Consider the following 94270-nt stretch of genomic DNA (forward strand, 5'->3'; position numbering starts at 1 on the left):
CGGGATTGAGCGCGTCGTACAGATCGACGAGGCGTGGGTCGCTGTAGAGGGTCATCGCAAGATCATAACGGCAGCGTGTCGTGCGCCGCGCAGGGCCATTCTCGCCGCGAGGCGCGTTTGCTATACTCTGGCCCCTGCGGCGCGATTCCTGCCCGCGTGAGAGCGGACCGTCCAGCGCGACGATATCGCCTCCACGCTGCACGAATCAACGCGGTTCCAGCTACGATGGGTCACTTAGGAACGTAGCGGTTGCGGAACATGCGGGTCATTCGCCTCGCCGCGTAGGGTTCCATCTCCCTGTAGTTCAATGGATAGAACAAGTGCCTCCTAAGCGCTAGATACAGGTTCGATTCCTGTCAGGGGGACCAATTAGCTTCTTGCGAAGCCCCGTAACCCCCGGTCACAATTCCTTTCGAACTTCGATCGCCTGCGTCTCTCCCTATATAAGAGGAGGGGCACATCATGATCAGGCTCACATTAATGATCGGATTATTCGCCGCGCTGTCGGGCTGCGTCGCATACCCCGCGGGCTACGGCTACGGATACGCCGCCCCCGGATACGCTTATGGCCCCGACTATGTGCCTGCCTATGGCTACGGCAGCATCAACATATGGGGGGGCGGTGGCGGTGGCTACCATCATGGGGACTACCACCATGGCGACTGGGACCACGGCTATGGGCACGGGCACTGGGAAGGCGGCCACGGCGGTGGACATGGCGGCGGCCATGGCGGTCATGGGCATTAAGCAGTCCCGCGGCCTGTCTGGGGAACCACCGCGTACCATCTTCGCGGTGTCCACGCCTTGTACCTGCCGAACTGGCGAACTAACCGCCCTCTGATCGCCGGATCGCGCGCGCTCACGTCCCGTTACGCTTCATCCATCGCGATATCTGATCGCCGCGCTACGAACACGACGGGGCCTTCCAATGGTTACTTTGATCGACCACGACATTGCACACATCGCACGTGTCATGCGGCCGTCGCTGCATCGCGACGCCGGCGGCCCGATCCTGCCGACGTCGTACTGGCGCAACCGTCTGCATCATCTGCTCGATGCGTGGCACGTGACGAAAGCGCAGTTGTGCGCCATCGACAGCCTGCTGCTGGAACTGGATCACTACGACCGCGATCAGGCACGCAAGGCCGCGGGCGAAACGGCGGTCTGCCCCGCAGACGTGACGCCGGCGTCCCGCATGAGCGCGCGCAGGCGCCGCAACGCCTGCGCGACATAACGCACGAATACGACCTGCGACGCCTTCGTGCCTGAAACGCACACGGCTTCGGTGTCAAAATACGGGGCTACTGGCCGGAGGGCCATCTATTTTCCCCATCAGCAAGGAGTCCCGTGGACACCAGCAAACAAATCGCCGCACTGACCGTTTCCGGCATGCAGACCGCCGGTGCAAGCCAGGCTACCGCCATCGCCCTTCACGTTCTGATCCGTCATCTGAAGTCGCCCGAGCTGCTCAGCGAACTCACGACGGCGTTCGAACAACATCAGGCGTTGATGCTGCAAAAACCGTGGCCGGAGCAGATGCTGGCATCGTTCGAAGCAACACGCCGTTTCCTCGAAAGCGCCGCGCGTAGCGACAGCGGACCCGAAGCGGCCAGCAATGCGGGCTAAAACCAGATCGTCCACGCGGTGTCCGCGCCACGTTCCCTGTTTTTCAATCACATGACCTACCCTTACAACATCGTGGCGGCCGCCGCTCTGATGATCATTGTCGTTCTCAGCGCGATCGCGCTGATGCTGAACTGAGTCGACGTTCAACCGGCCACATTGAAAAAAGGCGCCGGAGCGCCTTTTCCAGCCGGCCTGCCTGGGTTAAAGCAATCCGGTCAGCCGTACGCTACGGGGTATTGCGCTTCGCATTGTCCTTGACGTTTTCCTTCGCGTCGCCATAGGCCTTGCGCACCTCGCCCGCGGCCTGCTGGACATCGCCCTTTACTTCCTGAGCGGTATCGCCGGTTGCGTGGCCGACAGTCTCGTTGACCTTGCCCTTCACCTTTTCCGCCACACCCTTCACTTGATCCTTGTTCATGTCCGGCTCCCGTCGTACAGAATGCCAGCGCGGATGTGCGCCAGTGCCCGGATAACAGCAACTGCTGTGCCCAGCCTTGCCGAGGAAAAAGCCATGTCGCCACCCGCGAACCCTAAAGCATTGATTGCCGGTGCCGTTAACCGGTTATGGACCGCACATCCTTCGCCCGCAGCGGCTCTTTTCAGGCCACGCTGATCGATCAGGACATCGCGCATATCGCGCGTGTCATGCGACCGGCACTTCAGGGCGATCTCGGCGGTCCGATCCTGCCCGCCTCGTACTGGCGACAGCGTCTTCATACGCTGCTCGACGCCGATTTCCTGACCAAGGGTCAGCTTCGCGCCATCGACAGCCTGCTGCTTCAACTCGAATACTTCCCGCTTCGCGACCGCCCGCCTGTCGTGCATCTCGTCGACGCCGCCAACGCGAACACCGTGACACCTGGCGCTACCTGCTTCGTTCAGGGATAAATCGCAGGCGTCACGCCCCGCCCGCTGCGTCCACAGCGGGACCATGCGCCAGCTACCCCGCCGCCTGAACGCCGTCGCAACCGTATATCCACCCCTGACTCGCGCACGTCAAACCGCGAAGCTGCAATCGCCAGTTTTTTCGCCATCATCGGTTCGCATATCAAAAAAGGGACGCGTCCAGGTCATAATGTCCGCAAAAATCCCCAGCAAGGACCGATAGTGACTCAGGCCACGCTGCCAGCCCTGCTCGCGCAGGCTCGCGCCCGCTACACGCAACGAGAGATCGCCGATCACGTCGGCAAGGACATCAAGACCGTCCGGCGCTGGGAAAAAGGCGAAACGCCCTGTCCGGCCATGCTCGGCCCGGCGCTGCGCCTGCTGCTCGCCACCGGCGGCGCTGGTAGCGCCCGGCGCGCCGGCACGCCTGCGCGCTTCTCCTTCATCGATCTGTTCGCCGGCATCGGCGGCATCCGCATGGGCTTCGAGGCACAGGGCGGCGAATGCGTGTTCACGAGCGAGTGGAACGATTTTTCGAAGAAGACGTACCTCGAAAACCATGGCGCGGATCACACGTTCGTCGGCGACATCGTGTCGTTTCCCGCGGAAGACGTGCCCGCCCACGACATCCTGCTCGGCGGCTTTCCCTGCCAGCCGTTTTCAATCGCGGGCGTCAGCAAGAAAAACGCGCTCGGCCGGCCGCATGGTTTCGAGTGCACGACACAGGGCACGCTCTTTTTCGACGTCGCGCGGATCATCGCCGCGAAGCGTCCCGCTGCATTCCTGCTCGAAAATGTGAAGAACCTGCTGTCGCACGACAAGGGACGCACGTTCGACGTGATCCTGCAGACGTTGCGCGACGAGCTCGGCTACGAAGTGCATTACCGCGTGGTCGACGGCCAGCATTTCACGCCGCAACATCGTGAGCGGATCATCATCGTGGGCTTTCGCGGCAGGACGTCGTTTTCCTGGGACGACCTGCGTCTGCCAGAACAGGGTCCGCGGCTCGCGTCGATCCTGCATCGCACCGACGGCGGCGAGCCGCACCTGCCGTGGGACGAAGGGCGCTTCTTCGATCACGCGGCGCGCTGCGTGCAACCGAAATACACGCTCACGCCGAAGCTGTGGGCCTATCTGCAGCAGTACGCCCAGAAGCATCGCGCGGCCGGCAACGGCTTCGGTTTCGGCATGGCGTATCCGGACAGCGTCACGCGCACGCTGTCGGCGCGTTATCACAAGGACGGCTCCGAGATTCTCGTCCATCAGGGCGAAGGCCAGCGGCCGCGGCGCCTCACGCCGCGAGAATGCGCGCGCCTGATGGGCTTTCCCGACACGTATCGCATTCCCGTCAGCGATACGCAGGCTTACCGGCAGTTCGGCAACAGCGTCGTGATGCCGGTCATGCAGGAAGTGGCGCGCATCATGACGCCGCATGTGGAAGCGTTACTGTCCGGCAACGGCGAACCCGACGCCACGCCGCCGCAGGACATCGCGCTGGTCGCCTGATGGTCGACGTCGTCGACGCCGCGACGCGAAGCCGGATGATGTCCGGCATTCGCGGGCGCAACACGAAACCTGAGCGCCTGGTTCGCAGCCTGCTGCATCGACGCGGTTTTCGCTTCCGGATCGACGTGCGCGATCTGCCGGGTCGTCCGGACATTGTCCTGCCGCGCTATCGGGCGGCGGTGTTCGTGCATGGCTGCTTCTGGCACGGCCACGGCTGTCATCTCTTCAAATGGCCACAGACGCGCCCCGAATTCTGGCGCGAGAAGATCGGCCGCAACCGCAGCAACGACGAGCGCGCCGTGGAGGCGTTGCACGCGGCCGGCTGGCGCGTGGCGATCGTATGGGAATGCGCATTGCGTGGCGCGAACCGGGACGTCGACGGCGTGGTCCAGCGTCTCGCCGACTGGTTGCAGGAAGAGCGTGGCGCGGGAAAGCCCACGTCGGGCAGCAACGCTCACGACACACTCGAACTGAGCCTCTGAAGCGGCGCCCAGGCGCGCCCTCATGAGCGTCGCACAACGCTTTGCGGCACAGCAGCAAAGACTCGCGGTGCTACACTCGATCAGCGCATCGCGAGTCATCACGCGCCGTATGTGCGAGCGCGAGGCAGCGTCCGTTCCATCTCAAGAACTTTCCTTGAAGGAGGCATCCGATGGCTGATTTCCGACTCTGGTCCGATGAGTTTCCGGCTAACGGCTTCATGCACAAAGCGCAGGAATTCAACGACAAATCGTTCGGCGTCGACGGCGAGAACATTTCCCCCGCCCTGCAATGGGACGCGCCGCCCGCCGACACGCAAAGCTTCGCCCTCACCGTCTACGATCCGGATGCGCCGACGGGAAGCGGCTTCTGGCACTGGGTGATCGTCAACCTTCCGCCCGAAGCGCGGTCGTTGCCGCGCAACGCCGGCAAGGCCGACGGCAGTCTGCTGCCGCAGGGCGCGCTCCAGGTGCGCAACGACTACGGCACGCCGGGTTTCGGCGGCGCGGCGCCGCCGCGTGGCGACAAGCCGCACCGCTACATTTTCCGTCTGCATGCACTGAAGGTGGCGCATCTGCCGATCAACGCCGAGGTGACGAACGCGGTCGCGCGATTCATGACGCATCTGAACGAAATCGATTCGACGACTTACACGGGCCTGTACGAACTGAAGTAGCTTGCCGGACAGGCGTCGACGTCAGACGTCACGGCAGGGTAAAACGGACGGCGGCCCCGTTGACACGCCTCATGGCGCCTGCCGTCCGTTTGCCGGTTGTGCTGCATTACCCCGGCGTCGGGCCAGATTATGCGCACGCCGCACAGCCTGGCGCCAGCGACAAAAACGATGCGCGCACAACCTTCCTGTAAGGCGGGTTTCGTACAATCCGGCGTTTGCTTACTAACGGTAACGGCCCGTGCCGATGAATCCAGAACAAGGCCTGCCTCTTCCGCAACGTTACAGCGCAATCCTCGTCGTGGCGCTCGGCCTCACCCTTTCCGTGCTCGACAGCGCCATCGCCAACGTCGCGCTTCCGACGATCGCGCGACATCTGCATGCAAGCGCCGCTGGCTCGATCTGGGTCATCAACGCGTATCAGCTGGTCATCACCATCTCGCTGCTGCCGCTTGCCTCGCTTGGCGATCGCATCGGTTACCGGCGCGTGTATATGGCGGGCCTCGCGCTCTTCACGGTCTCGTCGCTCGGCTGCGCGCTCGCCACCTCGCTGCCGGCGCTCGCCTTCGCCCGCGTGATCCAGGGCTTCGGCGCGGCCGGCATCATGAGCGTCAACACCGCGCTCATACGCATGATCTATCCGCCCGAACATCTCGGGCGCGGCATCTCGATCAACGCGATGGTGGTCGCGGTGTCGTCGGCGGTCGGGCCGACGGTCGCTTCCGCGGTGCTCTCCGTCGCGACGTGGCCGTGGCTGTTCGCGATCAACGTGCCGATCGGCATCGCGGCGTTCGCCGGCGGGCTGAAGGCGCTGCCGCGCAATACGCCGCACAACGCACCCTACGATTTCCTGAGCGCGGTGATGAACGCGTTCGTGTTCGGCCTGCTGATCTTCGCCATCGACGGCCTGGGTCACGGCGAGCATCGCGGCTATGTGCTGGCGGAACTCGTCGCGGCCGGGGTGATCGGCTACTTCTTCGTGCGGCGGCAGCTCGATCGGCCCGCGCCGCTCCTGCCCGTCGATCTGCTGAAAATCCCGATCTTCGCGCTGTCGATCGGCACGTCGATCTGTTCGTTCGCCGCGCAGATGCTGGCGTTCGTCTCGCTGCCGTTTCTGATGCAGGACACGTTCGGGCTCACGCAGGTGCAGACCGGTCTGCTGATGACGCCGTGGCCGCTCATCATCGTCTTCGCGGCGCCGCTTGCAGGCGTGCTCTCGGATCGCTATTCAGCGGGCATTCTGGGCGGCATCGGGCTCATCACGATGACCTGCGGACTATTGCTGCTCGCCACGCTCGACGCGCATCCGGAACCGCTCGCCATCGCGTGGCGCATGACCGTGTGCGGCGCGGGCTTTGGGCTCTTCCAGTCGCCGAACAACCGCGCGATGCTGTCGTCCGCGCCGCGCTCGCGCAGCGGCGGCGCAAGCGGCATGCTCGGCACGGCGCGCCTGACCGGGCAAACGCTCGGCGCGGCGCTCGTGGCGCTGATCTTCGGCGTGGCGCCGCAACGCGGACCGACGATCGCGCTCTACGTCGCGGCGACCTTTGCGATCGTCGCGGCGGCGGTCAGCATGTTGCGGGTCGTGCAGCGCGGGGCGACCGCTTCGACCTGATTGCTGCCGCCGAGCAGATCCATCCTCGCTTTTCTTTCGGGCCGCACGCCGGGCTTCGGGCTTCTAGTTCGCCGGCGCGTGCGCGAGCTTTACCGCCTTCGCGGTCATCGACGAAGCCGTCGCCACGCTGCGCAAATCGGCGAGAAAGTTATCCCGCCACACGGAAAGATTGTTCTCGCGCAGCGGCGCCATCATGTCCGCGTGACGCGCCTGACGTTCCGCGAGCGGCATCGACAGTGCGCGCTCCAGCGCTTCGGCCATCTGCGACAGATCGAACGGATTGACGACCAGCGCGCCCGGCAACTGCCCGGCGGCACCGGCGAATTGCGACAGCACGAGCACGCCCGGGTCGGCCGGATCCTGCGAAGCGACGTATTCCTTCGCGACGAGGTTCATCCCGTCGCGCAGCGGCGTCACGTAACCGACCTGCGACTGACGGAATAGCGCCATCAGCAGATTGCGTTCGTACTTGCGGTTCAGGTACTGGATCGGCGTCCAGTCGAGCTGCGCAAAACGGCCGTTGATGCGCCCCGCTTCGCCTTCCAGCGTCTGACGGATGCGCTGATAGGTCGATACGTCGGAGCGCGTCGGCGGCGCGATCTGCACGAGCGACACGCGGCCATGCCAGCCCGGCGCGTTCAGCAGCAGACGCTCGAACGCCTGAAAACGCTCGACAAGCCCCTTCGAATAATCAAGCCGGTCGACGCTCATGATCAGCTTGCGTCCGCGCATACCATCACGCAGGCTGCGAACCGGCTTGCGATCGGTGAACTGTTCGGCGGCTTTCGCAATCGCATCCGGATAGATGCCGATCGGATAGGCGCCGACTTTCAGGAAGCGGTCGTACGCGTGCACCATGCCGTCTTCGCTCGACGTGCCATGCTGCCCGCGCTCGATGTAATCGACGAACGACTGGCGATCCGCATCGGTCTGGAAGCCGACGACGTCGTAACTGCACATGCACTTCACGAGTTCTTCGTGCGGCGGCACGGTGCGCAGCACCTCGGGCACCGGAAACGGAATGTGCAGGAAGAAGCCCACCGGATTCTTCACGCCGAGATCGCGCAGGCAGCGCGCGAACGGCAGCAGATGGTAGTCATGCACCCAGATGATGTCGTCGGGCCTGAGCAGCGCCTTCAACTGCTTCGCGAGCGTCACGTTGACGCGCAGATAACCCGAGTATTCCTGCCGGTCGTAGCGCGACAGGTCGTTGCGATAGTGGAAGGTCGGCCACAACGTGGCGTTCGAGAAACCACGGTAATACTGGTCGTAGTCGCGCTTCGTGAGACCGACGGTGGCGTACGTCACGTTGCCCTGCTTTTCGATGACGGGCGCCGACGGTTCACTGACGGTCTCGCCACTCCAGCCGAACCACACACCACCGGTTTCCTTCAGCGCGTCGAGCACGCCGATCGCAAGCCCGCCAGCGGCCGGACGGCCCTCCTGGGTCGGCGCGACACGATTCGATACCACGATCAATCTGCTCATTCAGCTCCACCTCATTCAGTTATGCGTTGCATGCGGGGGATTCAGCTTTCACGGTGCATGCAAGTCATATGCCCGGTTTCGCAAAACTGGAAGAAAAATTTATGAAAATGCAATGAACGAGTAAAAGCATGCGGTGCAATTCACATCGCACAGAAATTTTTTCGTCTTCCGGGCTTCTTGACGTTGCCGCCTGCGTTGCGCGGGCAAATTCGCCACGCAGTGCATGTCGTGGTTTCAGTCGAGCCGCGCTCAGGCGTCCTGTTCGGAACCGAGGTCGCGCTGATAGTCGAGCCCTTCCGGACGCACGCCGCCCTGATTGTGGTCGCCGTCCAGCGGCGTGGGGGGCGCGGGGCGATTCTGCGTGGCCGGATCGGGGCCTGTTGTGGGCGACTCACCCGTGCCGCTACCGGCGGCGTTGGCAGGACGTGCGTCGCGCTTCGAATGGCGCGCGGAGCGCCGCAAGGCGGGATGTCTCATCTCGATGCCTCCACTGGAAGGCCGCCACACGAACGGTGGCATCACCCTAGTCTAGAGCCCGGCGTGGCAAATTGCCGGTAAAAACTCAGGCCGACTTGTAACAAGTACCTAAATGCGCCTGCCCTGCGAGTCGAGCCGGCGGGGCACGCGATACCACAGGTGTTAATGCACGTTGACGTGCGGCGCTTCGTTCGGCGCTGGCGGCGGGTCGCCGATCGGCGGCGTGTCGGGAATCGTCGGTTCGCGCGTCGGATCGGGGACGGTGTCCGGCTCCTCGGGTGTCGACGGCGGCTCGACGGGCTCGGGTCGATGCGCGATCATCGCGGGATCCGGTGTGGCATTCAGCATGGATAGAGCGGCGCAGCGTTCAGGCATGAAAGTCTCCTCGTTCGAGTCGTACACTTTCATCAGCAAGCGATGTGCCGTCCGCGGTCCACGTCCCCTCATCGCTCAATGCAAAACGGAGCGCCATTGTGCAAGACGGCCCGTTTCAGTTCTCCGCGCACGCACCAGCGCTACACCAGCGCTGTGCGTTCAGGCATTCGCATCGCCCAGTGCGCGGGACTCGTCGTCCGCTTCGCCTTCGGCGAGACGGCTCGCGTCGTTACCGTATTCGACGAGGCGGTTGTACAGCGTCTTCAGGCTGATGCCGAGAATCTCCGCCGCGCGCGTTTTCACGCCGCCGCATTGTTCAAGCGTCGCGAGAATCAGCTGACGGTCGGCTTCGGCAAGCGAGGTGCCGAACGGTATCGTCACCGTCGTGCCCGCTGCCGGCTTCGACAGCGAGATCTGCAGCGGCACTGTCGCCGTGCTGTCGGATTCCGCGCCGGACATGATGTGCGCGCGCTGCACATAGTTCTTCAGTTCGCGTACGTTGCCGGGCCACGGATACGACATGAACATGTCCTTCACCGCCTGCGGGAAGTGCTTTTTCGTGCTGTGACGTTCGTTCAGTTCATCGAGGAAGGCCTGCGCGAGCAGGTCGACATCCTTGCCACGCTCGCGCAATGGCGGCAGGCCGATCGGAAACACGTTCAACCGGTGATACAGGTCGAGGCGCAGCTTGCCTTCGAGCACGGCCTGCTCCGGATCGCGATTCGTCGCGGCGATCAGGCGCACGTCGGTTTCGATCTCTCTCGTTGTGCCGACACGCATGAACATGCCGGTTTCCAGCACGCGCAGCAGTTTCACCTGCAACTCGACCGGCATTTCGGTGATCTCGTCGAGGAACAGCGTGCCGCCGTTCGCGCGCTCGAAATAGCCCTTGTGCTGACGGTCGGCGCCCGTGAACGAGCCGCGCTCATGACCGAACATTTCGGATTCGATCAGGTTCGGCGAGATGGCGCCGCAGTTCACCGCGAGAAACGCGTGCTTGCGACGCAGACTCAACTGGTGCACGGTCTGTGCGGCGACTTCCTTGCCCGTGCCCGATTCGCCGACCAGCATCACCGACGCAGCCGTCGGCGCGACCCGGCTGATCTGGTCGTAAACCTCCTGCATCGCAGGCGAATTGCCGAGCATCAGACCGAAGCGGCCCATGCGTCGCAGTTCGCCGCGCAGGTTGCCGATTTCGGCTTTCAGATCGCCGGCGCGCGGCAGGCGGCTCAGAATCGCCTTCACGCGCTGCATGTTGATGGGTTTGACCAGATAGTCGGTCGCGCCCATTTTCAGCGCGTTCACGGCCGACTCGACTGTCGCGTGCCCCGTAATGACGATGACCTCGACGCCCGACTGCGGATCGAGATCCTCGAAGAGCTCGACGCCACTGCCGTCAGGCAGTTTGAGGTCGGTGAAAATCACGTCCGGCGTTTGCCGGACGAGCTGGATGCGCGCTTCACGCAGATCGCCGGCCGTGACCGTAGTCAAACCGTCTTCCGCGATGATGGTAGCGAGCGCCTCGCGGGTACCTGGATCGTCGTCGACAATCAATACGTGTGGCATTGCGTCTCGCAAGCGTGGGAAGCGCTGGATGTTCGCATCGTCAGACGCGTGAAATCCGCCGGTGGCAGCATGCCCGACGCGTCGCGCGTTGCACGAACCGCACGACGGGTGTGCGCTGGTTTCCGGCCAGGATTCGAGATCTGGCGTCGCGACCCGGGTTCGATCAGAGCGAGCAGCAATCCGGATCGATGATCGAATCGGGACGAAGACCAGGTGCGTCTGCGCAACAATCGGCGGATGCGAGCCAGCCTGAACGCCTCATTGTTGTGGATTTGTCTATTGTACGGCTTTACTTCGGCCACACGCCTCTATCTTATGGCGAGAAAGCGCGGAGAAGCCAGCCCGGCTATCTGGCCAACCCCGCACGACGCGGCCTCATGCCAGAGCGCCGCAAGACCCGCTAATCGTCTCGCGGCGTTCAACCGGAAATCACCGCTCAGCCATGCGGAAAAGGCCAGGGCTCGCCTGCACCCGCCGGATGCCCTGTACCGTTCGTCGCGCCGTTCGCGGCACCGCTCTGCATGCCGTTTGCAGCGCCGCCGTTGCCGGCGGTATTCGCTGTGGCGGCTGCGGGTTGCGCGGGTGTGGCGATGCTACCGCCTTCCCCTTCCCAGCGGCTCAGATCGCGGCTCAAGGGAACCTGCGCGGCGCGGCGTCGCTGCTGCGACCAGCGCCACGCGAGAATCCCGCCGGCTGCCACCAACGTGCCGAAAATACCTATTCTGGGTCGTGCCATGTCGAACTCCTCTTCATCGCAAATCCGGAAAATCAGATCGAAGCGAACGCCTGCGCCAACACCGGCGTGATCCGCCCGCCAGACCGCATGGCGCGAAGCAGGCGGATCATGTGCAGCGCGCCACCCAATCGCCGTCGTTCAAATCAACGCACCGCCAGAACGCCCAGCAAAAAACCAATCCCCGCGCCGATGCCGACCGCCTCCCACGGATTGTCGCGAACGTAGCGATCGGCGTTGTCGGCGGCCACGCGATAGCGCTGCTTTGCAACCGACTGCGCGTCGCCCAGCGCAAGCTGCAGCGAATCGACATGCGTGCGCAACCGTTCACGCAGCGCGTCGACACCCTCGCCCGACACGGCCGTCGCCAGTCGCAGCATTTCTTCGGAATCTGTCACCAGCACCCGCAGGTCCTCGACAATTTTTTGCCTGCCAAGCGCAAGCTGCATCGTGGTGTCGCTCATGATCAAAACGCTCCTCGTTGTCCGGATAACCGCGCGGGAAAACCGCGGGAATTCGCCGCGTCCGCAAATCGTGTTGTCGTGCCCTCGACCTCAAGGCGGCGCCGACGCCATGCAGTTGAGGCTCTCGCAATCCGCGCGCCCGCCCTGCCTTTTGCCGGCTCTCTTAAGTCGATCGATTTCCCGCGGACGAGTTCCAGCCCATCCACCCCGCGTTTTCGCAATCCCATGTTCCGGTCGATATTGCCGATCGCTCATGACAAATATGTCGTTAGTACCGTTTATCGATCGCGTCGCCATTTGACGGGCGCAAACAGCCGTTTGATCGTCCTCATGCGGTCGCGCACATTGCGGTGCAAGGCGCGCGAGTGGTTAAATCGCATTTACGAGATATTGAACTGGCGCGGTTCGCGGATCGTGCGGGCAGGCGTCGCTACAACGAAGAACATTTTTGCGGGACATCCTGTTTATGGCGTCAATCGATCTGGACTCGCCCGCTGTCGCCCCGGGCGGCGGTCCGGCGCAGACGAAGCAACGCATCCCCGGCGAGGTGGCCGGTCTCAGGTCCTATGGCCTGCTGTACGGCTCGTCGCCCGTGATGCTCGAACTGTATGAGCAGATTGAACGCGTCGCGGCAACCGACGCAACCGCGTTGATCATCGGTGAATCCGGCACCGGCAAGGAACTGGTCGCCCGCACGATTCACGACCAGAGCGCACGCCGCGATGCGCCGTTCATCGCCGTGAACTGCGGCGCGATTCCCGACGAGCTGATCGAAGCCGAACTCTTCGGCCACGAGAAAGGCAGCTTCACGGGCGCGGTGCAGGGACGCATCGGTTACTTCGAGCATGCGAACGGCGGCACGCTGTTCCTCGACGAAATCACCGAGATGGCGCCGGTGCGTCAGGTGAAACTGTTGCGCGCGCTCGAGACCGGCACGTTCTTTCGAGTGGGCGGAAGCGAGCTGATTCGTGCCGACGTGCGTGTGATCGCCGCGACCAACCGCGATCCGGTGGTCGCGATGAAGGAGAACGGGCTGCGCGAGGACCTGATGTATCGCCTCGCCGTGTTTCCGCTGCGCGCACCGCCGCTGCGCGAGCGCGAGAACGATCGCGAACTGCTCGCGCATTACTTTCTCGCGTCGATGAACCAGCAGGAAGGCACGGGCAAGACGTTCAGCAAGCGCGCCATCGAAACGCTGCGGACATGGTCGTGGCCGGGCAACGTGCGCGAACTGAAAAACGCGGTGTACCGGGCGTTCATCCTCGCGGAAAAAACGGTCGAGCTGCCGCATCCGCATCTTGCGTCGCGCGTGAGGAAACCCGTGACGCAAGGCGATGCGATGAGCGTGTGGATCGGCACGCCGCTCGCGGACGCGCAAAAGCAGATCATTCTCGGCACGCTCAAGTACTGTGGCGGCGACAAGCGTCGTGCCGCGAAGGCGCTCGGCGTGAGCCTGAAGACGCTGTACAACCGGCTCGGTACGTACGGCAGCGAAAACGGCGTCGAAGAGGAAAACGAGTAAGCCGTAGTCCGGTCATCGCGCACCGGATGTTCGCGTCTTTTCAGAAACTTCGTTGACGTGCATCAGGATTTGCAATTGCTTGCACTTTTCTCCTGCCATTTACAAAACGCATCCTGCAAAATGCTGCGGCAAGAAAAGACGTAAATAACGCGTCGTCTGGCTGTTGCTGCGCGAAGCGCGTGGCATACCGGCAGACGTCGCAAGCAGGAGCAAGACAGGGAATGACGATCAGGATGCATCGGGCTCATGACGCCCAGCGGAAGCGTTTTTCGACGCTCTCCGCGCTAGCGACGCTCGCCATCGTCGCGACAGTGAGCTTGAGCGGATGCAACTCGCTCTATTCAGAAGGCGCGACCGCCGGTGCCGGTGTCGCCGGCGCCGCCATCGCTTCCAGTATCACCAGCAATGCAGCCGTCGCGACCGGCATCGGCCTTGGCGCCGTCGCCGCGGCGCGTGCCGGCGTGCAGTACTCGCAGCGCGTCGTTCATCGCGATACGCAGGACCACATCGCGCAGGCGGCCGGCCCGCTCGACGTCGGCGCCGTCGCGCCGTGGAGTGTCACGCATTCGGTGCCGATCGAAGAGGACGAGCACGGCCGCGTCACCGTCAGCCGCACGATCAGCACCGGCGCGCTCGACTGCAAGGAAATCGTCTTCTCCGTCGACAAGGCCGCCACGCAGAACGTGCCGGCCAGCACGGGGTTTTACGTCGCATCGATCTGCCGTGACGGCGCCGCGTGGAAATGGGCGTCGGCGGAACCGGCCACCGAACGCTGGGGCGCGCTGCAATGAGCGCGGCCGCAAGCGTACGGCTCGCGCTGGCGGCCGCCGTCTGTGCGGGCGCCAGCGTGTTGACGGGCGGCTGTTCGTCGGCATCGGTCGGCGCCGCGAGCGGTGCGGCGGCGGGCGTCGCCACCGGTATCGTCACGGTAAACCCGGCAGTCGGGATCGGCGTCGGCATCGCGGTGCAGGCCGCGACCGACGAGGTCGTCAAGAACTACATGCGCGACATGCATACGGACCAGCAGAACCTGATCGCGGCACTCGCGGGCACATTGGCCATCGGCGAGACGCGCTCGTGGAGCGTCAAGCACGCGATGCCCGTCGAAAACGGCCACGGCCACGTTCGCGTGACGCGTGCGTTCACGTCGGCGCTCGCGAGCTGCAAGGACTTCGTGTTCTCCGTGCAGGACGGCGACGATCCCGGCGCACACGAAGCCTGGTACACCGGCAGCGCGTGCCAGCAAGGTCAGGACAAGGGCTGGAAGTGGGCGCTGGCCGAACCGGCCGTCGATCGCTGGGGCAATCTGCAATAACGTTCGCCGCGTCGCTTTGCGGCGTTTGCATCGCGGATAAAAAAAGGCCGTGCAGGGTTCGATGACGAACCGCACGGCCTTTCTGCTTCCGGGCACAGCGGGCTTTTCCCGGAGATTTCCAGGTCACGCCCGCCGCAAATCAGGACTCGACGTCTTCCAGACTGAAGATTTCGGTCTGGTCGTTATACGAGAAGATCTCGCCATAACGGCCCCAGTTGATGACGGCGTCGAGCGTCTCCTCGGCGGCCTTGTCGGAGAGAAAATCCTCCAGCTCCTGCTCGAAGCGCACGCGCGGCGCGCGATGCCCCGGGCGCTCGTTCAGCACCTTCTTGATCCGCGCGGCGAGCGGCACGTGACGCAGCAGATGCTCGGCGAACATCATCTTGCGTTCCTGCGTGCCGAACTCCGAGAACACGCGCGCCGGCGGCGTCAGGAAAATGTCGCCTTCGCGCACATCGGCGAAGCCGAGATGTTGCAGCACTTCGGCGACCGGAAACAGATCGTCGACCTCCAGATGCAGCGAGCGCGCGATTTCCGGCATGTCGGCGCGGCCGTGATACGGCGCGGCAGCCAGCGTCTCGATCAGGCCGGCCATCAGGTTGGTCGACACATGCGGCAGCCAGCTGCTCCACTCCAGCCCCTTGCGGGTTGCTTCGCCTGTCTGGCGGGCGGTCATCTTCGCGTAGATTTCGTCGACGAGGCGCCGGAACGCCGGGTCGAGACGGTTACGCGGATGCTTGAATGGCACCTTGATCTCGGCGATCACGCGGCCCGGATTCGACGACAGCACGAGAATCCGGTCGCACATGAACACCGCTTCCTCGATGTTGTGCGTGACGATCAGCACCGACTTGATCGGCATGCGCCCCTGTGTCCACAGATCCAGCAAATCGGTACGCAGGGTTTCGGCGGTCAGCACGTCGAGCGCGGAGAACGGCTCGTCCATCAGCAGCAGCGTCGGGTCGACGACGAGCGCGCGCGCAAAGCCCACGCGCTGGCGCATCCCGCCCGACAGCTCGCGCGGATACGCGTTCTCGAAACCGTCGAGACCGATCAGATCGATCGCGGCCAGCGCGCGCTCGCGGCGCTCGCGCGCGGCGACACCCTGCGCTTCGAGCCCGGCTTCGACGTTCTGCAAGACGGTCAGCCACGGGAACAGCGCGAAGGTCTGGAACACCATCGCGACGCCCTTGGCGGGGCCGTCGAGCGGCTTGCCCATATACGTGACTTCGCCGTCGGTCGGCTCGATCAGGCCCGCGATGATCCGCAGCAGCGTCGATTTGCCCGAGCCCGAGCGGCCCAGCAGACCCACGATCTCGCCTTCGCGCAGCGACAGGTTCGCGTCGTCGAGAACGAGCAGTTCGCCCTGCGTCTTGTTAAAGCCACGGCACACGTCCTTGACGCGCAGGATCTCCTCGCCGGGACGGGGCGGCATGGGCGGCGTCGGCTGCATCTGCATCTGCGCGGCGGCTACGGCTTTCGGGTTTTGCATCGTGTTTCGCTCTCAATCGAGCCGAAGCTTCGCTTCGGCATAGGCGTACATCGGACGCCACAACAGACGGTTGAACAGGGTCACGAAAAGCGACATGACGGCGATCCCGAGGATGATCTTCGGATAATCGCCCGCTTCGGTATTCTGCGCGATATAGGCGCCGAGGCCGTGCGCGACGACCTTGGTATTGCCCCACTGCACCGCCTCCGCGACGATGCTCGCATTCCACGCGCCGCCCGACGCGGTGATCGCGCCCGTCACGTAGTAAGGAAAGATGCCCGGCAGCATGGCCTGACGCCACCACTGCCAGCCACGGATGTGGAAATTGGCGGCCGCCTCGCGGTAGTCGTTCGGATACGACGTCGCGCCGGCAATCACGTTGAACAGGATATACCACTGCGTACCGAGCACGATCAGCGGCGAGAGCCAGATATCCGGGTTCAGGCCGAAGCGCACGATCGCGATCACGAACACCGGGAACAGCAGGTTCGCCGGGAACGCCGCGAGGAACTGCGCGAGCGGCTGCATCTTCTCGGCGAGACGCGGGCGCAGCCCGATCAGCACGCCGATCGGCACCCACACCACCGAAGCGATCGCGATCAGCACGACCACGCGCAACAGCGTGATGAGCCCGAGCACGAACGCGTGACCGACCTCATCCATCGTGACGCCGGTGCGCACGTACAGCGCAACGCGACAGACCACGTACACGGTCGCGATCAGCACGCCCACGGCCCACACGATGTCGCCGAGCTTCGACGATTTTTCGCGCTGCGGAATCTGGAAACGCACGCGGTCGAACGACGGCACACGCAGCGGCACGCGGGCGGCCTTCGCGAACAGCCAGCCAAGCGGCACGAGCAGGCGGTGAATCAGCCGCGTGCGGCGAATCAGGTCGAGCAGCCACGACTCCGGCGCATTGCCCGAACTCGTGGTTTCCATGCGGAACTTGTCGGCCCACGCGACGAGCGGACGGAACAGAAACTGGTCGTACGCGAGAATCACGACGGTCATCGTCAGGATCACCCAGCCGATCGCGTGCAGGTCCTTGCCGGCGATCGCCGCGGCCAGATACGCGCCGATGCCCGGCAGCGTGATCGAGTGATTGCCGACCGTAATCGCCTCCGACGCCACGACGAAGAACCAGCCGCCCGACATCGACATCATCATGTTCCAGATGAGGCCCGGCATCGAGAACGGCACTTCGAGCTTCCAGAAGCGCTGCCACGAGGTCAGATGAAAGCCGCGCGACACTTCGTCCAGATCGCGCGGCACCGTGCGCAGCGACTGGTAGAAGCTGAACGTCATGTTCCAGGCCTGGCTCGTGAAGATCGCGAAGATCGCCGCGAGCTCGGCGCCGAGCACGCGCGCCGGGAACAGCGCGAGAAAGAACGTGACCGTAAACGAGATGTAACCGAGCACCGGCACCGACTGCAGGATGTCGAGGATCGGCACCAGCACCTGCCCGGCGCGACGGCTTTTCGCGGCCAGCGTGCCGTACACGAGCGTGAAGACCAGCGAGGCGACCATCGCCGCGAGCATGCGCAGCGTGGTGCGCATCGCGTATTCGGGCAGATTCGCCGGATCGAGCGAGATGGCCTGCGTCTGTAACGTGGAGATCGGCGCCATCGTCTCGTGAAAGCCGATCGCCGCCATCGCGATGATGCAGATGATCAGCGGAAACGCGACGAAGTCCCAGCGATTGGGCAACACCCGCCATGCGGACGCGTTGGCGGTGCGATTCAGGTTGAAACCGAAGTCCATCAGGCACGCTCCCCGGCCGGGCAGGCGGTGGCAGCAGCCGCGGCAACGGCGGCCGCGTCGATGCGGGGAAGGCGTGCAACAGCGGCCGCGCGCGCGCTGCTACGGTCGAAGGATCGGTCCGGAAAGCGGAATTCAGGCATGGCTAGACGCTTCTGCGCGGTAAATCGTTGGCATTGGAGACGCGTTGGCCGGTTACAGTGCGAGCCGTGCGGCGAATCACGCCGACTTCCCGCGCCGCCCGGCGCACCCGCCACCGCTGGCGCCGCCCGAGGGCTGGCGAGCTTTCCTCGTTTTGGACGGCACGACACTACTACAACCTGTGTTTCAGGCACAACCTCGGGCACCACTTTTGCATCGCTCGGGAGCCGTTCGGGACGTCCGGCGGCCTCTCCCGCACACAGGCGTCGCGTCCAGGCCACATCTGGCAAACCCGTGTTTCCATTCAGAAAATGCCGCGGCGAGCCGTTAAAGACGCTGATGAGTGGTCAGGCGATGCAATATGCGCCTCCCGGGTCGCCGCGCGGCGGTTAAAATCGCAGCACGGCAAGCGGCGCCTGGATTTCCCGGCGATCTGCGCGACCCTGCTGCTGAGGTCCACGGTTACACAACATCGGCACGGCGGGCAGATACCCTCGAGGACACGCCCCGGCGCCGGCAGGCTGCAACGCATGACCCTGTCGCATTAAACAGTCAGACGGATCGAACGGATCAAGCAGATCAACACGCCGATGAACAGGACAACCTTGCGCCAGCTAACCGGGCCGGTCAGTTTCATGCTGATCGTGCTTGCATGCTGGCTCGCCGCCGGCGTGATCGCGGACCGGATGGTACAGCAAGAACTGAACGCGTCCATGCGGGCGCAGCAGCAAATGTCCCTCTCGATCGTCGACAATATGGCCGAAGTGATCGCGAGCGATCTCGCCATGTCACGCGCCATTCCAGCCACGATGGCCGAACTGGGTGTGATCCAGCACGCGCTGACGCAAACGCAGAATTATGCCGCGAACAGCGCCAGCGCGGAACCCGCTCACCGCGACGAACTGCTGCGAATGCCCGAGCTGGCGGCCGTCAGCAGCTTCCTGCATGACGCGCAAGGCTTCTCCGGTCTCGACTCCATCTGGCTCGTCAACGCGAACGGCCTGTGCGTCGCGTCGAGCAACGCGCAGAACGGACAGAGTTTTGTCGGCATCGACATGCGCTCGCGCGGTTATCTGGCCAGCACGCTGCTCGGCGCGTTCGCCGAAGCGTACGGCGTCGGGCGGGCGAGCGGCGAGCCGGGCATCTTCATCTCGGCACCGGTCTACGACGACGGCGTGCTGGTCGGCGCGGTCGCCGCCAAGGTCGGCATCGCCCGGCTGCGTCACTGGGTCGCGCACGCCGGCACCTTCGTCGCCGACGACAACGGCGTCATCATCATGGCGCACAACAGCGCGCTCGAAGGCCGCGCGCTGCCCCACTCGCGCGTCACGCAGATGCCGGTCGCCGAGCGCATGAGCATCTATCGCCGCGACGCTTTCCCCGCAATCGAAATTCGCGAGGCCAGTCACGACGTGTATCAGCAGGCGCCGTGGTTCCCCGAATCGCAGGCGGCGAAGCTCATCGAGATGCCGGAATATCGCAATCCATCGCTCTACCAGTCGCGCATCGGCCTGAATTCCGGGCTGTCCGCGCATCTGGTCGACCCGCTCACCGGGTATCCGGAACTCGTGCGCAATCACAAGCGCGACCGCCTGCTGGTGTTTCTGACGCTGGCCGGCACGGCGGCACTCGCATGGGTGATCGCGGTTTCGTACATGCGCGAGCGGCGCCATCATCGCGCGACGCGCGATCTGGCCGAGCAGCTGCAATCGGCGAACACGTTGCTGTCCGCCGAAGCGCGCCATGACGCGCTGACGGGCGCCCTCTCGCGACGCTATTTCCTCGATCTGCTGCGCCGCGAGATCGAAGGCGCACGCGCCGCGCGCGCGCCGCTGTGCGTGGCGATCGCCGATCTCGACCACTTCAAGCAGATCAACGACCGCTTCGGCCACGCAGCGGGCGACCGTGCACTCGAACATTTCGTCGATACCTGCCGCATGGAACTGCGCGGCGGCGATTCGACCGGCCGGCTGGGCGGCGAGGAATTCGGCATCCTGCTGCCGGCTACGTCGCTCGCGGCGGGGCTCGAAGTGGTGGAACGGCTGCGCAAGCGGCTGAAGGCGGCGCCTTCCACGAAGCTGCCTTCGTCGGCGGCGCTGAGCGTGAGCATCGGCATTACCGAGCTGTCGCCGGAAGACCTGCCGGAGCGCATCATGAGCCGCGCCGACCTCGCGCTGTACGCAGCCAAGTCAGGCGGGCGCGACCGTAGCGAAGCCGTTCCTCCCGACGACACCGCGCCGCCCGCGCGCGCGGCGGCGTCGGTGTGGTGAGCGCCTTTGCGCGCGCGGGCGCATGAACTGAAGCGCCCGCGGAATTCCCCCGAAGGAAGCAGGTATCATCAACCTTCACAGGAAGGTTGTTGCCACTGTTTACCGGGAGAGTCGCATGAAGGGAAATCTGGTCATCGTCTGTCGCGATCAGGATGCTGTCGCGTTCGACCAGCTGCTGGCCGAATATGGCTCGTTCCAGACCAGGCTGTCATCGACCACCTGGTATCTGAAGCTCGAGGTCGCGCCGGAAGTGATTCAGGAGGAAATTCTCGCGCGGCTCGGCAAGTACACCACGCATTACATCTTCGAGGCGGAAACGGTCACCTGGAATACGGTCGACAGCGACGCCGCTACCGCCCTCAACACGCTTTTCGCCGAGTAGGCAGCGCCAGAACAGGAACGCGCCAGCGGCCCGAAGACCACTGGCGCGTTGCCTCGCACTGCCTTGATCCGCTCCGGGCCAGGGGCGTTGGCGGGGCCTATCGTCCCCAGGCCGATTCCGTTATTTTCGACGTGGCGCGCGGCAGCACATCGAAAGCGAAGCTCATCTGCACACGCAGACCACGCCCTTCGTGGTTGCCGATGTCCCACTCTCCGCCCGCCCTGCGCACCAGCCGCTCGACAATCGCGAGGCCAAGCCCGCTGTGACCGTTGCCGCCACGCGCCGGATCGAGCCGCACGAACGGCCGGCTTGCGTTGATCAGATCGTGCGCGGCAATACCGCCGCCGCTGTCATGCACCGACAACGTGAAGCCAGCCGACGTGCGCGCCGTTTCGACGACGATCGGCGGTGCGCCATACGCGTGCGCGTTGTCGAGCAGATTGGACAGGATCCGGTCGAGCGTCGCGGCCGGCAGGCGGAAGCCCGGGCCCGCGTTCAGCACCGTCTGCACGGCCGATGCGCCGGCTGCGACCGCGCGGTAGGTACGCACCACGCGCTCGCATTGCGTATCGACTTCGACCGCTTCGCTGCGATCGGCGCCGTCATGCGCGAAAACCAGAAACTGGTCGACGATATGCGCCATCGAATCGACGTCGCGCACCACGCCATCGCGCACCTTGGCTTCGTCCATCAGTTCGGCGCGCAGGCGCAGCCGCGCGAGCGGCGTCTTCAGATCGTGCGCGACGCCCGCCAGCATCACGGCGCGGTCGTTCTCCGTGCTCGCGACTTCCTGAACCATCTGGTTGAAGCCGCGTGTGAGCTGCCGCAGTTCGCGCGGTCCGCGCTCCCGCACGGGCGGCACCGGCAGCCCGCGTCCGAACCGCGCGACGGCCTGCGCGAGCGAGCGCAACGGCTGCTGCAACTGCCACGCGGCAAAGAGCGCGGCCATCACGCCCGCCGAAAAGATGGTGATGAGCCACCAGACGGTCCGGTCGAGCGAACGCGGCGGCCTGAGCGGCTGCACGGGCACGACGATCCAGCTATGGTCGCTGGCCGAGCGCACCCACAGCGTGGGCGGCTTGCCGGGCATGCCCACGCGCACCTGGGTGCCGGCGGGCATGCGGTCCTGCACGTCGTCGAGAAAGCGCTGCAACCCGGGCGGCACGCCCGCGTTTGCGGCGGGCACGTCCGGGCTCGCGGGATCGACGAGCCGCACGCGCGAAGGCAGCGGCTGATCCGGCGAGCGCGCGACGTGCTGGCGCACCGCCTCGACGAGGAAGGTGGCTTCTTCGACCGCGTAACGCGCCTGCAACTGGTTGCGATCGAGGCGCATCAACGCGTACCACGCGAAATGCGAGATCAGCAGCACACTGACGACCAGCAACGCCAGCCGTCCAAACAGCGAATCAGCTGGCCGGTGCATGTTGCTCGCCGTCGGGCACGAACACGTAGCCGCGGCCACGTACGGTCTGGATGAAGCGCGGCGTGGCCGGGTCGGTTTCCAGAATGCGGCGCAGACGCCATACCTGCACGTCGATACCGCGGTCGGTGCCGTCGTATTCCGGGCCGTGCAGCAGTTCGAGCAGGCGCTCGCGCGTGAGCGTGCGCATCGGATGGTTCACGAAGATCTTGAGCAACGCGAATTCGCTGCCCGACAGTGTGAGCGGCCGGCTGTCCTGGTTCAGCGTGCGCGACTGGAAGTCGAGCGTGAAGCGGCCGAACGTGAACGGCTCGCGCTGCTCCGGAGCGGCCGCCGAAGGCAGCGTGCGGCGGCGGCGCAGCACCGCCTGCACGCGGGCCAGCAGCTCGCGCGGGTTAAACGGCTTGCCGAGGTAGTCGTCCGCGCCCAGTTCGAGACCGACGATGCGATCCACGTCGTCCGCACGGGCGGTCAGCATGATGACGGGGATGTCGTCGCCCGAAGCGCGCAGCTTGCGCAGCGCCGTCAGCCCGTCGACGCCCGGCATCATCAGGTCGAGCACGATCAGGTCCGGCCGCTCGCGTTCGAGCCGGCGTTCGAGAGAGCCGGCATCGTGCAGCACCGAGACTTCGATGCCCTGCCGGGCCAGATAGTCGCGCAGAAGATCGCGCAGTTCGACGTCGTCATCGACGACCAGAATTTGAGTAGCCATGGGACGAAGTTTAACGCGCGCACCCTCCCGTTTTCGACACAAACATCCCGCAAAGGGTTACTGGGTGTTACCGCGAAAGGCGCACGTAATGTCGTGTAATGGCAACGATGGCGCGTGTAACACGCCGCGGGCCGGGCGCCTCTACGCTGTGTCTAACCGAATGCGGGCCGTTTCACTCTCTCGTGATCACGCGCTCGCACCGTCGGCCTGGATCAACATAAAGGAGTCGCTCCATGTCTACAAAAACTTCACGCTTTCTCGCCGTTGCCGCTTCGTCTCTCGCACTGAGCCTTGGCGTCGCCTATGCTGCCCAGCCGGGCGGCGCCATGGGTGGCCCCGGCGGCTGGCACGGCCACTTCATGAAGGAACTGAGCCAGCTGCACAGCCAGTTGAACCTGAACGCGGATCAGGAGAAACAATGGCAGGCCGCGCTCGACACGATGAAGCAGACGCGCGAAGCCGAACGTGCGAATCATGAGCAGATGAAGCAGCAGTTCAAGTCGATGCAGCAGCAACCGATTCTCGACCTGAACGCGATGCACGCTGCCCATCAGAAGATCGAGCAGCAGGACGCGCAACTGCGCGAGCAGAGCGCAACCGCATGGCTCACGTTCTACAACGGCCTGAACGACCAGCAAAAGACGACCGTCAGTACGGCGCTCAAGCAGCGTTTCGCGAAGATGGAACAACGCCACGAGAAGATGCATGAGCGTTGGGAACACCATCGTGGCGCGGCGCCGGGCGCGGCTTCGGCGGTCAAGCCTTAAGCGGCAGGCACCACGCCACCGTTGCTCCCGCAGGCGGCAGACGCTGCCTGCGGGAAATACAAAAACGCCACGGATGAAAATTTCCGTGGCGTTTCTTTTCGCGACGTTACCGCGCGAAGGTTTTCACCCGCACGCGCGGCCTGTGACGCCGGCTTCAGCCCAGATCGAACAGCAGCACTTCGGCCTGATTGCCCTTTTCGAGCGTTACCGTGTCGACGTCGGCGAGCATCGCCGCATCGCCGGCCGCGAGCGCTTCGCCATTGACCGTCACGCCGCCGCGCGCAACCTGCACATAGACACGCCGTCCTGCCGGCACCTTGTAGTCAGCGCGCTCGGCGCCGTCGAACAGCCCGGCGTGAATCGATGCATCCGAATGGATCGTCACCGAACCGTCGCGCCCATCGGGCGAAGCGACGACGCGCAGACGGCCACGTTTGTCCGCATCGTCGAAGTGTTTCTCTTCGTAGCCGGGCGCGTCGCCGCGTCGGGCCGGCAGCACCCAGATCTGCAGCAGATGCAGCGCATCTTCCTTCGATGCGTTGAACTCGCTGTGCATGACGCCCGTGCCGGCGCTCATCCGCTGGACGTCGCCGGGGCGGATCGTCGAACCGTTGCCCATGCTGTCCTTGTGCGCGAGCGCGCCCTGCAGCACGTACGTGACGATCTCCATGTCGCGGTGGCCGTGCGCGCCGAATCCTTCACCAGGGCCGATCACGTCTTCGTTGATGACGCGCAGCGGGCCGAACTGCATATGGTCCGGATCGTGGTAGTCGGCAAACGAAAAGCTGTGATACGAGTCGAGCCAGCCGTGGTTGGCGTGACCGCGTTCGTCCGAGCGGCGAATCTGCAGCATGTCGATCTCCCGTCAATATTGAGCGATGCACAGAATGTAGGGGCGCGCAGCCGAAAGGACAATCCGCACCCGCGCACTGCATCGTTTCGCCAGTGACGCCAATCTGATCCCGATCGCGCGTCGCCCATCGCGCGTCGCACGGCGCGGGCATGCCCGACCAGGGGCGAAGCCCGGGTGGCGCGCGCCGGCTGTTCGGGTAAAATACCGCGCTTTTCGGTCGGACGGACTTGTGCCGCACGCCCTCGCGCCTTCCGCCATGTCTCCCATCACTCGAACGGGCGACCCGTAGGGACCTGCGACGGGCCTGCGCGGCAATTTTGTCCGCCTAGAATAGCGACGGCGAACCAGACACGGTGACCGCTGGCCGCTGGCCCGATAACGGTCAACGGCGGCGGTCGGGAAACCAGCGGAAAGCGGCCACGGGAGACCGGGCCGCTACCAATGGGCCGGACGGGGTTCTGGTTATACAGTCGGAAAAAGCGCTGCTTCGCCGGCGAAGACATGGCAGGTAACCCGCACAAGGGGGAACGCCTGACGTGTCTCGCGGCCCCGGATCCGGGGCACGGCGAGGCAGTCACGAATCGCACAGCGGCCCGCTGTGCGTCGGGCGTCTCGCCGGATCGACGGATCCACCGGCAACGGGATGCACGGCGCGCGCGGAACCGCGTCTTTCGCGGCGTCGAGACGCGTCGTCAAGGACTTATATGTTTCTTTCAGGCTACGGCCCCATCATCCTTGCCGGCACCTGGCAGACCGTCAAACTGGCGGTGTTGTCGCTGGTATTCGCCTTTCTCCTCGGCCTGATCGGCGCGGGGGCGAAACTGTCGAAGAACCGTGTGTCGCACGGCATCGGCACGCTGTATACGACGCTGATACGCGGCGTGCCCGATCTCGTGCTGATGCTGCTGCTCTTCTACAGCATCCAGATCTGGCTGAACAACCTCACCGACCTGATCGGCTGGGACCAGATCGACATCGATCCGTTCGTGGCCGGCGTGATCGTGCTGGGCTTCATCTACGGCGCGTACTTCACCGAGACCTTCCGCGGCGCGTTCCTCTCCGTGCCGCGCGGCCAGCTCGAAGCGGGCTCGGCCTACGGCATGAGCGCCTGGCAGGTGTTCTCGCGGATCATGTTCCCGCAGATGATGCGCTTCGCGCTGCCCGGCATCGGCAATAACTGGCAGGTGATGGTCAAGGCCACGGCGCTGGTGTCGATCATCGGTCTCGCCGACGTCGTCAAGGCTTCGCAGGATGCCGGCAAAGGCACGCTGCGATTCTTTTTCTTCACCCTGCTGGCGGGCGCGATCTACCTCGTCATCACCACCGTCTCGAACTTTGTGCTGATGTACCTCGAAAAACGTTACTCGACCGGTGTGCGAAAGGCGGACCTATGATCGGGCTGATCCAGGAATACTGGCGCAACTACCTCTTCACCGACGGCTATCGTTTCACCGGTCTCGCGATCACGATGTGGCTGCTGGTCGTGTCGATCGGCCTCGGCTTCTGCCTGTCGATCCCGCTCGCGGTCGCGCGCGTGTCGAAGAAGAAGTGGCTGTCGCGCCTGGTGTGGCTGTATACATACGTGTTTCGCGGCACGCCGCTGTACGTGCAGCTGCTGCTCTGCTACACGGGCCTCTACAGCCTCGAATTCATCCATTCGCACGAACTCACCGACGCGTTCTTCCGCAACGGCATGAACTGCACGCTGCTCGCGTTCACGCTGAACACCTGCGCGTACACCACCGAAATCTTCGCGGGCGCGATCAAGGCCACGCCGTACGGCGAGATCGAGGCAGCCCGGGCGTACGGCATGTCGCCGTTCACGCTGTATCGCCGCGTGATCCTGCCTTCGGCGCTGCGTCGCGCGCTGCCGTACTACAGCAACGAAGTGATCCTGATGCTGCACGCCACGACCGTCGCGTTCACCGCGACCGTGCCGGACATCCTCAAGATCGCGCGTGACGTGAACTCGGCCACGTACCAGTCGTTTGGAGCGTTCGGCATTGCCGCCCTGCTCTACCTCGCCATTTCCTTCACGCTCGTGTGGCTGTTCCGCCGCGCCGAGCACCGCTGGCTCGCCTATCTGCGGCCGCAGGGCAAGTAAGCCCGACGACGGAAGACACAGATGAAAACCAGCAAACAAAAGCTCTTCGTCGATGAGCTCCACAAGCAGTACGGCGACAACGAAGTCCTGAAGGGCGTCTCGCTGCAGGCGAACGCAGGCGATGTGATCAGCGTGATCGGCTCGTCCGGTTCGGGCAAGAGCACGATGCTTCGCTGCATCAACTTCCTCGAACAGCCGAACGCGGGCCGCATCTTCGTCGACGGCGAGGAAGTGCGTACCGTGAAGGACATCCGCCGCGGGGCATTGCGCGTCGCCGATCCAAAGCAGTTGCAGCGCGTGCGTACCCGGCTTTCGATGGTGTTCCAGCACTTCAACCTGTGGTCGCACATGTCGGTGCTCGAGAACGTCACCGAGGCGCCCGTGAATGTGCTCGGCCTGCCGCGCCGGGAAGCCGAGGAGCGGGCGCGTCAGTACCTCGAGAAGGTCGGGCTCGCGCCGCGTGTCGAGAAACAGTATCCGTCGCATCTGTCGGGCGGCCAGCAGCAGCGTGTGGCGATCGCCCGTGCGCTGGCGATGCATCCCGATGTCATGCTGTTCGACGAACCGACCTCGGCGCTCGACCCGGAACTCGTCGGCGAAGTGCTGAAGGTGATGCAGACGCTCGCGGAAGAAGGCCGCACGATGATCGTCGTCACCCACGAGATGGCGTTCGCGCGCAACGTGTCGAACCACGTGATGTTCCTGCATCAGGGGCGTGTGGAGGAAGAAGGCCACCCGGACGAAGTCTTCAAGAATACGAAGAGCGAACGCCTCAAGCAGTTCCTCTCGGGCAGTCTCAAGTAAGCACGACGAATCTGTAGTTTATGTAGTTTTACAAGGCGCTTTCAGCGCCTTGTTTTATTTCGGTTACCTGCACGTTGAATGCGCGGCTTTTCCCAGAATGTGTGCAAAAACAGCCCGCTTTTGCCCTACTCCTGACGATTTCAGACGTCAATAGTGGCAATCCTTGACTTCATGCGTTATGAACCGTGATTCCCTTGTCACACAAGGGTTTGAGCGTGTTTTAGAGCATTGTTGCCGAAGTGGTGGGCACAGACGTATTGCAATTTGGCGACACCTCTTTGGGAGACGTCGATTTTCTTCGCCACGTAGGGGTATTTTTGCTAAATTAGTAACCAAAGTAGCAAAACAAAGTTCGATAAAAGTAGTTTCACTTCATAAGACGCACAGGAGATACCGGTCGACGAGGGATCGGGCATGACGCAAAGATGGCCATACCAAGGCCGCAGCGTCATCAACATACGACCTCGGCCGCACAACTCTCTGGTACGGATTTCTGTTCGGCGCCTCTGGCGTCCGGACACCATTCGCAGTACTGGGTTTACTTTTTGACAGGGTATGGAGGAGAAGATGAAGAAAGTTTTGCTCGCGGCATCGCTGCTGACGTTCGGCATGGCAGCACAGGCACAGAGCAGCGTCACGCTGTATGGGCGTCTGGATGCCGGTCTTGAGTACATGAGCGGCGTGCCGCAAGGCACCGGTGCAAATGGTCAGGCAACTGGCAGCACCAACCGTTTCCGCGCGGAAAGCGGCGACTGGGGTACCAGCCTGTGGGGCATGAAGGGTGTTGAGGACATCGGTGGCGGCAACAAGGTTCTCTTCCAGCTGGAAGGCTCCTTCAACACGATGAACGGCACAGGCCCTGGCGGCGGCGGTCTCTTCAATCGCTGGGCAACGGTCGGTATGTCGAACAACCAGTTCGGTACGCTGCTGCTGGGTCGCGAACTCTTCATCTCGAACGGCGTGTGGGACTTTGACCCGTTCGGTCAGTCGAACTGGTCGTCGGCGTCGCTGGTGCGTGGCCGCAACTGGCCGCAATCGAGCAACAACATTTCGTACCAGTCGCCGAAGGTCGCGGGCTTTGACTTCTACGGTCAATACGCGCTGTCGAACGCAACGAACTGGAACGGTAACGGCTCGACTGTGCAGGGTCGCGAAGGTGGCGCGCAGATCACCTACACGAACGCACTGTTCCAGATTCGCGGTATGTACGATGAAATCCGCAACCCTAGCAACGGTCAGCTCGGCGGCGCTTACAACGCGCTGAACGGTGGCACGGTTGGCACCGACAACGCAAACGGCAACGGCATTTACGGCTATTCGCGTGAGTACACGGCGGCAGTGAACGTGTTCCTGGGTCAGTTCAAGATCCAGGGCGCGTACCAGGCGATCCGCAGCTCGGGTATGAGCGACCTCGCACCGGGCCAGCCGACGACGCTTGATCACGAATGGGGCGGTGTGACGTGGCAAGCAACGCCGGCAGCGGCGCTGATTGCAGCGGTCTACCACGTGAACGGCAACAACGGCGCAGGCAACGCGACGATCTACACGATCGGCGGCTCGTACAACCTGTCGAAGCGCACGCTGCTGGACATCCAGATCGCAACGACGCAAAACAGCAAGACGGCTAACTACGGCCTGAATGCGAATAACTACGGCGATGCCGCGGCGACTGACAACCCGCTGCCGGGTCACAGCCAGTCGGGTGTGTACGCAGGTATTCAACACTCGTTCTAATCGAACGGTGTAATCAGAACAGTTAAAGAGAAGTTTTCACGCTGCTGCGAGAGGCGCGTATCGGTGCGGTACCTGAAAGGGTATCGCACCGTTTTTTATTTCTGGCGCGCGTATAAAAAAAGCACCGGCGTGGTGCAACGCCAGTGCTCTCTTCCAGCCGTCAGTCTTCTGGATCCACCTCAAACCGCTGCTTCGTTTTCCTCGCCGGTGCGAATCCGGATCACGCGCTCGACTTCCGCCACGAAGATCTTGCCGTCGCCGATCTTGCCCGTGCGTGCCGCGCCGATGATCGCGTCGATCACCTGATCGCACTGATCATTCGCCACCACCACTTCGATCTTCACCTTCGGCAGGAAATCGACCACGTATTCCGCGCCGCGATACAGCTCGGTGTGGCCCTTCTGACGGCCGAAGCCTTTGACTTCCGTGACGGTCAGCCCGGTCAGCCCGACTTCGGCCAGCGCTTCGCGCACTTCGTCGAGCTTGAACGGTTTGATGACTGCGGTGATGCGTTTCATGGCGTGCCTCATCCAGATCGAAAGATTGAAAAAACTGAAAACGGAATGAATGCTTTTGATTCTACGCCGCGCCAGAGCGGTTGCGAGTAGTCCGGCGCCGCGCGCGCGATCTCATTCCACCGGTTCGGTATAGCGCGACGTGACCGGATAGCGCCAGTCGCGACCGAACGCGCGATGCGTGACGCGAATGCCGATCGGCGCCTGACGCCGCTTGTATTCGTTGATCTTGATGAGGCGCGTGACGCGCCTGACATCGTCGACCGCGTAGCCCGCCGCGACGATTTCCGCGAGCGAGCGGTCCTCTTCCATGTACATGCGCATGATCGCGTCGAGCACGTCGTATTCCGGCAGGCTGTCCTGGTCGGTCTGGTTCTCGCGCAGTTCCGCCGAAGGCGCGCGCGTGAGAATCCGCTCCGGGATGATGTCCTGCTGCGCGAACGTCGTCGCGGCATTGCGGTAGTGGCACAGGCGATAGACGAGCGTCTTGGCGATGTCCTTGATGACCGCGAAGCCACCGGCCATGTCGCCGTAGAGCGTGCAGTAGCCCACCGCCATCTCGCTCTTGTTGCCCGTCGTCAGCACGATCGAGCCGAACTTGTTCGACAGCGCCATCAGCAACGTGCCGCGAATGCGGGCCTGGATGTTTTCCTCGGTGGCGTCTTCGGCGCGGCCGGCGAATTCAGCGGCGAGCGACGTGCGAAAAGCGTCGAACATCGGCGCGATCGCGATCTCGTCGTAGCGTACGCCGACGCGCCGGGCCATCTCGGCGGCGTCGGTCGTGGAGATGTCGGCCGTGTAGCGCGACGGCATCATCACCGCGCGCACGCGCTCGGCGCCGAGCGCGTCGCAAGCGACCGCGAGCACCAGCGCCGAGTCGACGCCGCCCGACAGCCCGATAAGCGCGCCAGGAAAGCCGTTCTTGTCGATGTAGTCGCGCACGCCCATCACGAGCGCCGCGTACACCTGCGCTTCGACGGAAAGCTCCGGCGCGATTGTCGACGGCAGCGGCACCGCGCCGTCGAATTCGACGATCGGGCACGTCTCCTCGAACTGCGCGAACTTCGCGACCAGCTCGCCCTTGCCATCGAGAACAAACGAGCCGCCGTCGAACACCAGTTCGTCCTGCGCGCCGACCATATTCACGTAGACCATCGGCAGGCCGGTCTCGCGGATGCGCGCACGCAGGATGTCGACGCGCACCGCTTCCTTGTTGAGGTGATACGGCGAGCCGTTTGGAATCAGCAGCACCTGCGCGCCCGCGGCCTTCGCGATCTGCGCGGCCGACGCATGCCAGACATCCTCGCAGATCACGACGCCGTATTTCACGCCGTCGAGCTCGAACACGAACGGCTGCGGATCGGTGGCGAAATAGCGCTTCTCGTCGAAGACTTCCGTGTTCGGCAGATCCTGCTTGCGATACGTGCCGACGATCTCGCCATCGACAATGAGCGATGCCGCGTTGAACGTATCGACCGGCGGCACGCCGCGCTCAATCGGCGCGTTTGCATTACCATGGCCGTTCGCCGTGTCGCGATACGGATGGCCGACCACCACGTGAAGGCCCGTGAAAGGCTTCAGCTGCGCGGCCAGATCCGCGAGCGCAGCGGCGCTCGCGGTATAGAACGCCGGACGCAGCAACAGGTCTTCAGGCGGGTAACCGGAGAGTGCGAGTTCCGGCGCGACCAGCAGCTTCGCACCATCGTTGTGCGCTGTGCGCGCCGCGTCGACGATTTTGGCGACGTTGCCGGCGAAGTCGCCGACGGTGACATTGAGTTGGGCTAGAGCGATTCGGGTCTTCATGACAGAGCGTGAAAGGCGGGCCTTGAGCCTCGCGACGACGGCAGCAACAGGGGTTCGAAGCAACGGACAAAACGAAGGCCGGCATCAAACCCGGCGCAATCACGGACGACGCGGCGCACCTCGTGCATCCCGACGTCGAACAGAGTGGAACGGTTACACAGATTGAATCAGGAACGCTTCGATTATCGCACGGGCATTCTGGCGTCGCCGCTCGAGGTGGACGCCGTCGAATGGAACGCGCTCCTCGCACGGCAGTCGCAACCGACGCCGTTTCTGCGCCACGAATTCCTGAGCGCGCTGCACACGACGCGCTGCGCGGTGCCCGACACCGGCTGGGCAACCCAGTTCGTCACGCTGACGGACGAACGCACCGGGCGCCTGGAAGCGGCCGCGCCGGTGTACCTGAAAGGTCACTCCTACGGCGAATACGTATTCGACTGGGCATGGGCCGACGCCTACAAGCGCAACGGCGTGCCCTACTACCCGAAGCTCCTGTGCGCGGTGCCGTTCACGCCCGTGCAGGGCAACCGGCTGCTCGCCAGCGGCGAGCCCGCGCTGCGTCAGCTGGCGGCGACCGTCGTGGCGTTTGCCGAACAGGCCGACGTATCGTCGCTGCATGTGCTCTTCCCGACCGAAACCGAAGCCCGTGCGCTGACCGATCTCGGCATGATGCAACGTGAAGGGGTGCAGTTTCACTGGCTGAACGACGGCTATCGGACGTTCGACGATTTCCTGTCGACGCTCGAACAGAAGAAGCGCAAGAACATCCGCGCCGAGCGGCGCAAGGTACACGACGCGGGCATCACGTTGCGCCGCGTGCGCGGCGAGGACGCCACCGACGCCGACTGGCGTTTCTTCAACAAATGCTACCGGCAGACGTATCGCGAGCATTTTTCGACGCCGTATCTGAATCTCGACTTCTTCCGGACGATCGGCGAGACGATGCCGGAGAACCTGCTGCTCGTGATCGCGGAATTCGAGGGCAAGCCGATCGCGGGTTCGCTCGTCGTCTACCAGCGCGACGACAAAACCGGCGGCACGCTGTACGGACGCTACTGGGGCGCACTCGAACACGTGCCGTGCCTGCATTTCGAAACGGCGTACTACCAGCCGCTCGAATTCTGCATCGAGGAAAAGCTCGGCGCGTTCGAAGGCGGCGCACAGGGCGAACACAAGATGGCGCGCGGTTTTCTGCCGACCGTCACGCGTTCCGCACACTGGCTCGCGCATCCGGCGTTCTCGGATGCCGTCGAACGCTTCCTTGAAGGCGAAACGAACAACATCCACGCGTATGTCGACGAACTGCGCGAGCACAATCCGTTCAGGACGTGATGCCCTGGTTTCTCTACCTCATCGAATGCGAAGACGGCAGCGTCTACACCGGCATCGCGGTCGACGTGCAGGCGCGCTTCGACAAACACGTCAACGGCACGGGCGCACGCTACACGCGTTCGCGCAAGCCACGCCAGCTGCTCGCTTCGTTCGAGCTGGCCGACCGCTCGAGCGCGTCGCGTGCCGAGTACTGGGTCAAACGGCTGACCGCCATCGAAAAGCGCGCGCTGGCCGCCGGCGTGCGCACGCTCGAATCGGTGTTGCCCGCGGTCGAAGTCGAGTCTGAACCCGAGGCCGAGGCATCGGAAGAAGGCCCGGCATAAAAAAACCGCGCGGCCCCGAAAGGCCCGCGCGGTTTTCATATCCGGCGGCGAGAGCTTACTTCTTGAAGTTCGCGATGCCTTCGGTGATTTCCTTGTGCGCGGCGTCGATGCCGGCCCAGCCTTCCACCTTCACCCACTTGCCCTTCTCCAGTGCCTTGTATTGCTCGAAGAAGTGCTTGATCTGGTCTTTCAGGTACGCCGGGACATCGTCGACCGACTTCAGGTCCGCCGTCATCGGGCAGATCTTGTCGTGCGGCACGGCGATCAGCTTCGCGTCGATGCCCGATTCGTCCGTCATCTGCAGCATGCCGAGCGCGCGTGCACGCACCACGGAACCCGCGAGCAGCGGGAACGGCGTGATCACGAGCACGTCGACCGGGTCGCCATCGCCCGACAGCGTCTGCGGAATAAAGCCGTAGTTGGCCGGATAGCGCATGCCCGTGCCGATGAAACGGTCGACGACGAGCAGGCCCAGATCCTTGTCGGCTTCGTACTTCACCGGATCGCTTTGCGCCGGGATTTCGATGATGACGTTGAAATCTTGCGGGAGATCTTTGCCTGCGGGGACGTGATTGAAGCTCATGGGCGTTCTCTGGTCAGGATGAAATCGGAGCACGGCCTGGGCGCGGCGCCCTTTGGAAGCGCTCGCGGCCGCGTGGCCGGACAGTGCGGAATGCGCCATTATAGCCAATCGGCCGATGGCGGCCGGCGCGGGATCGGCGCGATAATCGTTCCGTGCCCCGCGGATTGCGCGGCTGCCGCGGATTATCTTCACCATGCGGCGCGCAACCTCGGGCACGATCCGTTCAGGTCCGCGAGCGCGGGCGTTTCCGGTTTTCAGCCAGGAGCATGCATGGAAGAAGCGAAACACTTCATCGGCGGCGAATGGAGCAGTTCCACGGGTGGCGGCACGATCGACGTCATCGACCCATCGGACGGCCAGCCGTTCACGCGCGTCGCGCGCGGCACGGCGGCCGATATCGACCGCGCGGCAGGGGCCGCCCGGCGCGCGTATGAAGGCGCATGGGGTGCGGCAAGCGCGGCCGAGCGTGGCCGCGTGCTGTACCGGCTGTCGATGCTCGTCACCGCGTGTCACGAGGAACTGGCGAGGCTCGAGGCGCGCGATACCGGCAAGCCGCTCCGGCAGGCCCGTGCCGATGCGTCCGCGCTCGCGCGCTACTTCGAGTTCTACGCCGGTGCCGCCGACAAACTGCACGGCGAAACGCTGCCCTATCAGTCCGGCTACACCGTCTTCACGATCCGCGAACCGCACGGCGTCACCGGCCATATCGTGCCGTGGAACTATCCGATGCAGATTTTCGGCCGCAGCGCGGGTGCGGCGCTGGCCGCGGGCAACGCATGCGTCGTCAAACCCGCCGAGGACGCGTGCCTGACAGTGCTGCGCGTCGCCGAACTTGCTGCCGAGGCGGGCCTGCCGGCGGGCGCGCTGAACGTCGTCACGGGTTACGGACACGAAGCCGGCGCGGCGCTCGCGCGTCATCCTGGCATCGATCACATCTCGTTCACGGGTTCACCGGACACAGGCAGGCTCGTCGCGCAGATGGCCGCCGACAACCACGTGCCCGTCACGCTGGAACTCGGCGGCAAGTCGCCGCAGATCGTGTTCGCCGATGCCGATCTCGAAGCCGCGCTGCCGGTACTGGTGTCGGCGATCGTCCAGAACGCGGGCCAGACGTGTTCGGCCGGCAGCCGCGTGCTGATCGCGCGCGAGATCTACGAGCCGCTGCTCGACCGGCTCGGCGCGGCGTTTCATGCGCTGCGCGTCGGGCCTTCCGCCGCGGACCTCGATTGCGGCCCGCTCATCAGCGCGAAGCAGCAGCAACGCGTATGGGACTTCCTCTCCGATGCGCAACACGACGGCATCGCCATGGCGGCGCACGGCGAAGTCGTCGCCGAGGCGCCCGAAACCGGCTTCTACCAGGCGCCCACGCTGCTGCGCGACGTGCCGCCCACGCACCGGCTCGCGCGCGAAGAGGTGTTCGGTCCGGTGCTCGCAGCCATGCCGTTCAGCGACGAAGACGAAGCGGTGGCGCTCGCTAACGGCACGCCTTACGGGCTTGTCGCGGGCATCTGGACGCGCGACGGCGCGCGCCAGCTGCGTCTCGCCCGGCGCGTGCGCGCGGGGCAGGTGTTCGTCAACAACTACGGCGCGGGCGGCGGCGTCGAACTGCCGTTCGGCGGTGTGGGGCATTCCGGTCACGGCCGCGAGAAAGGCTTCGAAGCACTCTACGGATTCACCGTGCTGAAGACCGTGGCTATCCGGCACGGCTAGTTTCGGGTTCAGGGATATTGCGTTCCGGCGTCCACGAAAAAACAAGGAGACATCATGCGGTTGACAGGCAAGACAGCCATCGTCACAGGTGGCGGCTCGGGTTTTGGTGAAGGCATCGCGAAAACGTACGCGCGCGAAGGCGCCAACGTCGTCGTCAACGATCTGAACGGCCCGGCTGCCGAACGTGTCGCGAGCGAGATCGCGCTGGCGGGCGGCAAGGCGATCGCGGTCACAGGCGACGTCACGCGCGGCGAAGACTGGAGCAGGTTGCGCGAAGCCGCGCTCGAAGACTTCGGCAGCGTGCAGATCGTGGTCAACAACGCAGGCACGACCCATCGCAACAAGCCGGTGCTCGACGTCACGGAGGCCGAGTTCGATCGCGTCTACGCGGTCAACGTCAAAAGCCTCTACTGGAGCGTGCAGCAGTTCGTGCCGTACTTCCGCGAACAGGGCGGCGGCGTGTTCATCAACATCGCATCGACGGCGGGCGTGCGACCGCGGCCCGGGCTCGTCTGGTACAACGGCAGCAAGGGCGCCGTGATCATCGCGAGCAAGTCACTCGCGGCCGAACTCGGGCCGGACCGCATCCGCGTGAACTGCGTGAATCCGGTGATCGGCGAAACCGCCCTGCTCTCCGAATTCATGGGCGTCGAGGATACGCCGGAGAACCGCAAGCGCTTCCTGGCTGGCATCCCGCTCGGCCGCTTCTCGACGCCGCAGGACATTGCCAATGCATGCCTGTACCTCGCCTCGGACGAAGCGGAGTTCATCACCGGCGTGTGTCTCGAAGTGGACGGCGGGCGCTGCGTCTAGCACGCGCCGGAGCGCATTGCGGTGGCTTGGGGCGACCCCCGTGGATCGAGGTAACGCCGCGGCGACCTGACGTCACCCGTGTTGCCCTGGGGCGTATCGCCGCGACTTGCAAAGCAAGCCCGGAACGCCGATATGCAGCACCGTTCGCGCCGCGAACTCTCAGTGTTTTCCCCGACCCGGGCGGCACGGATTTCGCCTGAACCCCGTATAGAATGCGCGAAACCCGGCACTTCTTTCTACGTAGAACGAACGAGGAAAAAAACCATGGCCAGTCCCGCGAATCCGCTGCGCGCCCCCGGCGCCGGCGCCCCGCCTTCCACCTTCGAGGAGGCGACGTACCGCAAGGTGGCCTGGCGGCTCACGCCGCTCCTGATGCTGTGCTACGTCGTGGCCTATCTCGATCGTGTCAACGTGGGCTTCGCGAAGCTGCAGATGACCACCGACCTCAACCTGAGCGACGCGGTCTACGGCTTCGGCGCGGGTATTTTCTTCGTCGGCTACTTTATCTTCGAGGTCCCGAGCAACATCATCCTGCACAAGGTCGGCGCGCGCGTGTGGATCGCGCGGATCATGGCGTCATGGGGCATCGTCTCGATGCTGACCATGTTCGTCACCACGCCCACCATGTTCTACGTGATGCGTTTCCTGCTCGGTCTCGCTGAAGCGGGCTTCTTCCCAGGCATCATCCTGTATCTCACATACTGGTATCCGGCACACCGGCGCGGTCGCATGACGACGTGGTTCATGACGGCCATCGCGCTCTCCGGCGTGATCGGCGGCCCGGTATCAGGCTATATCCTGAAGAACTTCAACGGCATGAACGGCTGGCAAGGCTGGCAGTGGCTGTTTCTGCTCGAAGGCATTCCCTCGGTGATCGTCGGCGTCTGGGTGTTCCTGAAACTCGACGACCGCATCAGCAAGGCAAAATGGCTGACGCCGGAAGAACAGCAACTGCTCGAACGCAACGTCGCCGCCGAGGAAGCGGTCAAACACGACATGCCGGTCCGCAAGGTGATGTCGAGCCCGCGCGTCTGGCTCATGAGCCTGATCTATTTTTCGTTCGTGATGGGCCTCTACGGCGTGAGCTTCTGGCTGCCGACGATCATCAAGGCAACCGGCGTCACCGACGCCTTCACGATCGGCCTGCTTTCGGCGATTCCGTTCGCCGCCGCCGTCGTCGCGATGGTGCTCGTCGCGAAGAGCGCCGACCGCATGCGCGAGCGTCGCTGGCACATCGCGGTGCCGGCGTTCGTGGGCGCGCTGGGGCTGGTGCTGTCGGTGGTATGGGCGCACAACACGCTGCTCGCGATGACTGGTCTCACAATCGCGACGATGGGCATCATGACGACCCTGCCGCTCTTCTGGAGCCTGCCGACCGCGTTTCTCGCCGGCACGGGCGCGGCGGCCGGCATCGCGATGATCAATTCGCTCGGCAACCTCGCCGGCTTTCTGAGTCCGTACGCCGTGGGCTGGCTCAAACAGGCCACCGCCGCCAACGATTCGGGCATGTACATGCTGGCCGGCTGCATGATCGTCGGCGGCCTGCTCGCGATCAGCGTCCCGGCGCGCCTCGTGAACCGTTAGCGCACTTTCGTTTCGGCCCATCGTAAAAGAGCCTCCGTGAGCAACGCTCACGGAGGCTTTTTCCATCGATCTCGCTTTGCGGCGTCAAACCACGTTCATCGCCAGCGCGCTTTCCCGATAGTGTTCGCTTGCCTTGCCTGCGTCGCCAAGCTGCTCGTGCAGTCGCGCGAGCGCGCGATGGGAGCGGATCTTGAGCGGCTCGTTGTCGGCGAGCTTCAACGCCTGTTCGAGAAACGACTGCGCCTTGCCCCACAGCTTCTGATGCAGGCACAGACGTCCGAGCGCGAACAGCAGATCGGCGTCGTCGGGGCGATCGTTCTTCCAGGCTTCCGCCTTCTGGATCAGCGGCAGCGCGTCGCCGCCCGCGGTTTCCGGATAACGGCGCAGCAAACGCGCGTCCCAGTTCTGCGCAAGCGCTTCTTCCACGATCCTGCGTGCGTCGCCGGGACGGTTCAGGCCGGTCAGCAACTCGGCAGCCAGATCGGCGAGACGCGGCGAATGCCGCTCGGTCGGCGTGAGCGAATGCCATAGTTCGAGCAGTGCGTCCGCGTTGTGACGACGGTCGCGCAGCAGGTTCTCCGCCGCCAGTTGACGCAGGCGCACCGCGACGGCCGGATGGATGGCCTCGCGCTTTTCCAGCGTCTTGACGAGCTTCAGCACCTCGCTCCAGTTCTTCAACTGTTGCTGCGCGCGCAGCGTGATCTGCTGCGCATGAATACGCCGGCCGCCCTGCGTCTGCATCTGTTTCAACGCTTCCAGCGCGCCGTCCGCATCGCGGCCATCCGCGCGCATGTCGGCGGTTGCCATGAGACGTGCGTCCTGCCAGTCGGTTTCGTCGATCTGCGCGAGCCACTCGTCGCGACGCGCGTATTCGTGCATGCGATGCGCCGCATTTGCGGCGATCAGCCCCGCGGCGCCCTTGTTGTCCGGGTTCGCCAGCGCGTCGCGTGCCGCTTTTTCCGCGCGCGAGAAACGGCCTGCATAGAAGTTGCCGATCGCGTCACGCAGCGCCGCCTGCGCCTTCGCGACGCGCGAACGCGCACGGTAGGCCGCGACACGTTGCGGCATGCGCCAGAGGTTGCGGATCGCGCGCATCAGCGTGTACAGCACGATGAACGTGATCACCAGACCGACGACGAACAGGTTCAGCGAAATGTCGACGCGATACGGTGGGTAGACGATCAGCACCTGCCCGGTGTCGAACCGGCCGGCCGTCGCCAGCACGACCGCGATCACGAACAGGAAGGCCAGCCAGAGGAGTCCGCGGATAGCCATGATTAACCCCGGCTCCGGTATTGATGGACAGCCTGCAGGCTCGTGTTCAGGTTCGGCAGTTCGACCGCTGCCGAACCGGTGTCCACGTCCTTGACCAGGTCGCGCACCGTTTGCACGCGCTTCGAGGAACTGTCGAAGTAGCGGTCGAGTGCGGCATCGGCGGCATGCAGGTCGGACTTGAGCGTCGTCTGGTTGCGCGAGAGGAGAGCGAGCCGCGCCGACAGCAGGCGCAACTTCAGGTTCTCGCGCACGAAATAGCCCTGGTCGGGCGACACGAGCATCGCGTCGGCATTGTCGATGCGGCGGACCTGGACGAGGCTCGCGAGCTGCTGGCCGAAGCCCGCGGTGAACTCATGCCACAGCACCTTCCAGCGTGGCTCGCCGGTCGCGGCCGACACCTTCGCCGAGTCGGCGGGCACGGCCGCATGCGCGGTGGCGTGGCCGATCGGCGCTTCGCCGGAAAGCGGCAGCGTGTCGACCTGTTCGATCGCGTTGTCGAGCTTGATCGCAAGGCCCGTGAGGTCGGTGGACGGCGCCGATTTCAGCTTGTCGATGTCCTGCGCGATCGCCTTGCGCACGACGACGACCTGCGCGCTGTCCGACGCGGCGAGGCGCGTGTCGGCGCTTTGCAGCGCGAAGAGCGCAAGCTGCGTATTGCCGGTGAGCTGCAGTTGCTGGCTCGCCGCCGACAGCATCTCGCCGACTTCCGCAAGCGTCCAGTCGTCGCGATTGCGCGCGAGATCCGCGTACTGCTGCTGCAACGCCTGCTGACCGGCCTGCGCGTCGGCGAGCTTGCCTTCGAGTTGCGAGACCTGCGACTCGGACTGGTGAACCGTTGCGAGTGCCTGTTCGGTCTTCACATTGAGCGCGGCAGTCTGCGCGTCGTTGGCCTGCTGACGCTGCACCAGCTGCTGCTCCATCCGGTCGACCTTGCGGTTCAGCGCGAACGCGCCGACACCTGCCGCGCAGATCAGCACGACGATCACGAACCACAGCAGGGGGTTGCTCGTGCTGCGCGGCTTGTGCTGCGCTTCGTAGGGCGTGAAAGGCGGGTTCGGCGGCAACGGAGGCGTGGCAGCCGGCGGGATGGATGCGTTTCTGGAATCGTTCGAATCTGTCATGCGTGAGTGAGCCGGGTTGGACGGTACCGGTTTAACAACGGAAGCAACGGAAGCTGCGGAGGCGAGCAACGCACGGGCAATACGCTCGTCGCCCGCGCCAGACACCGTAATCCTATCAAAACCCACCCCCCGTGCGGTCTGCGCGATGCGTGGATGAGGCGTGACGAGCATCGCGCGCTTCAACTGCGCGATCTCGCCGGCGGTCAGATGCTCGCGAGCCAGTTCGTCGAGGTTGCGCACGCCTTCGGAACTCGTGAGCAGCCACGTGTGCGGCACGCCCGACAGCAGCGCATGCACGCGCGACCATGCGCTGACAGACGGCTCCGGCACGATGCGCCGGTAAGCCGCCACGGTCTCGACCTGCGCGCCTGCTTCACGCAGACGGTCGGCCAGCCATTCGCGCCCGCCGTCGCCGCGCACGATCAGCACGCGGCGCCCCTCGAAGCCGCCCGTGCCGGGCGTCGCCTCGAGCGCCGCGAAGAGCGCCTCGGAATCGAAACGGCCAGTGTCGTCATCGGCGGCGACACTCGGGCTGATCACACGATACGCAGGGGCTTCGACACCGTGACGCGCGAGCGCGGCCACGCTGCCCGGCCCGACGACGCCCACCGGCAGCGCATGCGGCCAGATTGCATCATGGTGGGCGAACGCGCGGTCGACGGCGTTCGGCGAGACAAACACCACCAGCGCATAGTGTTCAAGCGAAGTGAGCGCGGCACGCAACGGAGCGGCATCCTCGACTTCGCCGATGTCGATCAGCGGGAATTCGAGCGTCGCGACGCCGGTGGCGGCCAGTTGCGCCATCAACGCCGCCGACTGCCCGGCGGGCCGCGTGATCACGACGGTGAACCCGGGCGGCACTGTCGCGCCGGCGGCAGGAGGCGGATCGACGTGTGCGCCGGTCGACATCACGCGCCGGTCACGTCGCCGCTCGCGGGACTCAGCGAGCGGACAATATCGAGCGCGCCCTGGCTTTCGAGCGACGCCGCCACTTCCCGACCCAGTTCGATCGCGGCGCCGACCGTGGGCGCGGGCGAGGACGCCTGCGCGGTCAGCACGCGCCGGCCGTCGGGTGTGGCGACCATGCCGCGCAGATGCAGCGCGCCGTCATGCCATGTCGCGTACGCGGCGAGCGGCACCTCGCAGCTGCCGCCCAGCATGCGCGACACCATGCGTTCGGCTTCCACCGCGGCGGCGGTATGTTCATGATGAAGCGGCGCAAGCCACGCGGCGAGCTCGGCGCGATCCTCGCGGATCTCGATGCCGAGCGCGCCCTGCCCGGCTGCGGGCAGGCTGTCGTCCGGATCGAGCAGCGCGCGGATACGGTCAGCCAGACCCAGCCGCTTCAAACCCGCCGCGGCGAGAATGATGGCCGCGTAGTCGCCACGGTCGAGCCTGGCGAGACGCGTATCGAGGTTGCCGCGCAACGGCTGCACGACAAGTTGCGGATAGCGCACGCGCAGCATCGCCTCGCGCCGCAGGCTGGAGGTGCCGACCACGCTGCCCGCGGGTAGCGCCGCAAGCGAATCAAACGTGTTCGAGACGAATGCATCACGTGGATCCTCGCGCTCCATGATGGTAGACAGCGCGAAGCCCGCGGGCAGTTCCATCGGCACGTCTTTCAGCGAATGCACGGCCAGATCGGCGCGGCCGTCGGCCAGCGCGCTCTCCAGTTCCTTGACGAAAAGACCCTTGCCGCCGACCTTCGAAAGCGTGCGATCGAGAATCTGATCGCCACGTGTTGTCATTCCAAGGATTTTTACGTCACAAGATGGATATAATTTGTGCAGCGCACACCGCACGTGTTCGGCCTGCCACATGGCAAGGCGGCTTTCTCGCGAAGCGATCACCAGCGTGCGGGGTAGCGCTGAATGGGTCTCGGAATTCATTGCAAGGTCAGTGGAGGACGGGGTTCAATAACAATCAATGTTAGCACGCACGCCAGTGCTTCCTTATCGGCCGGATGGCCGTGCTGGCGTGGCATCGACACAGGAGACAGGCCCGTTTCGGGTGCCGCCGCCGTATCTGTCCCGGTTTGCCGTACGGTCGTTCGCGCGCCGTGCGACAGCATGCGGGATGATGCATTGCGGCGCACCGTGCGGCAATGACCGGTTCCCTTCCTCCTGTGCCTCGTCCGCGTGCATGCCGTTCCTGCAGTCCGGCGTCGTTGCTTGTCCGCGCTTCAGCGGTGCACGGCGGCGCCTGCGCAGTTCGTGCGCATGTGTTTTGAAACCGCTGTTCATCATCAACAGACCCAGGCTTCCCCGAGGAAACCCATCGTGACGTCTTCCGGATCGGCGCGCCCAGCCCGCCGCAACACTGCATCGCCCACTGGTTCCCAAACCGCGAGCGCCCTCGCTGCTCCCGCCAAAGCGACCCGAATAACGAAAGCCCCCCAGGCCGCCGCTAAAAGCGTGAAGGCCAGCAAGGCCTCCAAACCCGTCGCGCCCGCGAAACCCGCGAAGGCGCCGAAAATACCGAAGGCCGGCGCGGCGCTCGACGGCGCCCGGACAACACCCGCTTCGAAGCCAGCCGCAAAGCCCGTTGCAAAGCGGGCGAATGGAGCCGCGAACGGCCGCGCGAAATCGTCGTCCGATATCGCGCCCAGGGCTGTCGCGACAGCGCCGGCGAAGTCCGGCGGCCGCACGCGTGAAGACAAGGACCAGCCGCTCTTCCAGGACATCCGCTATCTCGGACGCCTGCTCGGCGACGTCGTACGTGAGCAGGAAGGCGACGCGGTGTTCGATGTCGTCGAAACGATCCGTCAGACAGCCGTGCGCTTTCGTCGCGAAGACGACAGCGTCGCCGCGCAGACGCTCGACAAGAAGCTGCGCACGCTGAGCCCGGAACAGACGGTGAGTGTCGTGCGTGCGTTCAGCTACTTCTCGCACCTCGCCAATATCGCCGAAGACCGTCACCGCAACCGCCGTCACCGCATTCACGCGCTGGCGAACGCCGCGCCGCGTCCAGGTACGATGGCGTATGCGCTCGAACGTCTGATGGCCGCCGAGGCCGCGCCGACACCCGTCCTGCAGCAGTTCTTCAACGAAGCGCTGATCGTCCCGGTGCTGACCGCGCACCCAACCGAAGTGCAACGCAAGAGCATTCTCGACGCGGAGCACGATGTCGCGCGCCTGCTCGCCGAGCGCGACCAGCAGTTGACCGCGCGCGAACGCGCGCACAACGAAACGATGCTGCGCGCCCGCGTGACGTCGCTGTGGCAGACGCGGATGCTGCGCGACGCGCGTCTGACGGTCGCCGACGAAATCGAGAACGCGCTGTCGTATTACCGCGCGACGTTCCTCGAGGAAATCCCGGCGCTCTATGCCGATATCGAAGCCGCGCTGGCCGAACACGGCCTGCCCGCGCGTCTGCCGCCGTTCTTCCAGATGGGCAGCTGGATCGGCGGTGACCGCGACGGCAATCCGAACGTGAGCGCCGCGACGCTCGAACACGCGATCACGCGTCAGGCCACGGTGATCTTCGAACACTATCTGGAGCAGGTGCACAGGCTCGGCGCGGAACTGTCCGTGTCGAACCTGCTGGCCGGTTCGAGCGAAGCGCTACAGACGCTGGCGGCAGCCTCGCCCGACGAGTCGCCGCATCGCACCGACGAGCCGTATCGCCGCGCGCTGATCGGCGTGTATGCCCGCCTCGCGGAAAGCGCGCGCGCGCGTCTGGGCGCGGGCGTCGTCGCCGCGCGCAGCCACGGCGGCGCCAAACCTTACGCCGACGCCGCCGAATTCGCCGCCGACCTGCACGTGCTGATCGATTCGCTGACGGAACAACACGGCGCCTCGCTTGCCGCGCCGCGTCTGTCGCCGCTCGCGCGGGCCGCCGAAGTCTTCGGCTTCCATCTCGCCAGCATCGACCTGCGCCAAAGCTCGGACATCCACGAAGCCGTCATCGCCGAACTGCTGAAGCGCGCAGACGTCGAGGACGACTACGCCGCGTTGTCCGAAGCCGACAAGCTGACGGTGCTGCTAAAGGAGCTCGGCCAGCCGCGTCCGCTGCGCCTGCCGTACGTGGAGTACTCGGATCTCGCGAAGAGCGAACTCGGCGTGCTCGAAATGGCCCGCGTGACGCGCGAGAAATTCGGCCCGCGCGCGGTGCGCAACTACATCATTTCGCACACGGAAACCGTGAGCGATCTGGTCGAGGTGATGCTGCTGCAAAAGGAAACGGGCCTCCTGAAAGGACTGCTCGGCAACGCCGAACAGCCCGCGCATGACGGCATCATGGTGATCCCGCTCTTCGAGACGATTCCCGATCTGCGCAACGCGCAGCACATCATGCGCGACCTGATCGCGCTGCCGGGCGTCGATTCGCTGATCGAGCATCAGGGCGGCGAGCAGGAAGTCATGCTCGGCTACTCGGACAGCAACAAGGACGGCGGCTTCCTCACGTCGAACTGGGAGCTGTATCGCGCGGAACTGGCGCTCGTGTCGCTCTTCAACGAACGCGGCGTGACCCTGCGGCTCTTCCACGGCCGCGGAGGCACAGTCGGACGCGGCGGCGGCCCGACCTATCAGGCGATCCTGTCGCAGCCGCCGGGCACGGTCGACGGCCAGATCCGTCTCACCGAGCAGGGCGAGGTAATCGCGAGCAAGTTCGGCAACCCGGAGATCGGCCGGCGCAATCTGGAAACGGTCGTCGCCGCGACGCTCGAAGCCTCGCTGCTGCCGCACGGCAATGCGCCCGACCAGTTGCCCGCGTTCGAGGAAACGATGCAGCAGCTTTCGGATGCGGCGATGGCGTCGTATCGCGCGCTCGTCTACGAAACGCCGGGTTTCAAGGAGTATTTCTTCGAGTCGACGCCGATTTCGGAGATCGCCGAGCTGAACATCGGCAGCCGTCCGGCTTCGCGCAAGCTGCAGGACGCGAAGCAACGCAAGATCGAAGACCTGCGCGCGATTCCGTGGGGCTTCTCGTGGGGGCAGTGCCGTCTGCTGCTGACCGGATGGTATGGCTTCGGCAGCGCGGTGGCCGCGCATCTGGACAGCGCGCCGACCGATGCCGAACGCGCACGCCGTCTCGCGCTGCTGAAGAAGATGCACAAGACGTGGCCGTTCTTCTCGAACCTGCTGTCGAACATGGACATGGTGCTGGCGAAGACCGACCTCGCGGTCGCGTCGCGCTACGCCCAGCTCGTGACCGACAAGAAGCTGCGCAAGCATGTGTTCGAGCGCATCGTCGGGGAATGGGAACGGACGTCGAAGGTGTTGTCGGAGATCACCGGCAAGAGCGAGCGGCTCGCCGATAACCCGCTGCTCGCGCGCTCGATCAAGAACCGCTTCCCGTATCTCGATCCGCTGAACCACCTGCAGGTGGAACTGCTGAAGCGCCACCGCGCGGGTGACCGGAACGCGCGTCTGCGACGCGGTATACACCTGACGATCAACGGTATCGCGGCGGGCTTGCGCAATACGGGCTGATCCGGCTGACCGGGTTTGCGCCGGGTGGCCGGCGAACCCGTTCTGGTTCGAAGGGCACGCTTTCCTTTTATCGGATCGCGTGCCCTTTCTGTTTGTGCGACGTGCGTTTCGAAGCGCCCTTTTCCCCGCACGCCGTCAAGTGTCGAAGCGCCGCTTCAGTGCGCCTCGATCATCAGCGCATCGAGTTCGAACGAGCCGTCCGCCTGCACGTTGAAATACGCCCGCACCTCGTCGGGCGCACTCGCCCAGACCGACTGGATCGCGACGATGCGCGGTTCGGGCGTGCGCATCCGCTTGACCCACGCGTCGAATCCGATCGGCAGGCGCCAGCGCTCGCGAATCGACACCTTGAAGCCCGCGGCGTCGAACAGCGCGATCCATTCGTCGCCGCGATAGTCGCGGATATGCGAGCCGTCGCGCAGCAGTTCGACCGTCTGGATGTGCGTGTCGAGCAACGGATGATCGCTACCCGCGATATCGACGAACAGCACGCGGCCGCCCGGTTTCAGCACGCGCCGCACTTCTTTCAGCGCCTGCGGCACGTCATGCCAGTGGTGCGCGCTCATGCGGCTGATGACCCAGTCGAACGAGGCGTCGGCGAACGGCAGCGTTTCGGCCGCGCCCTGCTGCGTGCGGATCGTGTCGAGCCCGCGTTCGCGCGCGGCTGCGGCGACAGTCTCCAGCATCTGCGGGGCGATGTCGTACGCGACAACCGACTTCGCGTGCGGCGCCACCGCGAAGCTCGCGTGACCGGCGCCGCAGCCCATGTCGAGCACCGTCGCGCCGGGCGTCGCCTGAATGGCGGCGGCCAGCGTCTGCAGATCGGCGCCCGTCGCGTGAACGTGACTCGTCAGGTAAGCGGCGGCGGTCGAGCCGAACGCGTCGGCGACCTGGTCGTGATGCTTCATGGAATGCTCCTCTGCCCGGATAAATGCGGGTCGCCTCGGGTTGATCGTGGGTGGAACGGCACGCCCTTCATGTATGCCCGTTCGAAAAGCGCCGTTCCAGCCGCTACAATAGAGCCCGCTCTGTACCAGTACAAGTTAAGCAATTATTCTGGTATCACCACCACCCGCTTCCAACAACATGATGAACCGGCCGTCTTCCCCCGAGCTTGCACCGCCTCCGCTCGACGCCACGCCTGCGCGCGCGCTCGGCGACTTCATCCGCGCGCATCGCGAACGGCTGTCGCCGCAGGCCGTCGGCTTGCCGCCGGGGCCCCGGCGGCGAACGCCAGGCCTGCGGCGCGAGGAAGTCGCGCAACTGTGCGGCGTCAGCCCGACCTGGTACACGTGGATCGAACAGGGCCGTCCCGTGTCGGCCTCCGCCGATGCGCTCGCGCGCATTGCCGTCGCGCTGCAGCTTTCGCGCGCCGAGCGGGCGTATCTGTTCGAGCTCGCCGCGCAACGCGACCCCGCCGAGCCCGACCCGGCCGCCGCCGACGCACCCGCGCGCCTGCTCGAAACCGTCCAGCTGATCGACGCGCCGGCTTACGTGCTCGACCGGCAGTGGAACGCGCTCGCATGGAACGCGCGGGCGGCCGACCTCTTCGTCGGCTGGCTCGACGACGGGCACGACCGCAACCTGCTGCGCTTCACGTTCACCGAGCCCGGCGCGCGCGATCTGATCGCCGACTGGGAACCGCGCGCGAGGCGGCTCGCCGCCGAATTTCGCGCGGATTCGATCCGCCACCTGAACGAAGCGCCGACGCGCACGCTGATCGATTCGCTGAGCGCGGCGAGCGATGCGTTCGCGCGCTTCTGGGCGTCTCAGGACGTGGGTGGCCGCGAGGGCGGACGGCGGGAATTCAACCACCCGCGCCACGGCCGCATCGTCTACGACCAGATGACGTTCAAGCCCGCGCATCGCGAGGATCTGAAGCTCGTCGTACTCGTGCGGATGTAGATCGTCTGGCGGGACGACCTGCTGCCGCCAGCAGGTGCGCGGGCCCGGGTCGGGATGGAACGTCGCCGGATGCTAAAATCGCTGTCCCGATGAAATCTTTTCTACCGGCGACGTTGGTACAGGTCGCCCGCCTTTCACCGTCTCTCCACTGCCAAACATCATGACGTCCCAACTGCACAAAAAAGGCGAAGCCTGGTCGGCACGCTTCTCGGAGCCGATGACGGAACTCGTCAAACGCTATACGTCGTCGGTTTTCTTCGACAAACGTCTGGCGCTGGTCGATATCGAAGGTTCGCTCGCGCACGCCTCGATGCTGGCCGCGCAGAAGATCATCGCCGACGACGACCTCGCCGCCATCCAGCGCGGCATGGCGCAGATCAAGGGTGAAATCGGGCGTGGCGAGTTCGTGTGGCAACTCGACCTGGAAGACGTCCACCTGAACATCGAAGCGCGCCTGACGGCGCTGATCGGCGACGCGGGCAAGCGCCTGCACACCGGCCGCTCGCGTAACGACCAGGTCGCGACGGATATCCGTCTGTGGCTGCGTGGCGAGATCGACCGCATCGGCGGATTGCTGAAGGATCTGCGCGGCGCACTGATCGATCTGGCTGAACAGAACGCCTCGACGATCATGCCGGGTTTCACGCACCTGCAGGTGGCGCAGCCGGTGACGTTTGGGCATCACCTGCTCGCTTACGTCGAAATGTTTTCGCGCGACGCCGAGCGCATGCGCGATTGCCGTACGCGCGTGAACCGTCTGCCGCTGGGCGCGGCCGCGCTCGCCGGCACGAGCTATCCGATCGACCGTCATGCTGTCGCGAAGACGCTGGGCTTCGACGGGATCTGCGCGAATTCACTCGATGCGGTTTCGGATCGCGACTTCGCGATTGAATTCACAGCCGCTTCGGCGTTGGTGATGACGCATGTGTCGCGTTTCTCCGAAGAGCTCGTTTTGTGGATGAGCCCGCGGGTTGGCTTTATCGATCTCGCGGATCGCTTCTGCACCGGCTCGTCGATCATGCCGCAGAAAAAGAATCCTGATGTGCCTGAGCTTGCGCGCGGCAAGACCGGGCGTGTGAATGGGCATTTGATGGCCTTGCTCACGCTGATGAAAGGCCAGCCGCTCGCGTATAACAAGGACAATCAGGAAGACAAGGAGCCGTTGTTCGATACCGTCGATACGGTGGCGGATACGTTGCGGATTTTTGCTGAAATGGTTACCGGGATTACCGTGAAGCCTGCTGCTATGCGGGATGCGGCGCTTCAAGGGTTTTCTACTGCTACCGATCTGGCTGATTATCTTGTGAAGCGTGGGTTGCCGTTTCGGGATGCTCATGAAGCTGTCGCGCTTGCGGTTCGCGTTTGTGTCGATCGTGAGTGTGATCTGGCGGATCTTTCGCTCGATGAGATGCGGAGTGAATTGCCGAATGTCGCTCACCTCATCGGTGAGGATGTTTTTGAATACCTCACGCTGGAAGGCTCCGTCGCGAGCCGGAATCATCCTGGCGGGACCTCGCCTGAGCAGGTTTTGAGCGCTGTGAAGGTGGCTCGCGGGGCGTTGAGTTAGGTCTTTCTGGTTTTCTATTTCTTTGATTCTGGGCGGGTTCTTTTTTCCAGGGCCCGCTCTTTTCTTTGGCCTTTCCTTGTGTTCGTGTCGGTCTATTGGTGTTGCCCCTGTGCGGGGCGGCACTTACTTTTCTTTGTCCCCCAAGGGGACTTCCTTCGGGGCGTCTTCCAAAGAAAAGTAAGCAAAAGAAAGGCGCTTCGAAAACTCATTTCTTCCCGGTGCGTCATTCATCGGGAATGGCAACCCATGAAGTGTCGCCCTCACACTTCAACCGGCATGGGTCCCCGCGCGATTTCGTCCCTCGCGCAGCAGCGCCCGTGACACAGCACTCATTCACCCGCCTCCGCACTTCGTGCGTCGCCGTCGTTCACACAGCCGGGCGGGCGGGCAAGCGTAATGTCCACGGCCGCCTCCCCTCAGTTCATCGCGTTCGCGTTCGGAGGGCACCGGCAATGTTTGCCTGCGCCCGCAGGCCCTGCGCCTCAGTCGTTGCCCACCGTCTCCGATAACCGCTTGAGCGTCGCCACCCGCGCGCCAATGATGTCGATCTGGCCACGCGCATCAACCAGCGGCGTGGTCGCATCGCGAAAACCCCGCCACGCACGCTCCGCGCGAATCAGTGTCGGCCGTGCACGCGAAGGCATCTCCCTGCGCAGCCGCAGGTAGTAACGGTTCAGATCCCCGTCCGCATGCGCGCAGTCGGCATCGCGCCAACACGCGCGCACGCGCGGCGCCGGTTTGTTGCCGCCACCCGCTGTGCCCGCGTTCGCGGCCGCGGTTCGAAGCGTCAGCGCGCGGTCACGTACCGGCTGCAGTTGCATGTCGGCCTCGAACAGCACGTACATGGTGCCGCGCGTCGTTTCGAAAACCGCCCTCAGCATCGGTGCCTCGGCGGCACGCCACGCCTTCCAGTTTCGCTGGCTACGCTCCCAGCCGCTGCGCTGCGATCCCTTCGTCTTTGCCAGCAGCTGCTGATACGCGAGATCGGACGCGGACTGCCACGCCGCCCGCGCCGTTTCCATGCATTGCACCTGTCCCGCCGTCGACGACATGTCGCCACGCGCAAGGCACGTGTGCATCGACGCATCGATCGGATCAGCCGCCGCGACTTCGGCATGCGCCACGCCGGTCTGCACGGCGAGTGCCACGACGGCCGCACACCATCCCGCACGCACCGCCGTCTTCAGACGCCCCTTCATCCGGCCCGCACGCAATCGACAAAGTACTCGATGCGCCCGTTGATCGTCTCGCCCACCAGCCCGTGAATGTCAGTGTGGAAACCCGGGAAGCGCTCGTTGAATTCACGCGCAAACCGCAAGTAGTTGACGATCGTCTTGTTGAAGCGCTCGCCCGGAATCAGCAGCGGAATGCCCGGCGGATACGGCGTCAGCAAAATCGAGGTCACACGGCCCTCGAGTTCGTCGATCGGTACCCGGTCGATCTCGCGATGCGCCAGCTTCGCAAACGCATCGGACGGCTTCATCGCCGGTTCCATGCTCGACAGATACATCTCGGTCGTCAGCCGCGCGATGTCGTTCGCGCGGTAGACGCTGTGGATCTGCTCGCACAGATCGCGCAGGCCGATGCGCTCGTACATCGGGTGATGCGAGACGAACTCCGGCAGCACGCGCCACAGCGGCTGGTTGTTGTCGTAGTCGTCCTTGAACTGCTGGAGCTCGGTGACCATCGAGTTCCAGCGGCCCTTCGTGATGCCGATCGTGAACATGATGAAGAACGAATACAGCCCGGTCTTCTCGACGATGATGCCGTGCTCGGCCAGATATTTCGTCACGATGCCGGCCGGAATGCCGGATTCGCCGAAATCGCCGTCCATGTCGAGACCCGGCGTGACGATCGTCGCCTTGATCGGGTCGAGCATGTTGAAGCCTTCGGCGAGCGGGCCGAAGCCGTGCCAGCGGTCGTTCGGGCGCAGCATCCAGTCCTCGCGCGAGCCGATGCCCTCTTCCGCGAACTGGTCGGGGCCCCACACCTTGAAGAACCAGTCGTCGCCGTACTCGGCGTCGACCTTGCTCATCGCACGGCGGAAATCGAGCGCCTCGGCGATCGATTCCTCGACGAGCGCGGTACCGCCCGGCGCTTCCATCATCGCCGCCGCCACGTCGCACGACGCGATGATCGCGTATTGCGGGCTCGTCGACGTATGCATCAGATACGCCTCGTTGAAACGGTGCCGGTCGAAGCGACTGTTTTTCGAGTCCTGCACGACGATCTGCGAAGCCTGCGAAATGCCGGCCAGCAGCTTGTGCGTGGAGTGCGTCGCGAACACCATCGCGCCGATGCGCGGGCGGCCCGCGCCGATCGCGTGCATGTCCTGATAGAACGGGTGAAACTCGGCGTGCGGCAACCACGCTTCGTCGAAGTGCAGCGTGTCGAGCCAGTCGCCCAGCATTTCCTTGATCATCTCGACGTTGTAGATCACGCCGTCGTACGTGCTCTGCGTGATGGTCAGGATGCGCGGCTTGAGGTCCGGATTCTTCTCCAGTGCTTCGCGTGCGAACGGATTCGCCTCGATCTTCCTGCGGATGTTTTCCGGCTCGAATTCGCTGCGCGGAATCGGGCCGATGATGCCGAAGTTGTTGCGCGTCGGCGTCAGGAACACCGGAATCGCGCCGGTCATCGTGATCGCGTGCAGGATCGACTTGTGGCAGTTGCGGTCGACCAGCACGATGTCGCCAGGCGCGACCGTACCGTGCCAGACGATCTTGTTCGAGGTCGACGTACCGTTCGTCACGAAAAACACGTGATCGGCGCTGAAAATGCGCGCCGCGTTACGCTCGGACGCCGCGACCGGACCGGTGTGATCGAGCAGCTGGCCGAGCTCGTCGACGGCATTGCAGACATCCGCGCGCAGCATGTTCTCGCCGAAGAACTGGTGGAACATCTGGCCAAGCGGGCTCTTCAGGAACGCGACGCCGCCCGAGTGGCCCGGGCAGTGCCACGAGTACGAACCTTCTTCCGCGTACTGCACCAGTTCCTTGAAGAACGGCGGCGCGAGCGAGTCCAGATACACCTTGGTCTCGCGGATGATGTGGCGTGCGACGAATTCCGGCGTGTCCTCGAACATGTGGATGAAACCATGCAGTTCGCGCAGGATGTCGTTCGGCAAATGGCGCGAGGTGCGCGTTTCGCCGTACAGGAAAATCGGAATATCCGCGTTGCGGCGGCGCACTTCGGCCACGAACGCGCGCAGCGCGACAATCGCGGCGGCCAGCTCGGGCGTCTCGCCTTCGACCACGACGTTGTCGACATACGGCAGCAGTTCATCGTCGTCGATCGACAGGATGAAGCACGACGCACGGCTCGATTGCTGCGCGAACGAAGTCAGGTCGCCATAGCTCGTGAGCCCGAGCACTTCCGCGCCTTCTTTCTCGATGGCTTCGGCGAGCGCCCGGATGCCGGAACCCGAAATGTTCTCGGAGCGGAAATCTTCGTCGATGATGACGACGGGAAAACGAAACTTCATGGGCGATTCTCCAAAAAGAACGACCGCTGCTTCTGTTGCGCAGCGGTCACCCGAGTAGCCGGTGAGTCAATGCGCCTCGCGCGTCACGTTTTAGGCAACGTCACGCCGTGCTGGCCTTGATACTTGCCGCCGCGATCCGCGTACGACGTTTCACAAATCTCGTCGCTTTCGAAAAACAGCACCTGCGCGACGCCTTCGTTCGCGTAGATTTTGGCAGGCAAAGGTGTCGTATTTGAGAATTCGAGCGTGACGTGCCCTTCCCACTCCGGCTCGAACGGCGTCACGTTGACGATGATCCCGCAGCGCGCGTACGTGGACTTGCCGAGACAGACGGTCAGGACGCTACGCGGAATGCGGAAATACTCGACGGTGCGCGCGAGCGCGAACGAATTCGGCGGAATGATACAGACGTCGCCCCTGAAGTCGACGAACGATTTTTCGTCGAAGTTCTTCGGATCGACGATCGTCGAATTGATGTTCGTGAAGATCTTGAATTCGTTGGCGCAGCGGATATCGTAGCCGTAGCTCGACGTGCCATAGCTGACGATCTTCCGGCCGTCCTCGGAGACGCGGACCTGGTCGGGCGCAAACGGCTCGATCATGTTGTGCGACGCGGCCATGCGCCGGATCCACTTGTCGGATTTGATGGTCATAGTTGAACGCTGCCTGACGGATAAAAGCCGGATAGAAGCCCGACGTAAGCAAGTGAGCCAGATACGCGGCCGGGCCGCGGGCCGGATCCGGGGCCGGCCGGCAGGCGGTGACCCACGCGCTGCCCGGCTGGCGCCCGACGAAAGGCGCTTATTTTACGCGATCGAACGAAAGTTGCCGGTAGCGGGGAATTTCACTGCCGGATCAGTCCGCACGCGAGCGGAACGCCCGCGCCATGCTGCGGATACGCGTACGGATCGCTCGCGTCGCGATGCAGCAGCACCGAACGCTGCACGACTGAACGCACGCCGTCGAGCGAGACCTCCGGCGCCACGATAAAGCCGCTCGCCACGCCGTTCGAATCCGCGTGAATGTTGCCGAGGTCGCCCTCGACACGCGCGCCCGCCTTGAGCCGCTCCGCACCCGGCGAGAAAATCGCGCCGGCGCTGGACCCGTCGGAGGCGTTGCAGTCGCCGCGCTCGTGGATCTGCAGCGCGTGATCGCTGTTCGGCGGCAGACCCGCCAGGTTGTATGTGACCTGCACGCCGTCCGAGCGCTCGATGAACGTCACGGTGCCGCGAGCCAGATTGCCGGCGGTGGGCAGCAACTGCGCGTCGGCGCGCTTTTCCTGTGGTCTCAGGAATGAAGTGCAGCCGCACAGAAGCAGGCTGCTGGCAGTCAGAACGATGAACGCATGCACCGCCTGTCCGTCGATTCGTTGTCTCATGCGATCCTCTTGTCAGCCGGCGAGCGCCCCTGCGCCCGCCCTGCCCGACCTCGAAGCCGACATGATACCGCGCCGGCCTCGCGCATTGACGCATGTGACATACCTGCCGGATAGCCAGCACGGGCAGATGCACGGACCCGCACGCGTCGGGCGCGAACCCCTCAGGTGTTCTGCACGACGATATTGGGGAATTTCGACGTCATGTCGCGCGCGCGCTCGGCGATATGGATCGCGACCTTGCGCGCGATCGAGCGGTAGATATCGGCGATACGGCCATCCGGATCGGCCACCACCGTCGGGTGCCCGGAGTCGGCCTGCTCGCGGATCGCGATATCGAGCGGCAGGCTGCCGAGCACGTCGACACCGTACTCCTTACCCATGCGCTCGCCGCCGCCGGCGCCGAAGATATGCTCTTCATGACCGCAGTTCGAACAGATATGCATGCCCATGTTCTCGACGATGCCGAGAATCGGAATGCCCACTTTTTCGAACATCTTGAGGCCCTTCTTCGCGTCGAGGAGCGCGATGTCCTGCGGCGTCGTGACGATCACCGCGCCCGTCACCGGCACGCGTTGCGACAGCGTCAGCTGGATATCGCCCGTGCCCGGCGGCATGTCGACAATCAGATAGTCGAGATCCTGCCAGTTCGTCTGCCGCAACAACTGTTCGAGCGCCGACGTCGCCATCGGGCCGCGCCACACCATCGGATTGTCCTGGTCGACCAGAAAGCCGATCGAGTTGGCCTGCACGCCGTGACCGGTCAGCGGATTCATCGACTGGCCATCCGGCGATTCCGGCCGGCCCTCGATGCCCAGCATCATCGGCAGCGACGGGCCATAGATGTCGGCGTCCAGAATGCCGACCGAGGCGCCATCACTCGCGAGCGCGAGCGCGAGATTCACGGCCGTCGTGCTCTTGCCGACGCCGCCCTTGCCCGATGCCACGGCGACGATGTTCTTCACGTTCGGCAGCAGCTTGACGCCGCGTTGCACGGTATGCGCGGCGATTTGCTGCGACACCCGCACGCGGACGTTCGCGACGCCCGGCACCTCGCGCAGCGCGCCGGCGACCAGCGCCTCGATCGCCGCGAACTGACGCGTGGCCGGATAGCCGAGTACCACGTCGACGCTGACCGTTGCATCATCGACGGAAACGTTCTTGAGGTTCTTTGCCGCCGCGAACGGGTGGCCGGTGTTAGGGTCAGCGACAGCCGCGAGTGCAGCGTCGACCAAAGCCCGATCGATACTCATTGAAACTCCGGGAACACAGGTGGCACGCTCGGATCGAATCGTCGCCGGCCACAGGAAATTGAAAGAAATTGTTGCACAGGATTGCGAAAAACAGGCTCCCCGGGCACGCTTCGGCGACTATTAACTGAAGGGCCAAATCGCCGTGCGATCAGCCATCATTGTAGTGGCTGGCGCGTGGCCTTGCCTGATACCCCTTTTCCGCTGTCGGTACGGACAGTCTGTCCGGTATCCTGCCTGAGTCGTCGACAACCGGTTTTTTGAAGAGAGGAACAAAAATGAACACGAAAATCATCAGCCATCTTACGGTGTTTGCAGTTGCTGGCGTGCTGCTCGCGGGCTGCGCGTCCCAGCAGGGTACTAACACGGCCGTCGGTACGGGCGTGGGTGCGGCAACGGGCGCGGGTCTTGGCGCGATCTTCGGCGGCGGCAAGGGTGCGGCGATCGGCGCGGGCGTCGGCGCCGCGGTCGGCGGCATCACCGGCTACAACTGGCAGGCAATTCACAACAAGCTGTCGGGCGCCACGAAGGGCACCGGCACGCAGATCACCGAGCAGCCGGACGGCTCGCTCAAGCTGAACATCCCGAGCTCGGTCACGTTCGACACCAACAGCTACGCGATCAAGCCTTCGTTCGCGCCGGTGCTGGACCAGGTCGCCCAGACGCTCAGCCAAAGCCCGGAAGTGATCGCGCAGGTGGTCGGCCATACGGATAGCACGGGCCAGGCAGCGTACAACCAGACGCTGTCGGTGAACCGCGCGCAGAGCGTGGTGAACTATCTGGCAACGCACGGCGTCGCGGCGCAGCGCCTGTCGGCGCAGGGCATGGGCGCGACGCAGCCGGTCGCGGACAACAGCACGGAAGCGGGCCGCGCCCAGAACCGTCGCGTCGAAATCTATCTGCGTGCAACGGCCCAGCCGGGTCAGGCACCGAAGTAACCCCATCTACGCAAGGGGAATGGCGGGCCACCCGGCCTGCCGGAACGGCCGGCCAGCGGATAAAAGCGGCGAATCGAAAAAAATTCGAACTCTGCTGAAAATCCACTGTCTGTCTTTACGGTACGTGGCTGGCGATGCCGCCGCGTCACCATTCTCCTCTTGTCGTTGTTGCTCCGGGGCTCAGCCCCGGTTTTTTTTGGGCGCCCGGTTTTCGGCAACACGCCTGAACCGAACGTTGCGAAGGCGCCGCGAGACCCACGCTTCCTCCCTGTGCTGTCCGTCACCCGAATTCATCCGCGTGTCTGCCAGAGCGCATTCACCCGTTCCCAGGCCATCCGGCGAGCGCCGCGCCGGCAGGTCTGCCCTGCTAGAATCGAAGTTTCGTCCTTCCGCAAGTCCCAGAATCCCTATGTCAGCACCCGCTACCGATCTCACCGCAGGCACGCCGCCGGGCCGTCGCCAGATTCTCGTCACGTCCGCGCTTCCGTACGCGAACGGACAGATTCACATTGGCCACCTGGTCGAATACATCCAGACGGACATCTGGGTCCGCTCGATGCGCATGCACGGGCACGAGATCTACTACGTGGGCGCCGACGATACGCACGGCACGCCGGTCATGCTGCGCGCGGAAAAGGAAGGCATCACGCCGAAGCAGTTGATCGACCGGGTCTGGCAGGAACACAAACGCGATTTCGACAGCTTCGGCATTTCCTTCGACAACTACTATTCGACCGATTCCGAAGAGAATCGCGTCCTGAGCGAATCGGTCTACGTCGCGCTGCGCGAGGCCGGCCTGATCGAGGCGCGCGACATCGAACAGGCATATGACCCGGTCAGGGAAATGTTCCTGCCGGACCGCTTCATCAAGGGCGAGTGCCCGAAATGCGGCGCGAAAGACCAGTACGGCGACAGCTGCGAGGTGTGCGGTTCGACCTATTTGCCGACGGATCTGGTCAACCCATACTCGGTCGTCTCGGGCGCCACGCCGGTCCGCAAGACGTCGACGCACTATTTCTTCCGCCTGTCGGACCCGCGCTGCGAGAACTTCCTGCGCGGCTGGGTGGGCGGTCTGGCGCAGCCGGAAGCCACCAACAAGATGCGTGAGTGGCTCGGCGATTCGGGCGAGGCGAAGCTCGCCGACTGGGACATTTCGCGCGACGCGCCCTACTTCGGCTTCGAGATTCCGGGCGCGCCCGGCAAGTATTTCTACGTGTGGCTCGACGCGCCGGTCGGCTATTACGCGAGCTTCAGGAATCTCGCCGAAAAGCGCGGCATCGATTTCGACGCGTGGACGCGCAAGGGGTCGACGGCCGAGCAGTATCACTTCATCGGCAAGGACATCCTCTATTTCCACACGCTGTTCTGGCCGGCGATGCTCGAATTCTCGGGGCATCGCACGCCGACCAACGTGTTCGCGCACGGCTTCCTGACGGTGGATGGCGCGAAGATGTCGAAGTCGCGCGGCACGTTCATCACCGCGCAAAGCGTGATCGACACCGGCCTGAATCCGGAGTGGCTGCGTTACTACTTCGCGGCCAAGCTCAACAGCACGATGGAAGACCTCGATCTGAACCTCGACGACTTCCAGGCACGCGTGAACAGCGACCTCGTCGGCAAATACGTGAATATCGCGAGCCGCGCGGCGGGCTTCCTGATCAAGCGCTTCGACGGCCGCATCCAGGACAGCGCGATGCATCATCCGCTGCTCGCGACGTTGCGCGCCGCCATCCCGCAGATCGCGGCGAACTACGAGGCACGCGAGTACAACCGCGCGCTGCGCCAGACGATGGAACTCGCCGACGCCGTCAACAGCTACGTCGACACGGCCAAACCGTGGGATCAGGCCAAAGACCCGGCGAACGCGGTCGCGCTGCATGAAACCTGTTCGGTGAGCATCGAGGCGTTCCGGCTGCTTTCGCTCGCGCTCAAGCCGGTTCTGCCGAAGCTTGCCGAAGGCGTCGAAGCGTTCCTCGGCATCGAGCCGCTCAAGTGGTCCGACGCAACGGTGCCGCTCAGCCCGGCGCGCGCGATCAACGCATACAGGCATCTGATGACGCGCGTCGATCCGAAGCAGATCGAGGCGCTGCTGGAGGCGAATCGCGACTCGCTGCAAGCCACGGAATCCGGCACGCCGACCGCGGATGAAAAGGCCAAAGCCAAAGCGAAGGCAAAGGCCGCGGCGTCGAACGGCAAGTCGGAGAACAAGGCTGACGCGGAAGAATCGCCGTTCATCTCGATCGACGATTTCGCGAAAATCGATCTGCGGATTGCGAAGATCGTCGACTGCCGCGCGGTCGACGGATCGGACAAGCTGCTGCAACTGACACTCGACGTCGGCGAAGAGAAAACCCGCAACGTGTTTTCGGGGATCAAGTCGGCGTATCAGCCGGAGCAGCTCGTCGGCAAGTTGACCGTGATGGTCGCCAATCTCGCGCCGCGCAAGATGAAGTTCGGTCTGTCGGAAGGTATGGTGCTCGCGGCATCGGCGGCTGACGAGAAAGCCGAACCGGGCATCTACGTGCTCGAACCGGGCAGCGGTGCAAAACCCGGCATGCGCGTGAAATAACCAGCGAAGTAATTCGTGAAGTAACCCGCATTGAAGGCGTGCCGGCCCGGCGCCTTCGGCTCATCAAAAAGCACGTCCGCGGACGTGCTTTTTGATTTTCCGCTCACCAGTTGACCCGGTCGAAGCGCCGCGTGTAGAAGAGTTCGACGCCCTCGAACGTGCCGCCGTACGCGGCAACCGACCAGTAGCGTGTCAGGTTCACGGTCGCCTTGATCGCGTTGCTCGCGGTCTGCAATCCCTGTTCGTAGCCGATCACGAGCCATTCGTTGATCGCCTTCGACACCATCACCACTTCGGGGTCCGTCAGGCCGACATCGCTGCGCCCGATCGAGAACTCGTCGAGCCCGAGCGTGTTGGCGATCTTCTTGCCGCTCGCGCTGCCAAGCAGCGCGAGCGCGGTCGTCATCGTGCTCTGCTGCCCGAGGTTGTTACCCTGATCGGTGCCGTGACCGAACAGCAGCCACGAGAGCTTTTCGTTATCCGCCACGTTCGGCTCGGACACGAGCTTCACGACCGGCGACTGGATCGTGCCGGTCACCTGCACACCCGCCTCGACCTGCTGGTTGCGGCGCATCGCGAGAATGTTGATGCCCGGATTCGCCACCGGCCCGTTGAACGTGAAGAAGCCGTTTTCAATGCCGAGCTTGCGGCCGAACGTGGTGTAGGTCGATCCTTCGGTGACGCGCACGTTGCCCACCGCGCGCAGCGGCAGGTTCGGCGCGCTCATCGCGGTAATCGTGCCGCGCAGGCCCAGATCGGCGCCCTGCCCGCGGAAACGGAAACTGTTGCCAAGGTTGATGTCGATGTTCGCGCGCGGCGCGAACGGCCCGATGGGCTTGTCGCTGCCCTCCACCGTCGGCTGCTTCTCGCCGCGCACCGTGCCATCCGGACGCACGATCACCACATCGTCACCGAGCTTCGGCGCCGACTGTTCCGGCAGGTCGAAGAGCGCGTGGTCGACGTTGAACTTGCCGTCGATCGCAAGCCCGCCGAGCGGCCCGGCGCTCGCGACGCTCGCATTGCCCGACAGTGACAGTTCACGATCCGGCGAGGCAAACAGTTCGAGCTTGTCGGCGACGATGCTCGCCTTGACGTCCGGGTCCGGGCCGCCGAGCTTGACCTGACCGGTGGCGCGCAGCGTGCCGCTTGCGCCGTGAAACTCGACCTGCTGAAAGTCGACGAGATTGTCGGACAGCGCAATGCGGATCGTGCCGTCCTTCAGCTGCACGCCCTGGTCGACGAGCGTGGCCGAGAGCCCGTCGCCGATCAGCGAGCCCGACAGGTTCGGCTTCGCGGCGGTGCCGGCGAGCGCGAGCTTCAGTGCGAGATGTCCGTCGAGCAGATAGCTCGGGCCGAACAGGCCGCCAGTCGTTTTCAGCGACGGTACGTTCGCGACCACGTTGCCCGTCAGCGGCGCTTCTTCACCGACCGTCAGCATGCCGTCCTGCATGACGAGTGTCGTGTGGGCGTCGGCGTCGATCACGCCAAGCCGGTTCGCCTGCGCATGCACGGTCGCGTTCAGACGGTTGCCGCCGCTGAAATCGGCGCGCGCCGCAATGTCCGTAATGCCGAGCGATGCCAGACCGCGCCCGACCTCGACCGTGATATCGCCCGTGCGACGCTTCAGCTGGATGTGGCCCGTGGCCGTCTCGCCGAGCGAAAAGTCCCAGTCGCCGTCGAAGACCAGATCGGTTTTGACAACCGGCGCCGTGCCGGTCATTTCCTGCCGCAGTTCCTGCAACCGCGGCACCGAGATGTTGGTGACCGCGCCTGCCGAGCGGATCCGGCCGTGATCGAAGGCAAAGGATTTCAGATCGAGCACCGCGGTTTCGAGCGTCAGATGCGTCGAACCCAACGTCACGCGGCTCGGGGCGACGCTCACCGTCAGCGGTGATTCGAGATTGAGCGACGGCGTGCCGCGGTTCTGCAGACGCGTCACCGTGCCGTCCCAGTGCGTGCCGTCGCGCGCGTCCGTCAGATGGCCGCTGGCGGCAAGGGTCAGGTCTACCGAACGCTCCCGGACCTTGCCGGTCGCTTCGGCGTCGAGCGTATGGTTCGCACGCGTGCCGCGCAGATGCGCGTTGAGCGTCGCCAGTTCCACGCCTTCGGTCGAGAGATTGCGCGCGTCAGTCGTGAAGACGAGCGCGCCGTTCGCGCCGTCGCGCAACTCGGCGTGGCCTTCCGCGTGGCCGAGCCGGTTCGCGCCGAACGCTACGTTGTCGGCCTTGTAGTTCAGCACGACGTCCGGATGGGCGAACGAACCGGTGACGTCGCCGTCCGCCGCGACAAAGCCCGCGATGCCAAAACCGAGCCGCTCCAGTTGCGGCGCGTCGACCCGGAACCGCAGACGGTCGCCGCGCGCGCCGAAACTGCCCTGCAGATCGACGTCGTTACCCGCGATCGAGAGGCTCGCCTTGCTCGGCAGGATGCGCGAGCCGGCGAGCTGGATCGTACCGTTGCCTGTCAGCGGCAGGTCGTCATAGACGCTCGGACCAAGCCGGAATTCGGCCTTCGTGGTGAACGTCGGGCCCAGCACGCCGGCCGCCGTGATCGCACCGTTGACGCGCGCCTCGATCCGGCGTTTCGCGGGCGCAGGATGTTTTGCGACGGGTTTCTGGGGGGCGGTGGCGCTCGCCGCCGAAGCAGTGGTGGCGTTGGTGCCCCTCGCTGGCTTCCCGCCCTTTGCAGCTGAAGCTGAAGCCGAAGCCGGGGCCCGGGCCGGCATCCGGGAAGTCAGCAGCAGCGGATCGAAGTCGGTCAGCGTCGCCTTCAGGTTGTAGGTGGAATTCGCGTCGTGCTTGATGGCGCCGCCCAGATCGATGCGGCCCTTGCCGGCCGTCAGCCTGACGTCGCTCAGGCTCATGCGCGCCGGATCGAACGTCACCTTGCCCTGCGCACGAAGCGCCGCCTTCGGATCGGTGAGATCGAGCGTGATGCTCTGGATGTCGTCGTTCAGGCGGATGCCGACCGGCCCGGACAACTGCGTCGGCATGACACTCGCTTCGATCGCATTCAGATCGAGACCCGAGACGTGCAGGTCGAACTGGCCGTGCTTGCCGGCGAGCGCGCCGCCGCCGGTGACCATCGCGTTTTTCACGAGCCGCACGTTCAGGTTCGAGATGCGCTGCGTGTGGGCGTCGAGTCGCACGTCGGCGCGGGCGTCGATGAGGGGCAGCAGTTTCTGGTCGATACCGCCGGGCTTCGCATTGACAATCGAGATCGACCCCGCGACCGCGAAACCAGGCTTTTCCGCAGCCTGCGCGGCGCCGCTCGCGGCCTCGTCGGGTGCGGAAGCTGGCGGAGTCCCGCTCGTTACGCTCACCGCGCTTGCCGGACGACCCGCGACGCCCGCGCCCGGCACACCCGCGCTGCTGGCCGCGCGTACCGACGAAGCAGCCTCAGGCGCAAACACCATCGTCGAGCCGTCGCCGGCCTCGACCGGCTGCAACTCGGCGCGCACCGCCAGGTCGGCGAACGGCGCGCCCGGCGCAAACGCCTGCGGATTCACGTGATCGAACGTCAGCGTCGCGCGCCGGACCGGCACGGCGGCAAACGGCGTCGCCTCGACGTGCGCGTGGCCCGAAAGCTTCATGCCGCTGGCGTCGAGCTCGGCGACGAGCGTCTCCAGCGATCCCGTCAGATGGCCGCCGACCTGCACCGCTTCGTCGTTGACCTTGCCGGAATAACCGGCCTCGCCCGTCAGCGCAAACGGCTTGACGCCATCCAGCTTCACCGACGCCGTCACCGCGCCGAACGGCGTATCGAGGCGGTCGATCGCGGCTTCGTGGTGGCGGCCGTCGCTGCGCCCGTGAAACACGAAACGCGAGAATTCGGTCGTCGATCCGCCCTGTCGCAGCAGCAGTCCGTCCACCCGCAGATCGCGCACATCGAGTTGCAACGGCAGGCGCAGATCCTGCGGCAGCGTCAACGGGCCCGAGCTGGACGTCGAAGGGGCGACGCGCGCGTCGATCGTGCCGATGTGCAGATAGTCGATCGAAAAGCGCCACGGCTTGTCGGTCAGCGCCCAGCGACCGTCGATGCGGTCGATCCTGATATCGGTGCCGCTGCCGTCGAGGCTGCGCCATTGCAACCGATGCAGCCGCAAACCGGTGGCGACCGTGCCGCCGTCGAGCGTGCCGGTGAGCCGGCCGTCCAGCATCCTGACCGCCAGGTGCCAGGCGTATGCCGTGCCGCGCTCGGTCGTGAGCGTGCCGTACAGCAGCCCTGCGACCAGCGCGACGAGTACCACCGGCACCGTGGCCGCCCACACGAGCGTAATCCACAGCCGGCGACGCCGGCGCGGACGCACGGGCGGCGGCGCGGCTCCATCGGGACCCCCGGGGCCGCCGGGCGTGGTGTCGCCGGGCTGGTCGGGTGGCGGGTTGGCGGGCGTATCCGTCGTCATGAATAAAATCAGAAAGCGATGCCGAGCGTCAGATACGGACGCACGCTGTGATTACGAATGCCGTACGCGAGGTCGACGTCCACCGGGCCGACCGGGCTGCGCCAGCGCGCACCCACGCCGACGCCCGGATAGAACACGCGTTCGCCCCAGGTATCGGTGGCCGTGCCGATGTCGAAGAACGCCGCGGCGCCCCAGTCGTGATTGAACCAGTGCTGGTATTCGCTCGTCGCCGTGACGACGTATTTGGTCGGCAGGATCGAGCCGTCGACGTTGTTACCGATGCTCTGAAAGCCGTAGCCGCGTACCGAATTCGAGCCGCCCGCGCGGAACAGCAGCGACGCCGGAATCCCGCTCGACGAGCCGCTCGTGAACACACCGCCCAGTTCCGCGCGAAACAGCACGAGGTCGCGCTTGCCGACCGGCACATACTGCTGGCCGCGCGCGTAGCCGCGCACGAAGCTCTGGTCGGTCAGCACGTGCTTGACAGCGAAGCCGGCCTCGACGTGAATCAGGTTGCCCGAGCGCGGGAAAAGCGGGTCGTCGGTATTGCGGCGCGTCCATGACCAGGTCGGCACGAGCGCACGGCTCGTCGTGGGCGGCCCGACGTTCTGCAGCAGCCGGTCCTGGTAGTAGAGGATCGAATATGAGTAGTCGATGAACTGCGAGGTTCGTGCCCGCTGTACGCCGGCGCGCGCGCTGTAGATGCGCGTATCCGACACGTCGGTGGTCGTATAGGACGCGAGCACGCTGTTCACCCAGCCACGCTGGCCGGGCGGCATCGCCAGCTGAACCTGGCCGTACTTCTGGATCTGGTCGATCCGGCCGTCCACGGTGAACGGATACGCCGCGCCGAACGTGTCGAGATACGAATACGATCCCTGGACTCGCGGGCCGTTGTCGGTCGAATACCCGACGCCGCCGCGAATGCTGTTGTACGGATATTCGCTGACCTTGACGTGGATGGGCGTTTCGAGCGGCTTCGCCGTATCGCTGTCGGTGTCGATGGCGACGCTCGCGTAATACGGCGTGTTCTGCAACTGGCGCTGGAGTTCGACGATGCGCTGCTCGTCGTAGATATCGCCGGCCGTGATCGGGTTCACGTTCTCCACGATCTGCCCGGGATAGCGGCGCGTGCCGGAGACATCGAGCTTGCCCATCGTGAACGTCGGGCCGCTGTCGAACGTGACGCTCAATTTCGCCTCGTGCGTGCGCGGATCGATGCGTGCCTCGGAATGGTAGATCTTCGCACCCAGATAACGGCGCGCCTGCAGTGCTTTCAGCGAAGCGTTCTTCGCGCCGTCCCAGTCGCCCTGCGAAAACGGGTCGCCCTCGTGCAGCGAAAACGCGAAGCGCGCCGCGTTTGCCTGCGCCGGGTCTTCGGTCAGCACGGGCCCGCGAAACGACAGTGAAATCGAAGAGATCGTGGTCATCGGCCCGGGATCGACACTCACCGTGACCTCCCGCTTGCCCTCGACCGTGCGGACGTCCGTGCGCACGACCGGCGAAAAATAGCCCTGCGTCGCCGTGAGGTCGCGCACCTGCTGCGGCGTCGCGGTGACGAGGAAGTCGAACTGGTCGTCGCTGATGTCCTCGCGTTTCGCGAAGCGCGCGATATCGAGATGCTCTTCCAGCAGCTTGCGCAGCGCGCGCGGCGAGGTTTCGATGTCGACCTTGTAGGAGGGCGCCGTGCGCGCCTGCGCGTGGCCGGCACTCAGGGCACAGACGAACGCAAGGAAGCTGAAGACGAGCCACACCCTGAGCGTGCGCGCCTTCAGGCGCGCGGCGTCCATGCGCCCCACACCAGTTGCTGCACGCGACACGCGCGACGGTTCGATCACACACCCCGCCAAACAGGACCTCCGGCCATTATTGATTGTTTCCGCCCGGCGCCGCGCAGGCGGACCGCAACGCGCTATTTGACCACATCGGCACGGCACGGCGATCTCAAATGAATCCTTTGAGCGGAACCGCCAGAACTGCCCCGCCCGCCCGCCTGGCCGGGCGCCGCAGCCCTCGTGCAGCTGGCAGCGCCCGCGCTTCGACGCCGCGGCGGCAGGAATGTTCCGGGACTTTTCGACCGGACCGGGCGCTTGCGGTAAAATTACCGTCGACACCGGCTGGCGCCCTGGGCGACGGTCGCATTCATCTCTCACGGACGTCGAACCATGTATCAATCGGATATCACGCAATTCCTGAATCAGCTGAAGCAGCAAAAGCCTGCTCTGGAAGCAGAACAGCGCCGCGGCCGTTCGCTGCTGTGGGACAAACAGCCGATCGATCTGGACGAGCGCGCCAAACAACAATCGTCGCGCGTTGAACAGACGCCTTACGTCTATTACCAGAACTTCTGAGCGTGACGACTGCCGACGAGGCCCGCGCCGCATCGGGACGTCCCGACGCAGCGCTCGCCGCGCCCGCGACCGATTCGACGCCTGATACCGTCGACGGTATCGCTTTCGCGCGCCTGTACGGCGAGCCGCTCTTCAAGCTGCCGACGGACCTGTACATCCCGCCGGACGCGCTCGAAGTCTTTCTCGAAACGTTCGAAGGCCCGCTGGATCTGCTGCTCTACCTGATCCGCAAGCAGAACTTCAACGTACTCGACATTCCGATGGCCGACGTCACCACCCAGTATCTGGGCTACGTCGACCAGTTGCGCAAGACGAATCTCGAACTCGCCGCCGAGTATCTGCTGATGGCCGCGATGCTGATCGAGATCAAATCGCGCATGCTGCTGCCGGTGAAGAAGGCGGACACCGGCGACGAAGTCGAGGATCCACGCGCCGAACTCGTGCGCCGGCTGCTGGAATACGAGCAGATGAAGCTCGCCGCGCAACGTCTCGACCAGTTGCCGCAACTCGGGCGCGATTTCCTGCGCGCCGAGGTGTACATCGAGCAGAGCATCACACCGCGCTTTCCCGACGTGAATTCCGACGACCTGCGCGCCGCGTGGGCCGACGTGATCAAGCGGGCGAGGCTCGTGCAGCATCACCGTATCTCGCGCGAGGAACTCTCGGTGCGCGAGCACATGAGCACGATCCTGCGGCGCCTGCAGAACGCACGGTTCATGGAGTTTTCCGACCTGTTCGACACCACGCGCGGCGTGCCGGTCGTGGTGGTGAACTTCATCGCGATGCTTGAGCTCTCGCGAGAATCGCTGATCGACATCACCCAGGCCGAGCCGTTCGCACCGATCTACGTGCGCCTCGCCTACCTGCCTGCATGAGGCTCGCCTCGTGAACACCCGGCGATTCGCCGACGGGGCACCCTCTTTCGCCTGAAAAATCCGCAAGGAACCCGCGACCGATCATGAAAGTCATCAGCTCGATCCACGAATTGCGCGACCAGTTGCGCGGCCAGAACCGCACTGCCTTCGTGCCGACGATGGGCAACCTGCACGAAGGCCATCTCTCGCTGATGCGCCTCGCGCGCCAGCACGGCGATCCGGTGGTCGCGAGTATCTTCGTGAACCGGCTGCAGTTCGGCCCGAACGAGGACTTCGACAAATATCCGCGCACGCTCGAAGCCGACATCGAAAAGCTGCAGAAGGAAAACGTCTACGTGCTGTTCGCGCCGACGGAGCGGGATCTGTATCCGCAGCCGCAGGAATATCGCGTGCATCCGCCGCACGATCTCGGCGACATCCTCGAGGGCGAATTCCGGCCAGGCTTCTTCCAGGGCGTGTGTACCGTCGTGATGAAGCTGATGTCGTGCGTGCAGCCGCGCGTCGCGGTGTTCGGCAAGAAGGATTACCAGCAGTTGATGATCGTCCGGCAGATGTGCAACCAGTTCGCGCTACCCACCGACATCATCGCCGCGGAAACCGTGCGCGACGCCGACGGCCTCGCGCTCAGCTCGCGCAACCGCTTCCTGCAGGCCGCCGAGCGCGCCGAGGCGCCGCGCCTTGCGGCCGAACTGAACCGCGTGCGCGACGCCGTGCTGGCGGGCAACCGCGATTTCGCGCAGATCGAGGCCGCCGCGATGGCCGCACTCGCCGCGCGCGGCTGGCAACCGGACTACGTCGCGGTGCGCAAGCGGGTGAACCTGCTTCCCCCGACCGCGCAGGATATCGACGAGCCGCTCGTCGTGCTCACGGCCGCGAAACTGGGCGCGACGCGCCTGATCGACAACCTCGAAATCTGACGCCGGCGGCTACCGGACGCATCGCGTCACCCGTTCAGCGCACATTCCACGCACATTCAGGGTACTTAAGGAAAGAAACGGTCATGCAACGCCATATGCTGAAGTCGAAGATCCACCGCGCGGCGGTCACGCACTGCGAACTGCATTACGAGGGTTCGTGCGCGATCGACGAAAACCTGCTCGAAGCGGCGAACATCCTCGAGAACGAGCGGATCGATATCTGGAACATCAACAATGGCGAACGTTTCTCGACGTACGCGATCAAGGGCGAACGCGGCAGCGGCATGATCTCGCTGAACGGGTCGGCGGCACGGCGCGCGCAGCTGGGCGATCTCGTCATCATCGCGGCGTTCGCGACGGTCGACGAAGCCGAGCTCAAGGCGGGCTGGAAGCCGGATCTGGTCTTCGTCGACGAGCACAACCGGATCAAGGGCAGCCGGGATCACGTGCCGACGCAGAGCTGGACCTGAGCCGCACACAGCCTGCCGTGCCGTTCATCCGGCCCGGCCCCGGATGCAAAAAAAGTGCAGCGTGAACACGTTGCGCTTTCCTGTTTCTGGCCGGAGAAAACCGGCTCAAGGCCGCGTCAGTACAACACCATCTGCGTACAGCGGAACAGGGCCATCACCTTGCCATTGGGCGCAAAAACCTTCGCGTCCCAGATCTGCGTGCTGCGGCCCAGATGCACGCCGGTCGCCTCGGCTCTGACAACCCCTTCGATCGCCGTGCCCAGAAAATTGCTCTTCAGTTCGATCGTCGTGAAATTCACCGCCTTGTCGGGCAGATGGGCGAGACACGCATAACCGCAGGCCGTATCGGCCAGCGCGATCACCGAGGCCGCGTGCAGGAAGCCGTTCGGCGCGAGCAGATCGCCGCGCACCGTGAGTTCGCCGACGAGCGCCCCCTGTTCGAGCGAGACGACGCGAAACCCGAGCAGATCGGGCAACGTCCCTTTTTGCCGTTCACGCAGGTGTTCAATCGTATATTCCGGGCGAAGCATGCTCATAAGGTTCGAACCTCAACGGAAAAGATAAAAAGACGGAACGGCCTGGACAAAGACTTCGAAGCGACCGGATTTGCCGATATTATCAACGCCTGAACGCAATCGACTGCAAAACGAAAGACAGGCACGGTAAACCGGCTGGCGCGGCCGGCCTTCTTCCCGGGAGAATTCATGACGGTCATCGTAGTGGCGAATCCGAAGGGCGGCGTCGGCAAAAGCACGCTCTCTACCAATCTGGCAGGTTTTTTTGCGGCATCCGGCGAGTGGGTCGCGCTCGCGGACCTGGACAAACAGCATTCCTCGCACGCCTGGCTCGACTTGCGACCCGGCACGCTGCCCGCCATCGAACGGTGGGAAATCGATCACGACACCCCGGTGAAACCGCCCAAAGGTCTTGAACACGCGATCATCGATACCCCGGCCGGCCTGCACGGCAATCGCATGAACGCCGCGCTGGAACTCGCGGACAAGATCATCGTGCCGCTCCAGCCATCCATTTTCGATATTCTCGCGACACAGGAATTCCTGGAGCGGCTCGCGAAAGAGAAGGCCATCCGCAAAGGCAACATCGAAGTCGGCGTCGTCGGCATGCGGGTCGACGCGCGCACGCGCTCGGCCGACCAGCTGCATCGTTTCGTCGAAGGCCTGAAGCTGCCGGTGCTGGGCTATCTGCGCGATACGCAGAACTACGTCCAGCTGGCCGCGCACGGGTTGACGCTGTGGGATGTCGCCAAAAGCCGCGTCGAGAAAGATCTCGAACAGTGGCAACCCATCATCGAATGGACCAACGGCAAGGGTTGAACATCACGTTCAGCCGCTCGTCACCCCTGAAACAACCGCACATGCGACCTGTGCCGCCCCGCGAGACGGGGCGGCACGATCGGGCCGATCATCCAGCGCGCCAGGGGCAGCAACCTGTCGCACCGGACATCGCGCCCAGAAGCATCAAACGCCAACAGTCTGCCGCGATGCCCGCGCCGCGCCAACAGCGTAGAGCCCGCCGCCCAGCAACCCCTGCACGACCAGCGCGATCGCCCAGAACGCCGGGTATTCCCAGCCGCCGCTCGGCGACGTGAAGCTCCATCCGTTGTGCAGATGAACCGACATCGCGCCCAGCATGAACGGCAGCAGTACAAGCGCGACCCAGCGCACCTGGAAGCCCAGCAGCAGCGCGATACCGCCGGCGAGTTCGACGAACGCCGTCACATACGCGAGCCATCCCGGCAGCCCGACGGACACAAAAAACGCGGCTGCGCCAGGCAGCGTGAAGACGAGAATCTTTTGCAGGCTGTGGGCGAGATACAGCACGCCCAGGGTCAGCCGCAGGATCGTGGCGGCTGCATCGGCGTTACGGGTCGAATTCATGTCCGGCTCCTCAAAGGGTTGAACTGACAGCGCGAGGCGCGCCATCGATGGAGCAGACTGTATTCGAACCCGTGAGGATGAAAAACCGCCAGAAAGGCTTAGATTATTTCCTTTCAGGTGTTAATCGGTTAATTCGCTAATCCACTGTGCCAGCTGAGCGCGCCGAACAGCTTCGGCAGATCGAGGTGTGCCGCCAGGGTGTCGGCGAGGCGATCGAGCGACGCCTCGCGTAGCGCCGGATAGTCGAGATGCCGCGCGTCGGCGAGGCCGGCCCACGCGAGCATCGCGTGGCACGCCTGCGGCGTATCGAAGAGCCCGTGCAGGTAGGTGGCGAAAATCTGCCCATCGCTGGAAATCGCGCCGTCGGGGCGCGTCGCCACCGGTTCATCCCCAGCCAGAAGCAGCGCGGGCCGCGCGAGCGCCGGCCCTTCCGTCTCGCCCATGTGGATTTCGTAGCCCTTCACCGTGGCCGGATCGCCCAGCGCGAGGCGGCCCGTCGCGTTCTTCAGCGTCTTCGCCTGTGTGAGCGTCGTCGAATAGTCAAGCCAGCCGAACCCGGCGACGCTCCCCGGCGCGCCTTCGACGCCATGCGGGTCCGCCACTTCGCGCCCCAGCATCTGCATGCCTCCGCAGATGCCGATCACACGCCCCCCGTAACGCAGATGGCGACGCAACGCTTCCTCCCAGCCCTGGCCGCGCAGCCACGCGAGATCGGCCTGCACGTTCTTCGAGCCGGGCAGGATCACGAGGTCCGCCGGCGGCGGCGCCGTGCCGGTCCGTACGTAGCTGAATTCCACCTGCGGATGGGCGCGCAGCGCGTCGAAATCGGTGTGGTTGCTGATATGCGGCAACGCCGGCACGACGACGCGCAATACCGGCGCGCCATCGGCCGCATGGGCGGTGTGCGGATCGCGCGGCAGCATATCCTCGGCATCGAGCGTAAGGCCGTGCAGATACGGCACGACGCCGAGCACCGGTTTGCCGGTCTTCGCTTCGAGCCAGTCGAGCCCGGGCTTCAGCAGTCCGATGTCGCCGCGAAACCGGTTGATGATGAAACCGCGCACCCTTGCCTGCTCGCCCGGCGAGAGGCATGCGAGCGTGCCCGTCAGATGCGCGAACACGCCGCCGCGATCGATATCCGCGACCAGCACGACCGGACAGTCCACCGCCTCGGCGAAACCCATGTTCGCGATGTCGCGATCGCGCAGGTTCACTTCCGCCGGGCTGCCCGCGCCTTCGACGAAGATCGTGTCGTACGCCGCCTGCAGGCGCGCATACGATTCCAGCACGGCTTCGAACGCGACCGGCTTGTAGTCGTGATACGCCCGCGCGTCGAGATTCATGCGCGCCTTGCCGTGGATGATCACCTGCGCGCCGCGGTCGCTCGTCGGCTTGAGGAGCACGGGGTTCAGGTCGGTGTGCGCATCGATGCCGGCGGCGAGCGCCTGTAACGCCTGCGCGCGCCCGATCTCGCCGCCATCGACCGTCACGGCGCTGTTGAGCGCCATGTTCTGCGGCTTGAACGGCGCGACCCGCACGCCCGCGCGACGCGCAAGCCGGCACAACCCCGCGACGAGCGTGCTTTTGCCCGCATCGGATGTCGTACCCTGGATCATCAGCGTGCCACGCGGCACGTGGACGTTCATGCGCACATTTTCACGCGCGTCCGGATCGGGCGAAGATGCGGAAGATGTCGAGGAAGGCGGGGGCGATGAAGAAGTCGTCACGAAAGAATCGCAGGGCGGCGGCAAGAGGAGCCCGCATTATCGCCCGCGAGGGAACACGCCGGTAGCCGGTACAATCACGCGATGATTCCCCGCGACCTCACCTTCGTTCTCGGCGGCGCCCGCTCGGGCAAGAGCCTGCATGCCGAACGGCTCGCCAGCGAAAGCGGCTTGCCGGTCACCTATATCGCCACCGCGCGCGTCGCGGACGACGAATTCGCCGAACGTGTCGCGCATCATCGCGAACGGCGTCCGTCGCACTGGAAGTTGCACGAGGCGCCGCTCGATCTCGCGGGTGCGGTCGCCGCAATCGACGCGCCCGGCCATTGCATCCTGATCGACTGCCTGACGCTGTGGCTCGCCAATCTCCTCTGCCCGGCCGGCGACGCGCCGCCGGCCGGTGAACCTCAAACGCTGCTGTCCGCGTTCGAAGCGGCGCTGGTTTCGGCGCGCGGCAAGATCATCGTCGTCAGCAATGAAATCGGGCTGGGCGTCGTGCCGCTGGGCGCGGCGACGCGTCTTTACGTCGACGAACTCGGCCGCCTGAACCAGCGCATCGCCGCGTTGAGCACGCAGGTCACGATGATGGTCGCGGGCCTGCCGCTCGCGCTCAAGACACCGGCCGCCGCATGATCCTCACGATGCCGCTCATCGCCACGCTCGCGACGGCCTCGGTGATCGTCGATCGCTGGATTGGCGAGCCGCGTACCGCGCATCCGCTCGTCGCGTTCGGCAAGCTCGCCGCCGCGATCGAGACGCGCCTGAACACGGGCGTGCGCGCGCGGCTGATGGGCATCGTCGCGTGGCTCCTCGCGGTCGCGCCGCCGGTTGCGATTGCCGCGTGGCTCGTCGCCGTGCTGCCGTTCCTGTATGCGTGCGCGCTGCACGTCGCGCTGTTGTGGTTCGCGCTCGGCGCGCGCAGCCTGCACGATCACATCGCGCCGATCGCGCGCGCGCTCGTCAGGCGCGATCTGGCACAGGCGCGCATGCTGACCTCGCGCATCGTGTCGCGCGAGACGGCCCACGCCGATGAAGCCGCGCTTTCCCGGGCCGCCGTCGAATCAGCGCTCGAGAACGGCAACGACGCGATCTTCGGCGCGCTCTTCTGGTTCGCGCTGCTCGGCGGACCGGGCGCGCTGGCGTTTCGTCTCGCCAACACGCTCGACGCGATGTGGGGTTACCGCACGCCGCGTTATCTGCGTTTCGGCTGGGCCGCCGCGCGCTTCGACGATGTGCTCAACTGGATTCCCGCGCGTCTCACCGCCGCGAGTTACGCGCTGCTCGGCGATACGCGCAACGCACTGCGCTGCTGGCGCGAACAGGCGCCGCGCTGGGACAGTCCGAACGCGGGGCCGGTCATGGCATCGGGGGCCGGCAGCCTGAACGTGCAACTCGGCGGACCGGCGGTGTATCACGGCGCGATCGAGCAACGTCCGATGCTCGGCATGGGCCGCACCGCGACCGCGCAGCATGTGATGGCGGCGCTGACGCTCGTCGAGCGCAGCGTGTTCCTGTGGCTCGCCGTACTGATCGTACTGGCGCTCCTAAGCGTGCCATTCAATGTCTGACGCCATCGTTCACGGCGGCAACCTGCACGAAGCGGCGCGCCGCCATGGCATCCCGTACGAAGACTGGCTCGATCTGTCGACCGGCATCAATCCGCACGGTTATCCGGTGCCACCGGTGCCCGCCGATGCATGGCGGCGTCTGCCCGACGAAGGCGACGGCTACGCCGCGTGCGCCGCGCGCTACTACGGCGCGCCGGATGCCGCGCACGTGCTGCCGGTCGCGGGCAGCCAGGCGGCGATCCGCGCGCTGCCCGCGCTGTTGCCCCAAGGCACCGTCGGCATCGCGCCGCTGACGTATGGCGAATACGCGCCGGCGTTCGAACGCGCCGGTCATCGCGTGATGCCGCTCGACGTGACCGGCGCAACACTGCCCGATGCGATGACACATGCCGTAGTCGTCAATCCGAACAATCCGACTGCGCAACACGTGAGCGCCGCGACGCTGCATCGATGGCATGCGCAGTTGTCGGCGCGCGGCGGCACATTGATCGTCGACGAGGCGTTTGCCGACACGATGCCGTCCGGCTCGCTTGCGGGGTCGACGGATCGTGCGGGACTGGTCGTGTTCCGCTCGCCAGGCAAATTCTTCGGACTTGCCGGCGCGCGCGCGGGCTTCGTGCTGGCCGTGCCCGCGCTGCTCGCGTCGTTGCGCGAAACGCTTGGCGCGTGGACCGTGAGCGGCCCCGCGCGCCACGCCGTCACGGCAGCGTTCAACGATGCCGGATGGCAACGCACGATGCGCGCGCAACTCGATGACGACAGCGCGCGTCTCGCCGCGCTCCTCGACGCGCACCGGCTGCCGCTCAGTCGCACGCCGCTCTTCGCGTGGACACCGGACACGCGTGCCGCCGCGCTGCACCACGCGCTCGCGCAACGCGGAATCTGGACGCGCTTTTTTCCGGCACCGGCGAGCGTGCGCTTCGGTCTGCCCGCAACGGACGCGCAATGGTCGCGTCTCGAACAGGGCTTGAAGGACAGCATGCACGCGATCGGGACCGCGCCCCTCTCCTCCTTCGACGATCGATGACGCAACGCCTCGCTTCTGTTGTCCTTTCCGCTCTCGCTGCCTGCGCGTTTTCAGCAAGCGCGTTCGCGATCACCGTCACCGACGATTCCGGTGCCGCCGTTACCCTCGCCGCCCCCGCGCAACGCGTGATCAGCCTTGCGCCTCATGTCACCGAGTTGCTGTATGCGGCGGGCGGCGGTGCGAAAATCGTCGGCGCGGTGACGTACAGCGACTATCCGCCCGCAGCGAAACAGTTGCCACGCGTCGGCGACAACAAGGCGCTCGATCTCGAACGTATCGTCGCGCTGAAGCCGGATCTGATCGTCGTGTGGCGTCATGGCAATGCGCAGCGTCAGCTCGACCGTCTGCGCGACCTGCACATTCCGCTCTATTTCAGCGAACCGCATCATCTCGACGACATCGCCGTCACGTTAACGAAGCTCGGTGAGCTGCTCGGTACATCGCCGGTCGCGGACGCCGCCGCGAGTGCGTATCGCAACAGCATCGCGCAACTGCGCGCGCGTTACGCGTCGAGGCCCACTGTGAGCGTGTTTTATCAGGTCTGGGATCAGCCGTTGATGACACTCAACGGCACGCATCTGATCAGTGAAATGATTGCGCTGTGCGGCGGGCGCAATGTGTTCGCGAAACTCGAACCGCTTGTGCCGACCGTTTCGACCGAAGCCGTGCTCGCCGCCAATCCGGAAGCGATCGTGACCGCATCGCCCGGCGCGACGACACCCGACCGGCCGTTGCCGCAACTCGACACATGGCGCGCGTGGCCGGCGCTCGATGCCGTCGCGCACGACAACCTCTTTGCCATCGACGGCGATCTGATCAACCGTCCCGCGCCGCGCATCGCGCAAGGCGCGGCGCTACTCTGCCAGGATCTGGAGACGGCGCGCTCGCATCGAACGGGCAAACCGCAGCGCTAGCGCGCGCCTTTTGCCAGCGGCGTGGATGCGCTCAGACGTTCCAGCGCACGAGCGTCCACGCGGCGCCCGGTTCGCGTCGCCGCAGCCACACCACGCCGGCAAAATCGATCGACCACGAAAGCGTCTGTTCAAGCGATACGCGAAGCGCGAGCGATGTCAGCACACGTATCACGCCCGCATGTGTAACGACTTGCACGCATGCATCGCCAGCTTCGGTTTGCCGCTCATCGAACCATGTCTCCACACGTGCGCTGAACTGCGCGACACTCTCGCCGCCGTGCGCGCGCGCGTGATGCAGATCGGCGGCCCAGTCGTCGAGCAACGCCCGATCGATGTCGTCCCAACGCCGCTGCTCCCACGTGCCGAAGTCCATCTCCTGCAAGCGGGGATCGACGGAAACTTCACGGGCCCATCGCGCGGCCCACGGCGCAGCGATCGAGTGACATCGCGTCAGCGGGCTCGACCACACGCTATCCGGCGCGGGCAGTTCGAGCCGCCTCGCTTCAAGCGCGGCCACGCTCGCAGGGGGCGCGTCGGCGAGCGCCACATCGCTGCGCCCATAACAGACGCCCGCATCGATCGCGACCGCCGGGTGACGGATCAGAATGAGATCCATGCAAGCCCCGTCAGATAGATCGCGATTTCGAAGATCTGCTGCGCGAACCCGAGGCAATCGCCGGTGTATCCACCGATGCGTCGCACGAAGTAACGGCCGAGCGCGAAGCGCAGCACGACCAGCACGACCGCCGCGGCACATCCGGCGCGCCAGTCCGGCCAGAAGAGCCACGGCACGCCAAATATGCTCGCCAGCATCAGCGCGAACGCGCTCATGCGCTGCGCGACCGGCTTCGCCTTGCCTTCGGCGCGCACGTAGTCGAGCGTCGCGAGATAGCTGATCGCGCACGTGCGGCTTGCCGCGTGCGCCGCGATCATCAGCCACGCAGCGCGAAGCGGCGGCAACGCGGCGAGCGTCTGCCATTTGAGCGCGAGCGCGACTACCAGCGCAATCGCGCCGAACGCGCCGATGCGCGAGTCGTGCATGATGCGAAGCACGTCGTCGCGCGTATAGCCGCCGCCGAACGCATCAACGCAATCCGCCAGCCCGTCTTCATGGAACGCGCCGGTGACGAAGAGCGTCGCTGCCATCGAAAGCAGCACGGCCACGCTCACCGGAAACACACGCAGCGCCGCCAGATACACCACCGCGCCGAGCGCGCCGACCAGCGCACCCACCAGCGGAAAATAGCGGGCCGCCGCGTTCAGATAGTGCGGTTCGTAGCCGACCCAGCGCGGCACCGGCACGCGCGTGAAATAGCCGAGCGCGGTGAAAAAGTAACGCAGTTCAGCATGCGGATTCATGTTGGCGTGGCTCAGTGCGTCGGGTTCAGGCGTCGCGGTTCGCGACGCCTGCCGATTCGAAACTCGCCATCTCGTTGACGAACGCCACCGCGGCACGCAACAGCGGCAACGCAAGTGCGGCACCCGTGCCTTCGCCGAGTCGCAGATCGAGCGCGAGTAGCGGCTGCGCATCGAACTGGTCGAGCATGCGCCGATGGCCGGCTTCGTTCGACGCATGCGCGAACACGCAGTAATCGACGACAGCCGGCGCCAGCGCCCGCGCCACCAGCAGCGCCGACGTCGCGATGAAACCGTCGACGAGGATCGTCATGCGTGCCTGCGCCGCCGCCATGAACGCACCGGCCATCATCGCGATTTCGAAACCGCCGAAGGTTGCCAGCACATCGATCGCGGTTTCGGTCTCCGGATGCGCGGCGAGCGCGGCCGCCAGGATGTGGCGCTTTTTCGCGAGGCCGGCGTCGTCGAGCCCCGTGCCGCGCCCGACGCAATCCGCGACCGGCACACCGCTCAGGCGGCTCATGATGCAGGCCGCGGCAGACGTATTCGCGATCCCCATCTCGCCGAAGCCGATCACGTTGGTGCCGAGCGCCGCATGCGCGCGCACGCGTCCGGCGCCCGCGTGCAGCGCGGCGAACGCTTCGTCATGGGTCATCGCGGGTTCATGTGCGAAGTTGCGCGTACCGCGTGCAACCGGAATGTCGATGAGCAGGCCGGACGGCGGCAACGGCGTCGCCACACCCGCGTTGACGATCTCGAGCGTGAGACCCGCGACGCGGCTCAACGCATTGATCGCCGCGCCACCCGCGAGGAAATTCGCCACCATTTGCGCCGTCACCGCCTGCGGATACGGGCTTACGCCTTCGTGCGCGATACCGTGATCGCCCGCGAAGACGATCATCGCCGGACGTTCGATTGAAGGGCGCGTCGTACGCTGGATCATGCCCATCTGACGCGCGAGGCCTTCGAGGCGGCCGAGGCTGCCGGGCGGCTTCGTCTTCGTATCGATGATGCGCTGCAGTTCGGCGCGCAACGTCTGTTCGAGCGGTTCGACAACGGGGAGCGCGGGCGTGGATGAAGTCATGGTTGTCTGTTTGAAAAATGAGAGATATCGCGTTGGGTCGACGGGATCAATGCTTCGTGTTCGCCGTCACGGATCAGGACAAGCGGATAGCCGAACGCGCTGCTCGCGAGCGCCGGCGTGAGTACGTCGCGGACCGGGCCCGCGTGGGCCGTGCCGTTTCCGTCGAGCAGCAGCGCATGCGTGGCAAAGCGGCGCGCGAGGTTGAGATCGTGACACGAGAAAATCACGCTGCGCGGCGAATGCTTCGATGGCTGTGCCCACGTCGTCAGCGCTTCGAGGCAGTCGATCTGATGATGCAGGTCGAGATGCGAAAGCGGTTCGTCGAGCAGCAGCAGCGGCGCGTCCTGACACAGCACCGCCGCCAGCGCCACACGCTGGCGCTCGCCGCCTGAAAGCGACAGCACGTCGCGCGCCTTGAGCAGCGCGAGGCCAAGCGTGTCGAGCGCGGCATGCGCCGCCGCGCGATCTTCGGCACGCTCCCAGCCCCAGCCGTCGAGATGCGGAAAACGGTTGAGCATCACGATCTCGAAGACGCTCGCGCTGAACGCATCGCGCTCGCCTTGCGGCATCAGCGCACGGCGTTGCGCGAGCTTCGCGGGCGACCATGTAGCGACGCGCACGCCATCGAGTTCGACGTGACCACTCGCGGGTTCGAGCAAACCGGCCAGCGCGGAAATCAGCGTGGTCTTTCCAGCGCCGTTCGGACCCGCGATGCACCACACCTCGCCCGGATGAAACGTGTGCGTGAAATCGTCGAGTAACGTGCGTGCGCCGGCACGCAGCGTGACGCGCTGCGCGGACAGTGTCGAAGCGGCAGATGCGTGTGCATTCATCATCGCCGCCTGCGCAACAGCATCCAGAGGAACACCGGCACGCCCGCGAGCGCGGTGATCACGCCGACCGGCAACTGCGCGGGCGCGATGACCGTGCGTGCGACGAGATCGGCGGCCATCACGGCGAGACCGCCTGCAAGCGCGGCGGCCGGCAACAGCATGCGCTGGTCGTTGCCGAACGCGAGCCGCAGCATATGCGGCACGACGAGGCCGACAAAGCCGATCGTGCCGCCCGTCGTCACCGCGGCCGCCGCTGCGAGCGAGGCGACGAGATACACGCGCAGCCGCAGGCGCGTGACCGGCACGCCGAGCGCCTGGGCGGCCGCATCGCCGCGCAGCAGCACGTTCAGCTGCGCCGCGGCCGGCACGATCGCCACCAGGGCGACGACGAGCGCTGCGAGCGCGACCCACGGCATGCCGCCACCGTTCAGGTCGCCGGTCAGCCAGAACAGCATGCCGCGCAGGCGGCTCTCGGGCGCCACGCTCAGCAGCAACGTGATGACCGCGCCCCAACCCGCCGCGATCACCGCGCCCGTCAGCAAAAGACGGGGCGACGAGTCCTGCGGCTCGCCACGCCACAACTCACGTCGCGCGAGACCGAGCACCAGCAGGATCGACGCGAACGCGCCGGCAAACGCGCTGGCGTCGACGATCCACCACGCGCATCCGGCGATCATCGCGACGAGCGCGAAACTCGCGGCGCCGCCCGACACGCCAAGCACATACGGCTCGGCGAGCGGATTGCGCAGCAACACCTGGAGCAGCGCGCCCGCCATCGCGAGCAACGCGCCGCACGCGAAGCCGGCCAGCGCACGCGGCAGACGCAGCGTGCGCACGATCTCGACAGCCAGATCCGGCGATGACGAACCCAGCGAGGCGTTTACGCCCGGATGCCACGGCATCAACGCGCCAACGACACGCAAGGGCCCGAGCGCGACGCTGCCAAGCGCCAGCGACGCCACGAACACGAGCAACGCGAGCACGGCCAGCCCGCACCAGATCGCGAGGGCGCGCCGCGCGCTCATGCCGGCCGGCGGGCGCATCGAGATGCGGTTCATCGCGGCGCGCTCAGACGACATGCCTGCTTACCCCGCGAACCGGCAACGCAGCGCATCTCACTGCTGCTGCCAGCCGAGCGTGAGATACGCACCGCGTCGCGGCGTGTTGTACGTGTAGGCCAGTTCATAGTCCTTGTCGAAGAGATTCTGGATCTGCGCGGCCACATACCACGACTTCGTGATCGCATAACGCGCCGAGAGATTCACGACGCCATAGCCGGCGAGCGTCGTGCCGCTGTCGTTGCGCTCGCCGCTCACGAGCCACTCGCCGCCCACGCGCCAGCCGCCGATACTGCGATTCGCTGAAAACGAAGCGAAGTGACGCGCGCGCCGGTTCAGACCGGTATTCGTGTCTTCGTCGACGGGATTCTGGAACGTGAGCGCCGCGCGCACGTCCGTTCTGCCGACATGGCCGCTCCATGATCCCTCGACGCCCTGCACTTTCGCGCGCCCCACGTTCTGCGCGACGAACTCGCCCGGACTCATCTGCTGATATTCGATCAGGTTCGTGTAGCGCGTCTCGAACGCCGTGAGCTTCATCACGCCCAGCGCGTCCGACGCATACTGCAACGCCGCCTCGACCGAGTGACTGCGCTCCGGCTGGATCGACGGATTGCCGCTATACGGGTAGTACAGGTCGTTGAAGGTCGGCGCGCGAAACGCGTCCGACCAGCTTGCGGTCACCTTCCAGTGTTCCGTGACATCGTATCCGTAGCCGAGATAGTAACTGTTCGCGCCGCCGAAATCGGAGTACTGGTCGCGCCGCACGTTCGCCTGGAACTGGCTGCGGCCAACGCGTCCCGTATAACCCGCGAAGACGGAATTCACGTGACGGTCGGGCGCGCCGTAGTCGTTCGAATCGAGGCTCTGGTCGAGATGCTCGTAGCCTGTCTGGAGCTTTTGCTGCGGCGCGAACGTGAAATCGTTCTGCCACGTGTACTGACGGTTGTCGGTATCGAAGTGATCCGTGTAGACGCCGTTCAGCGCGGTATTGCTGCGGTCGTTGCCGGCAGCGACGATCACGTGCGTCGTCCACCAGTCGGTCACGCGTCCGTTCGCGAACGCCGAAGCGAGCTGGACCTTGCTGTACAGATTGTTGAGATCGGTCGGCACGCCGTACGGATTGTCGAAGCTGTCGTTGCCGTTCGACTGGAGATAACGCACGCCCACGTCCCACCTGTCGTTGAAGCGGTGACGCAGGGACGCCGAGACGCTCTCGTTCAGATAGCCGTTCGCGTTCGGATTGACCGGCGCGAGCGCGGGGTTGATCGATGAAAAGCCGTCGTCCTTCGCGCGTGCAATCGAAACGCTGAAGGTCGTCTTGCCGTCGCTGTCGAGCGCACCATCGACGCCCGCCTGCTGCCGTTGCGTGTGATAGCTGCCGTATTCGACGGAAAAATTGAAGCGCGGGGGATGGTTGCCGCCAGGCTTCGTGAACACCTGCACGACGCCGCCGACCGCGCCCGATCCGTACAGCGCCGACACGTTACCGTTGACCACTTCGACGTGATCGATCTGGTCGAGCGGAAGCTGCTCGATCTGCGCGTTGCCAAGACTCACGGAATCGACGCGCACGCCGTCGATCAACACGAGCGACTGCTGCGCCGATGCGCCCCGCAAAAAGAGGCTCGCCGACGAACCCGGGCCGCCGTTGCGCACGATCTGCGCGCCCGGCGCGAGTTGCAGCAAGCCTGGCAGATCGCGGGCGGTCGTATCGGCGATGTCCTGCTGGTCGAAGTGCGTGGTCTGGGGAATGGCATCCGCGAGCGACTGCGGTCCGCGCGCGGCGGTGACCACGATGGGCGCGAGCGTCGCCTTCGCCGGGGCGGCCCCGGATGCGGGTGTGGGTGTGGAAGCCGTCGCGTCCTGTGCGGGGGACTGCGCGACCGTGCGCGCGGAGGAAGGTGTGTTGTCCGTCTGCGCGGACTGGGCCAGTGCGACGAGCGGCAAGCCGGTCAGGGCGAGCAGCGCCGCGCGGGCGATGGGCGTGTACATCCGGTGAATTCCTGTAGCTGAGGTGCGCGGCCCGCTTCCCCGCAGGCCATTGCGCGACAGGACGACTGTTCGTCGCGAGACAGGCAGCTTGCCGCGCGCGAACGACGCCCTTCCCTCTGGCCGGTATCCGGGCTGGCGACGCGTCGATCCGCCTTCCCACGCATGAATGCGCAGTGGCGCTGCGCGCTTTTTGACGGCGCGTATCGGATCGACTTGCGGGAAATAACGCGGTCGCTTACCGTTGCGGGGGCAGCACAGGTTGACGCGATCGCAATGCCGCGCACCCTGTTTCCCGTTTAACTGCGCGACATGAAAATGCGCGCGGGCACCAAAGTGCCGCAAGTGTAGGAGCGGCCTGCTTTAGCGTCAAGAAAGCGGCGCTCACTGCAATTCGCGTGCGCGCCGATTTATTCGATTATCGTGTTTTGCAGGCATAAAACTCGCATAAAGCGAGGTTGTTACGTCTCGAAACGAGACAATTGTCGGAACCTGCGACATTCCGCGCTAGAATGCCGTGTCTTTAGAGGACGCAGCACATGCTCAACGAACTCGAAACACTCTCACAGAACATTGGCCGGCTGATCGAAATCAGCCAGCGTCATCACGAGGCGCGCCGCGCGCTCGAAGATCAGCTCGCCCAGGCACGCGCGGAATGCGAGGCCACACGCGTTGAACTCGAGCAGACCCGCGAAGAGCGCAACGCGCTGCAGGCGGAGCGCGACACGCTCTCGTCGAAGATCGACGACGCACAGGTCCGCCTGAACGCCATCCTCGAAAAACTCCCGCGCGCGCGATCGCATGCCGAGCCGGACAACCAGCTCGACCTGCTCGCAACCCCGCCGCACGAACATGAGGATCATGACGTGGAAGCCGGCCGCGAAGTCACCCGCCACGGAGAAAACGCATGACCACGAAGCAGATCGAAGTCTCGATTCTCGGCCAGCCGTATCGTCTCGCCTGTTCGCCGGAAACCGAAGCCGCGCTGCTCGAAGCCGTGGCACGCGTCGATGCCGAAATGTCGAAGATCCGTTCGGGCAGCAACGTGCGTGGGCAGGACCGTATCGCGGTGATGGCTGCGCTGTCGCTGGCATCGGAACTGCTTAAGCTGCAAGCCAGCGTGCGGCACGGAGAATCTTTTCCCGCTGAGGAAATCCGGCGTACAATGCACTCAATGAACGAACAGCTGGGCGCAGTCATCCAGCAGTACGGCGTGCAGTAAAATTGCAGTGCCGGAGCAGTACAGGTTTTGCAGTCGATGTTTTTAAAGTCCGGTCATGTGACCGCTCTTCGAGTTCGGCGCGATGTACTTCATGAGGTTGTGGCGCGTCTGGATTCACCTCGTTTTACCTTCCCTGCCTGGTTTGCCAAGGTCATATATTCCTTGAACCAATGCCATGTGCACGGTTGTGGAAATTTGCAGCACGGGCGTGCGCGTCACTCTGTCTGATGTACCCGAAGTGCGGCTAACTGCGACCAATTCTGAACCCCCGGTTCAGGATGCCGGCCTAGCGGCTATGGCGGGGATCTATTCGACGGCATCGGACACTCGTCCGGTGCCGTTTTCATTTGCACCCCTGCTTTCCTCTTTTTCCTCTCTCCACTTCAACGTTCATATCGACTCATGCGCTACTGGCTAATGAAGTCCGAACCGGACGAAGCAAGCATCGATCACCTCGCGGAGGCGCCGCATCACACGTTACCGTGGACAGGCGTGCGCAACTATCAGGCACGCAATTTCATGCGCGACACGATGCAGGTCGGCGACGGTGTGCTGTTCTACCATTCGAGTTGCCCTGAGCCCGGCATCGCGGGCATCGCGGCGGTCGCGTCGACGCCCTACCCCGATCCCACGCAGTTCGACAAAAAGAGCCCGTACTACGATCCGAAATCGGATCATGAAACGCCGCGCTGGGCGCTCGTCGACGTCGTCTTCAAGAAGAAGATCGCGCTGATCCCGCTCGCGACGCTGCGCGAGCATCCCGAGCTCGCAGGCATGCGCGTGCTGGCAAAAGGCAACCGGCTGTCGATTACGCCCGTCACCGAAGCCGAATGGCAGTTCATCACGAAGCATCTGGTGTGAGTGTGTGCTGGCGCGATTTGTGTAATCGGATCTTGCCTGCGGGAACCGTATCGCCTGACAGACGCCTAACAGTTCCGCAAGCGTCGTGCCCGTTCGTGGCATGACGCGGCCGTGAAGGCACTGGATGGCGCACCGGCGCCAGACCCTTCGCGTGCAACCGGCTCAAGAAGGAATTCATCAAATGACCCGAAAAAACGCACTCGCTTTCGCCTTCGCACTGGCGTCCGTCACGCCGCTCGCACTCTCGCTCGCGCCCACCACTGCCTTTGCCCAGACCGCCGTGCAGAATCCGCCGTCGGGCGTGCTGTCGCTGTCCGCGCAGGCAAGCACCGACGTGCCGCAGGATGTCGTCAACATCACGCTCTTCTACGAGCAGGAAGCGGGCGATCCCGGCTCGCTCACCAGCACGCTGAACCAGCGCGCCGATTCGGCGCTGCAAAAAGCTAAAGGTGTCGCGGGCGTAACGGCGCGCACCGGTTCGTTCTCGATCTACCCTTCAACCGATCGCGACGGACGCATTTCCGCGTGGCGCGGCCGCACGGAGGTACAGCTCGAATCGCACGATTTCGCCGCTGCGTCGAAGCTCGCGGGGCAGTTGTCTTCGGTGATGCAGGTCGGCAACGTGTCGTTTTCGCTGTCGCCGGAAGCGCAGCGCGCCGCGGAAAAGAAGCTGACCGGTGAGGCGATCGCGTCGTTCCGGCAGCAGGCGACATCGGCGGCTGAAGCGTTCGGCTACAGCGGCTACACGATTCGCGAAGTCAACGTCGGGCACAACGGCGTGATGCCGCGTCCGATGATGATGATGAGCGCCCGCGCCGATGCGAAGGCCGCCGCGCCGATGCCGCTCGAAGGCGGTACGTCGACGGTGACGGTCAATGTGTCGGGCTCCGTGCAGATGAAGTAACGCGGCCCGCCCGTCCGCCATGTGAAACACCCCGGCATGCCGGGGTGTTTCAGTTTCAGAAAGGTCAGGCAGGCAGAGCCAGCGATACAGCCGTGCCGGTCAGTTCGTGCCCACCGCCGGCTGGCGGCGGCCGCGACGGTATGCCCACAGCAGCATGAGCACGCCCGCGATCACCATCGGCAGCGACAGCCACTGCCCCATCGAAAGCCCCAGCGCCAGCAATCCGAGGAAATCGTCCGGCTCGCGAGCAAACTCGACGGTGAAGCGCGCGAGGCCATATCCGATCAGAAACACCGCGGACGCCGCACCCACCGGCCGCGGCTTGCGCGTGAAGAACCACAGCACGAAGAACAGCACGACGCCTTCCAGCGCGATCTCGTACAGCTGCGACGGGTGACGCGGCAGCATGTGATATTGCGCGAACACATCGGCGAGGTGCCAGCGCGAAGTGAGGTCCGGATGCGCCGCCATCCAGCCCGCATCTTCGTTGGCCGCGCTCGGGAACAACATCGCCCACGGCGACGTCGGGTCCGTCACGCGCCCCCAGAGTTCGCCGTTGATGAAGTTGCCAAGACGTCCGGCCGCGAGACCCGTCGGCACCATCGGTGCGACGAAGTCGGTCACCTGCAGCCACGTCCGGTTGCGCTGCCACGCGAAGAGCACCATCGCGAGCGTCACGCCGAGAAAACCGCCGTGAAACGACATGCCGCCTTCCCAGACCTTGAAGATGTCGAGCGGATGCGCGAAATACCAGCTTGCCTTGTAGAACAGCACATAGCCGATCCGGCCGCCAAGAATCGTACCGAGCACGCCGTAGAACAGCATGTCGTCGATGTCCTTCGCGGTCCAGCCCTGCGCCGCGACGTGCGGCAGACGCAGCCGCAAGCGGCCGACGACGATGGCCGCAACGAACGCCACGAGGTACATCAGGCCGTACCAGCGCACCGCGAGCGGTCCCAGATGAATGGCAACGGGATCGATATTGGGGTGAATGAGCATGTGTTTTTATGGGTGGTTCAACTGCGGGTTCTGTATCAGCGCCTGCGCGCACGGGTTGACACCGGGTTCGCCGGTGACGCGGACGCAGGCTTCGCTTGCGACTGTGCTGGCGACTTCGATTTCGGCTTCGTCCGCTCTGACGCCGCGGACGCGACAAGGTTCGCCACATACGCGCGCACGATGTCGATAAAGCCCGCGAGCACCGGGCTCACCTCGCCCGTGCGCCAGACGAGGCCGGTCTCGATGGCGGGCACCGATTCGCGCAGCGGACGGTAGACGACGCCGGTGCGCCGCAGGTTACGCAGCGATTGCGGCACCAGTGCGACGCCCATGCCGGCCGACACGAGGCTCACGATCGTCTGCATCTGGATGGCTTCCTGCCCAATGCGCGGCGTGAGGCCCGCGACGCCGTAGCAATCCATAATGATGTCATAAAAGCCTGGCGCCAGACGCCTTGGGAAAATCACGAGCGGCACATCGGCGACGTCGCGCAGGCTGACAGGCGCGTCGCGCCAGTCTTCGGCGGGATGTCGGTCGACGCGCGCCGCGACCTCCGACGACATCGCGATCACCAGCGACTCACGCGCGATCGGCAGCCACGACAGCTGCGCGAGGTGGCGCGGCGGCAGGGGCGCGATCACGAGCCCCGCGTCGATCCGGCCCGCGACGAGCTCGTCGATCTGCACGTCGCTCGTCGCTTCGGCGAGTTGCAGACGCACGCGCGGGTGGCGTGCGCCGAAATCGCGCAGCAGCATCGGCAGCAGGCCGTAATCCGCCGTGGACACGAACGCGAGCGACAGTACGCCCGCCTCGCCGCGCGCGAGACCCTGCGCGAGCGGGCGCAGCCCCTCGGCGCTCGCCAGCAGGCGGCGCACCTCCGGCAGCAGATCGGCGCCCACCTGCGTGAGCTCGACGGACCGTTTGGTGCGCGCGAACAGTTCGACGCCGAGCGTGTCTTCCAGCGCGCGGATGGCCTGCGAGAGCGGCGGCTGCGTCATCGACAGGCGCGCGGCCGCGCGCCCAAAGTGCTTCTCTTCGGCGACGGCGATAAAGTAGCGCAACTGGCGCAGATCCGGGGTGACGGCTTGCATCGATTAATACTTTTTCCGACCTGATCAAGCCTGAATAATATATTGGACACGTGCCTCGAGAAACTGCATTCTTGCGCCACGTGCTGGAAACATCCGCCCTGCACCTCCCGGACAGCGGATTTCCCCACCAATACACAGCACTCCGGGCGCGATTCCCGGACAAGACAATACGGAGCTCCCCATGTCGTACAACCGTCGTTCGAAGAACATCACCCAGGGCGTCGCACGCGCGCCAAACCGGTCGATGTATTACGCGCTCGGCTACGAGAAAGCCGATTTCGACAAGCCGATGATCGGCATTGCAAACGGCCACTCGACCATCACGCCGTGCAATTCCGGCCTGCAGCGTCTCGCCGACGCCGCGGTGAAAGCCGTCAAGCTGTCCGACGCGAACCCGCAGATCTTCGGCACGCCGACCATTTCGGACGGCATGTCGATGGGCACCGAGGGCATGAAGTACTCGCTCGTGTCGCGCGAAGTGATCTCGGACTGCATCGAAACCTGCGTGCAGGGCCAGTGGATGGACGGCGTGGTCGTGATTGGCGGCTGCGACAAGAACATGCCGGGCGGCATGATGGCGCTCGCGCGCCTGAACGTGCCGGGCATCTACGTCTACGGCGGCACGATCCGCCCGGGCAACTGGAAGGGCAAGGATCTGACGATCGTGTCGTCGTTCGAAGCCGTCGGCGAATTCACGGCCGGGCGCATGTCGCAGGAAGATTTCGACGGCGTCGAAAAGAACGCATGCCCGTCGTCGGGCTCGTGCGGCGGCATGTACACCGCCAATACGATGAGCTCGTCGTTCGAGGCACTCGGCATGTCGCTGCTGTATTCGTCGACGATGGCGAACCCGGACGACGAAAAGGTCGATTCGGCCGCCGAATCGGCACGCGTGCTGGTCGAAGCGGTGAAGAAGGACCTGAAGCCGCGCGACATCATCACGAAGAAGTCGATCGAAAACGCCGTGGCCGTGATCATGGCGACCGGCGGTTCGACGAACGCCGTGCTGCACTTCCTCGCGATCGCGCACGCCGCCGAAGTCGAATGGACCATCGACGACTTCGAGCGCATGCGCAAGAAAGTGCCGGTGATCTGCAACCTGAAGCCGTCGGGCCAGTACGTGGCGACGGATCTGCACAAGGCCGGCGGCATTCCGCAGGTCATGAAGATCCTGCTGGACGCGGGTCTGCTGCACGGCGACTGCATGACGATCACGGGCAGGACGATCGGCGAGGAACTGAAAGACGTGCCGTCGAAGCCGCGCGCCGACCAGGACGTGATTTTCCCGATCGACAAGGCGCTCTATAAGGAAGGCCATCTCGCGATCCTGAAGGGCAACCTCGCACCGGAAGGCGCGGTCGCGAAGATCACCGGCCTGAAGAATCCGGTGATCACGGGCCCGGCCCGCGTGTTCGAGGACGAGCAAAGCGCGATGGAAGCAATCCTCGCCGACAGGATCAAGCCGGGCGACGTGCTCGTGCTGCGTTATCTCGGACCGAAGGGCGGCCCCGGCATGCCGGAAATGCTCGCGCCCACTTCCGCGCTGATCGGCAAGGGCCTCGGCGAATCCGTCGGCCTGATCACGGATGGCCGCTTCTCGGGCGGCACGTGGGGCATGGTGGTCGGCCACGTCGCGCCGGAAGCGTTCGTGGGCGGCACGATCGGTCTCGTGCAGGAAGGCGACTCGATCACGATCGATGCGCACAAGCTGCTGCTCGAACTGAACGTCGACGCGGCCGAACTGGAGCGCCGCCGCGCGGCATGGCAGCAACCGAAGCCGCGTTACACGCGCGGCGTGCTGGCGAAATACGCCGCGCTCGCGCTGCCGGCCAACAAGGGCGCGATTACGGGCTGATGCGGGAACGAAGGCTGGCGGCGTGCCGCCAGCCTTGCTGGAAAGGCTTCACGCAGTACAAAGGGGCACACGACGTCGTGTGCCCCTTTGCTTTTATAATGCGTCGACAAGAAGTCAACCCAAAAGTCCGGCACACGCACCGGCGGAGACCAGAATGAATCGGAAGTCGTATGCAGCAATGGCGCTTGCGGGCGCACTGGCAGTCGGCGGAACGGCACATGCACAGGAACCGCCGGGCGACGGGCTTGCCCTCGCGAGAGCGCAGAACTGCATGAGCTGCCATTCGGTGAACCGGCCGCTCATGGGGCCGGCGCTGCACGACGTGGCGACCCGCTACGCGACGCGCAGCAACGCGGTGACCTGGCTGTCCCACAAGATCGTCGAAGGGAGCTCGGGCGTGTGGGGCGCGGTGCCGATGCCCGCCAATACGCAGCTTTCACCCGATCAGGCCGTCGCGCTCGCGACCTGGATCCTTTCGCTGAAGTAACCCAGCCGCGCCTCACGTCCAGCATCGATTCCGGTGACCGCCGCGCAGGTCACGCTCCGGACTGACGCCTGCGCTCTTCTTCCACCGCTTCGCGCACCCAGTTGCTCATCTGCGCTTCGAGCACCGCGCCCACTTCCTTCGCGATCTGGCCGACAAGCCACGTCGCGTGGACCTGCATCGCCGCGCGACAGCGCTCCTCGATCACTTCCTGCCCCGGTCCGCGAAGGTAAGCCGTAAACTTTCCGCGTAGATGGTCGGCGAGCGCATCGGCGTTGGGGACGGTTGTATTGGGCGTGCTGGTCGAGGCTGGCAACGGCGCGGCAACAGCTTCGGCCGGAGTAACGGGATCCGCCGCCGGAACAACCGGTGCGGCATCGGCCGGCGCTGCAGCCACGGCTTCAGGTGCATGCGTGTCCGCTGGCGCCGTGTCCTTCGGCGTGGGCGCTTCAAATACGTCTTCCAGCACCGGCACGTCGTCGAACGTATCGACTGGTGCCGCCGGTGCCGGTACGTGATGGCTCCGCGTGGGACTGCCGGTGACGAGTACTTCGGTCAGAAGCGGAATCGCCTCGTCGTGGCTATCTTTGCTGTCGCTGGAATGGGACACGAATACACTCCGTCGATGGATCGGGCGAGCCGATATGAGTCGAAGCCGTGGCGCCGCGTACCTGCGTCAAACGCAGAACTCAGCCGCCCTGCTTGTAGTTGTTCAGAGGATAGCCGCGATCGCGGTAAAAGCGATAGCGTTCCCGACCGGCCGCGAGTTCATCGGGCGCGTTGCCGACCACTTCGAGCAGCCGTTCGAACCGCGCGAACTGCGCCGGCACGCCGGCGCCCAGGTTCAGCAGCACCTGATGGTGCGGCACATCGTCGAGATCCTCGGTGAGCACGATCGGCGTGGTGGCGGCGAGCGCGCTGCCGGCCATGCAGTGCGGCACGAAGTCGAGCGGCGAGAACGTCCACAACTGTTCGTCGAGGGCGCGCAGCCGCGCGGCGTCGGCCAGCACGACCGTCGGCTGGCCCGCCTGATACGCCTTGCGCAGCAGGCGGCACGCATACAGCAGCGCGTCGCCGACGTTCGAGTGGAAATCGATCCGCGTCATGCCCCGCTCCGCGCTGCCACACGTGTACCCACGCTCGTGCTGCGACGCGTCATTGCGCCGCGCGGTCGATCAGGAACTGCGCGAGGAGCGGCACCGGACGGCCTGTCGCCCCCTTCGCGGCGCCGCTCTTCCATGCGGTGCCGGCGATGTCGAGGTGGGCCCACGGATAGTCGCTGGTGAAGCGCGACAGGAAGCACGCCGCCGTCACGCTACCCGCCGGACGGCCGCCGATGTTCGCGATGTCCGCGAAATTCGACTTCAGCTGGTCCTGGTACTCGTCGTCGAGCGGCAGACGCCATGCAGGGTCGGACGCTTCCTTCGATGCGTCCAGCAGTTCGCCCGCGAGCGCGTCGTCCTTCGAGAAGAGACCGCTGTTGTGATGGCCGAGCGCGATGATGCAGGCGCCCGTCAGCGTGGCGATATCGATCACGGCTGCCGGCTTGAAACGCTTCGCGTACGTCAGCGCGTCGCACAGGATGAGGCGGCCTTCGGCGTCCGTGTTCAGCACTTCGATCGTGAGACCGGACATGCTGGTGACGATGTCGCCCGGCTTCGTCGCCGTCGCCGACGGCATGTTTTCAACGGCCGGAATGATGCCGACGACGTTGATCTTCAGGCCCATTTCCGCGACTGCACGCAATGTGCCGAGCACCGAACCGGCGCCGCACATGTCGTACTTCATTTCGTCCATGCTTTCGCCCGGCTTGAGCGAAATGCCGCCCGTGTCGAACGTCACGCCCTTGCCGACCAGCACGACCGGCGCGGCTTTCGCGGCACCACCCTGGTACTGCAGCACGATGAACTGGGCCGGCTCGACCGAACCACGCGTGACCGACAGGAACGAGCCCATCTTGAGCGCCTCGGCCTGTTTCTCGCCCAGCACCTCGACCTTCAGCTTCCAGTCTTTCGCGAGCTTCTTCGCTGTGTTCGCGAGCCAGGTCGGCGTGCAGACGTTGCTCGGCAGATTGCCGAGGTCGCGCGTGAGGTCCATGCCGCTGGCGAGCGCGGCGCCCTGCTTCGCGGCGAGCTTCGCGGCCTTTTCGTCGACGGTGTCGACGCTGAAGACGATGCGCTTGAGCGCCCGCACGCTGTTGTCGGGCTTGCTCTTCATCTGCGTGAAGCGGTAGGTCTGTTCGCGCAGCGCGAGGATCGCGGCGCGCACGTTCCAGTCGCTCGTGCGTTCCTGCACCGGCAGTTGCGCGAGCGTGAACGTGACCTGCACGACCTTCGTGGTGAGGAGCGCGCGCCATGCGGCGCGCACAGCGTCGCCGTAAGCTTTCTGTGTGAACGCATCCTGTTTGCCGAGACCCACGAGCAGCACGCGGGACGCGCCGATGCCGGAGACTTCGTGCAGGAACAGCGTGGCGCCGCTCTTGCCGTCCATATCGCCCGCCTTGATGATGCGGGTGAGGAGACCTTTGGTTGCCACATCGATTTCGAGAGCGGCACCGGAAAGCGTCTGCGACTCGAACACGCCGATTACGATGCAGTCGGATTTTCCGGTCAGGAACCCGTTTGACGAGCCTTTGCTCCAATCACAGGCTTTTATGCTAAAGTCCATCGCGCTTGTCCTCGGATAAAATCTGGGCTTAGGATGAAAGCCGCAATTATCCGCTATTTTTCCTGCGGCGGCTGCAAGGAAGGCGTTACGGCATACAACCCGGGCGACTTCCTGGGCACGCTCTCTCTTCATCAACAATGATCTTCGAACGCTCCCTCCAGCGCGAACTCGCGTATACGGCTGGTGCCGTGTTCATGGTTCTGCTGACCCTCGTGCTGACGACGATGATGATCCGCATCGTCGGCTTTGCCGCGTCGGGCGAGATCGATCCGCGCGACGTCCTGGTCCTGATCGGCCTCACCGTGATCGGCTACCTGGCGATCATGCTCGTCGCCACGCTTTTCGTGTCGATCCTGTTCGTCCTCACGCGCTGGTACAAAGATTCCGAAATGGTGGTGTGGCACGCGTCGGGCGTGAGCCTCACGCGCCTCATCAAACCGGTCGCCGTGTTTTCGACGCCGATCATCATTCTCATCATGTTCTTCGTGTTCGTCGGCTGGCCGTGGTCGAACCAGCAGAGCAAGCTGATCCGCGCGCGTTTCCAGCAGCGCGATGAAGTTTCGATGCTCGCGCCGGGCCAGTTCCGCGAATCGCCGGCAAGCCACCGTGTGTTCTTCATCGAGAAGATGTCGCCCGATCAGGGCCACGTCGAGAACGTCTTTGTGACGAGCACCGAAAACGGCAAGGTCAACGTGATCGTGTCGAAGAACGGCCACACTGAAACGGAGAAGAACGGCGACCGCTTTGTCGTGCTGGAAAACGGCCGGCGTTACGACGGCGAGCCCGGGCATCCGGATTTCCGCATCATGGAATTCGAGCGATATGGCGTGAAGATCCAGAGCCAGCCCGTGGTGAGCACGCCCACGACAACCGGCACGCCGACGCTCGACCTGTTGCGCAATCCGACGGACGACAACCTGGCGGAATTCGCGTGGCGCGCCGGGTTGCCGCTGATCGCGATCAACCTGATGTTGCTGGCGATTCCGCTTGCGCACCAGAATCCGCGACGCAGCCGCACGATCAATCTGGTGATGGCGGTGCTGATTTATCTGACGTATTCGAATCTGTTGAACGTGGTGCAATCCTGGATCGAGCAGGGCAAGCTTTCGTTTGGTGTCGGGATCATCGGGCTGCACATTATCGTGGCCGCGATTGTCGGCTTCCTGTTCTGGCTGCGCGTGCGCAACCGGCCGCTGTTCACGCGGGCGATGTTCCAGCGTCCGTCGCAGGGGGCCTGACCGATGCGTATTTATGAGCGGTACTTCGCACGGCAGATCTACCTCACGTTCATTTTCATTCTGTTCGCGTTTTCGGGCCTGTTCTTCTTTTTCGACCTGATCAACGAACTGAATTCCGTCGGCCACGGCAACTACAAGTTCAGCTATGCGGTGCTGCGGGTCGCGCTGCAGACGCCCTCCCGCTTCTACGAAATCATTCCGGTTGCCGCGTTGATCAGCGCGATCTACGTGTTTGCGCAGATGGCGGCGAATTCCGAGTACACGATTTTCCGGGTATCCGGCCTCGCGACGAATCAGGCGTTGCGCTCGCTGATGAAGATCGGCATTCCGCTGGTGTTCCTGACCTACCTGATCGGCGAAGTCGTCGGTCCGTACACGGATCAGTTGTCGGAGCGCGTGCGCCTGGAGGCGCTGGGCTCCGCGGTCTCGAGCAACTTCGCATCGGGCGTATGGGTGAAGGACACACTGACTGCGCGCGCGGATGGCGAGCAGGTGACGCGCTTCGTGAACGTCGGCGAATTGCGACCGGACGCGACGATCAGCAACGTGCGCATTTACGAGTTCGATTCGCAGTTTCGCCTGGCCAATGTGCGGATCGCGAAGACGGGCAAATACGCGCCGCCGGGGCACTGGCAACTGACCGACGTCACCGATACGCAGCTGATCGACGTCGTGCCGGCCGGTGCCAAACCCACCGATGCGTTGAACCCCGTGTATCGCGCGAAGCAGGTGACGTTACCTGAATATTCGCTGCGTTCCGAGCTGACGCCGCAGATTCTCTCGGTGCTACTGGTTTCACCCGAGCGGATGTCGATGTTCAATCTTTTCCGCTACATCCAGCATTTGACGGAGAATCACCAGGACACACAGCGTTACCAGATTGCGTTGTGGCGCAAGCTGCTGTATCCATTTGCGGTGTTCGTGATGCTGGTGCTGTCGTTGCCGTTTGCGTATCTGCATACGCGTGCGGGCGTGGTGGGTGTGAAGGTGTTTGGCGGGATCATGCTTGGGATGAGTTTCCAGCTCTTCAACACGCTTTTCTCGCACATTGGCACATTGAATACATGGCCGGCGCCATTGACGGCGGCGACACCTGGGTTGATTTATCTGGTGCTTGGGTTGGTCGGATTGAAGTGGGTTGATCGACACTAGCGCGGTGGGTTTTTGCCGGAATCTGCATGATGGCACTGCACGGTATTGTTCTGTTCGGGCATGGTGCGCGCGACGCGCGGTGGGCTGAGCCTTTTGAACGCCTCGTGGCGAAGTTGTCCGCTGTGCGCGGAGATGCCGGGCCTGTTTCGCTGGCTTTTCTTGAGTTGATGTCGCCGGATTTGCCTTCTGCTATTGCTTCGCAGGTTGCTGCCGGGTGTGGTGTGATTACTGTCGTGCCTGTGTTTTTTGGGCAAGGTGGGCATGTCAGGCAGGATTTGCCTTCTATTGTTGACCGCTGCCGCGGTGAGTTTCCCTCTGTTGTTATTCGCTGCTCCACAGCGGTGGGGGAGGACGATGCTGTCCTCGATGCTGTTGTTGGGTTTTGCCTTCGGCAGGTTTTTTAGTTTTTCTGTCTTTTTGGCCTTTTTGGTCTTTCTCTGGTCGACGATTTTTTTTTGGCCTTTCCTTGAATTGGTGTTGGTTTATTAGCGTTGCCCCTGTGCGGGGCGGCACCTACTTTTCTTTGTCCCCCAAGGGGACTTCCTTCGGGGCGTCTTCCAAAGAAAAGTAGGCAAAAG

At 64.6% G+C, this 94270-nt stretch carries 87 protein-coding genes, 1 tRNA gene, 1 other RNA gene and 1 riboswitch (1 of these 90 cut by a window edge); of the genes, 48 read left to right on the top strand and 41 right to left on the bottom strand.

The features are described from left to right. Positions 1 to 55: the 5' portion of a class I SAM-dependent DNA methyltransferase gene (locus LPA37_RS10385; RefSeq protein WP_229012500.1), read on the bottom strand. The gene continues 680 nt to the left of window position 1, outside the view; 55 of the gene's 735 nt are visible here — the first part of the coding sequence; the start codon lies at positions 53 to 55; its stop codon lies beyond the left edge, outside the window. 238 nt (positions 56 to 293) lie between these two features. Between LPA37_RS10385 and LPA37_RS10390 the strand changes: the two genes are divergently transcribed. The 4 genes from LPA37_RS10390 (at position 294) to LPA37_RS10405 (ending at position 1626) form a co-directional block, all read left to right on the top strand. Continuing rightward, positions 294 to 368 (top strand) — tRNA-Arg (locus LPA37_RS10390). 112 nt (positions 369 to 480) lie between these two features. Next, positions 481 to 747: a hypothetical protein gene (locus LPA37_RS10395; RefSeq protein WP_407672510.1), complete on the top strand. Its 267-nt coding sequence runs from the start codon at positions 481 to 483 to the stop codon at positions 745 to 747. A gap of 181 nt (positions 748 to 928) precedes the next feature. Further along, the gene (locus LPA37_RS10400) at positions 929 to 1234 is read left to right on the top strand and encodes a hypothetical protein (protein WP_229012501.1); all 306 of its coding nucleotides are present in this window, start codon (positions 929 to 931) and stop codon (positions 1232 to 1234) included. Between the two features lie 113 nt (positions 1235 to 1347). Further along, complete coding sequence (locus LPA37_RS10405) at positions 1348 to 1626, top strand: hypothetical protein (protein ID WP_228974010.1); 279 nt, start codon at positions 1348 to 1350, stop codon at positions 1624 to 1626. A gap of 226 nt (positions 1627 to 1852) precedes the next feature. Here the strand turns inward: LPA37_RS10405 and LPA37_RS10410 are convergent, their stop codons facing one another. Then, complete coding sequence (locus LPA37_RS10410; RefSeq protein WP_228974008.1) at positions 1853 to 2044, bottom strand: CsbD family protein; 192 nt, start codon at positions 2042 to 2044, stop codon at positions 1853 to 1855. A 146-nt stretch (positions 2045 to 2190) separates the two neighbouring features. On the opposite strand from LPA37_RS10410, the gene LPA37_RS10415 reads away from it, so the two are divergent. From LPA37_RS10415 to LPA37_RS10435, 5 genes are all read left to right on the top strand, one after another. Next, the gene (locus tag LPA37_RS10415; protein ID WP_229012502.1) at positions 2191 to 2514 is read left to right on the top strand and encodes a hypothetical protein; all 324 of its coding nucleotides are present in this window, start codon (positions 2191 to 2193) and stop codon (positions 2512 to 2514) included. A gap of 219 nt (positions 2515 to 2733) precedes the next feature. Then, a complete protein-coding gene (gene dcm / locus LPA37_RS10420; RefSeq protein ID WP_229012503.1) occupies positions 2734 to 4017 on the top strand; it encodes a DNA (cytosine-5-)-methyltransferase in 1284 nt (427 codons plus the stop codon). After that, positions 4017 to 4499, top strand: coding sequence for a very short patch repair endonuclease (locus LPA37_RS10425; protein WP_229012504.1), 483 nt, complete (start codon positions 4017 to 4019; stop codon positions 4497 to 4499). Before dcm ends, LPA37_RS10425 begins: the two co-directional genes overlap by 1 nt. 170 nt (positions 4500 to 4669) lie before the next feature. Then, positions 4670 to 5173 carry a YbhB/YbcL family Raf kinase inhibitor-like protein gene (locus tag LPA37_RS10430; protein ID WP_228973999.1) on the top strand — a complete coding sequence of 168 codons (504 nt, stop codon included), beginning with the start codon at positions 4670 to 4672 and terminating at the stop codon, positions 5171 to 5173. Positions 5174 to 5417: 244 nt separating this feature from the next. Further along, entirely contained in the window at positions 5418 to 6785 is a 1368-nt protein-coding gene (locus LPA37_RS10435) for an MFS transporter (RefSeq protein ID WP_229012505.1), read from the top strand. Positions 6786 to 6848: 63 nt separating this feature from the next. Here LPA37_RS10435 and otsA read toward each other — a convergent pair whose 3' ends face one another. The 6 genes from otsA to LPA37_RS10465 form a co-directional block, all read right to left on the bottom strand. Then, positions 6849 to 8273 (bottom strand): alpha,alpha-trehalose-phosphate synthase (UDP-forming), encoded by a 1425-nt coding sequence (gene otsA / locus LPA37_RS10440; protein WP_228973994.1) that lies wholly within the window; start codon positions 8271 to 8273, stop codon positions 6849 to 6851. A 249-nt stretch (positions 8274 to 8522) separates the two neighbouring features. Further along, on the bottom strand, positions 8523 to 8750 hold the full coding sequence (locus LPA37_RS10445; RefSeq protein ID WP_229012506.1) for a hypothetical protein: 228 nt from the start codon (positions 8748 to 8750) through the stop codon (positions 8523 to 8525). Positions 8751 to 8912: 162 nt separating this feature from the next. Then, positions 8913 to 9098 carry a hypothetical protein gene (locus LPA37_RS10450; protein WP_229012544.1) on the bottom strand — a complete coding sequence of 62 codons (186 nt, stop codon included), beginning with the start codon at positions 9096 to 9098 and terminating at the stop codon, positions 8913 to 8915. 186 nt (positions 9099 to 9284) lie between these two features. Further along, the gene (locus LPA37_RS10455) at positions 9285 to 10691 is read right to left on the bottom strand and encodes a sigma-54-dependent transcriptional regulator (RefSeq protein ID WP_229012507.1); all 1407 of its coding nucleotides are present in this window, start codon (positions 10689 to 10691) and stop codon (positions 9285 to 9287) included. 436 nt (positions 10692 to 11127) lie between these two features. After that, complete coding sequence (locus LPA37_RS10460) at positions 11128 to 11427, bottom strand: hypothetical protein (protein ID WP_228973985.1); 300 nt, start codon at positions 11425 to 11427, stop codon at positions 11128 to 11130. 143 nt (positions 11428 to 11570) lie between these two features. Beyond that, positions 11571 to 11888, bottom strand: a complete 318-nt coding sequence (locus tag LPA37_RS10465) for a DUF883 family protein (RefSeq protein WP_229012508.1) — start codon at positions 11886 to 11888, stop codon at positions 11571 to 11573. Between the two features lie 466 nt (positions 11889 to 12354). Here LPA37_RS10465 and LPA37_RS10470 point away from each other — a divergent pair, with 466 nt between their 5' ends. The 3 genes from LPA37_RS10470 (at position 12355) to LPA37_RS10480 (ending at position 14725) form a co-directional block, all read left to right on the top strand. Beyond that, on the top strand, positions 12355 to 13410 hold the full coding sequence (locus LPA37_RS10470) for a sigma-54 interaction domain-containing protein (protein WP_229012509.1): 1056 nt from the start codon (positions 12355 to 12357) through the stop codon (positions 13408 to 13410). Between the two features lie 221 nt (positions 13411 to 13631). Next, positions 13632 to 14201, top strand: coding sequence for a hypothetical protein (locus LPA37_RS10475; RefSeq protein WP_229012510.1), 570 nt, complete (start codon positions 13632 to 13634; stop codon positions 14199 to 14201). Then, entirely contained in the window at positions 14198 to 14725 is a 528-nt protein-coding gene (locus tag LPA37_RS10480) for a hypothetical protein (RefSeq protein WP_228973979.1), read from the top strand. Before LPA37_RS10475 ends, LPA37_RS10480 begins: the two co-directional genes overlap by 4 nt. A 139-nt stretch (positions 14726 to 14864) precedes the next feature. Here LPA37_RS10480 and LPA37_RS10485 read toward each other — a convergent pair whose 3' ends face one another. Continuing rightward, on the bottom strand, positions 14865 to 16217 hold the full coding sequence (locus tag LPA37_RS10485) for an ABC transporter ATP-binding protein (protein ID WP_229012511.1): 1353 nt from the start codon (positions 16215 to 16217) through the stop codon (positions 14865 to 14867). Between the two features lie 12 nt (positions 16218 to 16229). Next, positions 16230 to 17981, bottom strand: a complete 1752-nt coding sequence (locus LPA37_RS10490) for an ABC transporter permease (RefSeq protein ID WP_229012512.1) — start codon at positions 17979 to 17981, stop codon at positions 16230 to 16232. A 728-nt stretch (positions 17982 to 18709) separates the two neighbouring features. On the opposite strand from LPA37_RS10490, the gene LPA37_RS10495 reads away from it, so the two are divergent. Beyond that, on the top strand, positions 18710 to 20389 hold the full coding sequence (locus tag LPA37_RS10495; protein ID WP_229012513.1) for a sensor domain-containing diguanylate cyclase: 1680 nt from the start codon (positions 18710 to 18712) through the stop codon (positions 20387 to 20389). Positions 20390 to 20504: 115 nt separating this feature from the next. Beyond that, positions 20505 to 20771, top strand: a complete 267-nt coding sequence (locus tag LPA37_RS10500) for a double-stranded DNA-specific endonuclease (protein WP_228973970.1) — start codon at positions 20505 to 20507, stop codon at positions 20769 to 20771. Positions 20772 to 20868: 97 nt separating this feature from the next. Here LPA37_RS10500 and LPA37_RS10505 read toward each other — a convergent pair whose 3' ends face one another. Further along, positions 20869 to 22194 carry an ATP-binding protein gene (locus LPA37_RS10505; protein WP_228973968.1) on the bottom strand — a complete coding sequence of 442 codons (1326 nt, stop codon included), beginning with the start codon at positions 22192 to 22194 and terminating at the stop codon, positions 20869 to 20871. Beyond that, complete coding sequence (locus LPA37_RS10510; RefSeq protein WP_228973966.1) at positions 22178 to 22903, bottom strand: response regulator; 726 nt, start codon at positions 22901 to 22903, stop codon at positions 22178 to 22180. Before LPA37_RS10510 ends, LPA37_RS10505 begins: the two co-directional genes overlap by 17 nt. A 233-nt stretch (positions 22904 to 23136) precedes the next feature. Here LPA37_RS10510 and LPA37_RS10515 point away from each other — a divergent pair, with 233 nt between their 5' ends. Beyond that, positions 23137 to 23670 carry a Spy/CpxP family protein refolding chaperone gene (locus LPA37_RS10515; RefSeq protein WP_228973963.1) on the top strand — a complete coding sequence of 178 codons (534 nt, stop codon included), beginning with the start codon at positions 23137 to 23139 and terminating at the stop codon, positions 23668 to 23670. A gap of 154 nt (positions 23671 to 23824) precedes the next feature. On the opposite strand, the gene LPA37_RS10520 is transcribed toward LPA37_RS10515, so the two are convergent. Further along, complete coding sequence (locus LPA37_RS10520) at positions 23825 to 24523, bottom strand: pirin family protein (RefSeq protein WP_228973961.1); 699 nt, start codon at positions 24521 to 24523, stop codon at positions 23825 to 23827. A gap of 704 nt (positions 24524 to 25227) precedes the next feature. Here LPA37_RS10520 and LPA37_RS10525 point away from each other — a divergent pair. The 4 genes from LPA37_RS10525 (at position 25228) to LPA37_RS10540 (ending at position 29165) form a co-directional block, all read left to right on the top strand. Continuing rightward, complete coding sequence (locus tag LPA37_RS10525; protein ID WP_228973959.1) at positions 25228 to 25917, top strand: ABC transporter permease; 690 nt, start codon at positions 25228 to 25230, stop codon at positions 25915 to 25917. Further along, entirely contained in the window at positions 25914 to 26627 is a 714-nt protein-coding gene (locus LPA37_RS10530; protein ID WP_228973956.1) for an ABC transporter permease, read from the top strand. Before LPA37_RS10525 ends, LPA37_RS10530 begins: the two co-directional genes overlap by 4 nt. A gap of 21 nt (positions 26628 to 26648) precedes the next feature. Further along, positions 26649 to 27431, top strand: coding sequence for an ABC transporter ATP-binding protein (locus tag LPA37_RS10535; RefSeq protein ID WP_229012514.1), 783 nt, complete (start codon positions 26649 to 26651; stop codon positions 27429 to 27431). Between the two features lie 567 nt (positions 27432 to 27998). Beyond that, the gene (locus tag LPA37_RS10540) at positions 27999 to 29165 is read left to right on the top strand and encodes a porin (RefSeq protein WP_229012515.1); all 1167 of its coding nucleotides are present in this window, start codon (positions 27999 to 28001) and stop codon (positions 29163 to 29165) included. A 179-nt stretch (positions 29166 to 29344) separates the two neighbouring features. Here the strand turns inward: LPA37_RS10540 and glnK are convergent, their stop codons facing one another. Together glnK and LPA37_RS10550 are read right to left on the bottom strand one after the other, a co-directional pair. Then, complete coding sequence (glnK, locus tag LPA37_RS10545) at positions 29345 to 29683, bottom strand: P-II family nitrogen regulator (protein ID WP_074265470.1); 339 nt, start codon at positions 29681 to 29683, stop codon at positions 29345 to 29347. Positions 29684 to 29794: 111 nt separating this feature from the next. Next, the gene (locus LPA37_RS10550; protein WP_229012516.1) at positions 29795 to 31483 is read right to left on the bottom strand and encodes an NAD+ synthase; all 1689 of its coding nucleotides are present in this window, start codon (positions 31481 to 31483) and stop codon (positions 29795 to 29797) included. A 162-nt stretch (positions 31484 to 31645) separates the two neighbouring features. On the opposite strand from LPA37_RS10550, the gene LPA37_RS10555 reads away from it, so the two are divergent. Both LPA37_RS10555 and LPA37_RS10560 read left to right on the top strand, forming a co-directional pair. Beyond that, positions 31646 to 32815 (top strand): GNAT family N-acetyltransferase, encoded by a 1170-nt coding sequence (locus LPA37_RS10555; protein ID WP_229012517.1) that lies wholly within the window; start codon positions 31646 to 31648, stop codon positions 32813 to 32815. Continuing rightward, on the top strand, positions 32815 to 33138 hold the full coding sequence (locus tag LPA37_RS10560; protein ID WP_229012518.1) for a GIY-YIG nuclease family protein: 324 nt from the start codon (positions 32815 to 32817) through the stop codon (positions 33136 to 33138). Before LPA37_RS10555 ends, LPA37_RS10560 begins: the two co-directional genes overlap by 1 nt. Positions 33139 to 33193: 55 nt before the next feature. On the opposite strand, the gene ppa is transcribed toward LPA37_RS10560, so the two are convergent. Further along, on the bottom strand, positions 33194 to 33721 hold the full coding sequence (ppa, locus tag LPA37_RS10565; protein ID WP_229012519.1) for an inorganic diphosphatase: 528 nt from the start codon (positions 33719 to 33721) through the stop codon (positions 33194 to 33196). A gap of 270 nt (positions 33722 to 33991) precedes the next feature. Here ppa and LPA37_RS10570 point away from each other — a divergent pair, with 270 nt between their 5' ends. The 3 genes from LPA37_RS10570 (at position 33992) to LPA37_RS10580 (ending at position 37828) form a co-directional block, all read left to right on the top strand. Then, complete coding sequence (locus LPA37_RS10570; RefSeq protein ID WP_229012520.1) at positions 33992 to 35431, top strand: aldehyde dehydrogenase family protein; 1440 nt, start codon at positions 33992 to 33994, stop codon at positions 35429 to 35431. A gap of 54 nt (positions 35432 to 35485) precedes the next feature. Further along, positions 35486 to 36244, top strand: a complete 759-nt coding sequence (locus LPA37_RS10575) for an SDR family oxidoreductase (protein WP_228973943.1) — start codon at positions 35486 to 35488, stop codon at positions 36242 to 36244. A gap of 264 nt (positions 36245 to 36508) precedes the next feature. After that, positions 36509 to 37828 (top strand): MFS transporter, encoded by a 1320-nt coding sequence (locus tag LPA37_RS10580; protein ID WP_228973941.1) that lies wholly within the window; start codon positions 36509 to 36511, stop codon positions 37826 to 37828. Positions 37829 to 37912: 84 nt separating this feature from the next. Here the strand turns inward: LPA37_RS10580 and LPA37_RS10585 are convergent, their stop codons facing one another. The 3 genes from LPA37_RS10585 to hemC are packed head-to-tail and all read right to left on the bottom strand — an operon-like array spanning position 37913 to position 42113. Further along, entirely contained in the window at positions 37913 to 39103 is a 1191-nt protein-coding gene (locus LPA37_RS10585) for a heme biosynthesis protein HemY (RefSeq protein WP_228973938.1), read from the bottom strand. A 2-nt stretch (positions 39104 to 39105) separates the two neighbouring features. Continuing rightward, positions 39106 to 41133: a fused uroporphyrinogen-III synthase HemD/membrane protein HemX gene (gene hemDX / locus LPA37_RS10590; protein WP_229012521.1), complete on the bottom strand. Its 2028-nt coding sequence runs from the start codon at positions 41131 to 41133 to the stop codon at positions 39106 to 39108. Beyond that, positions 41133 to 42113 carry a hydroxymethylbilane synthase gene (gene hemC, locus LPA37_RS10595; protein ID WP_228973936.1) on the bottom strand — a complete coding sequence of 327 codons (981 nt, stop codon included), beginning with the start codon at positions 42111 to 42113 and terminating at the stop codon, positions 41133 to 41135. The genes hemDX and hemC overlap by 1 nt, the downstream gene beginning before the upstream one ends. A 390-nt stretch (positions 42114 to 42503) precedes the next feature. Here hemC and ppc point away from each other — a divergent pair, with 390 nt between their 5' ends. Continuing rightward, complete coding sequence (gene ppc / locus LPA37_RS10600; RefSeq protein WP_229012522.1) at positions 42504 to 45659, top strand: phosphoenolpyruvate carboxylase; 3156 nt, start codon at positions 42504 to 42506, stop codon at positions 45657 to 45659. A 155-nt stretch (positions 45660 to 45814) separates the two neighbouring features. Here the strand turns inward: ppc and LPA37_RS10605 are convergent, their stop codons facing one another. Further along, a complete protein-coding gene (locus LPA37_RS10605) occupies positions 45815 to 46567 on the bottom strand; it encodes a class I SAM-dependent methyltransferase (protein WP_228973931.1) in 753 nt (250 codons plus the stop codon). A gap of 181 nt (positions 46568 to 46748) precedes the next feature. Between LPA37_RS10605 and LPA37_RS10610 the strand changes: the two genes are divergently transcribed. Next, complete coding sequence (locus tag LPA37_RS10610; RefSeq protein ID WP_228974176.1) at positions 46749 to 47564, top strand: helix-turn-helix transcriptional regulator; 816 nt, start codon at positions 46749 to 46751, stop codon at positions 47562 to 47564. Between the two features lie 160 nt (positions 47565 to 47724). Then, complete coding sequence (gene argH / locus LPA37_RS10615; RefSeq protein WP_229012523.1) at positions 47725 to 49131, top strand: argininosuccinate lyase; 1407 nt, start codon at positions 47725 to 47727, stop codon at positions 49129 to 49131. A gap of 482 nt (positions 49132 to 49613) precedes the next feature. Here argH and LPA37_RS10620 read toward each other — a convergent pair whose 3' ends face one another. The 5 genes from LPA37_RS10620 to apbC all read right to left on the bottom strand — a co-directional run bounded on the left by LPA37_RS10620 (position 49614) and on the right by apbC (position 55243). Continuing rightward, positions 49614 to 50330: a lysozyme inhibitor LprI family protein gene (locus tag LPA37_RS10620; RefSeq protein WP_228973926.1), complete on the bottom strand. Its 717-nt coding sequence runs from the start codon at positions 50328 to 50330 to the stop codon at positions 49614 to 49616. Further along, on the bottom strand, positions 50327 to 52615 hold the full coding sequence (locus tag LPA37_RS10625; RefSeq protein ID WP_229012524.1) for an arginine/lysine/ornithine decarboxylase: 2289 nt from the start codon (positions 52613 to 52615) through the stop codon (positions 50327 to 50329). Before LPA37_RS10625 ends, LPA37_RS10620 begins: the two co-directional genes overlap by 4 nt. An 83-nt stretch (positions 52616 to 52698) precedes the next feature. After that, positions 52699 to 53268, bottom strand: coding sequence for a dCTP deaminase (gene dcd / locus LPA37_RS10630; protein ID WP_228973922.1), 570 nt, complete (start codon positions 53266 to 53268; stop codon positions 52699 to 52701). A 191-nt stretch (positions 53269 to 53459) separates the two neighbouring features. Next, positions 53460 to 53993, bottom strand: a complete 534-nt coding sequence (locus tag LPA37_RS10635; RefSeq protein ID WP_228973920.1) for a superoxide dismutase family protein — start codon at positions 53991 to 53993, stop codon at positions 53460 to 53462. A 161-nt stretch (positions 53994 to 54154) separates the two neighbouring features. Further along, positions 54155 to 55243, bottom strand: a complete 1089-nt coding sequence (gene apbC, locus LPA37_RS10640; RefSeq protein WP_228973918.1) for an iron-sulfur cluster carrier protein ApbC — start codon at positions 55241 to 55243, stop codon at positions 54155 to 54157. A 275-nt stretch (positions 55244 to 55518) separates the two neighbouring features. Here apbC and LPA37_RS10645 point away from each other — a divergent pair, with 275 nt between their 5' ends. Then, positions 55519 to 56178: an OmpA family protein gene (locus LPA37_RS10645; protein ID WP_228973916.1), complete on the top strand. Its 660-nt coding sequence runs from the start codon at positions 55519 to 55521 to the stop codon at positions 56176 to 56178. Positions 56179 to 56587: 409 nt separating this feature from the next. After that, complete coding sequence (metG, locus tag LPA37_RS10650) at positions 56588 to 58747, top strand: methionine--tRNA ligase (protein ID WP_229012525.1); 2160 nt, start codon at positions 56588 to 56590, stop codon at positions 58745 to 58747. 103 nt (positions 58748 to 58850) lie between these two features. Here metG and LPA37_RS10655 read toward each other — a convergent pair whose 3' ends face one another. Further along, positions 58851 to 63152, bottom strand: coding sequence for a translocation/assembly module TamB domain-containing protein (locus LPA37_RS10655; RefSeq protein ID WP_229012526.1), 4302 nt, complete (start codon positions 63150 to 63152; stop codon positions 58851 to 58853). Positions 63153 to 63160: 8 nt separating this feature from the next. Next, a complete protein-coding gene (locus tag LPA37_RS10660; protein WP_229012527.1) occupies positions 63161 to 64942 on the bottom strand; it encodes an autotransporter assembly complex protein TamA in 1782 nt (593 codons plus the stop codon). A gap of 375 nt (positions 64943 to 65317) precedes the next feature. On the opposite strand from LPA37_RS10660, the gene LPA37_RS10665 reads away from it, so the two are divergent. From LPA37_RS10665 to panD, 4 genes are all read left to right on the top strand, one after another. Next, complete coding sequence (locus tag LPA37_RS10665) at positions 65318 to 65503, top strand: DUF3460 family protein (protein WP_228973908.1); 186 nt, start codon at positions 65318 to 65320, stop codon at positions 65501 to 65503. A 2-nt stretch (positions 65504 to 65505) separates the two neighbouring features. Continuing rightward, complete coding sequence (locus tag LPA37_RS10670; RefSeq protein ID WP_228973906.1) at positions 65506 to 66378, top strand: segregation and condensation protein A; 873 nt, start codon at positions 65506 to 65508, stop codon at positions 66376 to 66378. A gap of 83 nt (positions 66379 to 66461) precedes the next feature. After that, complete coding sequence (gene panC, locus LPA37_RS10675) at positions 66462 to 67295, top strand: pantoate--beta-alanine ligase (RefSeq protein WP_228973904.1); 834 nt, start codon at positions 66462 to 66464, stop codon at positions 67293 to 67295. Positions 67296 to 67378: 83 nt separating this feature from the next. After that, positions 67379 to 67765 (top strand): aspartate 1-decarboxylase, encoded by a 387-nt coding sequence (gene panD / locus LPA37_RS10680; protein ID WP_229012528.1) that lies wholly within the window; start codon positions 67379 to 67381, stop codon positions 67763 to 67765. Positions 67766 to 67881: 116 nt separating this feature from the next. On the opposite strand, the gene LPA37_RS10685 is transcribed toward panD, so the two are convergent. Next, a complete protein-coding gene (locus tag LPA37_RS10685) occupies positions 67882 to 68301 on the bottom strand; it encodes a PaaI family thioesterase (RefSeq protein WP_229012529.1) in 420 nt (139 codons plus the stop codon). Between the two features lie 168 nt (positions 68302 to 68469). Between LPA37_RS10685 and LPA37_RS10690 the strand changes: the two genes are divergently transcribed. Further along, a complete protein-coding gene (locus tag LPA37_RS10690; protein ID WP_228973898.1) occupies positions 68470 to 69099 on the top strand; it encodes a ParA family protein in 630 nt (209 codons plus the stop codon). A gap of 144 nt (positions 69100 to 69243) precedes the next feature. Here the strand turns inward: LPA37_RS10690 and LPA37_RS10695 are convergent, their stop codons facing one another. Then, positions 69244 to 69663, bottom strand: coding sequence for a DoxX family protein (locus LPA37_RS10695; RefSeq protein ID WP_228973896.1), 420 nt, complete (start codon positions 69661 to 69663; stop codon positions 69244 to 69246). Positions 69664 to 69791: 128 nt separating this feature from the next. Beyond that, positions 69792 to 71309, bottom strand: a complete 1518-nt coding sequence (locus tag LPA37_RS10700) for a cobyric acid synthase (protein ID WP_229012530.1) — start codon at positions 71307 to 71309, stop codon at positions 69792 to 69794. 162 nt (positions 71310 to 71471) lie between these two features. Between LPA37_RS10700 and cobU the strand changes: the two genes are divergently transcribed. The 4 genes from cobU to LPA37_RS10720 are packed head-to-tail and all read left to right on the top strand — an operon-like array spanning position 71472 to position 74896. Beyond that, the gene (gene cobU / locus LPA37_RS10705; RefSeq protein ID WP_229012531.1) at positions 71472 to 72020 is read left to right on the top strand and encodes a bifunctional adenosylcobinamide kinase/adenosylcobinamide-phosphate guanylyltransferase; all 549 of its coding nucleotides are present in this window, start codon (positions 71472 to 71474) and stop codon (positions 72018 to 72020) included. Beyond that, a complete protein-coding gene (gene cbiB, locus LPA37_RS10710) occupies positions 72017 to 72955 on the top strand; it encodes an adenosylcobinamide-phosphate synthase CbiB (RefSeq protein ID WP_229012532.1) in 939 nt (312 codons plus the stop codon). The genes cobU and cbiB overlap by 4 nt, the downstream gene beginning before the upstream one ends. Continuing rightward, positions 72948 to 73982: a threonine-phosphate decarboxylase CobD gene (gene cobD, locus LPA37_RS10715; RefSeq protein ID WP_229012533.1), complete on the top strand. Its 1035-nt coding sequence runs from the start codon at positions 72948 to 72950 to the stop codon at positions 73980 to 73982. Before cbiB ends, cobD begins: the two co-directional genes overlap by 8 nt. Then, positions 73979 to 74896, top strand: a complete 918-nt coding sequence (locus LPA37_RS10720; RefSeq protein ID WP_229012534.1) for a cobalamin-binding protein — start codon at positions 73979 to 73981, stop codon at positions 74894 to 74896. The genes cobD and LPA37_RS10720 overlap by 4 nt, the downstream gene beginning before the upstream one ends. A 31-nt stretch (positions 74897 to 74927) precedes the next feature. On the opposite strand, the gene cobC is transcribed toward LPA37_RS10720, so the two are convergent. The 6 genes from cobC to LPA37_RS10750 are packed head-to-tail and all read right to left on the bottom strand — an operon-like array spanning position 74928 to position 81222. Then, on the bottom strand, positions 74928 to 75512 hold the full coding sequence (gene cobC, locus LPA37_RS10725; RefSeq protein WP_229012535.1) for an alpha-ribazole phosphatase: 585 nt from the start codon (positions 75510 to 75512) through the stop codon (positions 74928 to 74930). Next, positions 75497 to 76255 (bottom strand): adenosylcobinamide-GDP ribazoletransferase, encoded by a 759-nt coding sequence (locus LPA37_RS10730; protein ID WP_229012536.1) that lies wholly within the window; start codon positions 76253 to 76255, stop codon positions 75497 to 75499. Before LPA37_RS10730 ends, cobC begins: the two co-directional genes overlap by 16 nt. 25 nt (positions 76256 to 76280) lie before the next feature. Further along, a complete protein-coding gene (cobT, locus tag LPA37_RS10735) occupies positions 76281 to 77336 on the bottom strand; it encodes a nicotinate-nucleotide--dimethylbenzimidazole phosphoribosyltransferase (protein ID WP_228973884.1) in 1056 nt (351 codons plus the stop codon). Further along, complete coding sequence (locus LPA37_RS10740; RefSeq protein WP_229012537.1) at positions 77333 to 78172, bottom strand: ABC transporter ATP-binding protein; 840 nt, start codon at positions 78170 to 78172, stop codon at positions 77333 to 77335. The genes cobT and LPA37_RS10740 overlap by 4 nt, the downstream gene beginning before the upstream one ends. Beyond that, positions 78169 to 79248, bottom strand: a complete 1080-nt coding sequence (locus tag LPA37_RS10745; RefSeq protein ID WP_229012538.1) for a FecCD family ABC transporter permease — start codon at positions 79246 to 79248, stop codon at positions 78169 to 78171. Before LPA37_RS10745 ends, LPA37_RS10740 begins: the two co-directional genes overlap by 4 nt. A gap of 36 nt (positions 79249 to 79284) precedes the next feature. After that, entirely contained in the window at positions 79285 to 81222 is a 1938-nt protein-coding gene (locus LPA37_RS10750) for a TonB-dependent receptor domain-containing protein (RefSeq protein ID WP_229012539.1), read from the bottom strand. Between the two features lie 101 nt (positions 81223 to 81323). Next, positions 81324 to 81570, bottom strand: a riboswitch (cobalamin riboswitch). 188 nt (positions 81571 to 81758) lie between these two features. On the opposite strand from LPA37_RS10750, the gene LPA37_RS10755 reads away from it, so the two are divergent. The 5 genes from LPA37_RS10755 to LPA37_RS10770 all read left to right on the top strand — a co-directional run bounded on the left by LPA37_RS10755 (position 81759) and on the right by LPA37_RS10770 (position 84206). Next, positions 81759 to 82130, top strand: coding sequence for a coiled-coil domain-containing protein (locus tag LPA37_RS10755; RefSeq protein WP_228973877.1), 372 nt, complete (start codon positions 81759 to 81761; stop codon positions 82128 to 82130). Further along, complete coding sequence (locus LPA37_RS10760) at positions 82127 to 82441, top strand: cell division protein ZapA (RefSeq protein ID WP_228874672.1); 315 nt, start codon at positions 82127 to 82129, stop codon at positions 82439 to 82441. Before LPA37_RS10755 ends, LPA37_RS10760 begins: the two co-directional genes overlap by 4 nt. A 127-nt stretch (positions 82442 to 82568) precedes the next feature. Next, positions 82569 to 82750: non-coding RNA, 6S RNA (gene ssrS / locus LPA37_RS27965), on the top strand. A 93-nt stretch (positions 82751 to 82843) separates the two neighbouring features. Further along, positions 82844 to 83302, top strand: coding sequence for an EVE domain-containing protein (locus LPA37_RS10765; RefSeq protein ID WP_228973874.1), 459 nt, complete (start codon positions 82844 to 82846; stop codon positions 83300 to 83302). A 181-nt stretch (positions 83303 to 83483) separates the two neighbouring features. Then, positions 83484 to 84206 carry an SIMPL domain-containing protein gene (locus tag LPA37_RS10770; protein ID WP_228973872.1) on the top strand — a complete coding sequence of 241 codons (723 nt, stop codon included), beginning with the start codon at positions 83484 to 83486 and terminating at the stop codon, positions 84204 to 84206. A gap of 99 nt (positions 84207 to 84305) precedes the next feature. Here the strand turns inward: LPA37_RS10770 and lgt are convergent, their stop codons facing one another. Both lgt and LPA37_RS10780 read right to left on the bottom strand, forming a co-directional pair. Next, positions 84306 to 85205 carry a prolipoprotein diacylglyceryl transferase gene (gene lgt / locus LPA37_RS10775; RefSeq protein ID WP_228973870.1) on the bottom strand — a complete coding sequence of 300 codons (900 nt, stop codon included), beginning with the start codon at positions 85203 to 85205 and terminating at the stop codon, positions 84306 to 84308. Positions 85206 to 85240: 35 nt separating this feature from the next. Continuing rightward, positions 85241 to 86296 carry a LysR family transcriptional regulator gene (locus LPA37_RS10780; protein ID WP_229012540.1) on the bottom strand — a complete coding sequence of 352 codons (1056 nt, stop codon included), beginning with the start codon at positions 86294 to 86296 and terminating at the stop codon, positions 85241 to 85243. A 181-nt stretch (positions 86297 to 86477) separates the two neighbouring features. Here LPA37_RS10780 and ilvD point away from each other — a divergent pair, with 181 nt between their 5' ends. Beyond that, complete coding sequence (gene ilvD / locus LPA37_RS10785) at positions 86478 to 88151, top strand: dihydroxy-acid dehydratase (protein ID WP_228973867.1); 1674 nt, start codon at positions 86478 to 86480, stop codon at positions 88149 to 88151. 154 nt (positions 88152 to 88305) lie between these two features. After that, positions 88306 to 88638 carry a c-type cytochrome gene (locus LPA37_RS10790; RefSeq protein WP_228973865.1) on the top strand — a complete coding sequence of 111 codons (333 nt, stop codon included), beginning with the start codon at positions 88306 to 88308 and terminating at the stop codon, positions 88636 to 88638. 49 nt (positions 88639 to 88687) lie between these two features. On the opposite strand, the gene LPA37_RS10795 is transcribed toward LPA37_RS10790, so the two are convergent. From LPA37_RS10795 to LPA37_RS10805, 3 genes are all read right to left on the bottom strand, one after another. Further along, the gene (locus LPA37_RS10795) at positions 88688 to 89245 is read right to left on the bottom strand and encodes a DUF2486 family protein (RefSeq protein WP_228973863.1); all 558 of its coding nucleotides are present in this window, start codon (positions 89243 to 89245) and stop codon (positions 88688 to 88690) included. Between the two features lie 79 nt (positions 89246 to 89324). After that, on the bottom strand, positions 89325 to 89741 hold the full coding sequence (locus tag LPA37_RS10800; RefSeq protein ID WP_228973860.1) for a DNA polymerase III subunit chi: 417 nt from the start codon (positions 89739 to 89741) through the stop codon (positions 89325 to 89327). Between the two features lie 49 nt (positions 89742 to 89790). Then, positions 89791 to 91302 carry a leucyl aminopeptidase gene (locus LPA37_RS10805; RefSeq protein WP_228973858.1) on the bottom strand — a complete coding sequence of 504 codons (1512 nt, stop codon included), beginning with the start codon at positions 91300 to 91302 and terminating at the stop codon, positions 89791 to 89793. Positions 91303 to 91439: 137 nt separating this feature from the next. Between LPA37_RS10805 and lptF the strand changes: the two genes are divergently transcribed. From lptF to LPA37_RS10820, 3 genes are read left to right on the top strand one after another with little or no spacing between them, the layout of a single operon-like run. Then, positions 91440 to 92540, top strand: a complete 1101-nt coding sequence (gene lptF, locus LPA37_RS10810; protein WP_229012541.1) for an LPS export ABC transporter permease LptF — start codon at positions 91440 to 91442, stop codon at positions 92538 to 92540. Positions 92541 to 92543: 3 nt separating this feature from the next. Further along, on the top strand, positions 92544 to 93692 hold the full coding sequence (gene lptG, locus LPA37_RS10815) for an LPS export ABC transporter permease LptG (RefSeq protein WP_228973853.1): 1149 nt from the start codon (positions 92544 to 92546) through the stop codon (positions 93690 to 93692). A 29-nt stretch (positions 93693 to 93721) separates the two neighbouring features. Further along, positions 93722 to 94096, top strand: a complete 375-nt coding sequence (locus LPA37_RS10820; RefSeq protein ID WP_229012545.1) for a sirohydrochlorin chelatase — start codon at positions 93722 to 93724, stop codon at positions 94094 to 94096. Positions 94097 to 94270 lie beyond the last annotated feature (174 nt).

It is taken from the genome of Paraburkholderia gardini (assembly GCF_907164545.1).
Taxonomy (GTDB): domain Bacteria; phylum Pseudomonadota; class Gammaproteobacteria; order Burkholderiales; family Burkholderiaceae; genus Paraburkholderia; species Paraburkholderia gardini.

Bases quoted from the DNA above. Each gene is read 5' to 3' on its own strand.
- LPA37_RS10740 (WP_229012537.1), bottom strand. From the start codon at position 78,172: ATGATGAATGCACACGCATCTGCCGCTTCGACACTGTCCGCGCAGCGC.
- LPA37_RS10475 (WP_229012510.1), top strand. From the start codon at position 13,632: ATGACGATCAGGATGCATCGGGCTCATGACGCCCAGCGGAAGCGTTTT.
- LPA37_RS10410 (WP_228974008.1), bottom strand. From the start codon at position 2,044: ATGAACAAGGATCAAGTGAAGGGTGTGGCGGAAAAGGTGAAGGGCAAG.
- LPA37_RS10720 (WP_229012534.1), top strand. From the start codon at position 73,979: ATGACGCAACGCCTCGCTTCTGTTGTCCTTTCCGCTCTCGCTGCCTGC.
- LPA37_RS10455 (WP_229012507.1), bottom strand. From the start codon at position 10,691: ATGCCACACGTATTGATTGTCGACGACGATCCAGGTACCCGCGAGGCG.
- panC (WP_228973904.1), top strand. From the start codon at position 66,462: ATGAAAGTCATCAGCTCGATCCACGAATTGCGCGACCAGTTGCGCGGC.
- LPA37_RS10570 (WP_229012520.1), top strand. From the start codon at position 33,992: ATGGAAGAAGCGAAACACTTCATCGGCGGCGAATGGAGCAGTTCCACG.
- LPA37_RS10525 (WP_228973959.1), top strand. From the start codon at position 25,228: ATGTTTCTTTCAGGCTACGGCCCCATCATCCTTGCCGGCACCTGGCAG.
- LPA37_RS10695 (WP_228973896.1), bottom strand. From the start codon at position 69,663: ATGAATTCGACCCGTAACGCCGATGCAGCCGCCACGATCCTGCGGCTG.
- LPA37_RS10480 (WP_228973979.1), top strand. From the start codon at position 14,198: ATGAGCGCGGCCGCAAGCGTACGGCTCGCGCTGGCGGCCGCCGTCTGT.
- LPA37_RS10790 (WP_228973865.1), top strand. From the start codon at position 88,306: ATGAATCGGAAGTCGTATGCAGCAATGGCGCTTGCGGGCGCACTGGCA.
- LPA37_RS10760 (WP_228874672.1), top strand. From the start codon at position 82,127: ATGACCACGAAGCAGATCGAAGTCTCGATTCTCGGCCAGCCGTATCGT.
- LPA37_RS10540 (WP_229012515.1), top strand. From the start codon at position 27,999: ATGAAGAAAGTTTTGCTCGCGGCATCGCTGCTGACGTTCGGCATGGCA.
- LPA37_RS10435 (WP_229012505.1), top strand. From the start codon at position 5,418: ATGAATCCAGAACAAGGCCTGCCTCTTCCGCAACGTTACAGCGCAATC.
- LPA37_RS10750 (WP_229012539.1), bottom strand. From the start codon at position 81,222: ATGTACACGCCCATCGCCCGCGCGGCGCTGCTCGCCCTGACCGGCTTG.
- LPA37_RS10550 (WP_229012516.1), bottom strand. From the start codon at position 31,483: ATGAAGACCCGAATCGCTCTAGCCCAACTCAATGTCACCGTCGGCGAC.
- LPA37_RS10700 (WP_229012530.1), bottom strand. From the start codon at position 71,309: ATGAACGTCCACGTGCCGCGTGGCACGCTGATGATCCAGGGTACGACA.
- lptG (WP_228973853.1), top strand. From the start codon at position 92,544: ATGCGTATTTATGAGCGGTACTTCGCACGGCAGATCTACCTCACGTTC.
- LPA37_RS10730 (WP_229012536.1), bottom strand. From the start codon at position 76,255: ATGAATCCGCATGCTGAACTGCGTTACTTTTTCACCGCGCTCGGCTAT.
- LPA37_RS10490 (WP_229012512.1), bottom strand. From the start codon at position 17,981: ATGGACTTCGGTTTCAACCTGAATCGCACCGCCAACGCGTCCGCATGG.
- LPA37_RS10645 (WP_228973916.1), top strand. From the start codon at position 55,519: ATGAACACGAAAATCATCAGCCATCTTACGGTGTTTGCAGTTGCTGGC.
- LPA37_RS10610 (WP_228974176.1), top strand. From the start codon at position 46,749: ATGAACCGGCCGTCTTCCCCCGAGCTTGCACCGCCTCCGCTCGACGCC.
- cobU (WP_229012531.1), top strand. From the start codon at position 71,472: ATGATTCCCCGCGACCTCACCTTCGTTCTCGGCGGCGCCCGCTCGGGC.
- LPA37_RS10395 (WP_407672510.1), top strand. From the start codon at position 481: ATGATCGGATTATTCGCCGCGCTGTCGGGCTGCGTCGCATACCCCGCG.
- LPA37_RS10800 (WP_228973860.1), bottom strand. From the start codon at position 89,741: ATGACGCGGATCGATTTCCACTCGAACGTCGGCGACGCGCTGCTGTAT.
- LPA37_RS10805 (WP_228973858.1), bottom strand. From the start codon at position 91,302: ATGGACTTTAGCATAAAAGCCTGTGATTGGAGCAAAGGCTCGTCAAAC.
- LPA37_RS10575 (WP_228973943.1), top strand. From the start codon at position 35,486: ATGCGGTTGACAGGCAAGACAGCCATCGTCACAGGTGGCGGCTCGGGT.
- LPA37_RS10445 (WP_229012506.1), bottom strand. From the start codon at position 8,750: ATGAGACATCCCGCCTTGCGGCGCTCCGCGCGCCATTCGAAGCGCGAC.
- LPA37_RS10745 (WP_229012538.1), bottom strand. From the start codon at position 79,248: ATGTCGTCTGAGCGCGCCGCGATGAACCGCATCTCGATGCGCCCGCCG.
- otsA (WP_228973994.1), bottom strand. From the start codon at position 8,273: ATGAGCAGATTGATCGTGGTATCGAATCGTGTCGCGCCGACCCAGGAG.
- LPA37_RS10620 (WP_228973926.1), bottom strand. From the start codon at position 50,330: ATGAAGGGGCGTCTGAAGACGGCGGTGCGTGCGGGATGGTGTGCGGCC.
- LPA37_RS10530 (WP_228973956.1), top strand. From the start codon at position 25,914: ATGATCGGGCTGATCCAGGAATACTGGCGCAACTACCTCTTCACCGAC.
- LPA37_RS10690 (WP_228973898.1), top strand. From the start codon at position 68,470: ATGACGGTCATCGTAGTGGCGAATCCGAAGGGCGGCGTCGGCAAAAGC.
- LPA37_RS10755 (WP_228973877.1), top strand. From the start codon at position 81,759: ATGCTCAACGAACTCGAAACACTCTCACAGAACATTGGCCGGCTGATC.
- LPA37_RS10580 (WP_228973941.1), top strand. From the start codon at position 36,509: ATGGCCAGTCCCGCGAATCCGCTGCGCGCCCCCGGCGCCGGCGCCCCG.
- lptF (WP_229012541.1), top strand. From the start codon at position 91,440: ATGATCTTCGAACGCTCCCTCCAGCGCGAACTCGCGTATACGGCTGGT.
- LPA37_RS10510 (WP_228973966.1), bottom strand. From the start codon at position 22,903: ATGGCTACTCAAATTCTGGTCGTCGATGACGACGTCGAACTGCGCGAT.
- LPA37_RS10400 (WP_229012501.1), top strand. From the start codon at position 929: ATGGTTACTTTGATCGACCACGACATTGCACACATCGCACGTGTCATG.
- panD (WP_229012528.1), top strand. From the start codon at position 67,379: ATGCAACGCCATATGCTGAAGTCGAAGATCCACCGCGCGGCGGTCACG.
- LPA37_RS10500 (WP_228973970.1), top strand. From the start codon at position 20,505: ATGAAGGGAAATCTGGTCATCGTCTGTCGCGATCAGGATGCTGTCGCG.
- glnK (WP_074265470.1), bottom strand. From the start codon at position 29,683: ATGAAACGCATCACCGCAGTCATCAAACCGTTCAAGCTCGACGAAGTG.
- apbC (WP_228973918.1), bottom strand. From the start codon at position 55,243: ATGAGTATCGATCGGGCTTTGGTCGACGCTGCACTCGCGGCTGTCGCT.
- LPA37_RS10515 (WP_228973963.1), top strand. From the start codon at position 23,137: ATGTCTACAAAAACTTCACGCTTTCTCGCCGTTGCCGCTTCGTCTCTC.
- LPA37_RS10665 (WP_228973908.1), top strand. From the start codon at position 65,318: ATGTATCAATCGGATATCACGCAATTCCTGAATCAGCTGAAGCAGCAA.
- LPA37_RS10635 (WP_228973920.1), bottom strand. From the start codon at position 53,993: ATGAGACAACGAATCGACGGACAGGCGGTGCATGCGTTCATCGTTCTG.
- LPA37_RS10625 (WP_229012524.1), bottom strand. From the start codon at position 52,615: ATGAAGTTTCGTTTTCCCGTCGTCATCATCGACGAAGATTTCCGCTCC.
- LPA37_RS10560 (WP_229012518.1), top strand. From the start codon at position 32,815: ATGCCCTGGTTTCTCTACCTCATCGAATGCGAAGACGGCAGCGTCTAC.
- LPA37_RS10430 (WP_228973999.1), top strand. From the start codon at position 4,670: ATGGCTGATTTCCGACTCTGGTCCGATGAGTTTCCGGCTAACGGCTTC.
- metG (WP_229012525.1), top strand. From the start codon at position 56,588: ATGTCAGCACCCGCTACCGATCTCACCGCAGGCACGCCGCCGGGCCGT.
- LPA37_RS10425 (WP_229012504.1), top strand. From the start codon at position 4,017: ATGGTCGACGTCGTCGACGCCGCGACGCGAAGCCGGATGATGTCCGGC.
- hemC (WP_228973936.1), bottom strand. From the start codon at position 42,113: ATGAATTCCGAGACCCATTCAGCGCTACCCCGCACGCTGGTGATCGCT.
- cbiB (WP_229012532.1), top strand. From the start codon at position 72,017: ATGATCCTCACGATGCCGCTCATCGCCACGCTCGCGACGGCCTCGGTG.
- LPA37_RS10450 (WP_229012544.1), bottom strand. From the start codon at position 9,098: ATGCTGAATGCCACACCGGATCCCGCGATGATCGCGCATCGACCCGAG.
- LPA37_RS10605 (WP_228973931.1), bottom strand. From the start codon at position 46,567: ATGAAGCATCACGACCAGGTCGCCGACGCGTTCGGCTCGACCGCCGCC.
- LPA37_RS10770 (WP_228973872.1), top strand. From the start codon at position 83,484: ATGACCCGAAAAAACGCACTCGCTTTCGCCTTCGCACTGGCGTCCGTC.
- LPA37_RS10655 (WP_229012526.1), bottom strand. From the start codon at position 63,152: ATGACGACGGATACGCCCGCCAACCCGCCACCCGACCAGCCCGGCGAC.
- LPA37_RS10505 (WP_228973968.1), bottom strand. From the start codon at position 22,194: ATGCACCGGCCAGCTGATTCGCTGTTTGGACGGCTGGCGTTGCTGGTC.
- LPA37_RS10520 (WP_228973961.1), bottom strand. From the start codon at position 24,523: ATGCTGCAGATTCGCCGCTCGGACGAACGCGGTCACGCCAACCACGGC.
- LPA37_RS10780 (WP_229012540.1), bottom strand. From the start codon at position 86,296: ATGCAAGCCGTCACCCCGGATCTGCGCCAGTTGCGCTACTTTATCGCC.
- LPA37_RS10535 (WP_229012514.1), top strand. From the start codon at position 26,649: ATGAAAACCAGCAAACAAAAGCTCTTCGTCGATGAGCTCCACAAGCAG.
- LPA37_RS10685 (WP_229012529.1), bottom strand. From the start codon at position 68,301: ATGAGCATGCTTCGCCCGGAATATACGATTGAACACCTGCGTGAACGG.
- ppa (WP_229012519.1), bottom strand. From the start codon at position 33,721: ATGAGCTTCAATCACGTCCCCGCAGGCAAAGATCTCCCGCAAGATTTC.
- LPA37_RS10415 (WP_229012502.1), top strand. From the start codon at position 2,191: ATGGACCGCACATCCTTCGCCCGCAGCGGCTCTTTTCAGGCCACGCTG.
- LPA37_RS10460 (WP_228973985.1), bottom strand. From the start codon at position 11,427: ATGGCACGACCCAGAATAGGTATTTTCGGCACGTTGGTGGCAGCCGGC.
- dcd (WP_228973922.1), bottom strand. From the start codon at position 53,268: ATGACCATCAAATCCGACAAGTGGATCCGGCGCATGGCCGCGTCGCAC.
- LPA37_RS10465 (WP_229012508.1), bottom strand. From the start codon at position 11,888: ATGAGCGACACCACGATGCAGCTTGCGCTTGGCAGGCAAAAAATTGTC.
- cobD (WP_229012533.1), top strand. From the start codon at position 72,948: ATGTCTGACGCCATCGTTCACGGCGGCAACCTGCACGAAGCGGCGCGC.
- cobT (WP_228973884.1), bottom strand. From the start codon at position 77,336: ATGACTTCATCCACGCCCGCGCTCCCCGTTGTCGAACCGCTCGAACAG.
- LPA37_RS10820 (WP_229012545.1), top strand. From the start codon at position 93,722: ATGGCACTGCACGGTATTGTTCTGTTCGGGCATGGTGCGCGCGACGCG.
- ilvD (WP_228973867.1), top strand. From the start codon at position 86,478: ATGTCGTACAACCGTCGTTCGAAGAACATCACCCAGGGCGTCGCACGC.
- LPA37_RS10585 (WP_228973938.1), bottom strand. From the start codon at position 39,103: ATGGCTATCCGCGGACTCCTCTGGCTGGCCTTCCTGTTCGTGATCGCG.
- LPA37_RS10485 (WP_229012511.1), bottom strand. From the start codon at position 16,217: ATGCAAAACCCGAAAGCCGTAGCCGCCGCGCAGATGCAGATGCAGCCG.
- argH (WP_229012523.1), top strand. From the start codon at position 47,725: ATGACGTCCCAACTGCACAAAAAAGGCGAAGCCTGGTCGGCACGCTTC.
- LPA37_RS10660 (WP_229012527.1), bottom strand. From the start codon at position 64,942: ATGGACGCCGCGCGCCTGAAGGCGCGCACGCTCAGGGTGTGGCTCGTC.
- lgt (WP_228973870.1), bottom strand. From the start codon at position 85,205: ATGCTCATTCACCCCAATATCGATCCCGTTGCCATTCATCTGGGACCG.
- LPA37_RS10470 (WP_229012509.1), top strand. From the start codon at position 12,355: ATGGCGTCAATCGATCTGGACTCGCCCGCTGTCGCCCCGGGCGGCGGT.
- LPA37_RS10765 (WP_228973874.1), top strand. From the start codon at position 82,844: ATGCGCTACTGGCTAATGAAGTCCGAACCGGACGAAGCAAGCATCGAT.
- LPA37_RS10495 (WP_229012513.1), top strand. From the start codon at position 18,710: ATGAACAGGACAACCTTGCGCCAGCTAACCGGGCCGGTCAGTTTCATG.
- cobC (WP_229012535.1), bottom strand. From the start codon at position 75,512: ATGGATCTCATTCTGATCCGTCACCCGGCGGTCGCGATCGATGCGGGC.
- hemDX (WP_229012521.1), bottom strand. From the start codon at position 41,133: ATGTCGACCGGCGCACACGTCGATCCGCCTCCTGCCGCCGGCGCGACA.